Here is a 112,064-nt window from a genome sequence, read left to right as displayed (position 1 = left end):
CTGTAACCACACGTCATTGCGAGCGGAGCGAAGCAATCCATCTATCCCCGCGCTGAAGCATGGATTGCTTCGCTTCGCTCGCAATGACGCGGATGGGCCGCAACAAAAACCGGAAATCCGCCTTCGTGGAGAGCAATGCGCGACAGTCGCTCCCCCCTCACTCACTCCCGCACGCGTGTCAGCAGCGCCAGGCCCGCGACGAAGAACACCACCAGCAACGCCATGCCGGCTTTCTGGCTTGCGGTCACGGCCGTGATCGCGCCGATCAGGAGCGGACCGATGAACGACGTCACCTTTCCGGTCAGCGCGAACAATCCAAAGTATTGCGCGATGCGATCCTTCGGCGCGAGACGGATCAGCAGCGTGCGCGACGCCGCCTGCAGCGGGCCGCCGGCCGCGCCGATCAGGCATCCGAGCACGAGATAGGCGCGCTCGGCGGCGCCGGAGAACAGCGCGCCGCCCGGAGCTGGTGGCGCGACCTTCACGAACAGGATCGAATCCTTGTCGACCAGCAAGATCGCGGCGAGCGCAAGCAGCAGGATCGTGAGGCTTCCGGCGATGACGCGCTTGGGTCCGAGCCTGTCGTCGAGCTTCCCGCCAAGCCAGGCGCCGAAGGTGCCCGCGATCGCCAGCAGAATTCCAAACGTCCCGATCTGGATCGTGTGCCAGCCGAACGTGCCGGCGGCGTAGATGCCGCCGAACGCAAACAGCGACACCAGTCCGTCGGTATAGATCATGTTGGCGAGCAGGAACGTCGCGATCGACTTCTGCTTCGGCAGTTCGCCAAGCGTCCGCTTGATCCCGCTCAATCCTTCGCGCAACGCCTCACGGATTGGACGCCTGGCCGGATAATCCGGCGTGAGCAGGAACATCGGCGTCACGAAAATGACGAACCAGATGGCGGTCAAGGGACCGGTGATGCGATCGCCCTGGTGCGTGACCGGATCGAGACCGAACAACGGCGCAAGGCCAAACAATGTCCGCCCGGTCTCGGGACTGGCCGCCAGAAAGCCGAGCACAAGGATGAGGCTGAGGATACCGCCGATATAGCCGGTCGCCCATCCGGTTCCGGACAACCGCCCGATTCTGTCCGGCGGCACCAGCGTCGGCATCATCGCATTGTTGAAGACGGTGGCGAATTCGACACCGATGCTCGCAATCGCATAGGCCAACAGCAGTGGCGGGATGACGCTGGGGTCGCCCGGCTTTCCGAACCACATCAGGCAAGAGCCGATCACCAACAGCGACCCGAAGCCGGCGATCCACGGCTTGCGGCGGCCGCTGGCGTCGGCGATGGCACCCAGCACCGGCGACAGCAGCGCAATCACCAGACCGGCGGCGGCAGTGGCGAATCCCCACAGCGCCTGCCCCCTCGCCGGATTCGGCGCCACGAAGCCCGCGAAATAGGGCGCGAAGACAAACGTGGTGATCAGCGTGAAATATGGCTGCGCGGCCCAATCGAAGAAGATCCAGCTCACGACGGCGGCGCGGGGCGGATATGCCCGCGGAATCTCGGCGCCAACTGCCTCGGAAGCGATCACCGCCATGTCGGATATTTCCTTCAAAAGTCTCGCGAAGCGTTTGGCGTGCCGAAACCGAACCCATATAGCATGCGTCACCAACGCTGGCGCTGTTGCCCACGCGCCACACAGTCTCAAACTGCGGCGGATTTTCGATGACAATCTTTCAAATCAGCCGGCGCAAGGCGATTGCCGCAATCGCGCTGGTATTCGCCTGCGGCGCGACCGCCTTTGCGCAGGATCGGCGAGGCTTCCATTCGTCCCTCGACCCCTCCGCCGTTCGTTCCATTCCAGCCGAACACGGCATGGTGGTCGCCCAGGAAAGGATCGCGGCGGAAGTCGGCGCCGACATTCTCCGGCAAGGCGGCAACGCGGTTGATGCCGCGGTCGCCACCGGATTTGCGCTTGCCGTCACCTATCCGCGCGCCGGGAACATCGGCGGCGGCGGCTTCATGGTGATCCATTCAGCCGAGCGCAATGAAGACGTCGCCATCGACTATCGCGAGACCGCACCGGCCGCGACCACGCGCGATATCTTTCTGGGATCGGACGGCAAGCCCGATACCGACAAGTCGCGTAATTCCGCGCTTGGTATCGGCGTGCCCGGCACGGTGGCCGGATTGGCGCTGGCGCTGGAGAAATACGGCTCCGGCCGCTTCACACTCGCGCAAATCCTCAAGCCCGCTATCGAGCTCGCACGAGACGGTTTCGTAATCGCCGACGACACCGCCGACACGCTGCCGGACATGTATCGCCGGATGGCGCGCTGGCCGATCTCGGCCAAGGCGTTCTCCCGTGACGACGGCACGGCGCTGCGAGAGGGCGACCGTCTGGTTCAGGCCGATCTCGCGGCAACGCTGTCGGCGATCGCCGAGCAGGGACCGCGTGGATTTTACCAGGGGCCGGTTGCCGAACGGCTGGCAAAAGCCGTCCGCGATGCCGGCGGCATCATGACGGCGGACGATCTCAAATCCTATGAGGCGGTGATCCGCAGTCCCGTGCGCGGCAGCTATCGCGGTTACGAGATCGTGTCGATGCCGCTGCCCTCGTCCGGCGGCACGGTGTTGCTGGAGGCGCTGAACATTCTCGAAGGGTTTGCGATGGCGGACATGAAGCAGGGCTCGGCGCCCTCGTTGCATGTCATGATCGAGGCCATGAAGCGCGCTTACGCCGATCGGGCGCGCTATCTCGGCGATCCCGCCTTCGTCAATGCGCCGGCGAATATCCTGATCGCAAAGGATTACGCGGCAAAGCAACGCGCCAGCATCGACCTTGCGCGCGCCACGCCCGCCGAGGCGTTATCCGTGAGCCTGCCGCGCGAGGGCAGCAATACCACGCATTATTCCGTTGTGGACGCCGCCGGCAATGCCGTCAGCAACACCTATACGCTGAATTTTTCCTATGGCGTCGGCCTCGTCGCCGATGGCACCGGCGTGCTGCTTAACAATGAACTCGACGACTTCACTGCAGCGCCCGGCGCGGCGAACGCGTTCGGCCTGGTCGGCTTCGAAGCCAATTTGCCGGGCCCGGGCAAAAGGCCGCTGTCGTCGATGTCGCCCACCATCGTGCTGAAGGACGGCAAGCCGGTGCTGGTGACGGGCTCGCCTGGCGGCAGCCGCATCATTTCAGCCGTGCTGCAGGTCGTGGTCAACGTGCTCGATTACAAGATGGACGTCGCCAGCGCCGTGGCCGCACCCCGGCTGCACCATCAATGGATGCCGGACGTGGTGCGCGTGGAGCGCGGTTTTCGGGAGGAAACGCTGGACGAGCTCCGGGCGAAGGGCCACCAAGTGATCGAGCCGCTCGGCCAGACCTCGGCCAATTCGATCGCCGTCAAGCCCGGCGGCCTGCTCGGCGCCCCCGATCCGCGAACGAGAGGCGCGGCGGCGGTGGGACATTAAGCGTAGCAGTTGGACAATAATGAAGCCGCGCACTCGTGAGGGACGCAGGTTTGTAAGGGACGCACTAGCGGATGGGTTCCCTCCCCCCTTGCGGGGGAGGGTTAGGGAGAGGGGCGCCACTTGCTCGACTGTTCGACGTACAGCATGGACAGCGCTATCAACCTCATCGATTGTCTTGCGAGGATCATGTTACGGCTCCGTCCGAGCCCGGGGCTTACTCCTCTCCCCAACCCTCCCCCGCAAGGGGGAGCCCGGGCAGTGTGCGTCCCTCACGTAGTGTGTTTCTTTCGCAGGAGATTTTCAGATGACATCCCTCAAAGGCAAGACGTTGTTCATCTCCGGCGCCAGTCGCGGCATTGGGCTGGCGATTGCGCTTCGCGCCGCGCGTGACGGCGCCAATGTCGCGATTGCGGCGAAGACCGCCGAGCCGCATCCGAAACTCAAGGGCACGATCTACACCGCGGCGGAAGAAATTCGCGCCGCCGGCGGCAAGGCGCTGCCGGTGCTGTGCGACATCCGCGACGAGGCGCAGGTGATGGCGGCGATCGAGCAGACCGTCGCCGAATTCGGCGGCATCGATATCTGCGTCAACAACGCCAGCGCCATTAGCCTGACCAACTCGCAAGCAACCGACATGAAGCGGTTCGATCTGATGATGGGAATCAACACCCGCGGCACGTTCATGGTGTCGAAATACTGCATCCCGCATCTGAAGAAGGCGGAAAACCCGCACATCTTGATGCTGTCGCCGCCGCTCGACATGAAGACGAAATGGTTCGAGCATTCCACCGCCTATACGATGGCGAAGTTCGGCATGAGCATGTGCGTTCTGGGCTTGTCGGGTGAGTTGAAATCCGCCGGCGTCGCCGTCAACGCGTTATGGCCGCGCACCACCATCGCCACCGCCGCGGTCGGCAACCTGCTCGGCGGCGAAGCGATGATGCGCGCCAGCCGCACGCCCGAGATCATGGGCGACGCCGCGCACGCGATCCTGACCAGGCCGGCACGGGAATTCACCGGACAGTTCTGCATCGACGACAAGGTGCTGTACGCCTCCGGCGTCAGGGATTTCGAGCACTACCGCGTCGATCGGTCCGTGCCGCTGATGTCGGATTTCTTCGTCCCCGACGACGACGTGCCGCCGCCCGGCGTCACGGTGCAGGCGCTGCCTTCGGTCGGCGCCGCGCAGACGTCGCGCTAGACCGACAGCAATGACGGAGGAGATGTCACCGCCCGACCACATACGGCCCGCCCTTCTCGAGCGCGCGCGCATAGGCCGGCCGCGCGTGGATGCGGTCGAGAAACGCCATCGCTTTGGGATGGCCCTGCTCCAGCCCGCCGCGCGCCGCGGCGGCTTCCAGGGGAAAGCTCATCTGGATATCGGCCGCGGTGAATTCATTGCCGGCGAACCATTCGCTCTTGCCAAGCTCGCTCTCCCAGTAATCCATGTGCTGCTTGAGCTGCGGATTAACCAGGGTAGTCAGCGCCGTGTTGGAGACCTTGCGCACCAGCGGCCGCAGCAGCGCAGGCGCACGCTTCGGCATCAGCGTGAACAGCAGCTTCAGAAGCAGCGGCGACATCGCGGAGCCTTCCGCATAGTGCAGCCAATAGGTGTAGCGCAGCCGCTCCGGCGTGTTCGGCGGCGGAATCAGGCGACCATTGCCATAAGTGCCGACGATGTATTCGCAGACCGCGCCGGATTCGGCGATCGTATTGCCATTGTCGGTGATGACGGGCGATTTGCCGAGCGGGTGAATGGCGCGCAGCTCCTTGGGCGCGCGCATGTCCGGCTGGCGCTGATAGCGGACGATCTCGTAAGCGACGCCAAGCTCTTCGAGAAGCCAGAGCACACGCTGGGAGCGTGAATTGTTGAGATGATGAACAGTCAGCATGGCGTCCCCCTGGAGTTGGCGTGGCGTTGGTGCCAGCCGGGGGATGGAAAGTCGAGACGGCCTTGAGCCAGGCTATATTTTACCCGGAGGATATTGACATCCAAAATTTATCCGGGTAAATATAGCACACGAAAATCCAGAGTATCTACAATGGCCGACACGTCTCGCCCCCAGTTCACAGCCTTCATCGGCCCGCAACGCCTGGCGGCCGGTCCGCTCGCCGAGGTCGCGCTGGCGGTCATGCAGGCTTCCCGCAGGCCTGCCGTGCTGCCGATCATCATATTCAACGACGCGACTGGCCAACCGATCGATCTCGACCTACGCGGGACCGAGGGCGATGTTATTGCCCGCCTGCCGCAACCGGCCTCACCTCCGGAAGTCGAGGCCGACGAGGCTGCTGCGGCGACTGAGCCGCGCGGACGGGGGCGGCCCAAGCTCGGCGTGGTCGCGCGCGAGGTGACGCTGTTGCCGCGCCATTGGGAATGGCTCGGGGCGCAGCCCGGCGGCGCGTCGGTGGCGTTGCGCAAGCTCGTCGATGAGGCGCGTCGCTCCAATGGCGACGCGGATCGCGCCCGCGCGGCAAGGGAAGCCGCCTATCGCTTCATGTCCGTGATGGCCGGCAATCTCGCCGGCTTCGAGGAAGCCTCGCGGGCGTTGTTCGCCGATGACCGGCGGCGCTTCGTCGCTCTCGTCGCCGGCTGGCCCGACGATATCCGCGACCACGTCGTCAAGCTCGCCTTCAGCGATCGCGCCGAGCCATAGGCGCGATCACAATGCGCCAAAACATAAGGAGACTGCCGTGAGTTCAAATCCGCAATTCCTGTTCGATTTCGGCAGCCCCAACGCCTTCCTCAGCCATGAAGCGATTCCCGCGATCGAAAAGCGTACCGGCGTCAAGTTCGAATATGTGCCGATCCTGCTCGGCGGCATCTTCAAGGCCACCAACAACAAGTCGCCCGCCGAAACGCTCGCCGGCATCAAGAACAAGCGCGAATTCCTTGCGCTGGAAACCGAACGCTTCGTGAAGCGCTTTGGGGTCAAGCCCTACGTCTGGAACCCGTTCTTCCCGGTCAACACGCTGAACTTGATGCGCGCGGCGGTGGCAGCCCAGTTCGAGGGCGTGTTCGAGAAATATGTCGATGCTGCCTTCCACCACATGTGGGTCGAGCCAAAGAAAATGGATGATCCCGAAGTCGCTGCCAAGGCGCTGACCTCGTCCGGCCTGGATCCTGCCAAGCTGCTGGCGCGATCGCAGGATGCGGATGTAAAGGCCAGGTTGATCGAGAATACACAAAACGCGGTCGACCGTGGCGCGTTCGGCTCGCCGACGTTCTTCGTGGGCACGGAAATGTTCTTCGGCAAGGAGCAACTTCGCGAAGTCGAGGAAATGATTTCGGGGAAGTAGCCGCCCAGACCAGACCACATGGTAGGCAAGCGAATGGTGAGTAGCGAATAGCGAATAGTTGGGAGTAGATTGCAGCCGGCATCTTCCTACTCGCCATTCGCCCGTTCCAAAATCGACAATAAGGAAAGTTGATCCATGCGTATTCTCGTGGTCGGGGCCGGCGCCATCGGCGGCTATTTCGGCGGCAGGCTGCTTCAGGCAGGAAACGACGTGACGTTCCTGGTCCGGCCGAAGCGCGCATCCGAACTCGCAAGCACAGGTCTCGTCATCAGGAGCCCCGCCGGCGACGTGACGCTCGCAAACCCGCCGACGGTGGTGGCCGACAAGCTCACCGAGACGTTCGACGTCGTGCTATTGAGCTGCAAGGCGTTTGACCTGGAGGATGCGATCAAATCTTTTGCTCCTGCGGTCGGGCCGCAAACCGCAATCATCCCGCTGCTCAACGGCATGCTGCACCTCAACGTGCTGGACAAGAAATTCGGGGCCGACCGCGTGCTCGGCGGTCTCTGCGCGATCGCGGTGACGCTCAACGAGGCCCGCGAGGTGGTCCAGCTCGCGCCGATGCAATCGCTCAATATTGGCGAGCGCGACGGCTCGATGTCAGAGCGGGTGCGTGCGATTGCAAAAGTGTTCGACAGCGGCAAGTTCGGCGCCGCGGCCAGCGAACACATCATGCAGGACATGTGGGAGAAGTGGGTTTTCCTTGCTTCGCTCGCAGCCTCGACCTGCCTGATGCGCACCTCAGTCGGCAGCATCCTGGCGGTGGCCGGCGGCAAGGATTTTCTGCTCGGCATGCTCGATGAATGCAGCGCGATTGCAAAGGCCTCGGGCTACGAGCCGACGGGACCATTCTTCCAGCGTACCAGCGGCTTGTTGACCACCGAGGGCTCGCCGATGACCGCCTCGATGTTCCGCGATATCAAGGCGGGGCTGCCAGTGGAAGCCGACCATGTGATCGGCGATCTCGTCGCACGCGCCGACGCGGCGAAGATTCCAGTGCCGAAGCTGCGCATCGCCTATACGCATCTGAAAGCGTATGAGAAGCAGCGCTCAGCGTAGTCGTCCGACTTTATCTCGGTCGTCCCTGCATTCGCAGGGACGACGTCAGAGATGCGCGAGATAATGCGCGAGCGCCTCGATCTCTTCCTCGCTGAGGGAATAGGCGATGTCCGTCATCGCAGCCATCGCGCCGCCGGATCGCACTCCCGATTTGTACTCGCGCAGCGCCTTGACCAGGTATTCCTCGCGCTGGCCGGCGACGCGGGCGACCCCCTTAGTGCCGGCGTAGCTATCGGTGTGACATGATGCGCAGCGCCGGCCAGCGGCCGCCTGCTCGCCCTTCTTCGACAAATCAGGATTGTCGTCAGGCTTTGATGCCTTCGGCGGTTCGAGCGAAGCATAGTAGGCCCCGAGATTGCGAATATCCTCATTATTGAGCTGTTCGACGATCGGCTGCATCTGCTCGTTCTTGCGGGTGCCGGCACGAAAGAACACGAGCTGCCACTGGGTGAATTGATCAGGCTGTGCCGCTAGCGAAGGAATGTTCTCGATCTGCGAAATGCCGCCCTCGCCATGACAACCGACGCACAGCTCGGCTTTCGCCTTACCGGCCGCGATATCGGCGGCGCGGGCGAGCGGCACGCAAATAACGAGCGCCAGCAACCCCATCAATGCACTTCGCATTTCAACTACTCTCCGCCCTGTGCATCAAACAGCAAAGGCTGCGGCCTCCCGTTCCCCAGGCAAACCGCAGCCTCTGCCTGCTCAAGTCCTACTTCTTGGTGTAGCTGATGCGGTAGATCGCGCCGGCCCAGTCGTCGGCCACGAGGATCGAGCCGTCCTTGTCCAGCAGGATATCGTTCGGCCGGCCGAGATAGCCCTGGTCGCCTTCGAGCCAGCCAGAGGCAAATATCTCGGATTTGGCGTTCTTGCCGTCGGCATCGACGATGACGCGCTTGATTCGGGCGCCCTGGTACTTATGCCTGTTCCAGGAGCCATGTTCGGCGATCAGGATGTTGTTCTTGTACTCGGCCGGGAATTGATCGCCGGTATAGAACTTCATGCCGAGCGGCGCTACGTGCGCGCCCAGATTGACGACGGGCGGCGTGAATTCCGAACACTTGTGGCCCATCGCGAATTTCGGGTCCGGCATGTCGCCCTGGTGGCAATAGGGATAACCGAAATGCTCTCCGATCCTGGAGATCATGTTCAGCTTGTCGCTCGGCATGTCGTCACTGACCCAGTCGCGGGCGTTCTCGGTAAACCAGTATCGCCCGCTGCGTGGATCGATGTCGCCGCCGACGCTGTTGCGGACGCCGAGCGCCCAGATTTCGGCATTGCCGGTCTTGGGATCGACGCGGCGTATTTGCGAAACGCTGGTCGGCGGAATGCCGATGTTGAAGGGAGGCCCGAACGGCAGGTAGAACCAGCCATCCTTGTCGACGGTGATGTATTTCCAACCATGGGCGATGTAGGACGGCATGTCGTCATACACCACCTTGCCGGCGCCGAGGTTGTCGAGATTGGCCTCAGCGTTTTCGTATTTGATCAGCTTGTCAACTGCGATGACGTAGAGCGCGCCATCGAGAAAGGCGAGCCCGGTCGGCATCTTGAGGCCCTTGAGAATGGTCTTGACCTCCTTCTTGCCGCCATTGTCCTTGATCGCATAGACATTGCCGAGGTCGAACGAGCCGACGAACAGCGTGCCCTTGTCGCCCCACGCCATCTGCCGCGCGGACAATACGTTAGACGCGTAGACTTCGATCTTGAAGCCGTCGGGCAGCTTGATCTTCTTCATCAGCGCCGCCAGTTCTGCGTCCGAGGCGCCGGTCGGCGGCCCTGACGGCGGAGCAAGGCCCTTTTGTTGTTCGGTCTCATCACCGAGGAACCAGTCCGGCGGAGGATTATTCCAGAAGTCCTTGGTGCCGGACTCGTATTTCTTCAGGGCCTTCTGTTGCGCGGGAGCCTGGCTGGCCCCCGCGACAACGAGAATGGCTGCGAGCGCAAGAATAGATCGATTGAAAGCGGCTTTCATCACGTCACTCCCTTATGCAGCCGGATGGGCCGCGCCTGTTATTATTTTGGACTTCGAGAGACGAATTTGGTCTGGTGAAGTGTGGCAGACCGGAAAATGGTAGCACATCAGTTGCGGCAGAGAAGCGCGCGCCGCGCGCCTCAGTACGACCAAGACAAATTGTGAGACGGATTGCCAAGCCGCGCGTTCAATACGCTCCTGCAATCCGCTCTTGCGCCCGCTGCATCGCAATATCCGCGTCGAGCTAATACGCGCAAGGCGCACGAGTGGGCGGCGCTCCACATCAAGCGGACCGCTTGCGCTGTCACCCAATTGATAAACGAACAACGCAATTGTGGTCCATTTCATACAGGAGCGGATCAAACCCTGAGAAAACTATTCGGCATATCCTTCAATGTCTGTCTCCCCTCGCCCGGGTTTGAGCGAGCGTCCGTATGGCCAACAAGCGGATCATTCTGCTCTCGGACGGCACCGGCAATTCCGCCGGCAAGGTCTGGCGGACGAATGTCTGGCGTGTGTTTGAATCGCTGGATCTGACGAGTTCGCAACAGATTGCGTTCTACGACGACGGGGTCGGCACCTCGTCCTTCAAACCGTTTGCGATCCTGGGCGGCGCCTTCGGCTTCGGCCTGAAGCGGAACGTGCTCGACATCTACAAGTTTGCCTGCCGCAACTATCGCTCGCATCTGGACTATCTGGCGCTCGAGGCTGCCGCGGCGAAGGCCGAGGGTCGCGAGGAGAGATACGGTCCCTGGCAGAGCGACGACATCTTTGCATTCGGGTTCAGCCGGGGGGCCTTCACCATCCGCGTGGTGAACGGTCTGATCTGCGAACAGGGCCTGGTGAAGTACCAGACCGAAGAAGAACTCGATCGAAAGGTCGCCGCGGCCTACCGCGCGCACCGGGCAGAGACGTTCAAGTCGCGGTTTCAAATCGAATGGGCTTTTCGAAAGCTGCGCAACCTGTTCGTATCAGCCAAGCACGACAAGAACGAGCGCCCGGTCGATCACATCGCCTTCCTCGGCCTTTGGGATACCGTCGCCGCTTACGGTCTGCCCATCGACGAAATGACTCGCGGCGTCAGCCGCTATCTCTGGCCGCTCGAACTGCCGGACCGGCAGCTTCATCCACTGGTGCGCAAGGCCTGCCATGCGCTCTCGCTCGACGATGAGCGCACCACGTTTCATCCGCTGCTGTGGGACGAGAGTCCGGAGACCGTTGTCACCGGTACCCGGAAGACCAGTTCGGAACGGATCACGCAGGTCTGGTTCGCCGGCGTGCATTCCAATGTCGGCGGCGGATATCCGGACGACTCGCTCGCCCATGTGTCGCTGACCTGGATGTTGTCAGAGGCGCGCAGCCGCGGCCTTACCTTGAAGGCCGCGCCGGGAGCCGATCCCGACGCATTTACGCGGGTGCGGTCGACCCAGGACAAAGACGGCCGCATCTACGATTCCCGCAACGGGCTCGGAGGTTACTACCGCTACGGGCCACGGAGCGTGGCCGCGCTGTCGGATACGAAATTCTCCGACGACAAGCGCGATTGCGTGAAGATCGCAGTGCCGAAGATCCACGAAAGCGTATTCGACCGGATCTCCGTCGATGCGCATCTTTATGCGCCGGTCGCGCTGCCACCGGTCTATGAAATATTGACCTACGACGAGAGGATCGTCACCCCGGACAAGCTGACCGTCCCGCCGGGCAGACCGAAATATGAGAGCCTGGCCTCCGCCCGTCGGCGCGAGCTCACCCAGGAGCACGTCGTCGGAAGCTCGATCTGGCGGCGACGCATCATCTATTTCCTGACCGTCATTGCGTCGCTCTATTTGCTGACCTATCCGCTTACATCCACCGCGCCGGCGGCCGCCGAATTCACCACGCCCCTGCGGCCGCTTTCCGACCTCATTCGGATGGTCGGGCTCGCCTTGCCGGGCGCGGCCTCACGCTGGATCAACGCCTATGCGAGGGAGCCGCTTTGGTTTGTGCTTTGCGCCAGTCTTGTCGCGCTGCTGCTATGGTTGAGCGCCAGCCTTAAGGACCGGATCACCGATCAGATGCGCCGCGCGTGGCGGGTGAGCCTTGCAAAGGTCGACTTGCACAGGAGCGAATCCAAAGCAAGGCTCGGCCTGAGCACATCGCAAATGGTAGTGCTGGCTGGCCTGCTCTTTATCGCCCTCTATCCGCTACCGGGCTGGCCCGGCTACGGCTTGCCAAAGCTGTCTGCCTCGCCGCAGACCTTCATCGACCGGATCACCCACCCCTATTTCCAGTTCTTCGCCTTTGCCGTCCTGGTCACCATGTTGCTCCCCGACAGGACTATCGCACGCTTCAGACTGAAGGACGCCTACCGGCGATTGCTCACCAACATCAAACTCAAGGCCGCGCCTGCATTCTTTGCGGTTTTCTTCCTGGTCGGCGGCGTCGCTTTCGCCAGCCACTATCTCTTCAACATTCGCGACAGCCTTGGCCACTTCTGCCAGCCAGCGGAAAAGCCAATCACGCTGGAGGTGTGCGACCCCGATGATATGAAGCTGTGCAAGCGCGCGCCCGACGGCAGCTTCCCTGGCACCTGCACGTCGGCAGCGTGCCGAGGGGTCAGCTTGGCCGCATTCGACACCGCCGACCTTTGCACACCCGTGGGCGTCATGCTCGAGAGGCGCGGACATTATCAGTTCATTCTGGAAAAGAATGGCGACTGGTCGTTTCTCGGCGCGCCATCGGACCCGGGTGGAATGCCGCTCCGCGCGTTCCTGCCCAACTGGAAGAAGAACGGTGTAACCGATCCGACCGTTCCACTGGGCCGATTCGCTTTGCTGGCGGCAGCTTACCCGCTCAAGCGAACGCTCGACCGGCCCTTTGGCCACGTTATCCTCCGCTACGGCGAGACCGGCAATGAGGAGAACTTCATCGATGGCGAGCCAGCGAACGACCGTCTCGAAGAGAAATTCAGAGCGACCCGCGACGGGCAGTTGTTCGTCTATCTGAACCAGCCGGTCAGCGGCGTCTTTCCGGGTCTGTTTCGCGGCGTGAATTCGGGAAAGGCCCGGATCTGGGTCTATCGCATCCCGAGGTGAGCGACCCGTCAGGAGTAAGGATGCCCGCCGCCGGAGGCGCACCCGTTGCCGGCGGCAAACGAAAGGCCGCCAAATGGCGGCCTGTCGTTGGATCCAGTGTTTGCCGATTTTAGAAATCTGGAGCGGGCGAAGGGGCTCGAACCCTCGACCCCGACCTTGGCAAGGTCGTGCTCTACCACTGAGCTACACCCGCATCCGAGATGGCGGCGATCGCTCGCCGTCAACGGCAGACCTATGCCAAATGCGGGCTGCGAATGCAACAGTCCGCGCACGGTCCGAAGCTTTTCCGGATAATCCGATTTCTTTGACTAAATAGGCTCGAATCGGTCCGAAACAACAGCAAAATGGAATTTATCGGGCCTCGTGCCATCGCCGGGAACCCAGAATTAGCCGCCAGAGCGATAGCCCGATTCGCGAGCGCTGGCCCCGGGGCCCCTCTGAGCCCGGACCGATTGATTTTTGCGGCCAAGCCGCCATCTAGCGAACGAGAACTTGGTTCCGGACCGTGCTAGAAGCAGCCCGACCCGCAGCCGATATTCTGCGTTCCTTCTCGAGACATCAGGCGAGGATACCGTGACGATAGTTGAGCAGGGCGGCGGCCCGGCACCGCAGGCAGTACCCGATCTGATCAAGGAGACGACTACCCAGACCTTCGTGAAGGATGTCATCGAGGAATCGAAGCGCCAGCCGGTGCTGATCGACTTCTGGGCGCCCTGGTGCGGCCCCTGCCGTCAGCTCACGCCGATGCTGGAAAAGGCGGTTCGGGCCGCCAAGGGTAAGGTCAAACTGGTCAAGATGAATATCGACGAGCATCCGGCCATTCCGGGCCAGATGGGCATTCAGTCGATCCCGGCGGTGATCGCGTTCGTCGGCGGCCAACCCGCCGACGGTTTCATGGGCGCGGTGCCGGAGAGCCAGGTCAACGCCTTCATCGACAAGCTCACCAAGGGCGTGACGGCGCCGGGTGAGCCGAACATTGCGGAGATCCTGAAAGAGGCTGAGGCCGTGCTGGCGGAAGGTGATCCGGCCGCTGCAGCACAGATTTATGCCGAGATACTCGGTTTCGATGCCACCAATATCGCCGCACTGGCGGGACTGGCGAAGTGCTACGTGACCACGGGTGCCGTCGAACAAGCCAAGCAGACGCTAGCGATGGTACCGGAATCGAAGCGCAACGATGCCGCCGTCAAGGCGGTGCAGGCCTCGATCGACCTTGCCGAGCAGGCGCAGTCAGTCGGCCCGGTGACCGAGCTCGAACAAAAGGTCGCCGCAAACCCGCTCGACCATCAGGCGCGATTCGACTTGGCGACGGCGCTCAATGCACTCGGCAAGCGCGCGGAGGCGACCAACCAATTGCTGGAAATCGTCAAGCGCGATCGGAAGTGGAACGACGATGGGGCGCGCAAGCAGCTCGTGCAGTTCTTCGAGGCGTGGGGCGGCACCGACGAGGCAACCGTCGAGGGGCGCAAGCGGCTGTCGACGATCCTATTCTCGTAGGGCGTATTCCGCGCGGGACATGGTTTTGTGAAGAGAGTATCCACCAAACCAACGAACTGACCGGGACTGCAGATGCCGATCAATGCCGAATACCGCGGACCCGGCGAGCTTCCCGAAGTCATTCCGGTATTTCCGTTGCCGGGCGCGCTGTTGCTGCCGCGCGGCCAGATGCCGCTCAATATTTTCGAGCCGCGCTATCTGGCGATGGTGGACGACGCGCTGCGCGACGGCCACCGGCTGATCGGGATGATCCAGCCGGACATTTCCCACTCCAGGGACGAGACAAGGCCGGTGCTGTTCCAGGTCGGCTGCGTCGGCCGCATCACCCAGCTCGCCGAATCCGGCGACGGCCGCTACATCCTCGAATTGACCGGGGTCGCGCGCTTCAAAGTGGTCGAGGAAATCTCAGCACTGACTACGTACCGGCAATGCAAGGTGGACTTCTTCCCCTATGCCGACGATTTCGTCGCGCGCAAAGGCGAGGAGGAAGTCGACCGCACGGCGTTGCTCGACGTGCTGAACGATTTTCTAAAAGCCAACAATCTGAAGGTGGATTGGGAAGGTATCGAGAGCGCGCCGAACGAGGCGCTGGTCAATGCGCTCGCGATGATGTCGCCGTATGGTCCGGCGGAGAAACAGGCGATGCTGGAGGCGCCGGACCTGAAAACCCGCGCCGAGATCCTGATTGCGGTGACCGAAATGGACCTCGCCAAGAAGCGCACCAGCGGCGACACCGGACTGCAGTAAGCCTCTAGCTAATTAATACCCCGCCACCGCGAGCACGACGACGGCGCCAAGGGCTTTCCAGCCGAAGCCGCGACCGCGCGACCACCACGCATTGGCGGCGGCGGCAAAGGCGTAGACCGCGACGATCGTTGCGACGATCCAGTGCCGCGCGCTCTCCGATCCAAACGAGGGCGCGGCAATCAGCAGCACGCCGCCGCCGATCCAGGCCACCGTACCCGCCTGCCATACCAGGCGGATGAGGGTGCGCAGGTTTTCGGGCTGAATGGTCGCCCTGGCGAACACCTTGGTTTCCCCGAGCACGCCATGGATCAGGGCCACCGCTATGCCGGCGACGCCGGCGCATTGCAAAATGAGATCGCGCATCGATAACGCCTCCATACACTAGTGTATGGCTATGCGCTGCGTTCTGGCGCCTGTCAATACAGTGGTGTATGGTGACAAGATCGCGGAACCCAGCATGAGCAATCAACTATCGGCAACGGACTGGGTCGATCAGGGTCTGAAGACGTTGGCAACCCGTGGCTTCACCGCGCTGAAGGCGGAGCCTTTGGCCAAGGCGATGGGAGTGTCGCGCGGCAGCTTCTACTGGCATTTCGCCGATATCGGCGCGTTCCATGCCGCCATCCTCGCGCGCTGGCATGAGGTCGCGGCCGAGCAGATCATCGCCAATGTCGAGGCGGCCTCGAAGGACGAGAACCCGCTCGCGCTGCTGCTGCGCCGCGTGTTCGGCGAACGGCTGATGCTGGAACGGGCGGTCCGCACCTGGGCGAGCGTCGATCCCGCCGCCCGCGCCGCCGTGCAGGCGATCGACCGGCGCCGGCTCGGCTACGTCGAAGGTCTTCTGACGCAATCCGGATTGTCGGCGGATGTGGCCCGCGCCCGGGCGCAAATCCTGTATTGGGCATTTCTCGGCTTTGCGCTGTCGGATCAGCCATTGCCGAAGGCACGACAAGAGGCCGTGGTCGACGAATTGGTACGGATGTCAGCGTCATGACACCCCGCGATTTGATATGCTAAGGGGCTACGCATATCTGGAGAGAGCAAATGACAGCCCCACCCGAACGCCTCGACGGCACCGTCGATCGAAAGTTGCTGGAGATCCTGGTCTGTCCCGTGACCAAGGGTCCGCTCGAATTCGATTCGAACCGGCAGGAATTGATTTCGCGTTCCGCCAAGCTCGCCTATCCGATCCGCGACGGCATCCCGATCATGCTGCCGGAAGAGGCACGGAAGATCGAGTGAGGGAAGTAGCGAGTGGCGAGTAGCGAATAGCAAGAACCTCCATTCGCCACTCCCTATTCGCCATTCGCCCTAGAGCGCCTCGCCCTTCAACAGCCGCGGCACCTCGCCCGACAATCCCGCCGCCTGGCGGATGAACAAGTTCTTCAGCGGAGGCGCGCGATCGACGAGGCCGAGCCCGATATCCCGCACGGTACGCAGCAGCGTCGATTCGTTCGAGAACAGAAAATTCAGCGAGTTGGTCGCAACGCCCATGGCCATGGTGTCGAACCGCCGCCAGCGCTGGTAGCGGTCGAGCACATCGGCCTGCCCGGGATCTATGCCGAGCCGGGCCGCGTCGACCACGACCTCGGCCAGCGCCGCGACGTCCTTCAGGCCCATATTGAGGCCCTGCCCCGCGATCGGATGAATCACATGCGCGGCGTCGCCGACCAGCGCCAGCCGCTCGGCGATGAATGAGCGCGCAACAAAATAGCCGAGCGGAAACGCGCGCGGCTTGTCGAGCGCCTCGATCTCGCCGAGGTGCAGCCCGAAACGCTTCTCGAGCTCATCGTGGAATTCGGCCTCGCCGAGCGCAGTGATGCGTGCGGCCTCGGTCCGGTTCTCGGTCCACACCAGCGACGAGCGTTGTCCACTCAGCGGCAGGATCGCGAACGGACCCGCCGGGAGAAAATGCTCTTCGGCGCGGCCGTGATGATCCCGCTCATGCCCGACGGTGACGACGATGCCGGATTGATCGTAGTCCCAGCCATGGGTGGCAATGCCGGCGCGCTCGCGCAGTCTCGAGCGCGCGCCATCCGCGGCGACCAGCAGGCTTGCCTCGATGACACCGCCGTCGGCGAGCGTCACGGTGACGCCATCGGAACGTGAATCGTAGGTCGAAACGGCGGTCGGCCGGAGATCGATGCCTTCGGCTTCGGCACGCTCCACCAGCGCGTCGATCAGGCGGCGATTCTCGACCATGTGGGCAAACGGCTCGCCGGGTTCGACATCTCCCGCAAATGTCAGGAATACCGGGCGTGTCGCGTCATCCAACCTGGAATCGGTAACGACCATGTCGAGGATGGCTTGCGAATCCGACACCTGATTCCAGACGCCGAGCGTCTCGAAAAGCCGCCTACAGGCCGCCACAATGGCAGTCGCGCGTGGGTCGCGGCTCGGCCGCACCCCGAGCGCGGGATCGGCGATGACAACGGGAATCTCGGCGCCAAGGCCCTGGCGGAGCGCCAGCGCCAGCGCCAGCCCGGCAAAGGCGCCGCCGCAGATGACAATACTTCGCTGTGTCGCCATGCGATCCGTACCCGGTTACGCCCTCAGACCAGACTTGCTACCCGATAATAGCTGGGCGAAACAGGGCTGAGAAACAAGGTCCTTAACCAGACGTCATTCCGGGGCGCGCGCTTAGCGCGAACCCGGAGTCCAGAAGTTTGGCACGAGATTCCGGGTTCGCCTCTTCGAGGCGCCCCGGAATGACGGCGCCTCCACGAACCGAAAGCACCACCATGTCCAAAGGCCTGATTGACCTGATTTCCATCCTCGATCTGGAGCCGCTCGAGGTGAACCTGTTCCGCGGCAACAGCCCGAAGACGAGCTGGCAGCGGGTGTTCGGCGGACAAGTGATCGGGCAGGCCATGGTCGCGGCATGCCGCACTGTCGAAGGCCGCCTGCCGCATTCGATCCATTGCTATTTCATCCTGCCCGGCGATCCGCAGATTCCGATCATCTACGAGGTCGAACGGCTGCGCGACGGCAAGAGCTATTCGACAAGGCGTGTCACCGCGATCCAGCACGGTAATGCGATCTTCTCCATCATGGTTTCTTTTCATGCCGAGGAGGAAGGCGCCTTCGACCATCAGGACAAGATGCCGGACGTGCCGCCGCCGGAGAAACTCACTGCGGAGGAAGTGGCAAAACAGCCGATGTTCCGCGAGATGCCTGAATTCATCCGCCGCTATTACGAATCAGACCGGCCGATCGAACTGCGCCCGGTCGAGCTCGGCCGCTATTTCGGCCAGAAGATCGAGGACGGGCGCATCCACGTCTGGATCCGCACCGCGGCCAAGCTGCCCGACGATCCGGCGCTGCACATGTGCGCGCTGGCCTATGCGTCGGATTTCTCGCTGCTTGACGCGGTGATGGCGCGCTACGGCCGCACGCTGTTTGACAAGCGCATGATGCCGGCGAGCCTCGACCACGCGATGTGGTTTCACCGGCCGTTCCGCGCCGACGAATGGCTGCTCTACGCGCAGGATTCGCCGAGCGCGCAGGACGGCCGCGGATTGACCCGCGGCCTGATCTTCAAGCCTGACGGCACACTGGTGGCGTCAGTCGCCCAGGAAGGCTCGGTCCGCCAGCGCAAGTGAGTCACACCTTGTAGGGTGGGCAAAGCCAACGGGTCGCGAATGCGCGCCCGATGACAGGCTCCGCGTGCCCACCATCGCGAAATGTGCGTGAGAATGGATGGTGGGCACGGCGCAATCGCGCCTTTGCCCACCTACAAATTCCACGCCAACGGCAGCGCGACCTCTTACGCTTTCGCCAGCGTTCCGCGCTCGGCCAACGCGAATTGCGACGCGTACCAGCGTGCGTACCAGGCCAGCATCCACGGGATCGGAATGATGAAGATGCAGGCGATCACGAACACGATGGTTCGCCACAGCACTTCCAGTCCGGACGCGGTGAAGATCACCTCGCGCTGCGTACCGTCGATGTTGCGGCAGATCCAGCGCATCCAGGCCGTGACCACCCAGGCCCAGCCGACGATGGTAATGAAGGACACATACAACAGCACATGCCAGCCGACATAACCCAACGCGCTGCCGTTGAAGGCGATCGGAAGCGGCTGATCGTTTGAGCTCAAGTTAGAAGCGATCCAGCGGATGACCATCCAGGCCAGCACGGCCTGAAGCGGGATCGAGAGGTATTGCAGGTAATAGAGATCGGCCGAGCCTACATAGGTTAGAATGCCCATGGCGATGAGGACGTACCAGATGTCGAGGGGCTGGCCGGTGAAAGCAAGGTTCGGCCGGCCCGGCACGTAGAGCCGGGAAAAGATCCAGCGATAGAACCAGGTCGCAACCCAGGGTGCCGGAATCACGAGCACCATGCCGATGACGAACACAAGGCTGCGCCCGAGGAGCTCCCACAGCCCGACATCGATCGACAGCGCACCGCCGCCGTAACCTCCGCCTGCAGCCGTAGGTGGAGCACCGGGTTGCGTGAAGGCGGGCGGACCTGATCCGCCGGGAATCATCCCCGGAATTTCTCCTGCCCGCTGCCAGCCCGACATTCCCTCGGTCCAGACCAGCGTATCCGCCCCGACCATGCCGCGGGTGATGAGATCGCGAAGCTGGGCCTCCGGATAAGGGCCCTGTTGCTGGCCGTTGGCTGCATAAAACCACGATCGGTTCGACATTTTATTTCCTTGAGCCGTGGAAAATGGATGTAGCCGGCGGGCGGCTGGGGGTGAAACCGCATTTTGGCGGACGTTACAGGTGCCTGTACAGTGATCGATGTCACCAGCTCGAAATGTTTTCCCCTTCTACCTGCAACTTTTTTGTGCCATTTGCCCAGAAAGATGCCAGATTTACCTCGGCGGTCCGCCGTCGGGGCACCCAGCCTGTCGCATGCTCAAAAATACCCCAGAGAAATGAAGGCCTGACCATGAAGCTCGTCGTCGCGATCATCAAACCCTTCAAGCTTGACGAGGTACGCCAGGCGCTGACCGCCATCGGCGTCCACGGCATGACGGTGACGGAGGTCAAGGGTTACGGCCGCCAGAAGGGCCACACCGAAATCTATCGGGGCGCCGAATATGTCGTGAACTTCCTGCCCAAGCTCCGAATCGAAATCGCGGTCGCCTCCGACGTTGCGGACAAGGCAGTCGAGGTCATTACCGCGAACGCGCGTACCGGGCAGATCGGTGACGGCAAGATCTTCGTCACGCCGATCGACCATGCGCTGAGAATCCGCACCGGCGAGACCGATAGCGACGCGCTCTGAGACATCACGGAATTCAAGGCGCGGCGGCAACGACGCTGAACACGCGAAGCCAAGAAGCGGCAACGAAACGACAACAGGCCGGGGGATTTTTATGGGGGCACCATCGTATCGTGCAGCAGGCAATGCTGCGCTCATTACTCTTGCGGCGAACTTCGCGCTCATCACGCCGGCGCAGGCCGAGGCGTCCACCATCAGTGCCGCCGACACCGCGTGGATGATCGTCGCCACCGCGCTGGTGCTGATGATGACGATACCGGGCCTCGCACTGTTCTATTCTGGCATGGTGCGGAAGAAGAACGTGCTGGCGACCATGGCGCAAAGCCTCGCCGCCGTCGCGATCATCTCGATTCTCTGGGTGGCGTTCGGCTATTCGCTGGCTTTTGTCGGTGATGGCGCCTGGATCGGCACGCTCGATCGCTGGTTTTTGATCGGCATGACGATGGAGAGCGTCAATCCGGCGGCGAAGACGATTCCGGAAGCGCTTTTTGTGCTGTACCAGATGACGTTTGCGATCATCACGGTGGCGCTGGTGGCGGGCGCGGTGGCCGACCGGATGCGGTTCTCGGCCTATCTCCTGTTCTCCGTCGGCTGGTTCATGTTCGTCTATGTGCCGCTTGCGCATTGGGTGTGGGGCGGCGGCTTCCTTGCCACCATGGGCGTGCTGGATTTCGCCGGCGGTCTCGTCGTGCATCTTTCCGCCGGCGTCGGCGGACTGGTAGCTGCGATGGTGATGGGCCGGCGTCACGGCTATGGCAGCGAGAACCTCGCGCCGTTCGACCTCTCGCTCGCCGTGATCGGCACCGGATTGTTGTGGGTCGGCTGGTTCGGCTTCAACGGCGGATCTGCGCTGGCCGCGAACTCGCGCGCGGTCATGGCGATCACCGCGACGCATCTGGCCGCCTGCGCCGGCGCGTTGGCCTGGGCCGCGATCGAATGGGCGACACGGCGCAAACCGTCGGTACTCGGCATGATCTCGGGCGCGGTTGCGGGCCTCGGCACAATCACGCCAGCCTCCGGATTCGTTGCGCCGTGGCATGGCGTCTTGATCGGCGCCGTCGCGGGAACGCTCTGCTTCTGGGCCTGCACCTGGCTCAAGCAGCGCTTCAAATATGACGACTCGCTCGACGTGTTCGGCGTTCACGGCATCGGGGGATTGACCGGCACGTTGCTCGCCGGCGTCTTCGCGGTGAACGCGATCGGGGGCACCGCCGGCCTGATCGAGGGCAATGCGCAGCAGGTACTGACCCAGCTCTATGGCGTCGCGGTTACCCTCGTCTGGTCTGGCGGCATTACCTTTATCCTGCTCAAGCTGGTGGGCGTGTTCGCGCCGCTGTGGGTCTCGTTGCAGCAGGAGCTGGAAGGCCTCGACATCTCGCAGCACGGCGAAGCCCTGCAATAGGCCACCCACCGTATTACCGTTTTCGTGCCCTGCTGCTGAGCACGATTGCGTCGGCCGTCAGGCCCTGCCCACGTTTTGGGCAGGACTGACTACGCTTTGGGCGCGGCGGAATGGCGCAGGAAGATGCAATTCTCGCAAAGGGCGAAAAGGTCCAGATTCATAGTCTGTTAGGGAACGATCCCGATCTGGCACGGCATTTGATTCTAAGGGTCCCGGCTGTGCCCGCGTAGTGAACACCTCCGCGTGGTGAACCTCAGTCGAGAACGCCCGGTCCGCCTGACCCGGGCCCAAGCGGGGACCAAGACCCATGAAAATTGTTATGGCGATCATCAAGCCATTCAAACTCGAAGAAGTCCGGGACGCCCTGACCGCCATTGGCGTTCACGGTCTCACGGTGACGGAAGTCAAAGGCTATGGCCGCCAGAAGGGCCATACAGAAATCTATCGTGGCGCTGAATACGCCGTGAGCTTCTTGCCCAAGATCAAGATCGAGGTCGCGATCGCCTCCGACCAGGTCGACAAGACCATCGATGCCATCACATCGGCTGCCAAGACCGGACAGATCGGCGACGGCAAGATCTTCGTCATCAACCTCGACCATGCGGTACGCATCCGCACCGGCGAGGCAGATGCCGCGGCCCTCTGATTTCGCGCACAAACCTTACCACTCAGGAGTAAAATCAAATGACGTTTAAACGTCCCTATAGCGCGGGACTGGCGGCCCTCGCAGTCGGCCTGCTCGCCGCGACCGCTGCCTACGCCGAGCCGACCGTCAACAAGGGCGACAACGCCTGGATGCTGACGTCGACGGTGCTGGTGCTGTTGATGACCATCCCGGGCCTGGCGCTGTTCTATGGCGGTCTCGTCCGTGCCAAGAACATGCTCTCGGTGCTGATGCAGGTTTTCTATACCGTCTGCATCGTCGTCCTGCTCTGGGCGCTCTACGGCTACAGCCTCGCCTTCACCGGCGGTTCCGACTTCATCGGCGGCTTCTCCAAGGCCTTCCTGATGGGCGTGACGACGGATTCGAAAGCGGCGACCTTCAGTGTCGACGCCAACATCAGCGAGCTCATCTACATCTGCTTCCAGATGACATTTGCGGCGATCACCCCCGCCCTCATCGTCGGCGCCTTCGCCGAACGCATGAAATTCGCGGCGGTCGCCCTGTTCGTCCCGCTCTGGGTCACGCTGATCTATCTCCCGATCGCGCATATGGTTTGGTATTGGCCAGGACCGGACTTGATCACGGATGCGGCCAAGGCTCTTGCCGCGGCGACTGACGGTGCGGCGAAAACCGCGGCGCAGGCCAAGCTCGACGAGATCAATGCCGACGCCGGCTGGATCTTCAAGAAGGGCGCTATCGACTTCGCGGGCGGCACAGTGGTGCACATCAACGCCGGCATCGCCGGTCTGGTCGGTGCGCTCCTGATCGGCAAGCGCGTCGGCTACGGCAAGGAGCTGATGGCTCCGCATTCCCTCACCATGAGCATGATCGGCGCTTCGCTGCTTTGGGTCGGCTGGTTCGGCTTCAACGCCGGATCAAACCTCGAAGCCTCCGGCGGCGCCGCGCTCGCCATGACCAACTCCTTCGTTGCTACCGCAGCGGCGGCGATGGCCTGGATGTTCGCGGAGTGGATCGTCAAGGGCCACCCCTCGGTGCTCGGCGCGTTGTCGGGCGCAGTGGCAGGCCTTGTCGCAGTCACGCCCGCGGCCGGCTTCGCCGGTCCGATGGGAGCGATCGTGCTCGGTCTCGTGGTCGGCGTCGTCTGCCTGTTCTTCTGCACCGTGGTGAAGAATTCGCTCGGCTATGACGACTCGCTCGACGTGTTCGGCGTCCACTGCGTCGGCGGCATCGTCGGCGCGATCGGCACCGGCATTCTGGTCAACCCGGCGCTCGGAGGCACTGGCGTCATGGATTACGTCGCGGGCAAGATCGCGGACTACGACTTCGTCGCGCAGATGACCTCGCAGCTCTGGGGCGTCTGCACCACGCTGGTATGGTCGGGCATCGGCTCGGCGATCCTGTTCAAGGTCGTCGACGTGATCGTCGGGCTGCGTGTCAACGTCGAGACCGAGCGTGAAGGCCTCGACGTCACCGAGCACACCGAGCGCGCCTACAACATGTAAGTTCTCCCGGGGTGCGATCTCCCAAAGGGTCGCATCCAGAACTCCGGTTCGGGCACATACCCGGCAATGCCCTGACCGTTGAGGGGCTCCAGCGCAAGCTGGAGCCCCTTTCTTTTTGTGCGCGCCTTGAGCTTTGAGCGGCTGCGCCGCGGTAGGCCTCCGGCTACGCGCCTGTCTCGCCGTTCGGTGCGATCAACGTCACTGTCGGAAAGTAAGTTCGATAGCGGCGCGTATCGCGTGTCAAAAGCGGAAGCTGTTCGACCGCCGCATGAGCGCCAATAAAAAAATCCGGAAGCACGCTGCTGCGGGCGCCGCCCGCGTTGCGATACTGAACAGAAGCCTTACCTGCGAGAAACAGCGCCATTCTCGGTATCGGCGCGACGGTGATGCCCGCCTGCGACAAGGCTGCTTCGAAATCTTCGATCACTGGAAAACGTATGGACGTTTCAGCAAAAATCACGTCATTGATCAGCAGTGGCCCTTGGCGGGCGGCGTCCTCCAGACGAGCAAGCGACCACTCCCACCAGCCCGGAGTCTGGATAAAGACATCCAGAAGGACGTTGGAATCGACCAGCGTCACGCGCTAGTCCCCGCGCGTGATCGCCATGATCTCATCCGTGGAAAGACCCGGGCCGACGATACCAACCAGCTTGGCAAAACGACTAGGCTCGCTTGTATCGGCTTTTTCGATCACGATGGTACCATCCGCAGCGCATCGGAACTCGACCTTGCTTCCCGGAACGATCCCCAGATGTTCACGAACAGGCTTGGGAATTGTCACTTGGCCCTTGCTCGTAACTGTCGTCGCCATGGCAGAACTCCCGGAAGTAATACCCGCTCAAAATATGGTAATACCCTGCAAATTGTCCAGACCAGCCGATGGTTAATCGCGTCTTAACCTCGCCGTATCTATGGTGGTTTGATGGGTTTCCGGGGCTCGCTTAAGTCCTTTGACCGCTTTTGAAAGTGCTGGCGTTTCAGACATGGCAATGATCGCCTCTTCCGGCGTGGCGCAGGGCGCCGGCAGTGCCCCTGCCGGTCAGGCCGAACGCTCGCCGTTCCTGCGCACGACCGAGCTGCTGGCGCCCTACCAGCCGGCCAAGCCATTGATCACGCTGTCATTGGGCGAACCGCAGCACCCGGTGCCTAGCTTCGTCGGGCCGGTGCTGGCGAAACACATTGCCGAATTCGGCCGCTATCCATTGGCCAAGGGCATCGAGCCTTTCCGACGCGCCGCCGCCAACTGGCTTTCGATCCGGTTCCAGCTCCCCCGCCCGATCGACCCCGAGAGCGAAATCCTGGTGCTGAACGGCAGCCGGGAGGGGCTGTTTTCCGCGGCGATCACCGCCGCCCGCCATGTTGGCCCGCGCAAGGGCCGGCCCGCGATCCTGATGCCCAACCCGTTCTATCCGGCCTATGGCGCAGGCGCCCGGGCCGCTGGTTGCGAACTGATCTACCTGCCGACCACGCTCGCCAACGGATTCCTGCCGGATCTCGATACGCTCGACGAGGCGACGCTGGCCCGAACCGTTGCGATGTTCATTGCCTCGCCCGCCAATCCGCAAGGCGCCGTCGCCTCGCGCGATTACTTCACGCGGCTGAAGGCCCTCGCCGACCGCTACGGCTTCATGATCCTGAGCGACGAGTGCTATTCGGAAATCTACACCAGGCAGCCGCCGGGCAGCGCGCTCGAATGCGCCGGGCCCGATTTCACGAACGTCGTTGCGTTCCAGTCGCTGTCGAAGCGCTCCAATCTACCCGGCATGCGCGTCGGCTTTGCCGCCGGGGACGGCAAGTTCCTCGCTGCCTTTCACGAGTTTCGCAATGTCGCGGCGCCGCAGGTGCCGGTGCCGCTGCAGCACGTCGCAGTCGCCGCCTATAGCGACGAGACCCATGTCGAAGAAAACCGCAGGCTTTATCGCATCAAGTTCGATCTTGCCGACCAGATCCTGGGCAGCCGCTACGGCTATGTGCGGCCCGCCGGCGGATTCTGCGTCTGGCTCGACGTATCCGAACGCGGCGGCGACGAGGCGGCGACGGTGAAGCTCTATCGGGATGCGGGCGTCCGTGTGATCCCCGGCAGCTATCTGTCGCGTCTGCAGCCCGACGGCTTCAATCCCGGCGCCGGCTACATCCGTCTCGCGCTGGTTTCAGATAGTGAATCAACGGCCGAGGCATTGCACCGGCTGGTCGAAATTCTGGATTAATCGCAGGGCCCCATGAGCATGCCAGCGATCGAACGTGTCATTCCCCTGGTCGGTCATCTGCCGGTCTCGATCCGCGAGGCCCTAGCGCGGCGGCTGCGCGAGCTCGCCGGCCTCAGCCTGATCGCGCTGTCCGGCGTGGCGGCGGCGGCGCTGATGACGTGGTCGGTGCAGGATCCAAGCCTGAGCCACGCGACGTCGCGCCCGATCCGCAATGTTCTCGGCTACCCCGGCGCAATCGGCGCCGATCTGTTGATGCAGATTCTCGGCCTCGGCGCGATCATGCTGATCCTCCCCGTCGCGGTGTGGGGTTGGCGCATGCTGACCCATCGCGCCTTCGACCGCGAAGCGCTGCGTCTTGGGTGCTGGATTCTATCCACGGTGATCGCGGCAGGCTTTGCGAGCTGCTGGCCGCATGGCGGCGCATGGGCGCTGCCGACCGGCCTTGGTGGCGTCGTCGGCGACGCGCTGGTGCGTGCGCCCGCCGTCGTGTTTGGCCCGGTTGGCTTCACCTATCGCCTCGTGCTCGGCATCATCCTGTTCGCGGCGATGGCTGCGACCTTTCTGTTTGCCAGCGGTTGGGGCTCGCGCCCGAAAGAGGAAGAGCTGACGCCGATCGAGGACGATGACGCGCCCTTCGTTGAACAAGAGGATCGCAGTTCGGTATCGCTCGGTTGGGTGTACCATGCCCTGATGAGCGCAAAGGCTCGGCTCGGATGGCTGATGGGCGTGGCCTACCGATCGTTGGTGTCGAGTTCGCCGCCGCCCCGCAAGTCCTCGTTCGAACGTCAGGAACCGAGCCTCGGCGGCCGAGGCGCACCGGCATTGGCCCCGCAGCAAGAGGAGTTCGAGGACGAGGAAGAAGAGGAAGAAGAGGACGAGGAAGTCCCGGCCGCCCGCGCTCCGCGCAAGAAGCCTGCACCGCGTGCAGCGGCGCGAAAATCTGACAAGTTCGAACTCCCTTCAGTCTCGATGCTGACGGCGCCGAAGGCGTCGGACCGGCAGCCGCTCAGCAAGGCCGAACTGGAGGCCAATTCGCGCGCGCTGGAAGGCGTGCTCGGCGATTTCGGCGTCCGAGGCGAGATCGTCAAGGCCAATCCCGGCCCGGTCGTGACGCTATACGAACTCGAACCGGCGCCCGGCATCAAATCCTCGCGCGTAATCGGCCTTGCCGACGACATCGCCCGCTCGATGAGTGCGCTTTCGGCGCGCGTCGCCGTGGTTGCCGGCCGCAATGCCATCGGCATCGAGCTGCCGAATGCGCATCGTGAAAAAGTTTACCTGCGTGAATTGCTGACCACAAAGGACAGCAACGAGTCGACGGTGAAGTTGCCGCTCTGCCTCGGAAAAAATATCGGCGGCGAATCCATCATCATCGATCTGGCGCGTACGCCGCATATGCTGATCGCCGGCACCACCGGCTCCGGTAAATCCGTCGCGATCAACACCATGATCCTCAGCCTGGTCTATCGCCTGAGGCCGGATCAGTGCCGCCTGATCATGGTCGATCCGAAGATGCTCGAGCTCTCCGTCTATGATGGCATCCCGCATTTGCTGACGCCGGTCGTGACCGATCCGAAGAAGGCGGTGGTGGCGCTGAAATGGGCCGTGCGCGAGATGGAGGAGCGCTACAAGAAAATGGCCAAGCTCGGTGTGCGCAACATCGACGGCTATAACCAGCGCCTCGTCGAAGCCAAGGCCAAGGGCGAGGAGCTGACGCGCACGGTGCACACCGGCTTCGACAAGGAAACCGGGAAGGCGATCTACGAGGAAGAAAAGCTCGAGCTCGAGCCGCTGCCCTATATCGTCATCATCGTCGACGAAATGGCCGACCTGATGATGGTGGCCGGCAAGGACATCGAAGGCGCGGTGCAGCGCCTGGCGCAGATGGCGCGCGCCGCCGGCCTGCACGTCATTCTCGCAACGCAGCGTCCGTCGGTCGACGTCATCACGGGCACCATCAAGGCGAACTTCCCGACCCGCATCGCATTCCAGGTCACGTCGAAAATCGACAGCCGCACTATTCTCGGCGAGATGGGCGCCGAGCAACTGCTCGGCCAGGGCGACATGCTCTATATGGCCGGCGGCGGTCGCATCAGCCGCGTGCACGGACCATTCGCTTCAGACGAAGAAGTCGAGAAAGTGGTGCGTCACCTCAAGACGCAAGGGGCGCCCGAATATCTGGAAGCGGTCACTGCGGAGGAACCGAGCGAAGAAGACGGCGCGGTATTCGATTCCACCGGCATGGGCGGCGATGGTGGTGGCGACCTGTTCGCGCAGGCGGTTGCGATCGTCAAGCGCGACCGCAAGGCCTCGACGTCCTATATTCAGCGCCGGCTGCAAATCGGCTACAACCGCGCCGCTTCGCTGATGGAACGGATGGAACAGGAAGGCATCGTTGGGCAGGCGAATCACGCCGGCAAGCGCGAAATTCTGGTTGAGGAGGAAGAGGGCGGATTCTAAAGCGCCGAACCTGGATTCGGCGCAACGATTTTCACGGAAAAACGATATCTCCTTTGGTCGAAGCGCGATAAACTGGCCGATAGCGGGATGCCTCGTCGAATAGAGATCCGAAATATCTGATGACACAACAACCCACCCATCGCGGGCTGCGCTCCGGACTGGCCCTTTTGATCGCCACATCCATCGCTGGCTTCGCGACATCGGCTCTCTCGCAGACCGTGCCGGTTCCGAAGCCCGCGCCCAAGGCCCGCGACGGCGGCATGCAGATGAGCGCGCAGGAAAAAACGCCGATGACCACCGGCGCCACCCAGGCGCCGCCGAATCCGGTGCTTCCGGACCCGCGCCGCAATGTCCCGGCCAATGTTTTTGCAACCTTCGATGCCAACCAGAAGGCGCAGGCTGCGCGGGTGAGTTCATATCTATCGTCGTTGCAGACGCTGGTCGGAAATTTCGTGCAAGTCGGCCCTGACGGCAGCAGGACCAAGGGCGATTTCTACATCCAGAAGCCGGGCAAGGTACGTTTCGAATATGATGACCCGAGTCCGATCGCGATTATCGCTGATGGTTCATCGCTGGCCGTACGCGACCGCAAGCTCGCCACCCAGGACATCTATCCGCTGTCGCAAACGCCGCTGCGTTTCCTGCTGTCGGACAGGATCGATCTGTTGAAGGACACCAATGTCGTCAGCGTCACCGCCGATGACGTCTACATCAGCGTCACCATCGAGGAGAAGCAGGCCCTGATCGGCACCAGCCGATTGATGCTGATGGTTGGCGTCAAGGACGGCCAGCTCAAGCAATGGACGGTGACCGACCCGCAGGGTTACGACACCACGGTTGCGGTCTACAATCTGGACTCGTCCAAGAAGGTCGACCCCGGCCTGTTCAAAATCGACTTCACCAACTACTTCACTCCCGCGAACTGAGCGACGCGCTTTCCCCATTCTTTCTGTGGAGAGGAGGAAATGCGCGCCAGGAACCGTGGTAAGACACGGCTCCCATGCGTTTTTCCCTGACAACGTGGAATATCAACTCGGTGCGCCTGCGCATCGATATCGTCGCCAAATTCCTCAAATCGGCGCGACCGGATGTGCTGTGCCTGCAGGAAACCAAATGTATCGACGATGCTTTTCCGCTGAAGCGGTTCAAGCGTCTCGGTTATGAGCATGTCGCGCTGAACGGGCAGAAGGGCTATCACGGCGTCGCCATCGTCTCGAAACTGCCCTTCGACACCACCGATATCAGAACCTTCTGCGAAAAGATCGATTCGCGGCATATTTCGGTGGCTTTCGGCGAGAAGGCCCAGCTTGCAAAGCCACTGGTGCTGCACAATTTCTACGTTCCGGCCGGCGGCGACATTCCCGATCCCGCGCTCAATCCGAAGTTTGATCACAAGCTGAAATTTCTCGACGAGATGAAGGCCTGCGAACCGCTGCATCCGCGTGGTGACGACCGGCATATCCTGGTCGGCGACCTCAACGTTGCACCACATGAAAACGACGTGTGGTCGCACAAGCAGCTTCTGAAGGTCGTCTCGCACACACCGATCGAATGCGAAAAGCTCCTGGCGGCGCAGGCCCATGGCGAATGGTTCGACGTCGCGCGCGAGCGGATCCCGCTTTCGGAAAAGGTCTATACGTGGTGGAGCTACCGCGCCGCCGACTGGACGGTGGGCGACCGTGGCCGTCGGCTCGACCACATCTGGGTCTCGCGCGCGCTGAAGGACGCCGTCAGCGATTTCAGGATTACCCGCGATGCGCGCGGCTGGGAGCGCCCATCGGACCACGTGCCTGTCACGGTGACGCTGGAGGTGTAGGTCGCCCCTGCGAACTCAGGGACGACGCGGCTCAAATACTCAGTTTCGCGCCCGCCATCAGAATATCGCTGGCGAGCTGACTGGTCCGGGTGGCGAGTTCATCGCGCAGGCGGCGCGCCGCGGCGGGGTCACTTTCGAGCACGCGCTGAAACAGGCTGCGTGACACCCGGATAACCGAGGAATGATCAAGCGCGACCGCGCTGGACGGTCGCTTCATGGCCACGATCAGCGCCAACTCGCCGATCAGGGCGCCGGGGCCCGCAACGACTTCAGCGCCGCCGTCCTCGACGCGGAACGAACCGCGCTGAACGATATAGCCCGCATCCGCGTCGTCGCCCGCATTGAACAGATAATCGCCGGGAGAGAAATCGCGCTGCTCCGAGCCGATCGCCAGCATGCGCAGCGCCGCCGTTCCCAACAGGCGTAATGTCGGGACCCGTTCAAGCAGGGCTACATCATCGTCGATCGACATGGACCGTTGACCGGGATGCGCGAAAATTACGAATCGTGGTTGCGAATCGTATCACGGCACCAGTTTGTAACCACCGGCTTCCGTCACCAGGATTTCCGGGTTGGCCGCATCTTTCTCGATCTTCTGCCTGAGACGGTAGATGTGGGTTTCCAGCGTGTGCGTGGTAACGCCCGAATTGTAACCCCAGACTTCCTGCAGCAGCGTCTCGCGCGACACCGGCAACTGACCGGCGCGATACAGAAAGCGTAGGATCGCGGTTTCCTTCTCTGTCAGCCGTACCTTTCTGGCATTGGCGGCGGTCAGCATCTTGGAGCCGGGCCGGAAACTGTAGGGGCCGACGGAGAATACTGCGTCCTCGCTGGCCTCGTGCTGGCGGAGCTGCGCCCTGATACGGGCGAGCAGGACGGCAAACCTGAACGGCTTGGCGACGTAGTCGTTGGCACCCGATTCGAGCCCCAAAATGGTGTCGGAGTCGGTGTCGTGGCCAGTCAGCATGATAATTGGCGCCTTGAAGCCGCCCTTACGAAGGCTGCGCACGACCTCCCTTCCATCCGTATCGGGCAAGCCGACATCCATCAGCACCAGATCGGGGGAATTGGCTTTGGCGGCGCTGGCGCCCTTGGCGCCGGTATCGACTGCGGAGGCTTCGAATTCCTCATGCAGCGACAATTGCTCCACCAACGTATCGCGCAGATCGGTGTCGTCATCCACGATCAGGATCTTGCGGGCATTGGGCATAGGATACGATCCTCTTGAGGCAGGCGGCGGACACAAGCGAGAGCGTCTCAAGCCGGGTCTTGGTCGATAACAACCTGATTCGCGGGCAAACTTCACAAGCAAGCCGGGTTATCAGGCACTGATTCGCATTGAGGTAGGAGATTGTTACAATTTCACAAGCTGAACCGTAGTCTATCCCAAATTTGAGGCGCGTTTGGATGAATGTCCTGTAATGCCGCCAAATAGAGGAACTCAGGCAGGGCAAGCAACCCCAGGATTCGGGCACTGGCATGGAAAGTAACGCCATTTCAATCACTTATAGGACATCCGCGCGTGATCGGCCGTTGACGGCAATCCGGGTCCATAGGGCAGCCGGCGACCCCTGCCGAGGCTGGCTGTCGGCGGACGGTTGGACCGTGCCGGTGGCACTTGGCCGCGGCGGCATCCTCGCCAACAAACGGGAGGGCGATGGCGGCACGCCGCGAGGCACCTATCATCCGCTGCAATTGTGGTGGCGCGCTGATCGCCATCCCAGGCCGCGGACCTATCTGCCGGTCCGGCCGATCCGGCCCGAAGATGCCTGGTGCGAGGACCCGCAGGATCGCCGTTATAACCAGCCAATCCGCCTGGTTCGGGACCAGGCTGGTGACAGGCTGACGCGCGAGGATCACCTCTACGACTTCATCGTCGAAATCGATCACAACAGCGCGCCGCGAATTGCCGGCCGTGGCAGCGCCGTGTTCCTGCATCTGGCGCGAACCGATTTCTCGCCCACGGCGGGATGCGTCTCGATGACAAAGTCCGCCATGCTGCGGCTGCTGCGGCGCATGGGACCGCAGACCAAAATCATGATCGGCTGATAGGGAAACAAAACAATGCTCGACCGGAACGCAATAACGGCCGCGTCAAAGATCCTGCACGACCACTGGCGCGCCGGCACCAAATTTTCCGGCCTCGACGAATCGCTGCGGCCGCGCGATCGCATTGAGGCCTACGCGATCCAGGCGGGAATCGAAAAATACTCGTCCGATAGCTTGTTCGGCTGGAAGATCGCGGCCACCAGCGAGGCTGGACAAAAGCACATCAACGTCGACGGCCCGATGGCTGGGCGCATTCTGGCTGAAACCGTCATCCGCGACGGCGGAACGGCTTCGATGGCAGGCAACGAAATGCGCGTCGCCGAACCCGAATTCGCCTTTCGCATGGGCGTGGATCTGCCGGCGCGCTCCACGCCCTATACGACGCAGCAGGTCCTCGATGCGGTCGATACGCTGCATCCGGCCATCGAAATTCCGGATTCGCGGTTTGCGGATTTCGTCAGCGCTGGCGAAGCCCAACTCATCGCCGACAATGCCTGTGCGCATCTGTTTGTCATCGGCCCGGCGGCAAGCGCAGACTGGCGCACGCGCGATCTCGTCGAGGAACGGCCGGTCATCACGATGCGCGGTCAGCAATTCGTTGGCCACGGCAAGAACGTATTGGGCGATCCGCGCATTGCGCTGACCTGGCTCGCCAACGAACTGCGCCAGCTTGGCGTGACGCTGAAGGCTGGGCGCATCGTCACCACTGGCACCTGTTACCCACCGCTGCCAATTCAGTCAGGCGATTTTTGCGCTGTCGATTTCGGCGCGCTCGGTAAGGTGTCAGTTGGGTTCGAGTAGGCCTCATCCGCACTCGATGTCGTCCCTGCGAACGCAGGGACGACGGCACAGGCTTTTATCGCGCGCCAAAAATTGCCGAGCCGATGCGCACATGCGTCGCACCCATCTGGATCGCGACTGCAAAATCGGCGCTCATGCCCATCGACAGATTTTTCAGCCCGTTGCGCGCGGCGATCTTGGCCGTCAACGCAAAATGCGGCGCCGGCGCCTCATTGACCGGCGGAATGCACATCAAACCGGAGATGACCAGACCGTATTTGTCGCGGCAGCTCGCGATAAAGGCATCTGCCTCGCCGGGCGCGATGCCGGCCTTCTGCGGTTCCTCGCCGGTGTTGATCTGAACGAACAATTCCGGACGTTTGTTCTGTGAATTGATTTCCTTGGCGAGCGCTTCGCAGATGCTGGGTCGATCGACCGAGTGGATCGCATCGAACAGCGCGACGGCCTCCTTCGCCTTGTTGGATTGCAGCGGCCCGATCAGGTGCACCGCAGTTCCGGGATAGGCCGACACCAGCGCCGGCCATTTCGCTTTGGCCTCCTGCACGCGGTTTTCGCCAAACACGCGCTGCCCGGCCTCGAGGACAGGCGAAATGGCCGTGGCGTTGAACGTCTTCGACACAGCGATCAGCGTCACCGATGCGCGCTCACGCCGCGCCTCCTTGCAGGCGCGCGCGATCTCTTGCTCCACCTGCGCAAGACCATTTGGTAAAGACTTGGTTAGCGATGTCGGCATCTCTGTCGCGTCATGTCCTGATTTCGGCCGAGAATTTTACGGCATTTCCTCTAATTTTACCAAGTTCGGGAAAGGCTTTTTGAACCCTTCACACTACCTTGCCGTGTAGGGGGCAGAATGTCTGGCGTTACTTTCAAGCGCAATCGGGTCAAACTCAAGAAGCTTCTGGGAATCCGGGCGCGGCTTGCGCTGCTCGCCGTGATGTTGGTGGCGCCCTTGATGCTGGAACGGGTCCGTTCGCTCGAAGACGCGCGCACCAAGCAGATCGCGATGGCTTCGGCGGAATACGCCAACATCACGCTGCACACTGCGGAGACCCAGCGCGAGGTCGTCTCCTCGGTCGAAACCATGCTGAAATCGGCCGCCTATATCCGCGCATCCAGCGGCATCGGGCGCAGTTGCGAAATCTTGCGCGCCAGCCTGCCGACCAACCTGCCCTGGATCCGCAGCATCATGATCGTCAGTAAGGAAGGCGTGGTGCAGTGCTCGACACTGAACATGCTGGTCGGCCTCAACATCGGCGACCGTGAGTATTTCCGAAAGGCACAACAGACCCGCGACTTCGTTTTCAGCGATTATCTGTTCGCCAGGGTAAGCAATAGACCGATCCTGATGGCGGCCTATCCGGTAGCCGCAATTAATCCGGAAGAAGACGCCGTGGCGGTCGCCGGCATCAATCTCGACTGGATGTCGAAGATCATGGCCAAGCTCGGCGGACGGCCGGGCATTTCGGCGCTGCTGGTCGACGGCGCCGGCGTCGTGCTGGCCGCGCCGGCCGATGAGGCCAGCATGATTGGCAAGCCGCTCAACAACGTGCCGCTACTGACGGCCATCGCTCACAAGGCACTCGTTTCCGACACCCCGATGGGTTCGCTTTCCTTCACCGCGGCCGACGGGTCGCAACGCGCGATCAGTTTCGCGCGCATTCCCGGCACGCAGTCCCGCCTGATCGTCAGCATCGACGAGGCCAAAATCACGGCGGAGATCAACCGCGATATCCGCACCGCCTATCTGCAACTCGGACTAGTCTGCCTGTTCGTGCTGCTCGGCGCGCTGATCGGCGCGGAAAAGCTCATCATCAACCCGATCGAAGTCATGACCGGCATGGCCAGGCGATTCGGCGAAGGCGACTGGTCGGCCCGCGTCTCGCACAGCCGCCTGCCGTCGGAATTCATGCCACTGGCCCGCGCCTTCAACGCGATGGCGGCGCAACTCAGCCAGCGCGAACGCGAGCTCGTTGCCACCAACGACCGGCTCACCGTGATGGCCTCGATCGACATGCTCTCCGGCCTCGCCAACCGGCGCGGTTTCCAGAGCCGGCTCGATTTCGAATGGATGAAGGTGCAGCAGTATCATAGCGAGCTGTCGCTGCTGATGATCGATGTCGATCACTTCAAGCTCTACAACGACACCTACGGCCACCCGGAAGGCGACGCCTGCCTCACCCGGATCGGCGAAGCGCTGGCCGGCATCGCCGCCGATAATCTGGGCTTTGCCGGCCGCTATGGCGGCGAGGAGTTCTGCCTGCTGCTGCCGAACACCGGCCTGCAAAAAGCGCTGGAGATCGGTGAATCTGTGCGCGCCACCGTTCAAGGTCTCGCGCTGCCGCATATCACCTCGAGCTACTGCACCGTCACCGTCAGCGTCGGCGTCGCCGCAACGCTCCCGAACGACGCCCAAACCCCCGGCGAGCTGATCGAGGCGGCGGATGCTGCCCTCTACGCTGCCAAACACCGCGGGCGAAATACCGTGGTCGAACACGGCTTTGCCAAGCTGGTGGACGAGGCGGGAATCGCGATGGCCGGGTGAGCGGACGCTCCACGCCATCGGCTAAAACGCCCATCCCACTGTCCCAACCCGTTGACCCCACAGCCGCTTTTGTGGCCTAGTCCGCCGTCCTCTGGACGGGACCCGAATCCACAAAAAGCCTGCGATTCCATGACCTCCGAACGTTACAACGCCCGTGATTCCGAGCCGCGCTGGCAACGCCAGTGGGACGAAAAGGCGATCTTCGCCTCGAAAAACGACGATCCGCGGCCGAAATACTACGTGCTCGAGATGTTCCCCTACCCGTCCGGGCGCATCCATATCGGGCATGTCCGGAACTACACGTTGGGCGACGTGCTGGCGCGGTTCATGCGCGCCAAGGGTTTCAACGTGCTGCACCCGATGGGCTGGGACGCCTTCGGGCTGCCGGCCGAGAATGCCGCGATCGAGCGCAAGGTCGCGCCCAAGGCCTGGACCTACGACAATATCGCCGCGATGAAGAAGCAGTTGCGGTCGATCGGGCTGTCGCTCGACTGGTCGCGCGAATTCGCAACCTGCGATCCCGCCTATTACAAGCATCAGCAGAAGATGTTTCTGGACTTCTTGCGCGCAGGACTGGCCGAGCGCGAGAAGCGCAAGATCAACTGGGATCCGGTCGACATGACCGTGCTCGCCAACGAGCAGGTGATCGACGGCCGCGGCTGGCGCTCCGGCGCCGTCGTCGAGCAGCGCGAAATGAACCAGTGGGTCTTCAAGATCACGAAGTACTCGCAGGAACTGCTGGACGCGCTGGATGGGCTGGATCGCTGGCCGGACAAGGTCCGGCTGATGCAGCGCAACTGGATCGGCCGCAGCGAAGGCATGCTGGTGCGTTTCGCGCTCGATCCGGCCACAACGCCGACGGGCGAATCCGAGCTGAAAGTCTTCACCACGCGACATGACACGCTGTTCGGCGCGAAATTCATGGCGATTGCAGCGGACCATCCGCTGGCGCAGGCTGCGGCTGCGAAGAACCCGAAGCTTGCGGAATTCATTGCCGAGGTCAAACGGATCGGCACCGCGCAGGAAATCATCGATACCGCCGAGAAGCAGGGTTTTGACACCGGCATCCGCGCGGTCCATCCGTTCGATCCGACCTGGAAGCTGCCGGTTTACGTCGCCAACTTCGTGCTGATGGAATACGGCACGGGCGCGATCTTCGGCTGCCCGGCGCATGACCAGCGCGACCTCGATTTCGTCAACAAATACGGGCTCGGCAACACACCGGTGGTCTGTCCCGAAGGCCAGGACCCAAAAACCTTTGTTGTCAGCGATACCGCCTATGACGGCGAGGGCCGCATGATCAATTCTCGCTTCCTCGATGGGATGACCATCGAGCAGGCGAAGGAAGAGGTGGCGAAGCGGCTGGAAGCAGAAGTTCGCGGCAATGCGCCGGTCGGCGAGCGCAAGGTGAATTTCCGACTGCGCGACTGGGGCATTTCGCGGCAGCGCTACTGGGGCTGCCCGATCCCGGTGATCCATTGCCCGAAATGTGACGTGGTGCCGGTGCCGGACGATCAGCTACCGGTGACGCTGCCTGAGGATGCGACCTTCGACAGACCGGGCAACGCGCTCGACCATCATCCGACCTGGAAGCACGTCACCTGCCCCAAATGCGGCGGCAAGGCCCAGCGCGAAACCGACACCATGGACACCTTCGTGGATTCGTCCTGGTATTTTGCGCGCTTCACCGATCCCTGGAACGAGAAGGCGCCGACCACGCCCGATGTCGCCAACCGGATGATGCCGGTCGACCAGTATATCGGCGGCGTCGAGCACGCGATCCTGCATCTGCTCTATAGCCGCTTCTTCGCCCGCGCGATGAAGGCGACCGGCCACATCGGCATGGACGAGCCGTTCGCCGGCATGTTCACGCAAGGGATGGTCGTGCACGAGACCTACCAAAAAGCCGACGGCTCCTATGTGACGCCGGCCGAGGTGAAGGTCGAGACCGGCGGCAATGGCCGCCGTGCCACGCTGCTCGACAGCGGCGAAGAGGTCACGATCGGCGCGATCGAAAAGATGTCGAAGTCGAAAAAGAACACAGTCGACCCCGACGATATCATCGCGACCTACGGCGCCGACGTCGCCCGCTGGTTCATGCTGTCGGACTCCCCGCCCGATCGCGACGTGATCTGGAGCGACGAGCGCGTGCAGGGTGCCTCACGCTTCGTGCAGCGGCTCTGGCGACTGGTCAACGAATCCGCCGAAATCGCCAAGGTGGCCCCGGCCGCGCGGCCGGCTTCGTTCGGGGCGGATGCGCTTGGCTTGCGCAAGGCGGCCCATGGCGCGCTGGACAAGGTGTCGTCCGGTATCGAACGGCTGCATTTCAATGTCTGCCTCGCTCATATCCGTGAATTCACCAATGCGCTGGCCGAGGTGCTGGGCCGTGAGGAGAAGCCGGCGCCGGATCTGGCTTGGTCCGTCCGGGAGGCGGCAATCATCCTGGTTCAATTGTTCTCCCCGATGATGCCGCATCTGGCCGAGGAGTGCTGGCAGGTTCTGGGGCAGTCCGGGCTGACTTCGGAGGCCAACTGGCCGCAAATCGAACGCGATCTGCTGATTGAAGACACTGTGACGCTGGTGGTCCAGGTTAATGGCAAGAAGCGGGGTGATGTTACCGTGCCACGGGTCGCCCAAAATCCGGAAATTGAGGCTGCCGTTTTGGCGCTCGATGCGGTAAAACTCGCCCTAGGCGGCAAGACCGTCCGCAAGGTAATCGTAGTTCCCATGAGGATCGTGAATGTCGTTGGCTAGGACCCGGATCGCCGTTCGGCTGATCGCCGTCGCCGCTCTGGCGGCGCTCACGGCCGGCTGTTTCCAGCCGATGTATGCCGAACGTACCGACGGCAGGCCCGGCTTGCGCGAAAAGCTGATGGGCGTAGAAATCCCGCCGGTCGACAAGAACAACGCCTCGCGGGAAGCCCGAATTCAGGTCGAGATCCGCAACGCGCTGGCGTTCAAGCTCTACGGCAACGCTACCGGCATGCCGCCGACCCATCGGCTGGTGCTGCGGTTCAACACCACCCGCTCTTCGTTGATTCTCGATCCGGCCACCGCCCTGCCGTCGAGCGAAAACTACGGCATCGACGCGCAATACAATCTCATCGACCTCGCCACCAACAAGTCGGTCATGACGGGCACCACGTTCTCCCGCGTGTCCTATGACGTCCCCGGCCAGTTGCAGCGCTTCGCCCGCGCCCGCGCCTTCCGCGACGCCGAGGACCGCGCCGCCAACGAGATCGCGGAAAATATCCAGACCAGGCTCGCGTCCTACTTCTACGCCGGCACCTGATGTTCCGTCGTGGTCGCGCTCCGCGGAAAAGAGATCGACGCTTTTCTCGCCCGGCCTGATGCCGGCCGCCCTATCATCCTGCTGTACGGCCCCGACGCCGGTCTCGTGCGCGAGCGCGCCGACGCGCTGATCGCGTCGGCGGTCGACGATCCCAATGATCCGTTTTCGCTGGTGCGGCTCGACGGCGACGAGTTGGCGGCCGAGCCGTCGCGGCTGGTCGACGAGGCGATGACGATCCCGATGTTCGGCGGCCGGCGTGCCATTCGTGTGCGCACCGGCTCGCGCAGTTTTGCCAGCGGCGTCGATACGCTGGCTGATTCGCCGATCAAGGATTGCCGCATCGTGATCGAAGCCGGCGAGTTGCGGCCCGAGTCGCCGCTGCGCAAGGCCTGCGAGCGCGCCAAGAGCGCAGTCGCCATCGCCTGCTATCCCGACACCGAGCGCGACCTTGCTCGATTGATCGACGAGGAACTACGGACTCCCAATTTGCGCATCGCCGCGGATGCCCGCGCCGTGCTGATGTCGCTGCTTGGCGGCGACCGCCAGGCCTCGCGCAACGAACTCCGCAAGCTCGCGCTCTATGCCCATGGTAAAGGCGAGATTGCGCTCGACGACGTCATGACCGTCGTCTCCGATGCGTCCGAGCTAAAGCTCGATCCGATCATCGATGGCGCGTTTGCCGGTAAGCCGGATTTGGTCGAAAGCGAATTCGCCAAGGCGATGGTCGCCGGCACCTATCCCGGCGTGATCATCTCGGCCGCGCAGCGTCAAGCCGCGTGGCTGCACAAATCGGCGCTTGCGGTTGCTGACGGAACGCCCGTCTCCACCTTGCTCGAGGGCGGCTATCCGCGCCTGCACTTTTCGCGAAAGGGCGCCGTCGAAATCGCGCTGCGCAATTTCAGCGCGGCGCGGCTCGCGACCATTATCGATCAGCTCGGAACCGCCGCGCTCGACATGCGCAAGCAGGCCTCGCTGGCGTCAGCCATCGCGCTACGCACGCTGCTGTCGATTGCGGCGAATGCGAAGCGGCGGGGGTAGCGATGCCGGCCGAGGCGGGAGACGTCGTGACCCTTTGGCGCCCAGTGGGACCGGTTGAGCTGGAATTGATCCGGAAAAGCGGAATGCGCGCCTTCCCGCCGCGGCTACCGGACCAGCCGATCTTTTATCCCGTGCTGTCGGAAGAATACGCCGTGAAGATTGCCCGCGACTGGAACGTGCCCGCCAGCGGTTCCGGCTATGTCACCCGCTTCGAGGTCAAGCGGGACTTTCTGGAAAAATATGACGTTCATAAAGCCGGCGGCTCCGCGCATTCGGAATACTGGATTCCCGCCGATGAAATGACGGCCTTCAACGAAGCCATCGTCGGCGAGATCAAGGTCGTCGCCGAGTTTCGCTGAGGCTGGTAGCTACGACCGTCATTGCGAGGAGTGACAGCGACGAAGCAATCCACGTCTCCACAAGCCGTGAAATGGATTGCTTCGCTCCGCTCGCAATGACCTGGAGAAGCCCGTTAGATCAATTCCCCTTCTCCAGCCGCCGCATCACCTCGTCGAGTTGTTCGAGGTTGCGATAGCTGATCTGGACTGTGCCGCCGGGATCGCGGTGGTTGACGGTCACTTTGAGGCCGAGCGCGTCGCTGACGCGTTTCTCCAGCGCGATGGTGTCGGGATCCTTTGTCTTGCCGCCGCCGCTGCGCGCCTTCTGCGGCTTGCGCTCCGGCACGCCCTCTTCGTGGGCAAGCGCCTCGGTCTGACGGACGTTGAGGCCTTCGGCGACGATGCGCTTGGCGGCCGCCAGCGGATCGGGCACGCTGATCAGCGCGCGGGCGTGTCCCGCGGACAATTCGCCGCTCGCGATAAGGGCCTGCACCTCCGCCGGCAGCTTTGTCAGCCGCATCATGTTGGCGACGTGGCTGCGGCTCTTGCCGACTTCCTTGGCGATGTCTTCCTGGCTTCGTTTGAATTCGTCGGCCAGCGCGTGATAACCTTGCGCCTCTTCCATCGCGTTGAGGTCTTCGCGCTGCACGTTCTCGATGATCATGATCTCGAGTGCGTCGCTGTCGCTGACATCGATGGGAACGATCGGCACCTCGTGCAAGCTGGCGAGCTGCGCCGCCCGCCAGCGCCGTTCGCCAGCGATGATCTCATAGCGGTCCTGCGCGCCTTTCACCGGCCGCACCACGATCGGCTGGATCACGCCGTGCTGCTTGACGGAGGAGGCGAGCTCGCCCAGTTCGGCATCGGAAAATGTCCGGCGCGGGTTGCGCGGATTTGGTTTTAGAAATTCGATCGGTACCTTGCGCTGGTTGCGCGGCCGTTCGACATGCGCGGCCTCGCCGCCGACGTCCCCGATCAGACTTGCGAGACCACGACCCAGTCGCGAACGCGTTTCGTCGGCCATCGCCGCCAACTCCCTAGGATTCACTTGGCTACTCCACTACAGAATTCGATTGCCAGTAGGGTGGGCAAAGCGAAGCGTGCCCACCAGCTTTCGCGACGGCGCGCGTAGGATGGGTAGAGCGAAGCGAAACCCATCACCTTCATCGCGCGCCTTGATGGGTATCGCTGCGCTCAACCCATCCTACATTCCCTCTAATGCGTCCGCAGCTCGCGCTCGCGCTGGATCACTTCCGTCGCAAGCTTCAGATACGCTTCACTGCCGACGCATTTGAGATCGTAGACCAGCACCGGCTTGCCGTAGGACGGCGCCTCGGAGATGCGGACGTTGCGCGGGATCATGGTGTCGTAAACCTTGGAGCCCATGAACTGCCTGACGTCGGCGACCACCTGGTTCGACAGGTTGTTGCGCGAGTCGAACATCGTCAGCACGATGCCGTGGATCGACAGGTTCGGATTGAGTGTCGAGCGCACCTGCTCCACCGTCTGCAGCAATTGCGACAGACCTTCGAGCGCGAAAAACTCGCACTGCAATGGCACCAGGATCGCGTCCGATGCTGCCATCGCGTTGACGGTGAGAAGATTGAGCGACGGCGGACAATCGATCAGCACATAGGTGTAGTCGGTGTCGGGCGCCGCGTTCTTGTTCAACGCCGCGATCGCATCGCGCAGGCGGAACGCGCGGCCAGGCGTGGTGCCGAGTTCGAGCTCGAGGCCCGACAGATCCATCGTCGAGGACGCGATGTGCAGCCGCGGCACCGCGGTGGCAACCACCGCGTCGCGCAGCGGCGCTTCACCGATCAGCACGTCGTAGGTCGAGCAGCTGCGGTTGCGGCGATCGATGCCAAGGCCTGTCGAAGCGTTGCCCTGCGGATCGAGATCGACGATCAGCACCCGCTCGCCAATCGCGGCGAGCGCGGTGCCAAGATTGATCGCTGTGGTAGTCTTGCCGACGCCACCCTTCTGGTTGGCGAGCGACAGGATGCGTGGATGAGGCGGCGGAGTTGGTTCCCTATCCTCTTGATATAATTCATCTAATTCGGTCATGCCCGATCGCCATGTGTGATCGCGGAGGGGTTACGCCGCTCGATCCGATCGAGTTCGACGATCCAGCCGTGCCCGCCCGTTCGGCTGGAATGGAGTCGCGGTTCAATACTCCAATATTTGGTGGCCTCGGTCAATTCAGCCTCTACATCTTGACCCTTGAGAAACAGCGCCTTCGCGCCACTACTCACAAACGGTTCCGCGAAACCGACAAGCTGATGTAACGGAGCCAGCGCCCGCGCAGTGACGCAATCGACGTGGCTACCGATTCTATCCACAATATCCCCGATTCCCGCCAAATGCACGGTTGCGGCCGCAGAAGTTACGCGGACCGCCTCGCGCAAAAAGGCTGCCTTTTTGGCGTTGCGCTCGACCAAATGGACGTTGGCGCCCGGCGTCTCCGCCAATGCGCAAGCGAGCACCACGCCGGGGAAGCCTCCACCGCTGCCGAGATCGACCCAGATTTTCGCCGACGGCGCCAGGTCGAGGAGTTGCAGCGAATCGGAGATGTGGCGAGTCCACAGATTCGGAAGCGTCGATGGTGCCACAAGATTCGTTTTGGTCTGCCATTCGATGAGGAGGTCGACATAGAGATTCAGCCGCTTCTCCGTTTCACGTGAAACGGGGGTGAGGGCCAAGGCTGCGGCTTTATCGGAGGGCAGGATTTGAGAGAGACTGAGAGCGGCGGCCTTCGCCATGTTGGTCTCGCTGTACGCAGCAATCGTAAGGAAGGGTGGAGCGAAGCGATACCATCCGATCGCCGGAGCATCCGAGGATGGGTATCGCTTCGCTCCACCCATTCCTACATTCTTGTTTCACGTGAAACAGATTCTCAAGCGCTCGCCTTCGCGTTCTTCCGCCGCGCTTCTCGGCGCAGGTAGGCCGCCAGAATGCCCAGCGCCGCGGGCGTCAAACCGTCGAGCCGACCCGCCTGCCCCACTGTCCGCGGCCGCGCCGCTACAAGCTTGGCGCGCGCTTCGTTGGAAAGTCCGGGCACATCGGCATAGTCGATATCGGTCAGGACCAAACCCTCGTCGCGCCGAAAGGCATCGACGTCGGCGGTCTGGCGCTTGAGATAGACATCGTATTTGGCGTCGATCTCAAGATGCACGGCGATCGACGGATCGATGGCCGAGAGCTCCGGCCATATGCTGCGCAGGGCAGTCCACTCGATCTCCGGATAGGCAAGCAACTCAAACGCTGAGCGCCGATGGCCGTCCCGGTTGAGCGCAAGGCCATGCCTGGCAGCTTCGTTCGGAGTGATCGTCAGCGACTTGGCCAAAGCCTTGGCAGCATCCAACGCTGCCATCTTGCCGCGATGCCGCTGCGATCGCGCCTGTCCTACGCAGCCCAAGGCAATGCCCTTGTCGGTCAGGCGCTGGTCGGCGTTGTCGGCTCGGAGCGTCAGGCGGTACTCGGCCCGCGAGGTGAACATCCGATATGGCTCGGTGATCCCGCGGGTCACGAGGTCGTCGATCATCACCCCGAGATAGCCGTCAGCGCGATCGAGCACGATCGGGTCGGCGTCACCCGCCATCAATGCAGCGTTCAAGCCGGCAACGATTCCCTGGGCCGCGGCCTCTTCGTAGCCGGTCGTGCCGTTGATCTGCCCGGCCAGGAAAAGACCTGGCAGGCGCTTGGTCTGTAGGGTCGGCTCCAGCTCACGCGGATCGACGTGATCGTATTCGATGGCATAGCCCGGCCGAACCATCTTCACCCGTTCGAGCCCCGGGATGGTCCCGAGGATCGCGAGCTGGACTTCCTCCGGCAGCGAGGTCGAGATGCCGTTGGGGTAGACGGTGGAGTCGTCGAGCCCCTCCGGCTCCAGGAAGATCTGGTGGCCATCGCGATCGCCGAACCGAACAATCTTGTCCTCGATTGAGGGACAATAGCGCGGGCCGCTGCTCTTGATCTGCCCGGAATACATTGGCGAGCGATGCACATTGGCCCGGATCACCTCGTGGGTCGCCGGGGTCGTCCGAGTGATCCCGCACTGGATCTGCGGCATCGTGATCCGATCGGTCATAACCGAGAACGGCTCAGGCGGATCGTCGCCGGGCTGCATTTCAACGGCGGCCCAGGCGATGGTCGTGCCATCGAGCCGCGGCGGCGTGCCGGTCTTCAGCCGTCCAAGCGTAAAGCCGGCGCGCTCGAACGAGGCCGACAGCCCCATCGCAGGCGCCTCGCCGACCCTGCCCGCCGGCCAGTTCTTTTCTCCGAGATGGATGAGACCGCGCAAAAAGGTCCCAGTCGTTATGACCACCGCGCCCGCTGAAAGTAGCCTTCCCTCGATCAAGCGGATTCCAGCGACCCGGTCGTTCGAGACGATCAGCTCGTCCGCCTCACCTTCGATCACGCTGAGATTAGCGGTCTCCCGGATCGCCGTCTGCATGGCCGCAGCATAAAGCCTGCGATCTGCCTGGGCACGCGGTCCGCGGACGGCCGGACCCTTGCGGCGGTTCAACATCCGAAACTGGATCCCGCCGGCATCCGCCACCCGGCCCATCAGGCCATCGAGAGCATCGACTTCGCGGACCAGATGACCCTTGCCGAGACCGCCGATAGCTGGATTGCAGGACATCGCCCCGATGGTCGCAAAACGATGGGTCACCAGGGCCGTCTTCGCACCCATCCGCGCAGCCGCGCTCGCGGCCTCACAGCCGGCGTGGCCACCGCCAATAACAATGACGTCGAAGGAGTCTGCTCGGAAAATCATGCCGCGACTTCTATCGCGGAGTTGGAAAACGCGGAAGAAAGAATTGTTTGGATGTTCGAGGCCGGGCTGTTTCACGTGAAACATCCCAGGTCCATGGAACTGTTTCACGTGAAACACGATGGTAGGGAAGGCTCACTTACCCACACAGAACTCCCGGAAGATGGCGTCCAGAATGTCCTCGACATCGACGCGCCCCAAGAGCCGCCCCAGCGAATGGGCTGCCGTGCGCAATTCTTCCGCCGCCAGCTCCTCGCCCTGCCCGACTACCTGAACGCAGCGCCGTAACGAGGCCGCGGTCTCCTGCAAGAGTAGGCGCTGCCGGGTTCGGCCGATCAGGCCAGCCTCGCTTCCGCCAAAGTAATTTTGCGCGAAACCAACCAGGGCCGCGATCAGCTCGGGCAAGCCATCGCCTCGGCTCGCCGAGATCTGAAAACCGCCCTGCCCTGACGCATCGGCCAATGGCCGACCTATCTGTTCGAGATCGATTTTATTTCGCACGCTCCACACTGGCGCATCCCAATCGTGGTCGATCGCTGCCCCCGGCGAGTCGGAGAGCCACAGCACGAGATCCGCATCCGCGGCCCGGGCTCTGGCGCGACGAACCCCCTCCTGCTCGACTGGATCGTCCGTCTCACGAATCCCAGCGGTATCGATCACGGTCACCGGATAGCCATCGAGATCGAGCTGCACCTCGATGATATCACGCGTGGTGCCGGCGTGCGGCGAGACGATCGCGACCTCCCGGCGCGCGAGCTGATTCATCAGCGTCGACTTGCCGACGTTCGGCGGCCCGGCGATTGCAACGACGAGGCCATCGCGAAGCCGCTCACTCCGCCCCTGCTCCGCCAAGACGTCCTCGATCTCAGCCAACAGCACTTCGACTTTCGCCAACGCCGGCGCGATCAATTCGGCCGGCACGTCGCCCTCGTCCGAAAAATCGATCCCAGCCTCGATCAGGGCGGACGCTTCGATGATCCGCGCACGCCAGTGGCGAGCTCGGTCGCCAAGCAGCCCCTTCAATTGGCGCAGCGCCTGACGCCGCTGCCGATCAGTATCTGCATGGATGAGATCGTCGAGTCCTTCGGCTTCGGTGAGGTCGAGCTTGCCGTTCTCGAAGGCGCGTCGGGTAAATTCACCGGGCTCGGCCGGACGCACATTTTCGAACGCAGAAAGCGCCGAGAACAACGCGTCCAACACCGCACGCCCGCCATGGACATGAAATTCGGCGATGTCTTCCCCGGTCGCGCTGGCCGGACTCGGAAACCACAACACCACGGCATCGTCGATCGGCCGCTGGCCGACATCATGGAGGAGCGCCCGCGTGGCCATTCGCGGCGACGGCAATTTGCCAGCCAGCGCCGTCACGAGCTTCCCGGCCTGCGGACCCGAGACGCGCACCAAGGCAATCGCGCTCGGTGGCCGGCCCGACGATAGTGCAAAAATGGTCTGGTCCCGCGGATGCATAGCCTATTTGTGCGGGAGGTCCTGAAAAGGCAACGCAGTTTCGATACGAGGTCTGAGGATGCAGGCCAACATTCCTGACCCTTATTGGAGCGAAGGGTGCAGCAGCGATGCTGCAAAATCGCGAGGGGCGCCCTGCCCTGATCTCCAGATCGGAATAAAGAGTATTAAATTCAATATCTTAAATAGTTAACCAATCAATATTAAATAGTTAACCAATCAATAACGGTAATTTCCCGTGCTGCATTGGCGCCGCAGCGGCGACCGCAGCATGAAAAAGGCGCCCCGCGGTGCGAAGCGCCCTCCCCTAAGCCTGGCCTGGCGGCTCAGGTATTCATGGAGTCGAAGAATTCGGCGTTATTCTTGGTGTTGCGAAGCTTGTCGAGCAGGAAGTCGATCGCATCCATCGTGCCCATCGGATTGAGGATCCGGCGCAGCACATACATCTTCTTCAGGAGTTGCGGATCGGTGATCAGCTCTTCCTTGCGTGTGCCGGAGCGCGAGATGTCGATCGCCGGGAAGGTCCGCTTGTCCGAGACCTTGCGGTCGAGGATCAGTTCGGAGTTACCGGTGCCCTTGAACTCTTCGAAGATGACTTCGTCCATTCGGCTGCCTGTATCGACGAGCGCGGTGGCGATGATTGTCAGCGAACCGCCCTCCTCGATGTTGCGCGCGGCGCCGAAGAATCGCTTCGGCCGCTGCAGCGCGTTGGCGTCAACGCCGCCGGTCAAGACCTTGCCCGATGACGGCACCACGGTGTTGTAGGCGCGGCCAAGACGCGTAATCGAGTCGAGGAGGATCACGACGTCGCGGCCATGCTCGACCAGGCGCTTGGCTTTCTCGATCACCATTTCGGCGACCTGAACGTGACGCACCGCCGGCTCGTCGAACGTCGACGACACCACCTCGCCCTTTACCGAGCGCTGCATGTCCGTCACTTCTTCCGGACGCTCGTCGATCAGAAGCACGATCAGATAGCACTCCGGATGATTGGCCGTGATGGAGTGCGCAATGTTCTGCATCAGCACGGTTTTGCCGGTGCGCGGCGGCGCCACGATCAGCGCGCGCTGGCCCTTGCCGATCGGGGCGACGATATCAATCACCCGTGCAGAAAGGTCTTTTCGCGTCGGGTCTTCGAGCTCGAGACGGAAGCGCTGATCCGGAAACAGCGGCGTCAAATTATCGAAATTGACTTTGTGCTTGGACTTTTCTGGATCTTCGAAATTGAGCGTGTTGACTTTCAGCAGCGCGAAATAGCGTTCGCCTTCTTTCGGGCTGCGGATGTGGCCTTCGATGGTGTCGCCGGTACGGAGTCCGAAGCGGCGGATCTGCGAGGGCGAGACGTAGATATCGTCGGGTCCGGGCAGGTAGTTGGCGTCGGGCGAGCGCAGGAAACCGAAGCCGTCGGAGAGAACCTCGACGACGCCTTCACCGATAATGTCGATTTCCTGAATCGCGAGCTGCTTGAGAATGGCGAACATCAGCTCCTGCTTGCGCATGGTGCTGGCGTTCTCGACCCCGCTCTCTTCGGCGAACGTAACGAGCTCGGCCGGCGTTTTCGATTTGAGGTCTTGGAGTTTCATTTCCCGCATTGGGATGGTCCTGTGGAGTGTCTTTTAAGAAGGGTGCGAAGCTGGCTTTGGGGAAAGCCGGACACGAAAAATGGAAGGTCCGCAGGTCTAAGCAAGGAAAGCGCCGGTGAGGCTTCAAACCTGATGCGGCGGCCGGTCCAACGAAGGAGCCGGAACGCAGCCACATCCGCCTGCGTGGGGTGGGATTTCGACAATATAGAAAATCGGCCGCCGCTTCGCAAGCAGGCCAGAAACCGACCGACCCACGAAAAGGTGCCCTAGAACGGCTTCACGATCACCAGGATAACGATAAAGATCATCAAGACGGTTGGTATCTCATTGATAATACGATAGAACTTCTGGCTTTTGGTATTCCGGTCGGCGGCGAAATCCTTAACCCAGCGGGAAAAAAAGCCGTGGACACCCGACAGGATGAGCACCAGCGTCAGTTTGGCGTGAAACCAGCCGGAAGTGTACCAATGCCCGCTCCAGGCCATATAGATGCCGGCCAGCCAGGTGATGATCATCGCGGGATTGATGATCACCTTCAGCAGGCGCCACTCCATCACTTTGAAGGTTTCGGACTGCTTCGATCCGACCTCGGCGTCGCAATGGTAGACGAACAGCCGCGGCAGATAGAGCATGCCGGCCATCCACGAGATGACGGCAATCACGTGCAGCGCCTTGATCCACGGGTAGGCCGTGATCGTGATCCACTCGTACATTGCAGCCGCCCTGATCTCCCGAACGTTCCGATCTTCTCAAGCGTTGCGAAGAAGCTCGGCCAGCGTGGGACGCAAGACATATCCGCAAAGCAGCGCTTCCCTAAACTAATAATTTTAGAATCTTAGGTTTTGAGTCTTAGTGACAGTGATTTGGACTCATACAAAACCGTCCAGTCTCTTTGCGAGGCTTGTTCACATTCATCACCAATTCGGGCCGAACACCGGATCGTCCTGATAACACCACGTGCATCAATCGCTTGCGATGTTTTGTGGTCAGCTTATGAAGAGACAAATCCACATCTTCTCACTATCATTGCCGCGAGGCGTTGGACTTGTCCTCGCGTGAGGCCCTGTGAAGAAACCAAGGGTTATCCCGAAGGCGACGATCCAGGGCCGGACATCTCGGTTATGCTCCACAGGATTCACAGGAATACACAGGGGTTCTGGTGCCCACTACCGGCAACTATTTTCATCTTCATCTGGTCTCGGACTCGACCGGCGAGACGCTAATCACGGTGGCGCGCGCGGTCGCCGCGCAATACGCCAACGTGACGGCAGTCGAACATGTCTATCCGCTGGTGCGCAGCCAGAAGCAGCTCGACCGCGTGCTCGACGAGATCGAGGAAGCACCGGGCATCGTGCTCTTCACATTGCTCGAAAAGGATCTGGTCGCCCGGCTGGAAGCCAAGTGCAGGAACATCAACATACCGAGCCTCTCTATCATTGGACCGGTGATGCAGTTGTTCGAGGCCTATCTGGGCGCGGCGACGACGGGCAGGGTAGGCGCCCAGCACGTTCTGAACGCGGAATATTTCAAGCGTATCGACGCCCTGAACTACACCATGATGCATGACGACGGACAGCACGTCGAAGGCCTGGAAGAGGCGGATGTCGTTCTCGTCGGCGTATCCCGCACCTCGAAGACGCCGACTTCGATCTATCTCGCCAACCGCGGCGTCCGTACCGCGAACGTGCCGCTGGTTCCGGGCATTCCGCTGCCGCACCAACTGGAGGCGCTGAAAAAGCCACTGGTCGTCAGCCTTCATGCGACGCCGGAGCGGCTGATCCAGGTCCGGCAAAATCGCTTGCTGAGCATGGGCGCCGACACCCCCAATGATGATTACATCGATCGTCAGGCAGTGGCCGATGAAGTAGCCTTTGCCCGAAAACTGAGCGCCAGATTCAGTTGGGCGCAGCTCGATGTGACACGGCGTTCGATCGAGGAAACCGCGGCGGCGGTGCTAAAATTGTTCACCGATCGCCAGCGGCAGCGGCTTCAGGAATGACGCAGCCGAGATGACCATTTGGCGTGGACAATACCCGCTGATTCTCGCCTCGCAGAGTCGCGCGCGGCAAATGCTGCTTGCCAATGCCGGCATTTCCTTCGACGCCGTTCCTGCCGATATCGACGAACGATCCGTGCAGAAGAAATCAGGCCTTTCCGCGCCGGGTGAAATCGCCGGCCTCCTGGCGCGCGAGAAAGCGTGTTTCGTATCGTCGAAAAATCCCGGTCGTTATGTCGTCGGTGCCGATCAGACGCTGGCTTTGGCAAGCCGGCTGTTCAGCAAGCCGGCTGGCCGCGCACAGGCCGCGGATCAATTACGGCTGCTTGCAGGCCAGACGCACGAGCTGCACTCCGCCGTTGCGATTGCCCATGACGGCACGCTAGTGTTTTCCGACGTCAGCATTGCCAGAATGACGATGCGGCGCTTGAGCGAGAGCGAGATCGAAGCTTATCTGGATCAGGCCGGAGAGGCAGTCACCACCAGTGTCGGTGCCTATCAGCTTGAAGGGCTAGGCGTGCATTTGTTCGAACGGATCGAGGGCGACCATTTCACCATCCTCGGCCTGCCGCTGTTGCCGCTACTGGCGTTCCTGCGCGGCGAGGGTTTGCTCAATGTCTAGAATCATTACTTTGCCAACGGCGATCTGATGCGGATCCTGGGACTCACCGGCTCGATCGGGATGGGGAAATCGACCACCGCAAAACTGTTCACCGAGGCGGGCGTGCCGGTTTACGACGCCGACGCAGCCGTTCACAAAATCTATGAAGGCGAGGCGGCGCCCGCGATAGAAGCCGCGTTTCCCGGCACGACGGTGGACGGCAAGGTCGATCGCGCCAGATTGTCCGCCAAGGTGGTGCATGACCCTGCTGCCATCAAGCAGCTCGAGCAGATCGTTCACCCAATGCTCGGCGTGTCCCGCCAGAAATTCCTCGAAGAGGCCGAGCGGTCCGGCGCGCCGGTTGTCGTGATGGACATCCCGCTGTTGTTCGAAACCGACGGCGAGAAACGTGTCGATGCGGTGGTCGTGGTCACGACCGATCCGAAAACCCAGCGCGAGCGTATTCTGGCGCGCGGCACCATGACATCAGAGGCTCTCGACGCCATTCTGGCGCGGCAATTACCCGATGCCGAAAAGCGCAAGCGTGCGGATTTCGTGGTGGATACCTCGCATGGGCTGGAGCCGGTGCGCGCGCGTATCCGCGACATTCTGGCCGAGGTTGTTAAGATGCCGCAGCGGCGGACCTGATTCGTCGAAACTTCGGTCTTTCACATCTATGCGCGAAATCGTTCTCGATACCGAAACCACCGGCCTCGATCCGCTGCGCGGCGATCGGCTGGTCGAAATCGGCTGCATCGAGATCTTCAACCGCATGCCGACGGGACAGACATTCCACCGCTACATCAATCCCGAGCGCGACATGCCGGCGGAAGCCTTTGCCGTGCACGGCCTGTCGACCGAGTTCCTCGCCAGCAAGCCGCTGTTCATCGAAGTGGTCGAAGAGTTCCTGGAATTCATCGGCGACGCGCCGCTCGTCATCCACAATGCTTCGTTCGACATCAGCTTCATCAATGCCGAGCTGGACCGCGTCAAGCGGCAGCCGATTCTGCGCGATCGACTGGTGGACACACTGCTATTGGCGCGACGCAAGCATCCTGGCGTGTCGAACCGGCTCGACGATCTCTGCTCGCGCTATGCGATCGACAATTCCCGCCGCACCAAGCACGGCGCGCTGCTCGACGCCGAGCTCTTGGCTGAGGTCTATGTCGACCTGATTGGCGCGCGGCAGTCGCAACTGATCTTGGCGTCGGAAACCCGCATCACGGTTACCAGCGGAATTGGTGATACGCCACGCCGGCAGCGCGAAATACCGCTGGCGCCGCGAATCACCGACGCGGACCGCGAGGCCCATCGCGCCTTCATCGCCACCTTGGGCGACAAGCCGATCTGGAACGATTTTCTTCCGGCAGCGGTCTAGCGCGGCAAAAAGCCGCCGCTCGCCTTTAGCTCGGCTTGGCGCCCGAAGCGGCCTGTGCCGCGGCCTGTCGTTCCATGTTCTGGCGGTACAGGCCGACAAAATCGACGGGATCGAGCATCAAGGGCGGGAAGCCGCCGTCGCGCACCGCGGTTGCGATGATCTCGCGCGCGAATGGGAACAACAGCCGCGGGCATTCGATCATGACCAGCGGATGAAGCTGTTCCTGTGGCACGTTGAGGATGCGGAACACGCCCGCATAGGCGAGTTCGAAACTGAACATCACTTTGCTGGCATTTTCAGCCTTGCCCTCGATCGAGAGCGTCACTTCGAACTCGTTCTGCGCGAGATTGTTCGCCGAAACGTTGATCTGGATGTTGATCGCCGGCTGCTGCTGTTGCGGCGCCAGCGAGGAGGGCGCGTTCGGATTCTCGAACGACAGATCCTTGGTGTATTGGGCCAGCACGTTGAGCTGGGGAGGGGCCTGTTCGGGAGGCGCGCCGTTGCCGTTGGTCATGAAAATTTCTCCTGAAGCGCTCGCGAGCGCGGCCCGGGTTCGTCTGAGAATGCGTTTTCCGGGCGAGTGGCTATCATAGGCCCGGCTCATTCCACAAGGACGACGGTTCGGCCGCAGACCAGCCCGGCCGCCAATTGTGGCAGATACCACTAATACCGTCCCGCCAGCCGCGCAAAATGTATCCTAAATAATTGAATGTGCGTGATTTCCGGCCATGATCGGGTTTCCCCTCGTCGCCAAAACGCGCTATAATTAGCCGCGCCAAAACGCGCCATTGGCCGGGCGCAGTTTCATGCCTACATGCTGCAGTCTCGATCGATGATGTAATCTCTGCCGTTCTCAGGGAAATCTTTCTCACCAGGGAACGCTCGACCGCCGGGCCCGTTGCCGGCGCTGGAACCAGAAAGCGAATACGACGTGGATATTTATACCATCATCTTCCTGGCGCTGGCGGTCTTTATCTTCCTGCGCCTGCGCAGCGTCCTCGGACAGCGCACCGGGAGCGAACGTCCGCCCTATGATCGCGCCGCTCCCAACGTCGTGCAGCGTTCGCAGGACAACAACGTCGTTCCCATGCCGGGTACCGTCATCGACCAGACGCCGCTGCCGCCGAATGCCGATGTTGCGCCGGCTGATCGTTGGAAAGGCATTGCCGAGCCGGGCACGCCACTCGCCGCAGGCCTCGACGCCATCACCGCCCAGGATTCCTCATTCGATCCGCGGCACTTTCTCTCCGGCGCCCGCAGCGCCTACGAGATGATCGTGCTGGCCTTCGCCAATGGCGACCGCCGGGCGCTGAAGGATCTCCTGTCGAGCGAAGTCTATGAGAGCTTCGAGGCCGTGATCAAGGATCGCGAGAAGCACGAGCAGAAAACCGAAACGCGGTTTGTTTCGATCGACAAGGCCGAGCTGGTGAATGCGGAAGCCCGCGACCGCGCGGCGCAACTGACGGTTCGCTTCGTGTCGCAGATGATTTCGGTCACACGCGACAAGACCGGCGCCATTGTCGATGGCAACCCCGATAAGGTCGCCGATATCACCGATGTCTGGACTTTCGCCCGCGACACGAGCTCTCGCGATCCGAACTGGAAGCTGGTTGGCACTGGAAGCGCGGGCTAAGACGCGAAGCCTTGCGGGGCTTGCGCTGGGCGTGCTCGCTTTGGCGTGCTCGATCGCACCATCGGATGCCGCGGCAGTGCGCCATTCTCGCGCGCAAAAGCCTTCGCATCCGCTGCCTGTCCGGCACCTGCCATACCCACTACTCGAATTCCCGTTTCAAATTAGCGGCGGCCAGTATGCGCCGGTCGCCTGGTCCGAGATCGCGGGCTGGCGCGAGGACGATCATCTCGCCGCCTACAAGGCATTTCGCACGAGCTGCAGGCCGATAGCGGCGCAGCAAAAGCCGCCCGCCGATCCAAAGGCACTCGGCATGTCGCTCCGCGATCCCTGCCGTATCGCCAAGGGTCTCGAACTATCAGATGGCGTGAAGGCGAGGGCCTTCTTCGAGGAGCACTTTCTTCCCTTGCGCATTTCGCGGCTTGGTGAAGGCGAGGGTTTTGTTACCGGTTATTACGAACCCATCGTCGACGGCTCACGGACGGAGAACGAGGTCTACAAGGTACCGGTCTATCGCCGACCCTCGAACCTGTTCGTCCGGGGCACCACGCAGAGCTCGGCCGGCTTGCCTAACAAGGGCCAGGTGTTCCGCAAGATCGGCCGCCGCAAGCTGGTGCCCTATTACGATCGCGCCGAGATCGAGGATGGCGCAATCGCCGGCCGGGGCCTCGAAATCTGCTGGCTGAAGGATCAGACGGACCTGCTGTTCTCGCAGATCCAGGGCTCGGCGCGAGTCAGCCTCGACGACGGTTCGACCGTTCGCATCAATTACGATGCGCATAATGGTTTTCCCTATACGCCGGTCGGCCGCATCCTGATCGAACGCAACATCATCCCCAAGGATCAGATGTCGATGCAGAAGATCCGGGAATGGATGGAACAGAATCCCAATGAGGCCGACGAGCTGCGGCGGCAGAACAAGTCGTACGTCTTTTTCCGCGAGGTGCAGCTTTCCGACAAGGACGAGGCGGTCGGCGCCCAGGGCGTGCCGTTGACGCCGGGCCGGTCGATCGCGGTCGACAAATCCCTGCACGTCTATGGCACGCCGTTCTTCATCGAGGGCGAACTGCCGATCGAATCGGAGCGATCGAAGACACCGTTTCGCCGCCTGATGATTGCGCAGGACACCGGCTCCGCCATTGTCGGCCCCGCGCGCGCCGATCTCTACTTCGGCGCCGGCCTCGACGCCGGCAAGGTGTCCGGCCGCCTCCGCCACAATGCCCGCTTCGTGATCCTGGTGCCGAAGAGCCTTGATCCGGTGGCGCGTGGCCGCAAGATGCCGGTGCCCGACGAGCGACCGTCGGAGACGATCGCAAGACTGTTCCCGCAAACCGATCCGTTGAAGGATCCGTCCAAGGATCCGAAGAATGCCGGAAAGCCGTCCGATGTAACGGCGGCGACCAACGCCAAGCCCGCGATGCAGGCGACGACATCGTCTGCAACCAGGCCCTCGCCGGCCCCGGCCGTCCAGGCCGCCGTAGCAGAGCCAATACCGCTTCCAGAACCGCGGCCGAACGTTGAAGCGGTTTCGGCAAAGCCGCAGCCGCGTCACCTGCGCCGATATCGCCATCGTCGATGAAACGCCGGTCGTCGAGTTTGATTCCTGAATTACCGGAGCCGCCGCGCCGCAAGCGCAGCCTAAGCGAAGAGGAGCGCGCGCTGTGGGAGAGCGTCGCCAAGCAGGTCAAGCCTTTGCGCAAGCGGCACCGCGCCTCGAAGCCGTCGTCTGCTCCGGCGGAAACCGAGCACAAGATCGCTCCGAAACCCGCCGCTTCACCGAGGCACGTCGCGCCGCCGCGAATGGTTGCGCCTTCAAAGCCGGAACCACCGCCGCTGGCGCCGATCGGCCGTCGCGAGCGATCGCATCTGTCGCGTGGTCGCAAGGAGATCGATGCAAGGCTCGACCTGCATGGCATGACGCAGACGCGCGCGCATCGCGCGCTGTTAGGTTTCCTGCAGCGCGCCCATCATGACGGGCTGAGCTTCGTGCTCGTCATCACCGGCAAGGGCAAGGTGGGTGCTGAGTCCGAGCGCGGCGTGCTGCGCCGTCAGGTGCCGCAATGGCTCGGGCTACCGGAATTCCGCGCGCTGGTGGTCGGCTTCGAGGAGGCCCATATCGGCCATGGCGGCGAGGGTGCCCTATACGTGCGCGTGCGACGGGCGCGTTCCTAATCTCGCTTAGAGCGTTTTCAAGCGAAAGCTCGCCCCGGACCTGATCCGGGGTGGACACCGGTTCGCGTCAAGAAAACGCGTCAAACCAAGAATCTGTTGACGGCTACAAAATAAACCGGCTCAGATCCGAGTTCTTGGCGAGATCGCCGATGTGGTTCTGCACGTATTCGGCATCGATCTTGATGGTCTCACCATGACGATCCGGCGCGGCGAATGAAATTTCGTCGAGCACCCGCTCCATCACCGTTTGCAGCCGCCGCGCGCCGATATTCTCGACCGTCGAGTTGACGGCGACCGCGATATCAGCCAGCGCGTCGATGGCACCGTCGGTGATGTCGAGCGTCACGCCCTCTGTCTGCATCAGCGCGACATATTGCTTGATCAGCGACGCTTCCGGCTCGGTCAGGATGCGGCGCATGTCGTCGCGGGTCAACGCCTCCAACTCGACGCGGATCGGCAGGCGGCCCTGCAGTTCCGGCAGCAGATCCGAGGGCTTGGCAATATGAAACGCGCCGGAGGCGATGAACAGGATGTGGTCGGTCTTGACCGCGCCGTGCTTGGTCGTGACGGTGGTGCCTTCGATCAGCGGCAGCAGGTCGCGCTGCACGCCCTCCCGCGAAACGTCGCCGCCGAGGCGGTTTTCGCGCACGCAGATCTTGTCGATCTCGTCGAGGAACACGATGCCGTTGTTTTCGACCGCCGCGATCGCTTCCAGCACGAGCTGATCGTTGTCGAGCAGCTTGTCGGACTCTTCGTTGACGAGAATCTCGTGCGAGCCTTCAACCGTGAGCCGGCGGGTCTTGGTTCGCCCTCCAAGTTTGCCAAAAATGTCGCCGATCGAGATCGCGCCCATCTGCGCGCCCGGCATCCCCGGAATCTCGAACATCGGCATGCCGCCGGAGGATTGCGTCTCGATCTCGATTTCTTTGTCGTTGAGCTCGCCGGCGCGCAGCTTCTTGCGGAAGGAATCGCGGGTCGCCGGGCTGGAGGCCGGTCCGACCAGCGCGTCCAGCACGCGCTCCTCGGCGGCAAGTTGCGCGCGAGCCTGCACATCCTTGCGCTTGCGCTCGCGCACCTGCACGATCGCGACCTCAACGAGATCGCGGATGATCTGCTCGACGTCGCGGCCGACATAGCCGACCTCGGTGAATTTCGTGGCCTCGACCTTGATGAAGGGTGCGCCGGCGAGCTTTGCCAGCCGCCGCGCGATCTCGGTCTTGCCGACGCCGGTCGGCCCGATCATCAGGATGTTTTTCGGCAGCACCTCTTCGCGAAGCGAGCCGGTGAGCTTCAGCCGTCGCCAGCGATTGCGCAGCGCGATCGATACCGCGCGCTTGGCGTCGGCCTGGCCGACGATGAAGCGATCGAGTTCGGAGACGATTTCACGGGGAGAAAAGTCGGTCATAGGTCCCTAGGTAGGTGTCCAATGTTGCAAGAGCAAGCGGCGCACGAGGCCGCTAAATGATCGGCGGGCCACCCTGCCACAGCTTGATCGCCTCGAAGGGGTGAATCAGCATGATAATGTTGAGCGTCAGATTGTCGCGAATGTGAAGCGTCATCACCAGCTCGAACAACATCGCAAGAGCAACGGTGACTGCCACGGGAAGTTTCCTCGCCAGCAGGAAGCCACCGATCATGAAGAGCATATCGGAAATCGAATTGACGATGGTATCGCCGAAATAATCCAGCGAGATCGTGCCAGCGCGGTAGCGATTGATGATCCAGTCGGAATTCTCAACCAGTTCCCAGCCGCCTTCGACCAGGATGGCGAGCATCAGGCGACCCTGCCAGGCCAGGCGCGGAAACGCGAGGAAGGCCGCGCCGTAGAACAGGAAGCCGTGCAGGATATGCGATAACGAATACCAGTCGGCGATGTGCTGGGAGTTTTCCGAACTCTGCACGACGCCGTGCCAGAGCTTGACGTAGCCGCAGGCACAGATCGGCAGGCGTCCCATCCCGTACAGAATCGCAGCTTGCGCCGCGAGGATGCCGGCTGCGATTAATATCCAGTGTCGGCCCGAAAGCGTGACGGGAGCTTTCTCGATACCGTTGGTGGAGGTCATGCGTTGCGGACCATCAATAGAGCAGGGCCATCAGGTGTATCGACCATACCGACTTTTTCAAAGCCCGCCTTCTCATAGGCCCGCACGGCCCGCGTATTGGCCGGATCTGGGTCGGTCACAATGCGCGGCGCGCCGCGCTTCAAGCGGTTCTCGACGAAGGCCCTGATGAGCGCCGAACCATGGCCGCGCCCGATCATGTCCGGCTCGCCGATGAAGAGGTCGATGCCGCGAGTGCCGCGCGGATGTTCGCCAAAGCCTGAATTCCACGCCGTCAGGTCATAGCACTGCAGGTAGCCGAAATCGTTACTTCCCGCCGAGACGATGAACTGATCCATCGCCGGTTCATCGAGATCGCCGCTGACCAGTTCATATTGTTCAGAGGGGTCGCCCCACCATTCGCGCACATGCGGCCGCGCGAGCCACTGCCGGATCAACGGCAGGTCGGCCACGGTCATCGGGCGGAAGACATATTCCGGCGCCATGACCGGCGGCTCCCCTCAGAGCGTTTCGATCGTGACGTTCCGGTTGGTGTAGACGCAGATGTCGGCAGCGATATCGAGCGCCCTGCGCACGATGGTTTCGGCATCCTTGTCGGTATCGACCATGGCGCGGGCGGCCGCCAGGGCGTAGTTGCCGCCGGAGCCGATTGCCATCACGCCGGCTTCCGGCTCCAGCACGTCGCCGGTGCCGGTCAGGACCAGCGAGACGTCCTTGTCGGCGACGATCATCATCGCCTCCAGCCGGCGCAGATAGCGGTCGGTCCGCCAGTCCTTGGCCAGTTCGACCGCTGCGCGGGTCAATTGCCCCGGATATTGCTCAAGCTTGCTCTCCAGCCGCTCGAACAGGGTGAAGGCATCGGCGGTCGCCCCGGCAAAACCGCCGATTACGTCGCCCTTGCCGATTTTGCGGACCTTTTTGGCGTTGGCCTTGATGACGGTCTGGCCAATCGAGACCTGGCCGTCGCCGCCGATTACCACCTTGCCGCCCTTGCGAACCGTCAAAATCGTGGTGCCGTGCCAGATCGGCAGGTTGTTCTCAGATGCTTGCATGGATCGCCCTCTTTCCAGTCAGATTTAGGGGTTGAGGGGAGGGGTTACAATCGCGCCGTTTCGCCCCCCGAATCCGGTCACCATGGGCCGAAGTTCGGCCCTTCAAACGTCATCCCGCAGTAGCGAAGGTGACATCCGCCTGTTAAAAGGGCCGCGTTTTCGGCCTCAAGCGGCCCAAGGGAAGCAGTTTTCATGCGCACAGCGTCCATCAAGCGCAAGACCAAGGAAACCGACATCGAGGTCGCGGTGAACCTCGATGGCACGGGCGTGTCCAAGGTTTCGACCGGCATCGGCTTTTTCGACCATATGCTCGATCTCTTGGCCCGGCATTCCCGCATCGACATCACGGTCAAGGCGGATGGCGATCTGCATGTCGACCACCACCACACCACCGAGGACGTCGGCATCGCGCTGGGCCAGGCCGTCAAGCAGGCGCTCGGCACCATGGCCGGCATCACCCGTTATGCCTCGATCCACATGCCGATGGACGAAACGCTCTCGCGCGTCGTCATCGACATTTCGGGCCGGCCGGTACTGGTGTTCAAGGTCGATTTTCCGCGCGACAAGGTTGGCCAGTTCGACACCGAGCTGGTGCGCGAATGGTTCAATGCCTTCACCATCAACGCCGGCGTGACTTTGCACGTCGAGACCTTATATGGCGAGAACAGCCATCATATCGCCGAATCCTGTTTCAAGGGTCTGGCGAGGGCGCTTCGAGCCGCGGTAGCGATCGACCCGCGCGCGGCGGGCGAGGTGCCTTCCACCAAGGGTCAGCTCGGCGGCTGACGCTTGTTCGCGTTTTCGTTCGCGGCGGAGAGATTCGATGCCGGTCTACACAGTGCATGCTCCCATAGCCAATGGCGCCGATCTTCCGGCGACCGACAAATTCGTGTTTGTCCGTGACGGCTTCCATTTCTGGGCTGCGGTCGCGAGCGTGATCTGGCTATTGTGGCATCGGCTGTGGCTGGCGCTGATCGGCTGGATTGTTCTGATGACAGCCGTGCAGTTCGGGATGTCGGCGCTGGGCGCCAGCCACGGCACGATCTTCGCTGTTGATGTCCTGCTCGCCATCCTGATGGGCCTCGAAGCGGCCAGCCTGCGGCGCTGGACGCTGTCGCGGCGCAAATGGCGCCAGCTCGACATCGTGGTTGCCGACGACGAGGAAGCTGCCGAACACCGCTTCTTCGAACGCTGGACCGGCCGGCAGCGCGGGCTGATCAACGACCAACGGTCGGTCGATCGCGGTGCACCGCCGCCAACCCGCAACATTCCAGGCCAGTCGTTCTCCAAACCGCCGCCGCCCTTGCCGCAAGGCGGAATCATCGGCTTGTTTCCGGAGCCGGGAGGACCACGATGACCGTTGCGATCGTCGATTACGGATCCGGCAATCTTCACTCGGCGGCAAAGGCCTTTGAGCACGCCTCGCGGAGCATGGAAGATCCGCAGAAGGTCATGGTGACGCGCGATCCGGACGCCGTGTACCGCGCCGATCGCATCGTGCTGCCGGGCGTCGGTGCCTTCGCCGATTGCCGCCGTGGTCTCGACGCCGTGGACGGCATGCTGGAAGCGATGACGGAAGCGGTGCGCGCCAAGGCCCGGCCGTTCTTCGGCATTTGCGTCGGCATGCAGTTGATGGCGACGCGCGGCAAGGAGCACGTCACGACCGATGGCTTCAACTGGATCGAGGGCGACGTCGAGAAGATTTCGCCGCGCGAGGAAAATCTGAAAATTCCGCACATGGGCTGGAACACGCTCGACCTGGTCCGCGAGCATCCGGTGCTGGAGCGCCTGCCGCTCGGGCCGAAGGGCCGCCATGCCTATTTCGTGCACTCCTATCACCTCAACGCCTCTAATGAGGCCGATGTGCTGGCGCGTGCCGATTACGGCGGGCCGGTCACCGCGATCGTAGGCCGAGACACCGCCATCGGCACGCAGTTTCACCCCGAGAAGAGCCAACGTTTCGGCCTGGCCCTGATCTCGAATTTTTTGAAGTGGAAGCCGTGATCCTCTTTCCTGCCGTCGACCTAAAAAACGGCCAATGCGTGCGCCTCGAGCAGGGCGACATGGCGCGCGCGACCGTGTTCAACCTCGATCCGGCGGCGCAGGCGCGCGCTTTTGCCGAGCAAGGGTTTGAATATCTCCACGTCGTCGATCTCGATGGTGCCTTTGCCGGCAAGCCGATGAACGCGCTGGCGGTCGAGGCGATGCTCAAAGCGGTCACCATGCCGGTGCAGCTCGGCGGCGGCATCCGCGATCTCAAGACGGTGGAAGCCTGGCTCGACAAGGGCATCGCGCGGGTCATCATCGGCACGGCGGCGGTGCGCGATCCGGAGCTGGTGAAGGGCGCGGCGAAAAAATTCCCCGGCCGCGTCGCGGTCGGACTCGACGCGCGCGACGGCAAGGTTGCGGTGGAAGGCTGGGCCGAGACCTCGCAGGTGACCGCGCTCGAAATCGCGCAACGGTTCGAGGATGCTGGCATCGCTGCCATCATTTTCACCGACATCGCGCGCGACGGCCTGTTGAAGGGCCTGAACCTCGATGCCACGATTGCGCTCGCAGAACGCATTTCCATTCCCGTGATCGCATCCGGCGGGTTTGCCTCCATTGAGGACGTCAAGGCGCTGCTCGAGCCCCGCGCCAAGAAGCTCGCCGGTGCCATTGCCGGCCGCGCGCTCTATGATGGGCGGCTGGATCCCGCTGCCGCTTTGACGTTGATCCGCAACGCGCGCGCCGCGGCCTAGGAGTTTTTGCGATGTTCAAGGTCCGCGTCATTCCCTGTCTCGACGTCAAGGACGGCCGCGTGGTCAAGGGCGTCAACTTCGTCGACCTGCGCGACGCCGGCGATCCCGTCGAGGCGGCGATCGCATATGACGCCGCCGGCGCCGACGAATTGTGCTTCCTCGACATCACCGCCACCCACGAAAACCGTGGCATCATGCTCGATGTCGTGCGGCGGACGGCGGAAGCCTGCTTCATGCCGCTGACGGTCGGCGGCGGCGTCCGTACCATCGAGGACATCAAGACGCTCTTGCGTTCGGGCGCCGACAAGGTCTCGATCAACTCGGCCGCCGTCGCTAACCGCGAGTTCGTCAAGCAGGCGGCGGAAAAATTCGGCGAGCAGTGCATCGTGGTGGCGATCGACGCCAAGCGGGTCAAGCGCGGCGGCGGCTCGGACCGCTGGGAGATTTTTACCCATGGCGGGCGCAACTCCACCGGGATCGACGCCATCGAATACGCGCAGGAAGTTGTCTCGCTCGGCGCCGGCGAGATTCTGTTGACCTCGATGGATCGCGACGGCACCCGCCAAGGCTTCGACCTGCCGCTGACGCAAGCTATTGCCGACAGTGTTCCCGTACCGGTCATCGCCTCCGGCGGCGTCGGCAATCTCGACCACCTCGTCGACGGCATCCGCCAGGGCCACGCCACCGCAGTGCTAGCGGCCTCGATATTCCACTTCGGCGAATTTACCATACGCCAAGCCAAGGAGCACATGGTGCGCGCTGGGCTGCCGATGCGGCTCGATCCCTGACGACTCCCTGTCACAAAAGTGCTAAGTCCTGCATTGGGACAGCGACCCGGCCTTGGGGCGGGCGCGAGTATTGAGTTCGGTTGATGTCGCGTTTCACGATCCATGATCTGGCCGCCACCATCGATGCACGGGCCGCATCGGGAGGAGAGGCGTCCTACACCCGCAAATTGCTCGACAGGGGGGCGGAGCACTGCGCCAAGAAGCTGGGCGAGGAAGCGGTCGAGACCGTGATCGCGGCGATCGAGAACGACCGCAGCCACCTGATTTCCGAAAGCGCTGACCTGCTGTTTCATCTGCTGGTGTTGTTGAAGTCGCGGGGCGTGAAGCTGGAGGACGTCGAAGCCGCGCTGGCGCAGCGGACTTCGATGTCCGGGCTTGAGGAGAAGGCGTCGCGCAAGCGCGACTGACCGAGAGGGCAACGCATGGACATCCGGGCTCCCGATCAGCAATACAATCCCTACCGCATCTTCACCCGCGAGCAGTGGGCGCGGCTGCGCGACGACACGCCGATGACGCTGGAGCCTGGTGAATTCGAGCGGCTGCGCTCGATGCATGACCGCCTCGACCTGCAGGAGGTCGAGGATATCTACCTGCCGCTGTCGCGCCTGTTGTCGATCTATGTCGATGCGACCGATCGGCTCTTCCGGGCGCAGCGCCAGTTTCTCGGTATCCGCGACCGCAAGGTCCCCTACATCATCGGCGTCGCTGGCTCGGTCGCGGCCGGCAAATCGACCACCGCGCGCGTGCTGCAGGCGCTGCTGGCGCGCTGGTCGCCGCGGCCGAAGGTCGACCTGGTGACGACCGACGGTTTCCTGTTGCCCAATGCCGTGCTCGAGCGGCAGGGGATGATGCAGAAAAAGGGCTTTCCCGAGAGCTATGATCTGCCGATGCTGCTGGCGTTTCTTTCCGACATCAAAGCCGGTCGGCGGCCGGTGCGCGCGCCGGTCTACTCGCATCTGGTCTACGACATCGTGCCGAACGAGTGGATCGAGGTCGATCGTCCGGACATTCTGATCGTCGAGGGCGTCAACGTGCTGCAGACCGGCCGACTGCCGCGCGACGGCAAGGCGGTGCCCGTGGTGTCGGACTTCTTCGACTTCTCCGTCTATATCGATGCCGAGGAGCCGGTGCTGCGCGAATGGTATGTGCGGCGCTTCCTGGCGCTCAGGGATACCGCGTTCCACGATCCGAAATCGTACTTCCATCGCTACGCGGTGCTCTCCGACGAGGAGGCCACCGCGACCGCGATCGCGATCTGGGAGCGCACCAACCTCGCCAATCTCGAGGACAATATTTTGCCGACGCGACCGCGCGCGACGCTGATCCTGAAAAAGCGCGCCGATCATCTGGTCGAGACGGTCGCGCTGCGGCGGCTGTAGTGTCGTAGTCGTAGGGTGGGCAAAGGCGCCCTTGCGCCGTGCCTACCATCTATCCCCCGACACCTGAGTTGTGGGCACTCTTCGCTTTGCCCACCCTACGAACCCTGCGTTCGCGGTGACGACTTTTGCTCCCACTCACGCCGCGATGTGCCGTGACGCGATCAGGCCGGTGAGCGCCTCGGCGAGTTTTTCGCGGTCGAGCGGCTTGATCAGGAATCCGTCCATGCCGGCTTCGAAGCAGGCGTAGCGGTCTTCCACCAGCGTGTTGGCGGTGAGCGCGAGGATCGGCGTCCGGTTGCTCGGCTCGCCGGATTCGAGGGTACGAATCCGCTTGGTGGTTTCGATGCCGTTGAGCTGCGGCATCTGGATGTCCATCAGGACGAGATCGTAGGGGCTGCCTGCGGATTTCGCCGAGAGCCAGGACTCCAGCGCCTCGGCGCCGTCGGTGGTGATGACGGCGTGATGGCCGAGCCGGCCGAGCAGCGATCGGATCAACAGCGCATTGATCTGGTTGTCCTCGGCAACCAGGATCGACAGGCCCTTGGCTGACGGCGCGGCCGGCGTCTCGCTCGGGTCGATGGCCGGATCCAGGCTCGGCGCGGTCACTTCCGGCGCGGCCGTCATGCGCGCCGCGAGCGAGGCTGCACGCAGCGGTTTGACCAGATAGCCGGTGAGGGCGGAAGCGGCGGATGGTTGCATTTCGTGCCGCGTCGCCGGCGTGAACATCACGATGCGCTGGGTGGCATGAAGGCGCGCGGCTTCGCCGAGCCGTTCGATTTCGGCGAGCCCCAGCGCGTGATCGATCAGCACGGCGTGCCAGGGGCGCTCGGGCAGCAGGGCCTCTGCGACGTTGGCGTCTGATACCATGCTGGTCTGTCCGCCCCAGCGCTGCAGCCGCCGCGCGGTCAGCGAGGCCTCGATGCTCGCGGGGGAGACCAGCATGATCGAGTGGCCGGAAAGATCCGGCGCCGCAAAGGAGATTTGTTCGCCGCCCGCGGCGGCAAGGGGCAGCGACACTTCGAATGTCGAGCCCATGCCCGGCGTGCTCGCCAGCGCGATGCGGCCGCCCATGCGCTTGACGATACGGTCGGAGATGCTCAAGCCGAGACCGGTGCCGCCGTAGCTGCGGGCGATCTTGTCGTCGGCCTGCTCGAACTCGCGAAAGATCCGCTCGCGTGCTTCGGGGGCGATGCCGATGCCGGTATCGTGCACCAGGAAACTGATTTCATTGGGCCAGATGCCGGGCTCGACGATCAGGGCGACACCGCCGGTGGAGGTGAATTTTATCGCATTGCCGGCGAGATTGAGCAGCACCTGCCTCAAGCGAGCTGCGTCGCCGATCACGTGCATCGGCAGCCGCTCGTCGACATAGGCGGCCACCTCGATCTTCTTGGTCTCCGCGCGCGGCGCGAGCAATTCGGTTATGTCCTCGATCAGGCCCGACAAGGCGAACGGACGATGTTCGAGGTCGATCTTGCCGGCCTCGATCTTGGAATAATCCAGCAGTTCCTCGATCAGCGAGAGCAGCGCGTCGCCGGAGGTCTTCACCGCCTTGACATAGGTCGCCTGTTCGGGCGTCAGCGGCGTATCCATCAACAGGCCACTCATGCCGATGATGCCGTTGAGCGGCGTGCGGATCTCGTGGCTCGCCATCGCGAGGAAGCGCGACTTGGCGCGGCTTGCAGCGTCCGCCTGGTCGCGGGCCTCGGTCAGCGCGCGTTCGCTCTCGGTGCGATCGGTAACGTCGCGGCCGACGCTTTGCATTTCCGCCCGCTCGCCGGCGTCGTTGCGGACGAATCCTTCGCGCCATGCGATCCAGCGCGGGCCGAGCGGTCCCTCGATCCGCTGGTCGTGGACGCGGGTGCCGTTCGGCTCGAGCGCGGTGTCGCCCTGTTCGAGAACGGTAAGCGCGAAGCGGCTGCCGATCAGCGCGTCACGCGGCATTTGCGCCAGCGCGCAATAGGCGTCGTTGACGTAGGTGATGCGACCCTCGCCGTCGCGCAGAACGATCAGATCGCCCTGCGATTCGAACAGTCGCCGGGTACGCTGCTCGGCTTCCTGCAATTCCCAGTTCCGGTCGGCCAACGCTTCATTATGCAGCGCGACCTTGCGCATCTTCTTGCGCAGCAGGCGGAGCCGGACACTGAAGGCGGCGAGCGCGACGCAGGCGATCGCAAACAGGAAGGAGACGCCGATCGCAAAAGAGTGCGGATCATAGCCGGAGTTTTCCGCCTTGGCTCCGGTGATAAAGCCAAAGGCCCCGCCGAACACGACCGAGAAGATCATGAAGGAGCGCAGCGCGAAGGTGAGCCAGGGATGACGGCGGCCGAAGCGGCGAAAGCGAAGTTTGATCCGGAAAGTCCGTCCCATCGCCAATGACCCTAAGCTTGCTGCTTGAATTGAACCGGCCTGCTTCGCCGCCTCTCGCGGAAGGACGATGCGTCGCCGATGTTGCAAAGTGCTTGAGGCTCCCAGCGCATGACGGCCGCGATGAGAACAGGGTGAATGAAAGGTTAACCGAGCATAGTCCGGACCCGGAGAGCCGCGTTCGCGCAAAGTGGGAACCGGTTTTCCGAAAAGACCATGCTGCAAACCTAGAGCAACGCCGCTTCGATGCGGTGGCGCTCGCCGCGAGCGCCGACGATCAGGGCGGCGGCATCGAGCAGCGAAAAGCTTTTCGAGGACACGAAGATGCGGTGGTCGGCCGGTCCATCCCTGGAAAGGTAGATCACCGGATCGGAGCCTGAGGGATTGCGGGAGATCGCGACCAGAAGCGGAGGCGCGTTGCTCGCGCAGGCGCCGGCTTCGGCCGTATCGATATCGTCGATCACGGTGAAGTCGGCCGCTTCTGCGTTGTCGGTAATCTGGACCCGCACCGTCGCGCGGGATGGATCGCTGGTGAAACTGACGTGCCGGTGCGCCTGCCAGGAGAGGGCGGCGATCTGGACGGAAGTGCCTGATAGCTCGATGCAGGGCCGCGGACCGGCCAAGAATTCGCTGCGCGCGAACAGGGCGACAACGGCCAGCGGAATTACCGAGGCCAGGATCTTCAAACGCAACATGACACGCTACTCGCTCACCATAAGTCCGCGACACGGGACTTATGGTTGGCAGAGGGTAAAGGAAACTAGTTACCGCGACGTTGACATGGGTTGTCTTTTGTAGCGGCGGCATCTTGGTCGCGAGTGAGGCGAAGTGGGCTGGCGGGGGAGTGATATGGTGCGATGTCACCCCCCGGCGAAGGCGCGGCATCCAGTACGCTGCGGCCCGTCCACGTCATTGCGAGCGCAGCGAAGCAATCCACTTCTCCGGCATGTGGTGACAATGGATTGCTTCGCTGCGCTCGCAATGACGGGAAGATAGCGACGCACACACCACTGTCGTCCCCCCGCGAAGGCGGGGGGATCCAGTACGCTGTGGCTTATCGGTTCTATCACTGGCGTCTCTGGAATACTGGGCGGATTCGCCCCATCTAGCCGGGGCGATGACGACTGAGTGTGAGGAGCCGATCTCGCGACGCGTTGCGACCTTTGCTCTCAACTGTCGAGATCATCATGTAGGCCGTGGCGCGCGTTACTGTTCGGCTACGGTGACGGCGAGGTACCGTGCAAGTTCGTCCCGCGGATTGCCGCGAAAACTCTGACGGTCCCTCAACTCCGGTGGGGCCCGCCAGCCCGGCTCGATGCCGGTCATGTCGGGCAATTCGTGCGCGATGCCTTTATGGCAATCGATACAGGTCTTCTCGCCGGTGACGAGAAATTTGCCGTGGATGTCCGCAGCCCGCCGCGTCTGCTTGGTGAAATCCATCGCGACGGCGGAATGGCAGTTGCGACATTCCAGGGAATCATTTCCCTTCAGTCTCGCCCATTCGTGCTTGGCGAGCTCGAGCCGATGATCCAGAAACTTCTGCCTGGTGTCGATGGTGCCGAAGTTCTTGCCCCAGACTTCCTTCGAGGCCTGCATCTTGCGCGCGATCTTGTCGGTCCAGTTGTGCGGAACGTGGCAGTCGGGACAACTGGCCCGAGAAATGCGGGGCGATGCACTATGCCGCCCTTCTTAAATCCTCCGCCAGCGCGCGATAGGACAGTGCTTCGGCCAGATGCAGCCGGCCGATCTTTTCTGCACGATCGAGGTCGGCGAGCGTGCGCGCGACGCGCAGCACGCGGTGATAGCCGCGCGCGGTCAGCTTCATGGTTTCGGCGGCGTCGCGTAGAAGTTTTTGTCCTTGCGCATCCGGCTGCGCGATCGTCTCCAGCAGCGAAGCCGGCGCTTCGGCATTGGTGCGGATGTGCGGCATGCCGGCTGCGGCGTAGCGCGCGAGCTGGATGTCGCGCGCGGCGGCGACGCGGGCTGCGACTTCGGCTGAGCCTTCGGAAGGCGGCGGCAGGATCAGGTCGGCGGCGGTGACCGCCGGCACCTCGATGCGCAGGTCGATGCGATCCATCAGCGGGCCAGAGATGCGCATCTGGTAATCCGCGGTGCAGCGGTCGACCGGTGCGCGCCTGCAGGAATAGCCGGGATCATAGGCCTGGCCGCAGCGGCAGGGATTCATCGCTGCGACCAGCATGAAGCGCGCCGGGTAGGTGACGCGGTGGTTGGCGCGGGACACCGAGACCTCGCCGTTCTCCAGCGGCTGGCGCAGCGAGTCGAGCACGCGCGGGTCGAACTCGGGCAGTTCGTCGAGGAACAGCACGCCCTGATGCGCCAGCGAAATCTCGCCGGGTTTTGCGCGCAGGCCGCCGCCGGTCAGCGCAGCCATGCTGGCGGAATGATGCGGTGCCCGAAACGGCCGCCGCGCGGTCAGCGCGCCGTCGCGGATTTCGCCGGCGACGGAGGCGATCATCGACACTTCCAAAAGTTCGGATGGCGACAGCGGCGGCAGGATCGAAGGCAGCCGCGCCGCCAGCATCGACTTGCCCGCACCGGGCGAGCCGATCATCAGCAAATGATGTCCGCCGGCCGCCGCGATCTCCAGCGCACGCTTGGCGCTCTCCTGGCCCTTGATATCGCGTAAGTCCAGATGCGTCGCTTCCGGCTCGTGCACTTTCGGCTGCGGCCGCGACAGCACCTGCGTGCCCTTAAAATGGTTGGCGATCTGGATCAGCGATTTGGCCGCGATGATCTGGATGTCCGGGCTCGCCCAGGCCGCTTCGGACCCGCACGCCGCGGGACAGATCAGCCCCTCCTCGCGCGCGTTCGCGCCGATTGCCGCCGGCAACACGCCCGCGACGGGCGCGATCGAGCCGTCGAGCCCGAGTTCGCCGAGTACGGTAAAGCCGTTGAGTGCATCCGGCGGGATCGCGCCGATCGCCGCCATCAGGCCGAGCGCGATCGGCAGATCGTAATGGCTGCCTTCCTTCGGCAGATCGGCCGGCGCGAGATTGACGATGATCCGCCGCGCCGGCAGGGCCAGCCCCGAGGCGATCAGCGCCGAGCGCACCCGCTCGCGCGCCTCCGACACCGCCTTGTCGGGCAGACCCACAATCGCAAACGCCGGCAGCCCAGGCGCGACCTGCACCTGCACGTCGACCGCGCGGGCCTCGATCCCCTCAAAAGCTACGGTAGATACCCGCGCAACCATGCTGCCCCCGCGACGCAATCGAAGGTAGCGGGGAACCAGAGAGCAAGTCAAGAACATTCAGAGAACATTATGCGCCTAGGGGGCTGTCAGCGCATACCGGTGCTCAACCGATCGTCGAACATTTCCACCCGCGCGCTGCCTGGCTAGCGCTCCGTTCGCATGTATGGGCTGTGCTCAGAAACAAGCTTCAGCGCCGGATCATCAGCGAGAACGCGCACCGCCTCTGTCCTTGCAAGGCTCTCATTCTCGGGGTTACCCCGGATGCTCCACACGGCGAGCCAGACGACGAGCATTCCGGCTCCGATAGCTACCATATCCTTGGTCATTTGCCGGGCCTCCAAACTGGCTGCCAAGCGCTGAAGGAAGACCAATTTCGGCGAAGCGCGATGGTTCCTAAGGTGGGCGTTTCGATGAAGGCCCTCGACGAAGCATCTCAGCCGCACGCACGCAGGTGTGCGGCAGCACCTGGATGATCCGGGGTCGACCATCGGCCGACCCCAAATCAAGCGTTCTTCTCAGAGCTGCATGTTCATCGGTTCGGGATAATACCTAAAACCGTCGCCGTTCTTGGCGACGTGGCCGTAGCCGGGCCAGGCGAAGTGATAGGACATAACCGGGATCTTCTGGGCGGCGAGCATGTCCAGCATCTTCACCCGCGAGGCGGCTGCCTGCTTTGGGTCGCTGTCGTAGGCGAATTCCATCCGCGGTTTCTCCAACAGCAACACCGCGTGATGCGAGAGGTCGCCGAGGAAGCAGAAGGATTTGCCCTTCGAACTGACCATGAAGATGGTGTGGCCGACGGTGTGGCCGGGCGCTGCGAGCGCGGTGACGCCAGGCAAGAATTCCTGGTTGTCCTTGATGAAGACGATGCGGTCTCGCACCGGCATCAGGTTCTTGCGGGCGTGGATGATAAAATCCTTCAACGGACTGCCGAGCTTGCCTTCATCGGTCCAGAAATCGAAATCGCTCTGGGCGATGTAGACCTGCGCGTTCGGAAATAGCGGCTTGTCGTCGGCGCCGACCAGGCCGCCGATGTGATCGATATGGGCGTGCGAGCACACTACGGCGTCGATGTCTCCAGGCTTGATGCCGGCCGCCATCATGTTCTTCTGCTGCTGGCCGGTGGTCGGGCCAAATGCTTTTGACGTGCCCATGCCGGTATCGAACAGGATCAGCTTGTCGCCGGTATTCACGATCGGCGAGTTCTGCTCGAGCACGACGTGGTCGGGGTTGAGGAAGTTGTCGGACAGCATCTTCTTCACCTCCTCCTTCGGCACGCCGGTAAACGTGCCGGAGGGATCGCCGAGCGGCAGCGGGCCGTCGGAGACGACGGTGACTTCGGCGTCACCGAGCATGAAGCGGTGCCAGTAGGGCGTTTGCGTGCCGAGTTTGGGCGCCTTGGCCAGAGCGCTGCCGCCGAGCATCGTTGTCGCACCGAACCCGGCGCCGAGCGCAAGCAAAGACCGTCGCGAAAGATTCGTCGTCATGCGTCTTCCTCCACTAATTTTATTGATTGCAGTACGTGCCCGGACGAACTCATCCGTGCCTGCAGGCTGCTCCCGCTTCCCGAAATTGGCAAGTAGGATGAGGAGGCACGACAGGGATGCGAAAATGACGATGACACAGCGGCGCGTCGCGGCGGTATTGCAGGACAGATTTCGAAGATCAGCCTCGACGGCTACCAATCGTAGTCGTCGTACATCCACTCCCTTGGGTATCGAGGCCGCGATCTCGCTTGCGGCGGCGACCGTTCGGGTTTGCGGAAGGTCGGAGCCGGCTGGGTCGGACGCGCTGACGTCTTGGGTGGGGTCTGCTCGGAAACCTTCGCGAGATCGCGTTTCATCTCTTCCTGGCTCGTCTTCAACTCCCCAATGGCTTTTGCGTTGTCGCTGGCCATTTGTTGCTGGTTCGCCTTGAGCTGTTCGATGTTTCGCTCCAGGTTCGCGAGATCGCGCGCGATCGTTTGCAGCAACTGAGTCTTGTCGGGGGGCGTGGCGGTCGTTGGCGGCGGAGCGTCTTGCGGCGGTGCGGCCTGAGCCAAGGTTGGTGCCTGCGGTGGTGCTGCTTGCGGTGAGGACTCTTGCGGTGGTGCTGTCTCCGCGGCGGCCAGTTGAACGGTAGACGGAGCGGGCTGCGCGGGAACTGGCGGAGTTTCGGGCGGCAATGATGGAGATGAAGCGGGCTGCGGCGCCCACCAAGCGACAACCTGCTTGGCTCCGCCGCTATAGGACGCCTGCAAAACCAGGGCGGCGACAATGATGCACGCCGCCAGGGGCAACGCGGCGAGGGTTCGGAGCGCCAGCGTTCTTGGTGATTGCGGACCAGGTTGCGGCGATGTCGGATCGGGTCGCGCCGAAGACGGATGCGCGGCATCGCGCTCCATTTTTGCAACCTGTTCAGTCAACCGCGCGAGTTGCTCATCCGCGCGTTTGATCTGTTCGTGGGCCTGCGCGAGCCTCTCATCGGCGTGCGCGCTCGGGGCATCGTGGGGTTCAGTTTCTTTCGGTGTGGAGTTCATTGGCGTTTCCTTTCCGTCCAATGTCATCCGAAGGTGGCCGGCCGAGCATCCGGCAGCGCTCCGTGCAGTCTTGCCCAAAGAATGGCCGCATGATGATAGAATATGGGATTACATGGCGATAGCGTCCTGGAATCCAGGGGGCCAATTCCGGCGGCGTAGCAGAACGGTGCCGCGGCTTTCCTCCCCGGTTCCAGTCGAGCCGGCGGGAGGCACGCAATTCATCCGGCCTAAGTCCGGTCGCGTATGAGCGCGCTGCGAATGAGTTGGTCGCGCGAGGGGAAGTTATTTCCCGGTGCGCTTCTTCTCGATGGTATCCCAGATTTTTGCCGCGACATCCGGGCCGTTGAGACGCTGGATCGCGCGGATTCCGGTCGGGCAGGTCACGTTGATCTCGGTGAGGTTGCCGTCGATCACGTCGATGCCGACGAACAGCAGGCCGCGTTCGCGTAAGTCCGGGCCCAGCGTGTCGCAAATCTCGCGCTCGCGCGGCGTAAGGTCGGTCGCCTGCGCCGCGCCGCCGCGCACCATGTTGGAGCGGAGGTCGTCGGGGGCCGGCACGCGGTTGACGGCGCCGGCGAACTCGCCGTCGACCAGGATGATGCGCTTGTCGCCGTGTTTGACCTCGGGGAGGAAGCGCTGGATCACCCAGGGCTCCCTGAAGGTGACGGAAAACATGTCGAACAGCGAGCCGAAATTCATGTCCTGCGGCATGACGCGAAACACCGCCGCGCCGCCATGGCCGTGCAGCGGCTTCATGACGACCGCGCCATGCTCATCGCGGAACGAATTGATTTCGTCGAGGTCGCGCGAGATCAGCGTCGGCGGCATTAGCTGCGGAAAGTTCAGCACGAACATTTTTTCCGGCGCGTTGCGCACGCTGGCGGGATCGTTGACGACCAGCGTCCTGGGATGGATTCGTTCCAGCAAATGCGTCGAGGTGATGTAGGCGATATCGAACGGCGGCTCCTGCCGCAACAGGATGACGTCGAAGGTTTCGAGCGGCTCGCGCTTCGGCTCTCCCAACGTAAAGTGATCGCCGACCTCGTCGCGCACGGTGAGGTGCTGCACCGGCGCCACCAGCTCCTCGCCGCGCAGCGAGAGCTTGTCCGGGGTGTAGTAGGAAATGCTGTGCCCGCGCTTTTGCGCTTCCAGCATCAGCGCAAAGGTCGAATCGCCGCGGATGTTGATGCGCGCGATGGGGTCCATCTGGACGGCGACATTCAGTTTCATGAGTGAGGTCCGGGTCTCTGGAGGGGATCTTATACGCTGGCGTCGAATGCCGCTAACAGATGGCGTGGCAGACGCCGGGGCGCAATCAGGACGGCGTCAAAACGGAGCTCGAATTCGGCATGCTCGGGATGCGCCATCAGCCAGGCTTGGGCGGCGTCGATGATGCGGGCCTGCTGGCGCGGCGTGACGGCATAGGCGGCGTCATCGAGACTGGCGCGCGCCTTGACCTCGATGAAGGCAATCAAACTGCGCTTCCTCGCCACCAGGTCGATCTCGCCATAGGGGGTGCGGAAGCGCTTTGCGAGAATGCGGTAGCCCTTTGCCATTAGATAGGCCGCGGCGCGGCTTTCGGCTGATAGCCCGGTGCGAAATGCCGCAACTCGCTCGGGCGCAGCGAGTTTCGTGGTCGCGTCAGGCGGCGTGGCGCCGTCAGTCTTCGCCATCGTCGCCCCTGACTTCTTTGGCGAGCTCCAGCGCGCGGGCATAAACTTCGCGGCGCGGGCGGCCCGAAAGCTCGACCGCATGCGCCACGCTGTCCTTGACGCTTTCGCGCGCCAGCGACGATCGCAGCAGGTCGTCGAGGTCATGCTGGGTCATGACATCGGCGTCCTTGCGCGGCGGGCCGACGACGAGCACGAACTCGCCGCGGGTTTCCAGCGTGGCTGCCGTCCTTGCCAGCTCGGCGATGGGGGCGCGCTTGATGTCCTCGTGCAGCTTTGTGAGTTCGCGGCAGATCGCGGCGTCACGCCCGGCCATGATCTCGGCGAGGTCGGCGAGCGTTTCCTGCACGCGGTTGCCGGATTCGAACATCACCAGCGTGGCATCGATTCTTGCCAATTCGGCCAGCCGCGTCCGCCGCGAGACTTGCCGGGCCGGCAAAAATCCCTCGAAGTAAAACCGGTCGGTCGGGAGTGCTGCGACCGAAAGTGCCGTCAGCACCGAGGACGCACCGGGCACCGCGATCACGGCATGGCCGGCGGCAGAGACCTCGCGCACTAGCTTGAAGCCGGGGTCGGAAATCAGGGGCGTGCCGGCATCCGACACCAGCGCGATGGAAGCGCCCTGCGCCAGCCGCTCCAGGATTTTCGGCCGCGCCATCGCCGCGTTGTGCTCGTGATACGGCTTGAGTTCCGCCGAAATCGCATAGCGCTCGATCAGGCGGCGGGTGATGCGGGTGTCCTCGCAGGCGATGATGTCGACGCCGGCCAAGGTCTCCAGCGCGCGCAAAGTGATGTCGCCGAGATTGCCGATCGGGGTTGCCACCAGATAGAGGCCGGGAACCGGCTTCGGGGCATTCAGAACGTGGCCGCCAATCAAAAATGTTCTGTTGGCCGAACCCGGTTCGGTATCGGAGCCGTAGCTTGAACTGGGTTTGGCGCGCATGACGGCAATCTAAAGGGGTCTTGGGGCAAGCGCCATATCTGGCGGGATGGCGGCAAGGGTGGAGTTCCCCTCGGGAAGACAATGCGCGGCGAGGTGTTAATCCTTTTGTTTTGGTTAACTAATCCTCGACAATATGCAGAATCCCAATTGGGTTTAGTAGCGGTTCAGGTGCCTCGGCCCAGAAGGCCGGAATCCTGGCCGACGGCGGTCGGTCAAGAGAAGAGACAGAATGGAAGGCCCGTTCAATCGCAAGTTTGGATCCCCGGACTCGCGGCCGTCAGGCCCGACCCGGCGGACGGTGGTCGGACTTATTCTAGGAGCGCCGTTGCTCGGTGCCTGCTCCGGCGGCGGTCAGATTTCCAACCCGTTCGGCCCGTCCGCACCCGAGGGACCCCCAGGCCCGCAGCAACAGCCGCTTGCGGTCGGCACCGGGCAGGTCAAGGTCGGCCTGATCCTGCCGCTTTCGGCCGCCGGCAATGCCGGCGTCGCCGCGCAATCGATGAAAAACGCGGCCGAGATGGCGCTGGCGGAATTCCAGAATCCGAACATCCAGCTTCTGATCAAGGACGACGGCGGCAGTCCGCAGGGCGCCCAGCAGGTCACCCAGGAGGCGCTCGGCGAAGGCGTGGAAATCGTACTGGGCCCGCTGTTTGCGGCCTCGGTGCCGGCGACTGCGCAACTGACGCGCGCGCGGAACATTCCAGTGATCGCGTTCTCGACCGATTCCAGCGTCGCCGGACGCGGGGTTTATCTGCTGAGCTTCCTGCCCGAATCAGATGTCAACCGGATCGTCGATTATTCCGCCGGCATCGGAAAGCGATCGTTTGCGGCGCTGTTGCCCGACAACGCCTATGGCAATGTGGTGGAAGCGGCGTTCAAGCAGGCGGTCGGCCGCAAAGGCCGTCTCGTCGCCTTCGAGAAATACACCGCCGATCGCGCCGGGGCAGCGCGGACGGTGGCGCAATCGCTCGGCTCGGCCGACGCGCTGTTCATCGCCGACGACGGCGAATCGGTCGTGGCGGCGGCGGATGCCCTGACCGCGGCGGGCGCGAATTTGCGCAACATCCAGTTGCTCGGCACCGGGCTCTGGGACAATCCGCGCGTCTATGCGAGCGCGACGCTGCAGGGCGGGCTTTATGCTGCGCCGGATCCGTCGGGCTTCCGCGCCTTCTCCGGCCGCTACCGCGCCAAATACGGCACGGACCCCGTGCGCACCGCAACGCTCGCTTACGACGCCGTCGCGCTGGTTGCTGCGCTGTCGAAGCAGCAGGGCGGCCAACGCTTTGCGCCAGAGACGCTGACCAACCCGTCGGGCTTTGCCGGCATCGACGGGCTGTTTCGATTCCGCTCCGACGGCACCAACGAGCGCGGGCTTGCGGTGATGAAAGTCGCCAGCGGCGGCAGCACGCCGGTCGCCGGTTCGCCGAAGAGTTTTGGGGCGTGATCTTTCGTCGCCCTGCGTTCCGCAGGAACGACGGCTGTTACGCGGCGAGATCCGCCACCACCGCGTCGAGCACCGGAAAACCGTCCTTCGTCACGCGCAATCTTCCATCGGAGTCGACGGATATCGCACCTTCGTTGCGCAAGATGGCGATCCGGTTTGGATCGAGCGCGCGGCCGGATAGCGCCGCATAACGCCTGGGATCGATGCCCTCCGCGAGCCGTAATCCCATCAGCAAAAATTCGTCGGCGCGTTCTTCGCTGTTGAGGTGGTCGTCGGTGACGACGCCGTGGCCGTTGGCCTCGACGCGCATCAGCCAGGCCTCCGGGCGCTTCTCGGTCGCGGTGGCGTGTCGTGCGCCGTCGATGTCGAGGCGGCCATGCGCGCCGGGACCGATGCCGGCATACTCCTCGCCGCGCCAATAGACGAGATTGTGCTGGCACTCCGCTCCTTCGCGCGCGTGATTGGAAATCTCGTAGGCCGGCAAGCCATGATGCGCGCAGACTTCCTGCGTCACGTCGTAGAGCGCACGCGCCACCGCCTCGTCCGGTGTCTTGAGTTTGCCCGCCGCATGCAGGCCGAAGAACGGCGTGCCTTCCTCGATGGTGAGCTGGTAGAGCGAGAGGTGCTCGGCGGCTTCGGAAATCGCGAGCTTCAGTTCATCCGCCCACATCCGCGGCGTCTGGTCGGGGCGGGCGTAGATCAGGTCGAATGAATAGCGGTCGAACGCGGTGCGCGCGATCGCGACCGCGTCGAGCGCCTCGCGCGCGGTATGCAGCCGTCCGAGCGCTTTGAGCGAGGCGTCGTCAAGCGCCTGCACGCCGAGCGAGACGCGGTTGACGCCGGCTGCGCGATAGCCGCGAAACCGCGTCGCTTCTACGCTGGTCGGGTTGGCTTCGAGCGTGACCTCGACATTGCCGGCGACGCGCCAGTGCTTTCCGATCGCATCCAAAATCGCGCCGACAGTCTGCGGCTGCATCAAGGAAGGCGTGCCGCCGCCGAGAAAGATCGATGTGACGGTTCGCCCCGGCGCGCGCGCCGCCGTGGTTTCGATCTCACGCGCAAACGCGCGCGCAAAACGTTTCTCGTCGATCGGTGCGTGGCGGACGTGGCTGTTGAAATCGCAATAGGGGCATTTCGACAGGCAGAAAGGCCAGTGCACGTAGACGCCGAAGGCATCTTTGGGGCGGGGTCGCTCGCGACTAGCCAAGGCAGATCTCCGCCAGTTTGACGAATGCCCGTGCCCGGTGCGACAGACCAAGCCCGAGCGGCGGCAGGCCATGCTTTTCGATCGAAGTCATCTCGCCAAAGGTCCGCGTGTGCCCGTCGGGCAGGAATACCGGATCATAGCCGAAACCGGCGGTGCCGCGCGGCGGCCAGACCAGGGTTCCGTCGGCTCGGGCCTCGACCTCTTCGAGATGGCCATCGGGCCAGGCGACGCACAAGGCGGAGACGAAATGCGCACTTCGCTTGTCGGGCGTGGTCGCGCCGCGTTCCTGCAACAGGCGCTCGACCCTGGTCATCGCCGCCACGAAATCCTTGCCGTTGCCGGCCCAGCGCGCCGAATAGATGCCGGGCGCGCCGTCGAGCGCGTCGACTACGAGGCCGGAATCATCGGCAAATGCCGGCAATTGCGCGGTTTTCGCCGCCGCGACCGCCTTGATCGCGGCATTGGCCCGAAACGTCTTGCCGGACTCCTCGGGCTCGCCGAGGCCCAGCTCGCCTGCGGAAACCGCCTCGACGCCGTGCGGCGCGAGCAATTCCTGCATCTCGGCGAGCTTGCCGGGATTGTGGGTCGCGATCACGAGCCGGCCGGTGATTCGACGGTGCATGTGCGATCAGACTACGCCACAGCCAGCTTCTGCAAGTCCACCAGACGCGCGACACCCCTGCGCGCCAGTTCCATCAGCGCCAGGAACTCGTCTTGCGAAAACGGCGTCTTCTCGGCGGTGCCCTGCACCTCGATGATGCGGCCGTCACCGGTCATGACGAAATTGGCGTCGGTCTCGGCCTCGGAATCCTCGGCATAGTCGAGGTCGAGCACCGGCGTGCCCTGATAGATGCCGCAGGAGATCGCGGCGACATTGTCGCGCAGCACGTTGGCTTTCAGCATGTTGCGGTTCTTCATCCAACCGATGCAGTCGGCCAGCGCCACCCAGGCGCCGGTGATCGAGGCCGTGCGGGTGCCGCCATCGGCCTGAATCACGTCGCAATCGACCGTGATCTGGCGCTCGCCGAGCGCTTCGAGGTCGACGGCTGCGCGCAAGGAACGGCCGATCAGCCGCTGGATCTCGACGGTGCGCCCGCCCTGCTTGCCGGCGGCGGCCTCGCGACGGGTGCGCTCCAATGTGGCGCGCGGCAGCATGCCATATTCGGCGGTGACCCAGCCGCGGCCCTGGCCTTTCAGCCAGGGCGGCAGCCGTTCTTCCAGCGTAGCCGTGACCAGCACATGGGTGTCGCCGAACTTCACCATGCAGGAACCTTCGGCATATTTGACCACGCCGCGTTCCAGCGACACGGGACGCAACTGATCGGGCGCACGGCGGCTCGGCCGCATGGGAAATCCTTCCAAAAATCGAGCGAAAATTCGTTCGCGGTGCTTGTAGGAGGGGGAGCGGGCAGCGGCAAGGGTTTTTGCCTTGTTTCAGGGTAGAGGTTCGGCTCTGATCAATCAGAATCAAACCTCTGCCTTCTTGTTTTGACGCGTTTTCTTTACGCGAACCGGCGACCACTTCGCTCGAAAACGCTATGCGAAGCGGACGCTTGTCATCGGCGTGCCGGATCGACAAATTAGGGGTATCAGGGAGTTAACAGTGGTCCACCACGATCCGATTGGCCTGATCGCGCCGCATGCGGGGCTCGCCCAGCTCAACGAACGCTCGCGCGATATTTTTCGTCAGATCGTCGAGAGTTATCTCGCGACCGGCGAACCCGTCGGTTCGCGCAATGTATCCCGCTTGATCGCGGTGCCGCTGTCGCCGGCTTCCGTCCGCAATGTGATGTCGGACCTCGAAGCGCTCGGCCTGATCTACGCGCCGCATACTTCGGCCGGCCGGCTGCCCACCGAACTCGGCCTGCGCTTCTTCGTCGACGCCCTGATGCAGGTCGGCGATCTCACCGAACCCGAACGGGAATCGATCCAGAACCAGCTTGCCTCCGTCGGCCGGGCGCAGTCGGTCGAGGCCGCGCTCGGCGAGGCGCTGACGCGGCTGTCCGGCCTGACGCGTGCGGCTGCGGTGGTGCTGACCGCCAAATCCAATTCACGGCTAAAACACATCGAATTCGTGCGGTTGGAGCCGGAGCGCGCGCTGGTGGTGCTGGTCGGCGAAGACGGCCAGGTCGAAAACCGCGTGCTGACGCTGCCGCCCGGCGTGCCTTCCTCGGCACTGACTGAGGCGAGCAATTTTCTCAATGCGCGGATTCGCGGCCGAACGCTGGCTGAAGCGCGGCTCGAACTCGAAACCGCGATGGCGCAGAGCCGCATCGAGCTCGACCAACTGACGCAGAAGGTGATCGAGGCGGGGATTGCGAGCTGGTCGGGCGGCGAAAACGATGACCGGCAGTTGATCGTGCGCGGCCACGCCAACCTGCTGGAAGATTTGCACGCGCTGGAAGATCTCGAACGCGTCAAGTCGCTGTTCGACGATCTCGAGACCAAGCGAGGCGTGATCGACCTGTTGGGCCGGGCCGAGCGCGCCGAAGGCGTGCGGATCTTCATCGGATCGGAGAACAAGCTGTTCTCGCTGTCCGGTTCCTCCACCATCATCGCCCCCTATGGCGACGCGTCGGGCCGTATCGTCGGCGTTCTCGGCGTGATCGGGCCGACAAGGCTGAACTATGCGCGTGTGATTCCGACGGTGGATTACGCCGCCCGCATTGTCAGCCGGATGCTGGGCGGCTGATCCGCCACGAATCGACCCCGATCTTGGCTTTGTCGTTTTGACGCGTTTTCTTCACGCGAACCGGTGCACACCCCCGGATCAAGTCCGAGGGCATGCTTCGCTCGAAAACGCTATGGACCGCTTGATTTTCGGCCCCTAAAGCACGATATCCCGCTCAGCAAATCCCCATCCAACCAGAACCGTTTTTTGAGAAGGCAGTCTTATGACCGATCCCAACCGGCCGAGTGACGACGGGGCACAACCCGCCAACCAGACCGGCGAGCCCGTGGTCTCAAAACCTTACATCATGCCCGACGAGCCCGAGGAAGGATCGGTCGAGGCGTTGACGAAGGAAGTAGCGGAAGCGCGCGACAAGATGCTGCGCACGCTGGCGGAGATGGAAAACCTGCGCAAGCGCACCGCCAAGGAAGTCGCCGATGCGCGCGCCTACGGCATCACCGGCTTCGCCCGCGACATTCTCGAAATCGCCGACAATCTGCAGCGCGCGCTTGATGCCATGCCGGCCGAGACCAAGGCCAGCGCCGACCCGGCGCTGAAGGCTTTCATCGAAGGCGTCGAGCTGACCGAGCGCTCGCTGCTCAACACGCTGGAGAAGAACGGCGTCAAGAAGTTCGATCCGTCGGGCGAGAAATTCGATCCCAATTTCCAGCAGGCGATGTACGAAGTGCCCGATCCGTCCGTTCCGGCAGGCACTGTGGTTCAGGTCGTGCAGGCCGGCTTCATGATCGGCGAGCGCGTACTGCGCCCGGCACTGGTCGGCGTGTCGAAGGGCGGCGCCAAGGCCGCGCCGGCCAACAACGAACCGAACAACGCGGCATAGACGCGAGACCCTCATGGTGAGGAGGCGTGTCAGCGCCGTCTCGAACCATGAAGGCCCCGCTGCAGTATCTCGGCCTTCATTCTTCGAAGCGCGCAGGCGCGCTCCTCAGGATGAGGGCCTGATGCCAGCTTGGACTTACAGCGACTTCTCGTCCGCCGTCGGCCGATAGGTGCCAAAACTCCAGAGATTGCCTTCCGGGTCGCGGCAGGCGAAGTCGCGGCTGCCATAGTCGGTGTCGCGCAGTTCCATTTCGATCTTGCCGCCAGCGGCCTTCACTTTGGCACACAGCGCGTCGGGATCATCGACCGCGACATAGAGCGCGTCGGTGCGGCGGCCGCCGATATCACCGACGAGCTTGCCGTATTCGTCTTCCCTGCACTGGCCGAGCATCAGGATCGAGGGCCCAAAGGCAAGCTCGGCGTGATGGATGGTGCCGCCGTTCCGGCAGACGGCGCGTTCGGTGAAACCAACGACCTCCTTGAGCCAGCGGATCATCGCTTCGGCATCCCGGCAACGCATCGTCGGATAAAGGCGCGGCGCTTCGCTTTTGCTTGGACTGGTCACGGGCAACTCCTCGCATTGCGTTACCTCGCCAATATCGCGAGGCGAGGTGGGGCGGCTTGAAGATTTGTTACCTGACCGGCTACGCGTCCAGTGCGTCCAGCGGGCGCAGCAGGCGGCTGTCGGTCAGCGCCAGCCGGTGGGCCCACGATGTTGGCGTTTCGCCCGCAAGAGTTGAAAATTCGCGGGCGAGGTGCGCCTGATCGGCATAGCCGCTCTCGGCCGCAATCCCGGCCCAGCCGTGCGCCTCTCCTGCATGTGCGAGCCGGCAGGCTTGATGAAAACGCATGATGCGGGCGACCGGCTTCGGCGCGAGACCGAGTTCGGATCGAAAACGATTCACCAGGTGCTTGCGGCTCCAGCCTATCTCTTTCGCGAGCGCGGTGATCCGCGCGCCGCCCGCAGTGCGCGCCAATCGTCGATAGGCGAATTCGATCTCCAGGGACGGCAGGTGGTTGGCGCGAACGGCAACAAAATCCTCGACCAGATCGAATCGATCCTGCCAGCGGGATATAGCGCCGAGCCGGTCGCGCAGCTCGCGGCCCTCGCGGCCCAGCACGGCGGCGATGTCGACCATGCGCGCGGCGAGATCGGCAACGGCCCCGCCAAAGAAGCGATAGGCGCCAAGCGGCGTGAAATCCACCTGCACGCATTCGGCGCCGCCGTCGGACTCGATATGGACCGGGCCGGCATAAAGCCCGGCGGCGAAGCTCGGCTGCCGGTCGGCTGCGTCAGGCTCGCGCCCCAGCGCGATCAGGAACGGCGTGCCGAAGCTGATGATCAGCGGTACCACCAGCGATGCGGGTTCGCGCTGGGAGAACCGGCCGCGCGCCGTTTCGCGATAACCCGTCATCCCGGAAATGAGACTAGCCGTGCGCTGCGACGGCGCACGACGGGCCAGTTCGAACGCAAACGGAGCCGCCGGATCGGACATCCTCGCTCTCCAATTGGCCTCCGAAGAGGACGGACGTTAAGCCGCGATATCGCTCGACTGGATGCGCTTGACGCCGACCTTGGTCATATCGGCCCAGGCCTTGGCGAGCGAGCCCTGGGTGTCGATGCCGCGGCAGGCGTCCTCGATCACGTAAGTCTCAAAGCCTGCCTTGCGCGCATCCAGCGCGCTCCATGCCACGCAGAAATCGGTCGCAAGGCCGGCGAGGAAAACCCGCTTCACCTTGCGCGCCTTCAGGTAGGCCGCGAGCCCCGTCGTGGTCTTGCCGTCGGCCTCGGTGAAGGCCGAATAGCTGTCGACGTCCTTGTGAAAACCCTTGCGGATAACGAGGCCGGCATGCGGGATTGCGAGGTCCTTTGATAGCGACGCTCCCTCGGTCCCCTGTACGCAGTGATCCGGCCACAGCACCTGCTTGCCGTAGGGAAGATTGATGGTTTCGAACGGCCTCTTGCCGGAATGGGTGGAGGCGAACGAGACGTGGTCCGCGGTGTGCCAGTCCTGCGTCATCACCACATTGGCAAAGCCCTTGGCGATGCGGTTGATGACGGGCACCACCTGGTCGCCGTCTTTCACGGCCAGGCTGCCGCCTGGCAAGAAGCAGTTTTGCACGTCGATAACGAGGAGCGCGGAAGCGTTGTCGGGTTTCATCGGTGCAGCCCATGGCGTCGTTGGAACGAGGGCGAGGGCGGATGCCGCGCCAAAGCCTGTCAGAACCAGCCTGCGAGAAAGCATAGCGCGTCTCCCCTGTCATGAACCCGGCAGGGGGAAGGCTAGTTCCATTGGTGTACGAACGAAAGCCCGAAATTTCGGCGCGTCCTGAATGTCAGGGCGCGCGCCGTTTTTCGAATTTCGCGATCAGGCTCGCGGCCGGATTCCGTCGCGTACGGCGCGGAAGCGCGGAAAGGCTTTGGTCCAATCATCGCGCGGCGAAGAGCCGATGATGCGCATCGAGGTCTGGGAGCCGAACCGCAGCCATTGCACGATCGTCACCGGCGTATTGTCCTTGCCGCTGATGGCATCGATCCGGGTCTCGTAGCCGGGCTGGCCGTCGATGCGGACCGGCTCCGACATCGTGATCCTGCCGTCGCGTACGCCCGGAATGGTGGTCGCGATCTGCTGGGCAAAGCGGCCGCGATCGTCAGGCGACGCTGCCGTCGAGCCGATCAGGCCGATGATCATGAAAGGCGCGACCTCGAAACCTTTCTTTTCGTCGCTGTCGGAGAGAATGAGGGCGGCGCCCGGTGCCAGCGTGCGGACATTCTTGAAGCTCGAGAGCTCGCTGATCTTGAACGGCATCATCCCGAGCTGTTCCTCGACAGGAACCTCAACGCGGATCACGGCCGATGCGAACATCTGGCGCATGGCATCGTCGGTGTAGATCTTCGAGGCGTTCTCCGGCACCTGCACGGCGACGTAGCCGGAGAAGGTGGGGCCGGGCAGGATCATGGAATAGCGCCGCACGTTGGTGGCGCCGTCCTTGGCGTTCTCGACGGTATAGTAGGCGAGCCCCGCTTTGGTCTCGATGCTCTCCGGCTTGATGCCGCCAGTGCCGCCGGGATTGGCCTTGAAGGCATTGGCGACCTCGCCATAGGCCTCGGCGGGCAGGTCGGCGACCAGGACCTTGACGCCCTGGTCTTCGGTCTCGAATCCCGTGAACGTTCTGGCTTTGTTGAGGCCGACCAGCGGCGTCATGCCGACCCTGGCGCCCGGCGGGAAAACCGGGTCCGCGGCGAACGCGGAGGAGGTGGCGGCAACGAGAAGGGCAACCGCAGCAAAGTATCTAAGTGGCTTCATGGAGGGTCTACCGGGTTTGCATGGAGGCCGTTCAAAGATCGGACGGTGGAGCTGGGTGGAATGTGGGCCTCGGGGGCGCGCGACTGGGTCGTTCCGTTCGGCCCGCTTTTAGCGGTTTTGGTGTCCCTGCAACAGGGCAGGGCGGGCGTCCGTTCCCCCGCCTCGCTCTTATATGTTGGCCTTTCGCGGCATTCTGCCCAGTCTCCGAGCGCTTTTTTTGGGCGCTTCCAGCGGCCAAATACCGCGTCCGCTCAACCGGCGGCGGTCCACGCCGTGAGGATGCTGCCGTATCGCTGTGCAACGCTTCGGGGTGTGAGCGATAAAGGAGTTGCCGATTTCTTAACGCCGGTCACGCTACCGGGGGCCCGGCCCCAGGCGGCACAATCTTTCAAACGCCAGCCTTTTCAGGCCTTAAGCTTGCGCTCGGTCCTTGCAGGCACAACCCCCCCTCCTATATGAGGCTCACCGTCGCAATATCGCGAGTATTTGAACGTTGGGGGTTCGGTTAGGTGCGCCGTCCAGGGCCCAGCCAACCTGCCGCAAAAAGAAGGATATGAGGACCATGGGAAAGGTCATTGGGATCGATCTCGGCACCACGAATTCGTGTGTCGCCGTAATGGATGGCAAGACTGCAAAAGTCATCGAGAACGCGGAGGGCATGCGCACCACGCCTTCGATCGTTGCCGTCACCGATGACGGCGAGCGCCTCGTTGGCCAGCCTGCCAAGCGCCAGGCGGTGACCAATCCCGAGCGGACGTTCTTCGCGGTGAAGCGCCTGATTGGCCGCCGCCATGAGGACCCGATGGTCGAGAAGGACAAGAAGCTGGTTCCCTACAAGATCGTCAAGGCATCGAACGGCGACGCCTGGGTCGAGGCCGACGGCAAGACCTATTCGCCCTCGCAGGTCTCCGCCTTCATCCTGCAGAAGATGAAGGAGACCGCGGAAGCCCATCTCGGCCAGAAGGTCGAGCAGGCCGTCATTACGGTTCCCGCCTACTTCAACGACGCGCAGCGTCAGGCCACCAAGGATGCCGGCAAGATCGCCGGTCTTGAAGTGCTGCGCATCATCAACGAGCCGACGGCGGCAGCGCTCGCTTACGGTCTCGACAAATCGAAATCCGGCACCATCGCGGTTTACGACCTCGGCGGCGGCACCTTCGACGTCTCGATTCTCGAAATCGGCGACGGCGTGTTCGAGGTGAAGTCGACCAACGGCGATACCTTCCTCGGCGGCGAAGATTTCGACATGCGCCTGGTCGGCTATCTCGCCGACGAGTTCCAGAAGGAGCAGGGCATCAACCTGCGCAACGACAAGCTCGCCCTGCAGCGCCTGAAGGAGGCGGCTGAAAAGGCCAAGATCGAGCTGTCTTCGACAACGCAGACCGAAATCAACCTGCCGTTCATCACGGCCGACCAGACCGGGCCGAAGCATCTGACGATGAAACTGACGCGCGCCAAGTTCGAGGCGCTCGTCGACGATCTCATTCAGAAGACCATCGAGCCCTGCCGCAAGGCGCTGAAGGACGCAGGGCTGACCGCCGCCGAAATCGGCGAAGTGGTGCTGGTCGGCGGCATGACCCGCATGCCGAAGGTCCAGGAGGTCGTGAAGCAGTTGTTCGGCAAGGAGCCGCACAAGGGCGTCAACCCGGACGAAGTCGTCGCCATCGGTGCGGCCATTCAAGCGGGCGTGCTGCAGGGCGACGTCAAGGACGTGCTGCTGCTCGACGTGACGCCGTTGTCGCTCGGCATCGAGACGCTGGGTGGCGTGTTCACCCGCATCATCGATCGCAACACCACGATCCCGACCAAGAAGAGCCAGGTGTTCTCGACCGCCGAGGACAACCAGAATGCCGTCACCATCCGCGTCTTCCAGGGCGAGCGTGAAATGGCGGCCGACAACAAGGTGCTCGGTCAGTTCGACCTGATGGGCATTCCGCCGGCGCCGCGCGGCATGCCGCAGATCGAGGTCACCTTCGACATCGACGCCAACGGCATCGTCAATGTCTCGGCCAGGGACAAGGCGACCGGCAAGGAGCAGCAGATCCGGATTCAGGCATCCGGCGGCCTCTCCGAAGCCGACATCCAGAAGATGGTCAAGGACGCCGAGGCCAACGCGGCCGAGGACAAGAAGCGACGCGAGGCGGTCGACGCCAAGAACCATGCCGACGCGCTGGTGCATTCCACCGAGAAGGCGCTGGCCGAGCACGGTTCGAAGGTGGAAGACTCAGAGCGCCGCGCCATCGAGGACGCCGTCAGCGATTTGAAGGAAGCGCTGAAGGGCGACGACGCCGAGGCCATCAAGGCCAAGACCAACACGCTGGCGCAGGCTTCGATGAAGCTCGGCGAGGCCATGTACAAGCAGCAGGCCGAGGCGGACGCCAAGCGGGATGCTGCCAAGGATGACGTTGTCGACGCGGAGTTCACCGAGGTCGACGACGACAAGAACAACAAGAAGTCAGCATAAGCGGGCTTTCGGTCATGACCCTCATCCAAAAGAGCGCACGGCTCGCGTTCGATGGGTGGGGGTCATTTTTCTTTAAGCCGATGGCGGCATCTTCGACTGCGGGTGCTTTCGGCATGAAGACGAATTTCGGGCGGGTTTGACTGATGTCCACCAAGCGCTGCTATTACGAAACCCTGGAAGTCGATCGGAACGCGGACGAGTCCAAGCTCAAGTCGGCCTTCCGCAAGCTGGCGATGAAATGGCATCCGGACAGGAATCCAGGCGATGCCGCCAGCGAAATGAAGTTCAAGGAAATCAACGAGGCCTACGAAGTCCTCAAAGACGGTGACAAGCGCGCCGCCTATGATCGCTATGGCCATGCCGCGTTCGAGCAAGGCATGGGCGGCGGTGGTCCTGGCTTCGGCGCCGGCTTCGCCTCGTCGTTTTCAGATATTTTCGAGGACCTGTTCGGCATGGCCGGGCAGCGCGGGCGCGGCGGCGGACGCGAGCGTGGCGCCGATCTGCGCTACAACATGGAAATCACGCTCGAGGAAGCCTACCTCGGTAAGACCGCGCAGATCGAAATTCCGGTCTCGGTCACCTGCGAGCCCTGTTCGGGCACCGGCGCCAAGGCCGGCACCAAGCCGAAGACCTGCGCGATGTGCGGCGGCGCCGGCCGCGTCCGTCAGGCTCAGGGCTTCTTCACGCTGGAGCGGACCTGCCCCGGCTGTCAGGGCCGCGGTCAGATGATCGAGGACGCCTGCCCGAATTGCTCGGGCACGGGGCGGGTAACGCGCGACCGGACGTTGTCGGTCAACATTCCGCCGGGTGTCGAGGACGGCACGCGTATCCGGCTGGCCGGCGAAGGCGAGGCCGGTGTCCGCGGCGGCCCGCCCGGCGACCTCTACATTTTCTTGTCGCTGGCCACCCACGAATTCTTCCAGCGCGACGGCGCCGATTTGCACTGCCGGGTTCCGATCTCGATGGTCGCGGCCGCGCTCGGCGGCGAATTCGAAGTGCCCACCATCGACAAGGGCAAGACCAAGGTGAAGGTGCCGGCTGGAACGCAGTCCGGCCGCCGTTTCCGCATTGCATCAAAGGGCATGCCGGTGCTCCGCTCGCGCCAGACCGGCGACATGTATGTCCAGGTCATGGTCGAAACGCCGCAGAATCTGACCAAGAAGCAGCAGGAACTGCTCGCCGAGTTCGAAAAGCTGTCCTCCGGGGCAACCCAGCCGGAGGCGGTGGGCTTCTTCACCAAGGTCAAGGACTTCTTCGGCAGCCGCGCGGGCTCCTGAACCGCATGCACGTCGCCCGGGCGAGCGCCCTGTTCTCGCCCGGCAGTCATGATTCATTCAGCTTGCACAGGGTGTTATCGCCGGATCGCGGGCACTTTGGCGCCTCTGGCGCATTACCGTTTGGCTTGACCATACCCCCGTCGACCTATACGTGTTCATGACTGTTTTTTGACATTCCCGCCCGTCAGCGGGTCCCGCCTGGTAGCGACATGCCTTTGCAATCGTCCGTGCGTGCGTTGAAGAAGCCTCGTCTCGACGACGAGGTGCGCTTCCTTCGTTCATGGATTGAAAAGCCGCTGCACATGGGCGCGGTGATGCCGTCGAGCAAGGTGCTCGCTCGCACCATGGCGCAATATGTCGATGTCGATTCCGAAGGGCCGGTCATCGAACTTGGGCCCGGGACCGGCGCGATCACCAACGCGCTGATCGAACACGGCGTAGATCAGAAGCGGCTCGTGCTGGTCGAATATAATCCGGGCTTCTGCGCTCTGCTGCGCGATCGCTATCCTCAGGCCAAGGTCGTACAGGGCGATGCCTACACGCTTCGCGCTTCGCTCGGAGATGTGCTGGATGCGCCGGCGTCTGCCGTGATCTCCGGCCTGCCGCTCGTGACAAAACCGATGCTGACCCGTCTGAAGCTGATCCGCGACGCCTTCCTGGCGCTGGCGCCGGGCGCGCCCTTCGTGCAGTTCACCTATTCGGTGGCACCGCCGATTCCGAAATCGCTGCCGGGCGTGTCCACAGAGGCGTCCGAGCGGATCTGGATGAACCTTCCGCCCGCGCGGGTCTGGGTGTATCGCAAGGGCTAAGCCGTGCGCTGCGCGCGGCCGGTTAGCCCCTACTGCGATTTCTAAGAAATGTCCGCGCTGAAAATCCTCGTGATCCCGGGATCGCTCCGCACCGGCTCGCTCAATGTGAGGCTGGCGGCGGTGGCCGCGTATGAGCTGGCGCAAGCCGGCGCCGAAGTCACCCGTATCTCGCTGGTTGATTTCCCGCTGCCGATCTATGACGGCGACCTGCAGGCCAAATCGGGCGTGCCGAAACACGCGGCCAACCTGAAGCGGATGATGGCGGCCCATCATGGCGTGCTGATCGTGACGCCGGAATACAATTCCTCGGTGCCGGCGCTGGTGAAAAACACCATCGACTGGGTGAGCCGGGTGCAGGACGCGCACGAGACCCGCGGCCAGGTGTTTCGCGATCGGGTGTTTGCGATTGCGTCGGCCTCCGGCAACCGGCTCGGTGGCGCCCGCGCGCTGGCCGCGCTGCGGCTGATCCTGTCGGCGTGTCATGCAACCGTGATACCAAACCAGTTAGCGCTGGCGTTCGCCGACGATGCTTATGACGAGATGGACCGCCTGAAGAATGCCGCCGATGCCGAGGGGCTGAAAGCGCTGGTGCGGCAGTTGATCGACGTTTCCCAACGCATGATGTGAGGTGACATGCAGCCAGCCAGTATCGCGCCGAAGGATCGGCTGATCGTCGCGCTCGACCTGCCCGGGGTGACTGAAGCGGAAGCGTTGATCGCGCGGCTTGGCGACAGCGTGAGTTTCTACAAGATCGGCTATCAGCTCGCCTATGCAGGCGGATTGCCGCTGGCGCAGCAACTGGCGAAGTCGGGCAAGAAGGTTTTTATTGATCTCAAGCTGCACGACATCGGCAATACGGTGGCGCGCGGCGTGGAGAGCGTCGCCAAACTCGGCGCGACCTTCCTCACCGTGCACGCCTATCCGCAGACCATGAAGGCCGCGGTCGAGGCGCGCCAAGGCTCGGGCCTGAAAATTCTCGCGGTTACCGTGCTGACCTCTTACGACGATGGCGACCTGCATGCCGCCGGCTATCGTCTCAACGTCTCCGACCTGGTGGAAGCGCGCGCCCAGCAGGCGCAGGTGCTCGGCGTCGACGGCCTCGTCAGCTCGCCGGAAGAGGCAGCCGCGTTGCGCAAGATCGTCGGTCACCAGATGCATCTGGTGACGCCGGGTATCCGCCCTGCGGGCGCTGCGACCGGCGACCAGAAGCGCATCATGACGCCGGCGCGGGCAATCGGTGCCGGCGCCGACTATCTGGTGGTCGGGCGGCCGATCACGGAAGCCGCCGATCCCAGGCTTGCTGCGGATGCCATTCAGGCGGAAATCAAGCAGGCGATCACGTAACAACATGGAGATTGAGATGGCCAAAGGATACTGGATCGGACGCGTCGACGTTCACAATGACGAGGGCTACAAGCCATACATGGCGGCCAACCCGGCCATCTTCCAGAAATTCGGCGGGCGCTTCATCGTGCGCGGCGGCCAGTTCACCGCGGTCGAAGGCCAAAGCCGCTCGCGCAATGTCGTGATCGAGTTTCCCGATTACGAAACTGCGCTGGCCTGCTACAATTCGCCGGAATATCAGGCCAACATCAAGGTCCGTCAGCCGCACTCGATTGCGGACCTCATCGTCATCGAGGGCTATGACGGCCCGCAGCCCTGAGCGCCCATTATTTCACGGTCTACATCTGCGCTCCTCAGGGGCCAATGCAAAGATGCGGGAGGTCCGGTAGAAGCGGCTAGTTTCGCGCCGCTTCGCGGGACCTCACCGTCTCAAGAAAATCGCATCAAGAAATATGTGCGAATGTTTCCGATCGTGCTTGGCCGATCGGCTCCCGTCGAAAAATAGCAAATAGCTGATCGTGATTCCAAGCGAACGCGGGGTCTGCGGGCCAAACGTCCGCTATCAGACATTTCTTTTGTCCCCATATGGGGATTGTGACGCCGCCCCGCCTTCATCAAGTTGCGCGCCATCGAAGTCCACATCGATCGGGATGGAAATCGAGCCAACACAAAATCGCTAGTGCATGACGGGCCGCGGCCGACCCGCATGCGAATGCGGGCGCAAGGAGTAGAAACCATGGCAATTATCCCCGGAACACCAGGCGACGACACGTTGGTTGGCACGCCAGATCCCGATGAGATCAACGGTCTGGCCGGCAACGATACGATTACCGGATTGGAAGGCGATGACCTCGTCAACGGCGGTGCAGGCGATGACGATATCGATGGCGGAGCCGGCAACGACACATTGAACGGCAATGCCGGCAACGATACGATCGCCGGCGGTGAAGGCGATGACACCGTCAGTGGCGGTGCGGGCGACGACGATATTGATGGCGGAGCCGGCAATGACATTTTGAACGGCAATGCCGGCGTCGATACGATCCTCGGCGGTGAAGGCGATGACATCGTCAATGGCGGCGCGGGCGACGACAATATCGAAGGCGGAGCCGGTATGGATACGTTGAACGGCAATGCCGGCAACGATACGATCGCCGGCGGTGCCGATAATGACACCATCACCGGCGGCGCCGGTGACGACGAACTGTCGGGCAACGGGGGCGATGACACGCTCAGCGGCGGGGTCGGTGACGATACCCTGAGCGGCAATGCGGGCATGGACACGCTGAATGGCGGTCTTGGGAACGACACGCTGAATGGCGGGGCCGATGACGACACGCTGAATGGCGGTGCCGGCAACGATACGCTCAACGGCCAAGGCGGCAACGACACGATGAGCGGCGGCGACGGCGCGGACGACATGGCCGGTGGCGGTGGCGACGATACCATGTCCGGCGACGACGGTGACGACACCATGACCGGTGGTGCTGGCATCGACACCATGTCCGGCGGCGAAGGCGATGACGAGCTCAGCGGCGGAGCTGGCGACGATACGTTGGACGGCGACGCCGGAGATGACATGCTCGTCGGCGGTGCCGATGTCGATGTGCTCAATGGCGGAGACGGAGACGATATACTCGCCGGTAACGCCGGCGACGACACTCTCAACGGCGGCGCGGGTGACGATGAATTGAGCGGCGGCAATGGCGCCGATGTCCTCGACGGTGGCGTCGGCAACGATATGCTGACAGGCGGTGCAGGCTCCGATGACCACAATTTCGGCGACGGCACGGCCACCAACTTCGGCGACGATGAAGTTGTCGACCTGAGTTTCGGTGATGGCGATGAAGTTAATGTCGATGCCGATCCGGCGTTTGATCCGGCCACCATCGTGGTCGATGACGACGGCACCAACACGGTGCTCGATTTCGGCTTCGGCACCATCACGCTCACCGGCGTCACGGGTGGCGTCGGAACGGAATTCGAGTCGATCGACGACATCAACACTGCCGCGGGTTACGAGGCCATCGAGGTCGTTTAACTCCACAACTTCAGCGGGGCGGCTGCCGTGCCGCCCCGCTCCTGCCTCTTTGCAATACGTCAGTCAGTAGTAGTGCCGGTCAGTCATGTATTCGCGTCGTGAGATCCCAGCGTCCGCTGCACGATCGCTGCTTGGATTGATTCCGGGACGATCCGCATTCGTGTGGGTCGTGGCCTTTAGCGTGTCATTGAACATACTTCTCCTTGTCGTTCCCTTCTACGCCATCGAAGTGTTCGATCGGGTCATCAGCAGCGGTAGCGTTGAAACCCTTGTTGGCCTCACCATCATCGCCGCAATTGCTCTTGTTTTCAGCGCCGCGTTCGACACCCTGCGCAGTCGGCTGCTCAGTCGCTTTGCGGTTAGATTTGAGCGCTCCCTCGCTCCCATCGTGCTTGAAAGCATGATCGTTGATGTCACCAATCGGGGTGACAGCAGGGCGCAAGATCTTGCAAAGGTGCGCGAGCTGAGGACGTTCCTATCCAGCGCAACGATCGCATCGCTGCTCGATGCTCCCTTTCTTCCGGCGTTTATTTTCATCCTGTTCTTTCTGCACCCCTGGTACGGCCTGATTGCGCTGGTCGGAACGGCGGTCCTCCTCACCATGGGCATCGTGAGCCGCTGGATCGCGCGCAGCGAAATCGCGCAGGCGTCCCAGGCCGCGCAGAAGACCCAGATCACACTTGACGGAATTGTCCGGCATTCCGCCCTGGTGCGTGCGATGGGCTGGACCAGAGGTGCCATCCGCGAATTCATGGACCTCAACGACCAGGCCTTGTCCCCCGTGGTTCGAGCCAGCGAGCGCGTTTATGCGATCGGAGCCGCGGCGCGCATGGTAAGAACGACTTTGCAGGTTGCCGCGATCGGCGCAGGCGCCTGGCTCGTACTTCAGAGCGAGGTGCTGGCGGGCAGTCTGATTGCGAGTTCGATCCTGATCGCCCGTACGCTGCAGCCGATGGAAGGTCTGATCTCGGCGCGGCGCGCCCTTACTGCCGCGCACGAGGCCTGGAAGCAAGTTCAGACGGCCGCAGCGCCGGTTCTTGTTCGCGAGAAACGTACACTGCTTCCATCCCCGTCCGGCAGAATTGCAGCCGAGCGAGTGTCATATCGGACACCTACGACGCCGCGCCCGATACTCGCAGGCATAGATTTCGAATGCCCACCTTCCGGGATCATCGTCGTGATCGGCCCGACCGGCGCCGGAAAATCGACCTTGCTGCGCCTGATGGCGGGACTGGAACGACCAAGCGGCGGTACCATCCGGTTGGACGACGCAGCCCTGAATAACTGGGACCCTGACCAGCTTGGGCAGTTTGTCGGTTATCTTCCTCAGGAGGTGCAGCTTCTGGGCGGCACAGTGGCCGAAGCAATCGCCGGCTTTGACGAACATGCGCGCGACGAGGACATCGTTGCCGCGGCCATGCTTGCACAGGCGCATGAGATGATCCTGTCCCTGCCAGCCGGCTATCAGACCGAGATAGGGCGCGACGGCAACAGACTTTCCGGTGGTCAGCGCCAGAGGATCGGTCTCGCCCGTGCCTTTTTCGGGGATCGCAAACTGATCCTGCTGGACGAACCAAATGCCAATCTTGACCCGGACGGCGAGCATGCACTGTGTTCGGCCATTCAGCGGGCGAAGGCGCGCGGCGCGACACTGGTGATCGTCACCCACCGGCCCCAACTGCTGACCATCGCAGATGCCGTACTGCTTTTGAGGGATGGCGCGCAGCTCGCTTTCGGATCGCCTGCTGAAGTCCTTCGCCTGCCTGTCACCCCTGTCGCGAAGCCGCATGGCGTCCGGCAAGGTACGGAATCTCAGAGATTGGCCGTGGGGAGGACCGCTCGATGACGGAAGGAGGTCGAGATCGCAAGGAACGACCACGATCCGATATGCGGCGGATTATCGGATGGGGATGCGTGCTGCTGGTTCTGCAATTTTGCTGCTTCGGCGTGTGGGCGATGACGGTTCCGCTTCGTGGCGCGGTTGTGGCCCAAGGTGTCATAAAGGTTCATTCGAAGCGCAAGGCAGTGCAGCATCTTGAAGGAGGAATAGTAAAGTCAGTTCACGTCAGGGAAAACGATCAGGTCGAGGCCGGCCAACTGATCGCCCGGCTCGATACCACCCAGATCGAAGCAGCCCTCGGCTCGCTTGAGACGAAATACTTTGCAGTTCTGGCGATGGAGGCGCGGCTGGCGGCGGAAGAGGCCGGCGCGAAATCGATCACCTTTCCCGACGAACTGAAGAGAAGCGCGAGCCATGCGTCCGCGCGCATTGCCATGCAAACCCAGGAGGGCGAGTTTGCTGCACGACTGGCCGCAATCGAGAATGAACGCAAAATGATCGATCAGCAGATGCTGCAGTTGACGGACTCCATCCGAGGCCTCGAAAGCAGCACCAAGGGTGTCGAGCAACAGCTTGCGCTATTACGAGAGGAGATAGCTGACACAAGCTACCTCCTTACAAAGGGCCTCGCCCGAAAGCCGCGCCTGTTAGCCTTGAAACGAGCCGAGGCCGAGTCGAGCGGACAGATTGACCGCAACGCAGCGTCGGTTGCGGAGAAGCGAGGCAAAATGGCGGAACTTGAGGACAGGCGCCGACAGTTGGGCTTCAACCAGAATCAGGAAATCGCGAAGCAGCGTCATGCGGCGAGCGAGGAGATCGGTGATCTCCGACATCGAATTGCCGCTCTGCGCGATCAACTTGGTCGGTCTGAATTGCGTGCCCCCGAGAGCGGAAAGATCGTGGGCCTCAACAGCCGGGATCTTAGAGCCGTGCTTGCACCTCGCGAAACGTTCCTCGAAATTGTTCCGACGGAGGACCGGCTGGTCATCGAGGCAGCATTGAAACCAATCGATCGGGAAGAGGTCCATGCCGGACAGGCTGCGCGCGTCCGGGTTCACGCATTGAACATCCGTCGTCGGCCGATGCTCGACGGAAAGGTCGTTGCTGTAGCGGCAGACGCACTGACCGACGCCAAGAGTGGCATCACGTCCTACATGGCGGAACTGGAACTTGATATCAGCGCGCCGACCGCCTCGTATTTCTCTTCGTTACTGCCGGGAATGCCCGTTGAGATATTTATCGAGACGGGAGAAAGAACCTTTGCGGAATATTTACTGCAGCCAATGGAACTGCGTATCAACCGCGCGTTTAAGGAGCACTAAGCCGTCGGCATGAGTTCGACGGCATCTTGTTGCGGGAGGCGCCCGTGCATGAGAATGGCAAAACGCTACCCTCCAGGCAGGGTGGATTTCGCTTCAATGACGCTGAGCGCGGCGAGCCTCTTCAGTACGCCGAAGACCCTCCGATAGAGGGCCCTGCGGAGCAAGGCCCAGACCGGAGTGCGATGGAATATTTCGGCAAGGCTGTTGCCGAACTCTTCGATTGCAACAGTTGCTACGTCGCGGCCATGTCCCAGACCGGTGGATCGGAGCTTAACGAAGTCCGGATCGGACACGCCGCAATCGATCCCTCGTGCACCATGACCGTCGCCCGAATTGCCCGCAAGGGCGCCGGGGCAGATTGCGCCTTTCTCGAACCTGTCAACGCACGCACCACGTTTGTGCGGAGACTGATCGGCTCCGAGCCAGGAACAAGCGGTCATTCCGTCATCGGCAGATTTGCCTCTCGCGACAGATCGACCGTGGTGTTTGTCGCAGGTTGGCGGCAGGCTCCACTCGTTCGAGCCGAAATTCCGTGTCTCGCGCGTGCGGTGCGTACAGTTTGGGAGACGGCTCACTCCCTCGTGCAGCGTTCACCCAATCGACATCCGGGCGCAGAAATTTGGCTGGAGAACCTGGCATTCCCGGCGTTCATCGTGGACGAAGGTCTGCATGTTCACGAGGTCAACCGCTGTGGTCGAGCGCTATCTGCAAAGGGCGAACTTCTCAGGGTGGATGGTGGCAGACTCGCAGGGTCCAGCGGACTGGTGACCGAGCGTTTGAGGGTGGCAATCCGCGAGGCGCTGATTCCCAGGCCCGGTCAGGTTTGGCTGAACACGACTGTGCCTCTCTCTACGGAACGTCAGCAGTTTGCCTTCGCCAAGATCGGGGCCGCGCCAACACATTGCGACGTGGGGAAAGCGTTGGTCATCGTGCCACAGTTCGATGAAGTGTTGGGGGCACACCGTATTGCATCCGCCTTCGGCTTGAACTGGGCCGAAGAGAGAATCATCGCCCGGATTCTTCAATTCCAGTGTCCACGTGATATCGGCGCCGACCTTCGGTTGACCGAGGCGACCGTAAGAACCTACACCAAGCGCATCATGCTCAAGTTGGGAATTAATCGGCAGGCCGAGTTCTTTCTGCTCTACAATCTCACGCAGTCTCCATTCGGGGCCGGCAGGCGCGAACAGGCCGTCGCGCCGATGTCACCGGATTGCCGGTTGCTCGATGCGGCTGATAAGCAGCCCCCGAATTGATGCGCCAGCTTTGCGATGGTTGAGGACTTCATGCGCCGTATGACTTCTTATCGAGCCTTTGCCATCGCGGCGGCACTGGGCTTTTCTTCCAATGCGATCGCCGAGAGCATTCAATTGGGCCTGCCGATCGCGTGCGAACCTGGCCGGACCTGTTACATCCAGAATTACACCGATGTCGATCCGTCGGGGTCAGCGCGAGACTACAAATGCGGCACCCTGACGTATGACCGCCACAACGGGACGGACTTTCGCTTGCCGTCGCTGGCGTCGCAAAAGGCCGGCGTGGAAGTGCTGGCTTCGGCAAGTGGCCGCGTGCTTCGCACGCGAGACGGCGCGCCGGACGGCGCCGTTGGCAAGTCTGCGCCCGAAGCTGTTCGCGACGTCGAATGTGGCAACGGCGTTGTGATCGAACACTCCGAACATTGGGAGACCCAATATTGCCACATGGCTCGCGGCAGCCTCATGGTAAAGCCCGGAGAGGCAGTTAAAGTTGGGCAGCCGCTTGGCCGGGTCGGTCTCTCGGGGCTGACCGAATATCCTCATCTGCATTTCACGGTCAGGCATAAGGGAGCGGTCGTAGATCCCTTCGCATATGGTGCCGCTTCCGGCTCCTGCGGGGGCGGCGAACTGCTGTGGCATCCGGCACTTCACGCGCAACTTGCTTATCAGGAGCGAACCATTCTCAACGCCGGCTTCGCGAACGGCCCGGTGACGATGGAGCTTGTCGAGGATGGAAGCGCGGGCATGGAAAAGCCGTCTGCCAGCGCGGCGGCAATTGTCGCTTTCGTTCGCGTCATTGGCCTGAAGGCGGGCGACGTACAACGGCTCGTCGTCAAGGATCCAACCGGAAAGGCCATCGCCGAAAATCGAGCCGCGCAACTTGAAAGCAACAAGGCGCAATTCATGCTGTTTACCGGCAGAAAGCGTCCGGCGACGGGCTGGGAGCGCGGCACTTACAAGGCCACATATATAGTGGAGCGCGACGGTCGGATCGTTCTGGAGAGAGAACTGGAACTTACCCTCTAGGGATCAGTCTTCGGAGCATCTGGCTTGAGTCGGCGGACACGACGCCGACAATCCCGAGCACGGCAGGATCGGGTAGGGCAGGATCGCCACCCTGATTGCCCTCTTGGCTCCGCTCGGCCGGATCGCCTGGCCGCCGGGAGCCGCAAAAGCGCCTGGTTGGTTGCCGGAACGGCCTCATCCCGCTATAGGGCGTGCAGAGGTAAAAGCCATGGCCGATATGCGATTGATCGTAGCGGGGGCCGGCGGCCGGATGGGCCGTGCGCTGGTGCGCGTCATTTCGGAAACGCCGGGTGCGGTGCTGACCGGGGCGCTGGAAGCGCCGGGCTCGGAACTTCTGGGCAAGGATGCCGGCGTGCTCGCCGGCCTGCCGGCCAATGGCATCGAGCTGTCGGCGGACCTCTGGACATTGTCCGCCAATGCCGATGGCATTCTGGATTTCACCGTGCCCGCCGCCACCATCGCCAATGTCGCGATCGCCGCCGAACGCGGCCTGGTCCACATCGTCGGAACCACCGGCCTGTCGGTGTCGGACATGGCGGTCATCAAGAGCGTCACCTCGCGCGCGGTGGTGGTGCAGTCCGGCAATATGAGCCTCGGCGTCAATCTGCTCGCCGCGCTGGTCAAGCGTGTCGCGCAATCGCTGGACGAAAGTTTTGACATCGAAATCCTCGAGATGCACCACAAGGCCAAGATCGACGCGCCCTCGGGCACCGCCTTCCTGCTCGGTGAAGCTGCCGCCGCCGGTCGCGGCGTCGACCTGCACGCCCGCTCCGCGCGCGGCCGCGACGGCCATACCGGCGCCCGCCGACCCGGCGATATCGGCTTCGCTTCGCTTCGCGGCGGCACCGTCACCGGCGATCACTCCGTGATCTTCGCAGGTCCGATGGAGCGGATCGAACTGACCCACCGCGCCGAGGACCGGACGATGTTTGCGCAGGGCGCGATCAAGGCGGCGCTGTGGGCGCGGGGCAAGGCGCCCGGCTTCTACACGATGACCGACGTGCTGGGGCTCGCCGACTTCTAACCATCGAAAAACGGAATCTTGGAATGAGCGATCGTCTTCTCGTGCTCGTGCGGCACGGCCAGAGCGACTGGAATTTGAAGAACCTGTTCACCGGCTGGAAGGATCCCGACCTCTCCGAACTCGGTGTATCGGAAGCAAAAGAGGCCGGCCGCAAGCTGAAGGCGCAGGGACTGACGTTCGATGTCGCCTTTACCTCGGTGCTGAAGCGGGCGCAGCGCACGCTCGACCTGGCGCTGGTCGAGATCGGCCAGACCGGATTGCCGACCAAATGCGATCTGGCGCTCAACGAGCGCGATTACGGCGACCTCTCGGGACTCAACAAGGACGACGCCCGCAAGAAATGGGGCGAGGAGCAGGTCTTGATCTGGCGTCGCTCCTATGACGTGCCGCCGCCCGGCGGCGAAAGCCTCAAGGATACGCTGGCGCGCGCGCTGCCGTATTACGTGCAGGAGATTCTGCCTGGCGTGCTGCGCGGCGAGCGCACGCTGGTCGCCGCCCACGGCAACTCGCTGCGCGCGCTGATCATGGTGCTGGAGAAGTTGACGCCCGAGCAGATCTTGAAGCGCGAACTCGCAACCGGCGCTCCGGTGATCTACCGGCTCAACGCGGACTCGACGGTGGCGTCGAAGCTCGATCTGGCGGCGTGAGCGCAGATCGTAGGGTGGGCAAAGGCGCGATCGCGCCGTGCCCACCATTCAGTCGTCATCGGGGAGAGATGGTGGGCACGGCGCAAGAGCGCCTTTGCCCACCCTGCAACGTCAATGCAATCCTACCTGTCCCGCTTCCCAGCCGAGCATCGCCTGCTTGCGCGTGATGCCCCAGTGATAGCCGGTTAGCGCGCCGCCTTTGCCGAGGGCGCGATGGCAGGGCACCACGAACGACACCGGGTTGCGGCCGACCGCGGCGCCGACCGCGCGCGAGGCTTTCGGGCTTTTGATCTTGGTGGCGATGTCGGAATAACAGACCGCGCGGCCCATCGGGATCTTCAATAGCGTCTCCCACACCCGCACCTCGAAATCGGTGCCGATCAGCACCACGCGCAACGGCTGGTCCGGCCGCCACAGCCGCGTATCGAAGATGCGTTGCGCGAGGCCGACGGTGCCGTCATGGTCCTCGACATAGGTGGCGTTCGGCCAGCGCCGCTTCATGTCGGCGAACGCTGTCGGCTCCTCGCCGGGATCGGCGAAGGCGAGCCCTGCAAGGCCGCGTTCGCTCGCGATCACGATGGCCGTGCCGAATGGCGAAGCATGGAACCCGTAACTCAGCGTCATTCCGGCGCCGCCATTCTTCCATTCGCCCGGCGACATCGCTTCATGGGTGACGAAGAGATCGTGCAGCCGGCCCGGGCCAGACAGCCCCGAGTCGAGCGCGGCATCGAGCACGCTCGCGGAATCGCGCAACAAGCCCTTCGCATGGTCCAGGGTGAGCGCCTGCATAAACGCCTTCGGCGTCAGTCCGGCCCAGCGGCGGAATAGATGGTGCAGTTCGTCCGGCGTCACGGCGGCAGCATCCGCCATCGCCTCGATGGTCGGCTGCGTGCGCCACTGTTCCGAAATGAACGCGATGGCCCGGCGCACCGAGTCATAGTCGCGCAGCGCGGCACTTTGGTGGCCCGGCTTGGCCAGGCGCTGGTCATGTATGGCTGATATCATCATGGGATCTGATTTAGGGCGCATGCGGCCTCCAAACCACCCGATTTCTGATAAGCACCTCAAACCACCGGATTATAGGTCGGCCCGCGCTTGGCGACCTGTAGTGCGGCCAATAAGGCTTTGGCAAAGCTGGCTTTTTCGTCGGGTCCCAGGACTTGGCCGATCGACACCCGGTGGCCGCGGGAGACCAGGTAAAGCCGCTCGATGCCGAATTCCGGGTCGCCGGTCTGCTCTAGTTGCACCCAGAGCGGATTGCACGACCATTCCATCAGATGGCCGCGATGGCTGATACGCCGGACACGCAACTCCGTTGGCGTCACCATGATGTCCTCGGTGGCATCAGCACTGCGAAAATTGACCCGGAACGCCCAGTAAATCACCAGCACATCAAGGCCGAAAAAGCCGACCACTGGCCAGGCGCCCATCAGCATAAATGCGATGCCGGCGACAAAGCTCACGCCGCCGATGAAAATCATCAGCACCAAAAAGCCGGTGCGGTTCAGCGAACGATGCGGCGTCACCCGCGCCGAAAACAGCGTCGGCTGATCAAGCGTCGGATCAAAGTCGTTGCTTGCGGTCATCGCGTATCAGTATATCCCCGATCATGGCCAAAATCATCCGCGCTTCCGGCGCCAAGACCAATGTTCCGTCCGTGCCGAAGAAGCCTCCGAAGAGGGGCGCCAAAGCGGTACCCAAGCCGAAGAAATCGCCGAAGCCGAAACCCTGGACACAGGCCGAGATCCACGAGGCTTTCAGCCGATTTCGCAAGGCCAATCCGGAGCCGAAGGGCGAGCTCGAACATCTCAATCCCTACACGCTGCTGGTGGCGGTGGTGCTGTCGGCGCAGGCGACCGACGCCGGCGTCAACAAGGCGACGCGCGCACTGTTCGCAGTGGCCGACACGCCGGAGAAGATGCTGGCGCTCGGCGAAGACAAGGTGCGCGACTACATCAGGACCATTGGGCTCTATCGCAACAAGGCGAAAAACGTCATCGCGCTATCGCAAAAGCTGATTGATGAGTTCGGCGGCGAGGTGCCGCGCACCCGCGCTGAAATCGAATCGCTGCCCGGCGCCGGGCGCAAGACCGCCAACGTCGTGCTCAACATGGCCTATGGCGAACACACCATGGCGGTCGATACCCATGTGTTCCGCGTCGGCAATCGCACCGGGCTCGCGTCCGGCAATACGCCGCTCGAGGTGGAGCTAGGGCTGGAAAAGGTGATCCCGCCGGAATTCATGCGGCACGCCCATCACTGGTTGATCCTGCACGGGCGCTATACATGCCTCGCCCGCAAGCCGCGCTGCGAGGTGTGCTTGATCAACGATCTGTGCCGGTGGCCGGAAAAGACGGTGTGAGATTTTTCTTACCTCGGCCCGCTTGCTCTTCCTCATCCTGAGGAGGGCCGTTAGGTCGCGTCTCGAAGGATGGGCCGCGGGCCTCATGGTTCGAGACGCGCGAAGACGCGCTCCTCACCATGAGGGGTTACACCACCGGCATGCCTGGCTTGCGCGCGGGCTCGATCAACTCCGGCCGCGGGCCCGATAACCGCTTGTGCATGTGGACCATGAAGGCCATGCCGAACAGCGGCGTCGCCAGATTGACGATCGGGATCGACACAAACGCCGCGATGAAGAGGCCCGCGGTGAACACGGTCGCGGCGTGGTCCCTGCGCATCGCCTTGGCTTCCTCCGGCGGGCGAAAGCGCATCGCGGCGAGTTCGAAATACTCGCGCCCCAACAGCCAGGCGGTGGCGATGAAGAAAATGAGAAAACCCGCGCCTGCGAACAGCACGAAGGGCAGCGCAATCAGGTAAACCAGAATGGTGAGCAGCGCCGTCTTGATGCCCTCCGGAATGGCGATGCCGAGCGGCAGCGCGTCGCCGGGACGCTCGGCCGGATAGTGCTCGCGCTCGACATGCTCGGCGACGTCATCGACGAACACGCTCGCAACCAGTGAAGTGACCGCCGGCATCAGGAAGATCCCGCCGAGCACGACGCCAAGGCCGGCCGCGACCGAGATGATCCAGGAAAGGATATTGAGCGAGGTGTGGAAGCCCGGGCCGAGCATCGCCTCGGCCCAGACTTCGCCGTACTCAGCGAACCAGCTCAATGCGCGCTGCAAGCCGACGGCCAGCACCGTAATCAGCACCAGCGCGAGCCCGATCGAGCGCCACAGGATGGTGCGCATCGGCGGCGACAGGATCTGCGAAAGCGCCTTGACGGCGGCGTCCAACATGGCGGTTCTGCCTCTTATGAAAAAGCCCTCGCGAGAGGTAGATAGCCGCAAGGGCTTCGGCAAGAGCCTGCCAGTGGTGAACGCCGCGATCTCGATGGCGCTGGGCTGCTCGATCGTAGTCCGTGCGCGTGGAGAGAACCCCTCTCCCCGTCCCTCCCAGCTCACCGTTCGTGCGGTGAGAGTGTCGCACTTTGCCCTATCGTCGTCCGGAGCGTCTCCTACAGCCGCGTCAGCCGCAATCGCAGCGCGTTGCCGACGACGCTGACCGACGATAGCGCCATCGCTGCCGCCGCGATGATCGGTGACAGCAATAGCCCGAACGCCGGATAGAGAATGCCGGCGGCGATCGGGATGCCGGCGGCGTTGTAGATGAAGGCGAAGAACAGGTTCTGCCTGATGTTGCGCATCGTGCCCTGCGACAGTCGGCGGGCGCGGACGATGCCGCCGAGATCGCCCTTCAGCAACGTGACGCCGGCGCTTTCCATCGCAACATCTGTTCCCGTGCCCATCGCAATGCCGACTTCCGCTGCGGCGAGCGCCGGCGCGTCGTTGACGCCGTCGCCGGCCATCGCAACGACCTTGCCGGCCTTCTGCAGTTTTGCGACCACCGCGCTCTTCTGATCGGGCAGCACTTCCGCTTCGACCTCGGCGATACCAAGGCTGCGTGCGACGGCGTTCGCTGTTGTTTTGTTGTCGCCGGTCAACATGATTACCTTGATGCCATCCGCCGCCAGTGCCTTCAAAGCGTCAGGTGTCGATGCCTTCACGGGGTCGGCGATGGCGAACAATCCCGCGAGTTTGCCATCAACCGCCATGTTGATTACCGTCGCGCCGTCACCGCGCAGACGTTCGCCCTCATCGTTCAACGCGCTGGCGTCGATGCCGACGGACTGCAGGAAGTTCGCATTGCCGAGCACGATGGTCTTGCCGTCGACATTGCCGGTGGCGCCCTTGCCGGTCGGCGAGTCGAACTGGTCCACCTTGCCGAGATCGAGATTGCGCTCTTTGGCCGCCCGCACGATGGCGTCGGCCAGCGGGTGTTCGCTGGCTCGCTCGACGCTCGCCGCCAGCCGCAGATTTTCTGCCTCTTCAAATCCCGCGGCCGTCACGATGGTGACTACCTTCGGCTTGCCCTCGGTCAGCGTGCCCGTCTTGTCGACAACCAGCGTGTCGACCTTCTCCATGCGCTCCAGCGCCTCGGCGTTCTTGATCAGAACGCCGGCTTGGGCGCCGTGGCCGACGCCGACCATGATCGACATCGGCGTGGCGAGGCCGAGCGCGCAGGGACAGGCGATGATGAGGACGCTGACGGCGGCGACCAGGCCAAATGCCATGCGCGGCTCCGGTCCGAACCAGGCCCAGGCGCCGAATGCGATCAGCGCCACGGCGATGACGACAGGCACGAACCAGCCGGAAACCTGATCGGCCAGCCGCTGGATCGGCGCACGGGAGCGCTGCGCATCCGCCACCATTTTCACGATCTGGGACAGCAGCGTATCGCGGCCAACTTTGTCGGCGCGCATGATGAAGCCGCCGGACTGGTTGAGCGTGCCGGCGATGACCTTGCTGCCGGGCTCCTTGGTGACCGGCATGGATTCGCCCGTCACCAGCGCTTCGTCGAGCGAGGAACGGCCTTCGAGGATGATGCCGTCGACCGGCACCTTCTCGCCCGGTCGGACCCGCAGTTTGTCGCCCACCGCCAACGCGTCGATCTCGACCTCATGATCCGCGCCGTCGTCGCCGATGCGGCGCGCGGTCTTCGGCGCTAGCTGCAGCAACGCCTTGATCGCGCCTGACGTCGCTTCGCGGGCGCGGAGTTCGAGCACCTGGCCCAGCAGCACGAGCACGGTGATAACCGCCGCCGCTTCGAAATAGATCGCGACCGCACCGCCATGGTCGCGGAAGGTGGCCGGGAAGATGCCGGGCGCAACGGTGCCGATCACGCTGTAGACATAGGCTACGCCGGTGCCCATCGCGATCAGCGTGAACATATTGAGATGGCGCGTCACCAGCGACTGCCAGCCGCGCACGAAGAACGGCCAGCCGGCCCAGAGCACGACCGGGGTGGCGAACGCTAGCTGGATCCAGTTCAACCGCGTCTGGTCGACCCAGCCATGGCCGCCGACGAGATGGCCGCCCATCTCCAGAACGACGGCCGGCAGCGCGAGCACGAGGCCGATCCAGAAGCGGCGCGTCATGTCGGCGAGTTCCGGATTAGGCGGCGCATCGAGGCTTGCTACCTCCGGCTCCAGTGCCATGCCGCAGATCGGGCAGCTTCCAGGACCGACCTGGCGGATCTCGGGGTGCATCGGGCAGGTGTAGATCGCGCCCTCCGGCACGGCGGCCTTCGGTGCCTTGTCCTTCTCGAGATAAGCGATCGGATCGGCGGCGAATTTGGTGCGGCAGCTGGCCGAGCAGAAATGAAAGGTCTCGCCGTGATGGTCGAAGCGGTGCTTGCTGGTCGCGGGGTCGACGGTCATGCCGCAGACGGGATCGCGCACGGTTGCCGTATCGGCGGCTTGATGGCCGTGGTGGCTGTGACTGGCGTGGCCATGCCCGCCGCAGCAGGCGCCCTTCGAAGCGCCGTTTCGATCGGCGTTTTCATTGTTGTTCATCATCATCTCCGGCACTTGAAACCTATACCCTGTAGGGGTATATAGGCCGCATGCGAAAAGACATCAAGGCATCCTGTCAGAAACGTCTCAGCCGGATCGAGGGCCAGGTCCGCGGCCTGTCACGAATGGTTGATGAGGATCGTTACTGCATCGACATCGTCACCCAGATCTCCGCCGTCCGGGCCGCGCTGCGGCGTGTCGAGGAGGAGGTATTGCGGGATCACGTGGCGCACTGCGTCGAGCACGCCATCACGAGCGGTAACAAGGCCGACCAGCGCGAAAAGATCGCAGAACTGATGGCCGTGATCGGGCGCTCGGATCGGTAGCATCGCGGCAATGGTCTCGTGAGATGGTCGGCGATTATCGCTTCCTTGATCCAGATCAGCGTCAAGCGTGCCGGTGCGTGTGCCTGCGCGCCCGCGGCTTTTTGTCCGAAGGAATCGGTATCATCACCACGCGTCCGTAACGCACGCCGCGCTCGGCGATGATGTGGTCGGCGAGATGCCGGACCTCGCCGCTTGCGCCCTTGAGCGCCGTCACCTCCATGCAGCTATCGTCGTCGAGATGCACATGCAGCGTCGCCAGCGACAGATCGTGGTGGCCGTGAAAATTCTGTATCAGCCGTTTTGAGAGATCGCGCGCGGCATGATCGTAAACGTAGACCAGTGCGGCGACGCATTGGCCAGACGGCGTGGCGTTCTCGGCGCTTTGCTGCAGGCCAGCGCGGGCGAGATCGCGGATGATCTCGGAGCGGTTCTGGTAGCCGCGGGCTTCCGCCGCCGCGTCGATCTCGGCAAGCAGCTCGTCTTCGATCGTGATCGTAATCCGTTGCATGGAAAAATTCCGTTCTGGCTCCAGTATGATATTCCTGTTGTATCATCATACTGTGCCTGCTAGCGTGATGCGCCGGGTTAAGTCGAACTGATGCGGTCGCACGCCGATTGTAGCAGTCATCATGCAGGGGCATGAGCGTTGCGTCGATCTGCTTGGGGGGCATTTTCCGCCGCCGCATCACTGCTCGCGATGGTGTCGCCGACGAACGCGCAGAGCGCCGCAGAGGCCGACCGGCTTCCCGCCGTGACCATAACGCCTCCCGAAGCGCGGCCGCGCAACCGGGCCAGGCTGCCGCGCGCTCACCAAGCCGCCCGAAATTCCTCCGCCGTTCAGCCGAGCGCACCTGTTCTGATGCCCGTCGGCGGCGGCGTGACGTCCGGCTCCGCGACGGCGGGGCCGGCATACCTGCAACCGGCCGCAGCCAGCGCCATGACGATCAGCGGCACAGAGGTGAACGCCCGGCCTTTTTCGCGCGTCGGTGAGGCGCTGGAGGTGGTGCCGGGGCTGATCGTCACCCAGCATTCCGGCGAGGGCAAAGCCAACCAGTATTTTCTGCGCGGCTTCAATCTCGACCACGGCACCGATCTCGCCATCAGCGTCGATGGCATGCCGGTCAACATGCCGGGCCATGGTCACGGCCAGGGCTATGCCGATATCAATTTTCTGATTCCGGAGCTGGTGCAGTCCGTCAGTGTCCGCAAGGGACCGTACTTCGCCGACCAAGGCGACTTCGCGTCCGCAGGCGCTGTCGCCATCGACTATGTCAACCGGCTGCCGAAGCACATCACCGAGCTGACGTTCGGCAGTTTTGGCTACCGCCGCGCGCTGGCGGCGGCGTCGACGGCGGTCGGGGCGGGCGCCTTGCTCAGCGCCTTCGAGGGCGTCGCACATAATGGTCCATGGGACGTGCCCGACAATGTGCGCAAGCTTAATGGCGTGTTGCGCTACAGCCAGGGCACCGCGACCGATGGCTTTACGCTGTCGGCGATGGCCTATTCCAACGGCTGGACTTCGACCGATCAGGTGGCGCAGCGTGCGATCGACCAGGGCTTGATCGGCCGGTTCGGAACGCTCGATCCGACCGATGGCGGCGTCTCGAGCCGATTTTCGCTGTCGAGCAACTGGGCGCAGTCGAGCGAATACGGGCAGAGCAAGGTCAACGCCTATGTGATCAACTCGTCGCTGCGGCTCTACAACAACTTCACCTATTTTCTCGACGATCCCGTCATTGGCGATCAGTTCAGCCAGATGGACCGGCGCACGGTCTATGGCTTTAACGCCAGCCACGCCTTCGATATACGCGTGGGCGGGATCGAAACGCAGACCCGCGTCGGACTGCAGACGCGGGGCGACGATATCCGCGTCGGCCTGTTCAAGACATTGCAGCGCGAGACGCTTTCGACCATTCGGGAAGACAGCGTGAGGGAAGGTAGTGTTGGCCTTTGGGCCGACACGACGGCGCGCTGGACCGACTGGCTGCGCACCACGGTCGGCATCCGCGAGGATTATTTTGCGGGAAGGGTGCTGAGCGATACGCCGCAAAATTCCGGCAACGCGCAGGCGTCGATGGCGAGCCCCAAGGCCGGGTTTGTGCTGGGACCATGGTATCGAACCGAGTTCTACGGCAATGCGGGCTACGGCCTGCACTCCAACGATATCAGAGGCGCGACCATCACCGTCGATCCGATCGACAAAGTGACGCCGCAGGATCGCGTGCCGCTGCTGGTGCGATCGAAGGGCGGCGAGATCGGCATCCGCAGCAAAGCGATTGAAGGCCTTACCAGCTCGCTTGCGGTGTTCGTGCTGGATTTCGATTCCGAGCTGCTGTTTGTCGGCGATGCCGGCACTACTGAGCCGAGCCGGCCCAGCCGGCGCGTCGGCGTGGAATGGACCAACCAATATCAGATGTTGCCGTGGATGCGGCTCGACTTCGATGTTGCCTACACCCGCGCCCGCTTCACCGACTTCGATCCGGCCGGCAACTTCATCCCGGGCGCGCCGGCATGGGTCGCGAGCGGCGGCGTGACGTTCGGTGGCGAGGCCGGCTGGTTCGGCGCGCTGCGGGGACGCTACTTCGGCCCACGTCCGCTGATCGAGGACGACAGCGTCCGCTCGCAATCATCGCTGATCTTCAATGCGCGCGCGGGCTACAAATTCGACAATGGCCTGCGGCTGCAGCTCGACGTGCTCAATCTCTTCAACGCGAAGACCAACCAGATCGAGTACTACTACCTGTCGCGATTGCCGGGCGAGCCGATCGACGGTGTGGCGGATCGTCACGTGCATCCGGCGGAGCCGTTGGCGGTGCGACTGACGCTGGCGGGAAGATTTTAGATTGCAAGGTGGGCAATGGCGCTCTTGCACCGTGCCCACCATCCATCCGGAGTGTCGCTTTAAATGGTGGGCACGCTTCCACCTTCGCTCGTTTGAGCTATGGCGGACAAGTCGCTTTGCCCACCCTACGATTCGTCCCTACACCGTCTCCGATATCCGCGGCTTCATGCGGCGCTCCGGCGGGCGGACCGGGACATATTCGACGGCGAGATAATGTTCCGACACGGTGACGCGTTCGACCATCGTCGCAACAGTCACTTCTTGAGCCGCAGCCGGAAGCGGCGTCGTTTCGTCAGTCTCTTCAGGAACAAGCGGCGGCGACTTGACCTCTGGAAACACACCGAATTGGCCCGCTACCTCCGGGAGCGGCTTCTGTTTGTCGGCCCAGTGCAGGGCCGTGTAGTCGAAGCCGTGCACGATGGTGGGTTTGACGACTTCGAAATAGGGCGAGATGTCGAAATCGCGCGGCATGTAGAGCGAGGAATCGCGGATATGCAGGATTTCGCGCCGGGCCTTTCGCGAGGCGGCGCGGGTAATCTTGGGCAGGATCGGATAGCGCACGGCGTCGAAGGCTTGCGCGATCAGCGCCGAGCAGATGATCTTGGTGGGATCGCCGGAGCCGAACGCGATCATGCGCCGCCGCCATCGCTGCGGTATCGGCAACGGGATCAGATAGCGCATCAAATCGACGATGTTCTTGGTGTCGTAGCCGAAGCCGATCCGGTTGATGGCGTAGCGGCACACCGTGGTGCGGTCCTCGTAGGACAGGCCGACCGGGCGGCAAATGCGGGTGTGATAGGGAAAATATTTCGACAGCGGCGCCGAGGTAACGCCCTCGCCGATATTGGCCTCGATCAGCACATGCGGCTCGCCGTCGGGCTCAGTGGCGCCGTCAACCGGACCGACATAGAGCGCGCCATGCGACCAGGTCGACTGCGTGAGGTATTTGATGATGCCGGAGATCCGGTTGTTGCCTTCGACCAGCAGCACATCGCCGGGCTCGATGACGCCGCGCAGATGTTCGGGGTCGCTGGGCGTGAACGGCTCATAGCCCGGGACTTCCTTCTGCAGGTAGCCCGCGATCAATTGGCCGATGGTGTCGAGCATTACGCCCATGAAACTCCCCCAGAGCGGCTTTTCTTCCGCTTTTTTTGTTTCCTTATCATGGTCGCAAGCCGTTTCAATTTAGTTCATGCGGGATGCCGGTCAATCATGATTGATTTACCATGAGTGTTGCTGCGTCACGTGAGATGCTGCACAGTTCGCTAGCTGTTCTCGCGTCCTTCAGGTCCCGGAAACCATGACATGACATTGACCCGCCGCACCTTTTTGTCGGCGTCTGCAGGCCTGGCGGCTGTTCCGGGCCTTTTCGGTGCACGTGTGGGGGCCGCGCCCTTGCCGCGGGACGCCGACATCGTGGTGATCGGCGCTGGCGCGGCCGGCATTGCTGCGGCGCGGCGGATCATGGCGGCGAACCGCAGGGTGATCGTGGTGGAGGCGGCAAGCCAGATCGGCGGTCGCTGCCAGACCGACGTTTCGACTTTCGACGTACCGTTCGACCGCGGCGCGCGCTGGATGCACAATCCCGAGAGCAATCCGATGATCAAGCTGGCGCGGGCGGCCGGGCTCGAGATCACGAGCGCGCCATCGGGCCAGAAGATCCGCATCGGCCGCCGCAATGCCCGTGCCGGCGAGACCGAAGAGTTTCTGGCAGCGCTGGTTCGTACCAACCGCGCCATCGACGACGCCGCGCGGCGGTTCGATGTTTCCTGCGCCTCCGTGCTGCCGAAGGACCTCGGCGCTTGGGCGGGCACGGCGGAATTCGTGCTGGGGGCCGGCTTCTCCGGCAAGGATCTGAACGACGTCTCGGTCGGCGACAAGTCGCGCGCGCAGGATCGCAACATCGCGATCGGCTGCCGCCAGGGACTGGGCACGCTGATCGCAAAACTTGGCGAGCAGGTGCCGGTTGCGCTGTCGACACCCGCCAATCGCATCGTCTGGAGCAACCGCGACGTCATGGTGGAAACACCTGCCGGAAAGATCGTCGCCCGCGCTGCCGTCGTCACAGTGTCGAGCAACGTGCTGGCGGCGGGCAATATCAAATTCGCGCCCGACCTCCCGAAGCGCATGCTCGACGCGGCTTCGAAGCTCAGTCTCGGCAGCTACGACCGGATCGCGCTGCAGATGACGGGCAATCCGCTCGGCATCGCCCGTGACGACGTCATCATCGAGCAGAGCAACTCTACCAAGACGGCGCTGATATCAGCCAATATCGGCGGCTCGTCGCTCTGCACCCTCGATGTCGGCGGCTCGTTTGGCCGCGATCTTTCCGCGCAGGGCGAGAAAGCCATGGTGGCGTTTGCGGTGGAATGGCTGACGAAGCTGTACGGCAGCGAGGCGGCCGCCGCGGTGACGAAATCGAGCGCGACGCGCTGGAACGCCGCGCCGTTCACACTCGGCGCGATGTCAGCGGCCAGTCCTGGCGGGCAGTCGTCACGAAAGGTTCTGACCGATCCGATCGGCTGCATGTATCTCGCCGGCGAAGCGACCCATGAAACACTGTGGGGAACGATCGACGGCGCATGGGAGAGTGGCGAACGCGCGGCGGACGCGGCACTGCGGCGGATCGGTGCGTTGAAGGACCCCGAACCGGAGGCGCGGCCGGCGAAGCAGCGGCGGCGCGCACCGTCTCCAAGCAACTGATGGCCCGTCCCAAAGCACTGATCTCCTGGTCGAGCGGCAAGGATTCAGCCTTTGCGCTGCATGAAGTGCTGCGCGCGGGAGAATTCGAGGTGGTCGGCGCGCTGACCACGGTGACCGAGACGTTCGGCCGTGTCTCGATCCACGGCGTACGGCAGGAGATCTTGCAGGCGCAATGCGAGGCCGCCGGCCTGCCGCAGCGGATCGTGCCAATTCCCTATCCCTGTCCGAACGAGATTTATGAAGCGCGAATGGGTGACGCGGTCGCGCAAGCGGTTGCCGATGGCATCACGCATATGATCTTCGGCGACCTCTTCCTGGCCGACATACGCGCCTATCGCGAACAGAAGCTGGCAGGCACCGGAATTACGCCGGTGTTTCCGCTCTGGGAGCGGCCAACGCCGGAGCTCGCGCGAGCGATGATCGCAAGCGGGCTGGAAGCCCATATCGCGACCGTCGATCTGAAGAAGCTGCCGGCGGAATTTGCCGGCCGCAAATTCGACGCAACGCTGCTCGCCGATCTGCCGGAGGGCATCGATCCCTGCGGCGAGAACGGCGAGTTTCATACCTGTGTCGTGGCAGGGCCGATGTTTTCAGGGCGCGTGGCGGTAACATCAGGCGAGCGCGTCGAGCGCGACGGTTATGCGTATTGCGATCTGGTGATCGGCTAGCGCCGGAATCGTAGGGTGGGCAAAGCGACTTGTCCGCCGTAGCTCAACGAGCGAAGGCGGAAGCGTGCCCACCATGACACAAAACGGCGCGTGTGACGGTGGGCACGGCGCAAGTGCGCCTTTGCCCACCCTTGTATTAGCGCGAAGGATTAAACTGGCATCGTTCCGTGAGGAATGGCCCAGCCTGGGTGGCCACCCGGGCTGGGCCGCCGATTGATCGGATCGATGCCCACCGAAGCCTAGAGGGCTGTCTTACGTAGCAAGATCGCAGTCGGCACTTCATCGGGACCCGGATGGTTGAACGAACTTTAGGTTCGCATCACAAGGGAGGGTCGACGAAGATGGCCAAGCGTACCACAATCTGTGCCGGGATCGATACCGGCAAACGGAAGCTCGACGTGGCAATCGATGGCAACTGCGAGCAGTTGCAGGTCG

The 112,064-nt window shown here is 62.9% G+C and carries 107 protein-coding genes, 1 tRNA gene and 1 pseudogene; 61 read left to right on the top strand and 48 right to left on the bottom strand.

Annotated elements, in window-relative coordinates:
* Positions 1-161: 161 nt before the first annotated feature.
* The gene (locus YUO_RS0117030) at positions 162-1,547 is read right to left on the bottom strand and encodes an MFS transporter (protein WP_028348368.1); all 1,386 of its coding nucleotides are present in this window, start codon (positions 1,545-1,547) and stop codon (positions 162-164) included.
* A 128-nt stretch (positions 1,548-1,675) separates the two neighbouring features.
* Between YUO_RS0117030 and ggt the strand changes: the two genes are divergently transcribed.
* Positions 1,676-3,421 (top strand): gamma-glutamyltransferase, encoded by a 1,746-nt coding sequence (gene ggt / locus YUO_RS0117025; protein WP_028348367.1) that lies wholly within the window; start codon positions 1,676-1,678, stop codon positions 3,419-3,421.
* Between the two features lie 304 nt (positions 3,422-3,725).
* The gene (locus YUO_RS0117020; protein WP_028348366.1) at positions 3,726-4,622 is read left to right on the top strand and encodes an SDR family oxidoreductase; all 897 of its coding nucleotides are present in this window, start codon (positions 3,726-3,728) and stop codon (positions 4,620-4,622) included.
* Positions 4,623-4,647: 25 nt separating this feature from the next.
* On the opposite strand, the gene YUO_RS0117015 is transcribed toward YUO_RS0117020, so the two are convergent.
* Positions 4,648-5,313 (bottom strand): glutathione S-transferase family protein, encoded by a 666-nt coding sequence (locus YUO_RS0117015; protein ID WP_028348365.1) that lies wholly within the window; start codon positions 5,311-5,313, stop codon positions 4,648-4,650.
* A gap of 150 nt (positions 5,314-5,463) precedes the next feature.
* Between YUO_RS0117015 and YUO_RS0117010 the strand changes: the two genes are divergently transcribed.
* From YUO_RS0117010 to panE, 3 genes are all read left to right on the top strand, one after another.
* The gene (locus YUO_RS0117010; RefSeq protein WP_028348364.1) at positions 5,464-6,075 is read left to right on the top strand and encodes a DUF2239 family protein; all 612 of its coding nucleotides are present in this window, start codon (positions 5,464-5,466) and stop codon (positions 6,073-6,075) included.
* A 37-nt stretch (positions 6,076-6,112) separates the two neighbouring features.
* Positions 6,113-6,718 carry a 2-hydroxychromene-2-carboxylate isomerase gene (locus YUO_RS0117005; protein WP_028348363.1) on the top strand — a complete coding sequence of 202 codons (606 nt, stop codon included), beginning with the start codon at positions 6,113-6,115 and terminating at the stop codon, positions 6,716-6,718.
* 135 nt (positions 6,719-6,853) lie between these two features.
* Complete coding sequence (panE, locus tag YUO_RS0117000) at positions 6,854-7,777, top strand: 2-dehydropantoate 2-reductase (protein ID WP_028348362.1); 924 nt, start codon at positions 6,854-6,856, stop codon at positions 7,775-7,777.
* A 45-nt stretch (positions 7,778-7,822) separates the two neighbouring features.
* Here panE and YUO_RS0116995 read toward each other — a convergent pair whose 3' ends face one another.
* Positions 7,823-8,401 carry a c-type cytochrome gene (locus YUO_RS0116995; protein WP_028348361.1) on the bottom strand — a complete coding sequence of 193 codons (579 nt, stop codon included), beginning with the start codon at positions 8,399-8,401 and terminating at the stop codon, positions 7,823-7,825.
* An 88-nt stretch (positions 8,402-8,489) separates the two neighbouring features.
* Positions 8,490-9,752 (bottom strand): PQQ-dependent sugar dehydrogenase, encoded by a 1,263-nt coding sequence (locus YUO_RS0116990; RefSeq protein WP_028348360.1) that lies wholly within the window; start codon positions 9,750-9,752, stop codon positions 8,490-8,492.
* A 434-nt stretch (positions 9,753-10,186) separates the two neighbouring features.
* On the opposite strand from YUO_RS0116990, the gene YUO_RS43815 reads away from it, so the two are divergent.
* Complete coding sequence (locus YUO_RS43815) at positions 10,187-12,826, top strand: T6SS phospholipase effector Tle1-like catalytic domain-containing protein (RefSeq protein ID WP_051379482.1); 2,640 nt, start codon at positions 10,187-10,189, stop codon at positions 12,824-12,826.
* A gap of 118 nt (positions 12,827-12,944) precedes the next feature.
* Here the strand turns inward: YUO_RS43815 and YUO_RS0116980 are convergent.
* Positions 12,945-13,019: transfer RNA gene (locus tag YUO_RS0116980), tRNA-Gly, on the bottom strand.
* Between the two features lie 380 nt (positions 13,020-13,399).
* On the opposite strand from YUO_RS0116980, the gene trxA reads away from it, so the two are divergent.
* Positions 13,400-14,323: a thioredoxin gene (trxA, locus tag YUO_RS0116975; protein WP_028348359.1), complete on the top strand. Its 924-nt coding sequence runs from the start codon at positions 13,400-13,402 to the stop codon at positions 14,321-14,323.
* A 72-nt stretch (positions 14,324-14,395) separates the two neighbouring features.
* Positions 14,396-15,070 (top strand): LON peptidase substrate-binding domain-containing protein, encoded by a 675-nt coding sequence (locus YUO_RS0116970; RefSeq protein WP_028348358.1) that lies wholly within the window; start codon positions 14,396-14,398, stop codon positions 15,068-15,070.
* A gap of 12 nt (positions 15,071-15,082) precedes the next feature.
* Here YUO_RS0116970 and YUO_RS0116965 read toward each other — a convergent pair whose 3' ends face one another.
* Positions 15,083-15,433: a hypothetical protein gene (locus tag YUO_RS0116965; RefSeq protein ID WP_028348357.1), complete on the bottom strand. Its 351-nt coding sequence runs from the start codon at positions 15,431-15,433 to the stop codon at positions 15,083-15,085.
* 94 nt (positions 15,434-15,527) lie between these two features.
* Between YUO_RS0116965 and YUO_RS0116960 the strand changes: the two genes are divergently transcribed.
* Positions 15,528-16,064, top strand: a complete 537-nt coding sequence (locus YUO_RS0116960; protein WP_028348356.1) for a TetR/AcrR family transcriptional regulator — start codon at positions 15,528-15,530, stop codon at positions 16,062-16,064.
* Between the two features lie 50 nt (positions 16,065-16,114).
* The gene (locus YUO_RS0116955) at positions 16,115-16,312 is read left to right on the top strand and encodes a Trm112 family protein (protein WP_028348355.1); all 198 of its coding nucleotides are present in this window, start codon (positions 16,115-16,117) and stop codon (positions 16,310-16,312) included.
* 69 nt (positions 16,313-16,381) lie between these two features.
* Here the strand turns inward: YUO_RS0116955 and YUO_RS0116950 are convergent, their stop codons facing one another.
* Complete coding sequence (locus YUO_RS0116950) at positions 16,382-17,599, bottom strand: ubiquinone biosynthesis hydroxylase (protein ID WP_028348354.1); 1,218 nt, start codon at positions 17,597-17,599, stop codon at positions 16,382-16,384.
* A 212-nt stretch (positions 17,600-17,811) separates the two neighbouring features.
* Between YUO_RS0116950 and tesB the strand changes: the two genes are divergently transcribed.
* The gene (gene tesB, locus YUO_RS0116945; protein WP_028348353.1) at positions 17,812-18,672 is read left to right on the top strand and encodes an acyl-CoA thioesterase II; all 861 of its coding nucleotides are present in this window, start codon (positions 17,812-17,814) and stop codon (positions 18,670-18,672) included.
* Positions 18,673-18,836: 164 nt separating this feature from the next.
* Here tesB and YUO_RS0116940 read toward each other — a convergent pair whose 3' ends face one another.
* Positions 18,837-19,724, bottom strand: coding sequence for a DUF4339 domain-containing protein (locus tag YUO_RS0116940; RefSeq protein WP_028348352.1), 888 nt, complete (start codon positions 19,722-19,724; stop codon positions 18,837-18,839).
* A 248-nt stretch (positions 19,725-19,972) separates the two neighbouring features.
* On the opposite strand from YUO_RS0116940, the gene YUO_RS0116935 reads away from it, so the two are divergent.
* From YUO_RS0116935 to YUO_RS0116920, 4 genes are all read left to right on the top strand, one after another.
* Entirely contained in the window at positions 19,973-20,311 is a 339-nt protein-coding gene (locus tag YUO_RS0116935; protein WP_028348351.1) for a P-II family nitrogen regulator, read from the top strand.
* 91 nt (positions 20,312-20,402) lie between these two features.
* Positions 20,403-21,710: an ammonium transporter gene (locus tag YUO_RS0116930; RefSeq protein ID WP_028348350.1), complete on the top strand. Its 1,308-nt coding sequence runs from the start codon at positions 20,403-20,405 to the stop codon at positions 21,708-21,710.
* A 307-nt stretch (positions 21,711-22,017) separates the two neighbouring features.
* Entirely contained in the window at positions 22,018-22,356 is a 339-nt protein-coding gene (locus tag YUO_RS0116925; protein ID WP_028348349.1) for a P-II family nitrogen regulator, read from the top strand.
* Between the two features lie 38 nt (positions 22,357-22,394).
* Positions 22,395-23,837 (top strand): ammonium transporter, encoded by a 1,443-nt coding sequence (locus YUO_RS0116920; RefSeq protein WP_028348348.1) that lies wholly within the window; start codon positions 22,395-22,397, stop codon positions 23,835-23,837.
* 163 nt (positions 23,838-24,000) lie between these two features.
* Here the strand turns inward: YUO_RS0116920 and YUO_RS0116915 are convergent, their stop codons facing one another.
* Positions 24,001-24,417 carry a type II toxin-antitoxin system VapC family toxin gene (locus tag YUO_RS0116915; RefSeq protein ID WP_028348347.1) on the bottom strand — a complete coding sequence of 139 codons (417 nt, stop codon included), beginning with the start codon at positions 24,415-24,417 and terminating at the stop codon, positions 24,001-24,003.
* Positions 24,418-24,420: 3 nt separating this feature from the next.
* Positions 24,421-24,648, bottom strand: coding sequence for an AbrB/MazE/SpoVT family DNA-binding domain-containing protein (locus YUO_RS0116910; RefSeq protein ID WP_028348346.1), 228 nt, complete (start codon positions 24,646-24,648; stop codon positions 24,421-24,423).
* Positions 24,649-24,820: 172 nt separating this feature from the next.
* On the opposite strand from YUO_RS0116910, the gene YUO_RS0116905 reads away from it, so the two are divergent.
* From YUO_RS0116905 to YUO_RS0116890, 4 genes are all read left to right on the top strand, one after another.
* Positions 24,821-26,044 carry an aminotransferase class I/II-fold pyridoxal phosphate-dependent enzyme gene (locus tag YUO_RS0116905; protein WP_028348345.1) on the top strand — a complete coding sequence of 408 codons (1,224 nt, stop codon included), beginning with the start codon at positions 24,821-24,823 and terminating at the stop codon, positions 26,042-26,044.
* Between the two features lie 12 nt (positions 26,045-26,056).
* On the top strand, positions 26,057-28,504 hold the full coding sequence (locus YUO_RS0116900) for a DNA translocase FtsK (RefSeq protein ID WP_028348344.1): 2,448 nt from the start codon (positions 26,057-26,059) through the stop codon (positions 28,502-28,504).
* A 119-nt stretch (positions 28,505-28,623) separates the two neighbouring features.
* Positions 28,624-29,430 carry an outer membrane lipoprotein carrier protein LolA gene (locus YUO_RS0116895; protein WP_083754611.1) on the top strand — a complete coding sequence of 269 codons (807 nt, stop codon included), beginning with the start codon at positions 28,624-28,626 and terminating at the stop codon, positions 29,428-29,430.
* A 74-nt stretch (positions 29,431-29,504) separates the two neighbouring features.
* Positions 29,505-30,320, top strand: a complete 816-nt coding sequence (locus tag YUO_RS0116890; RefSeq protein WP_028348342.1) for an exodeoxyribonuclease III — start codon at positions 29,505-29,507, stop codon at positions 30,318-30,320.
* A gap of 31 nt (positions 30,321-30,351) precedes the next feature.
* Here YUO_RS0116890 and YUO_RS0116885 read toward each other — a convergent pair whose 3' ends face one another.
* Complete coding sequence (locus tag YUO_RS0116885) at positions 30,352-30,792, bottom strand: cyclic nucleotide-binding domain-containing protein (protein ID WP_028348341.1); 441 nt, start codon at positions 30,790-30,792, stop codon at positions 30,352-30,354.
* A gap of 51 nt (positions 30,793-30,843) precedes the next feature.
* A complete protein-coding gene (locus YUO_RS0116880) occupies positions 30,844-31,530 on the bottom strand; it encodes a response regulator transcription factor (RefSeq protein WP_028348340.1) in 687 nt (228 codons plus the stop codon).
* A 269-nt stretch (positions 31,531-31,799) separates the two neighbouring features.
* Here YUO_RS0116880 and YUO_RS0116875 point away from each other — a divergent pair, with 269 nt between their 5' ends.
* Both YUO_RS0116875 and YUO_RS0116870 read left to right on the top strand, forming a co-directional pair.
* Positions 31,800-32,369 carry a L,D-transpeptidase family protein gene (locus YUO_RS0116875; protein ID WP_028348339.1) on the top strand — a complete coding sequence of 190 codons (570 nt, stop codon included), beginning with the start codon at positions 31,800-31,802 and terminating at the stop codon, positions 32,367-32,369.
* 15 nt (positions 32,370-32,384) lie between these two features.
* A complete protein-coding gene (locus YUO_RS0116870) occupies positions 32,385-33,170 on the top strand; it encodes a 2-keto-4-pentenoate hydratase (protein WP_028348338.1) in 786 nt (261 codons plus the stop codon).
* A 55-nt stretch (positions 33,171-33,225) separates the two neighbouring features.
* On the opposite strand, the gene YUO_RS0116865 is transcribed toward YUO_RS0116870, so the two are convergent.
* On the bottom strand, positions 33,226-33,903 hold the full coding sequence (locus tag YUO_RS0116865) for a YggS family pyridoxal phosphate-dependent enzyme (protein WP_028348337.1): 678 nt from the start codon (positions 33,901-33,903) through the stop codon (positions 33,226-33,228).
* Between the two features lie 117 nt (positions 33,904-34,020).
* On the opposite strand from YUO_RS0116865, the gene YUO_RS0116860 reads away from it, so the two are divergent.
* From YUO_RS0116860 to YUO_RS0116840, 5 genes are all read left to right on the top strand, one after another.
* Positions 34,021-35,712, top strand: coding sequence for a sensor domain-containing diguanylate cyclase (locus YUO_RS0116860; RefSeq protein ID WP_028348336.1), 1,692 nt, complete (start codon positions 34,021-34,023; stop codon positions 35,710-35,712).
* Between the two features lie 129 nt (positions 35,713-35,841).
* The gene (gene leuS / locus YUO_RS0116855; RefSeq protein WP_028348335.1) at positions 35,842-38,466 is read left to right on the top strand and encodes a leucine--tRNA ligase; all 2,625 of its coding nucleotides are present in this window, start codon (positions 35,842-35,844) and stop codon (positions 38,464-38,466) included.
* Complete coding sequence (gene lptE / locus YUO_RS0116850) at positions 38,453-39,004, top strand: LPS assembly lipoprotein LptE (RefSeq protein WP_028348334.1); 552 nt, start codon at positions 38,453-38,455, stop codon at positions 39,002-39,004. The genes leuS and lptE overlap by 14 nt, the downstream gene beginning before the upstream one ends.
* Before the next feature lie 9 nt (positions 39,005-39,013).
* Positions 39,014-40,042 (top strand): DNA polymerase III subunit delta, encoded by a 1,029-nt coding sequence (gene holA / locus YUO_RS0116845; RefSeq protein WP_028348333.1) that lies wholly within the window; start codon positions 39,014-39,016, stop codon positions 40,040-40,042.
* A gap of 2 nt (positions 40,043-40,044) precedes the next feature.
* Complete coding sequence (locus tag YUO_RS0116840; protein WP_028348332.1) at positions 40,045-40,401, top strand: hypothetical protein; 357 nt, start codon at positions 40,045-40,047, stop codon at positions 40,399-40,401.
* A 118-nt stretch (positions 40,402-40,519) separates the two neighbouring features.
* On the opposite strand, the gene YUO_RS0116835 is transcribed toward YUO_RS0116840, so the two are convergent.
* The 7 genes from YUO_RS0116835 to hemJ all read right to left on the bottom strand — a co-directional run bounded on the left by YUO_RS0116835 (position 40,520) and on the right by hemJ (position 48,917).
* Positions 40,520-41,404, bottom strand: a complete 885-nt coding sequence (locus YUO_RS0116835) for a ParB/RepB/Spo0J family partition protein (protein ID WP_028348331.1) — start codon at positions 41,402-41,404, stop codon at positions 40,520-40,522.
* A 191-nt stretch (positions 41,405-41,595) separates the two neighbouring features.
* Complete coding sequence (locus YUO_RS0116830) at positions 41,596-42,447, bottom strand: ParA family protein (protein WP_028348330.1); 852 nt, start codon at positions 42,445-42,447, stop codon at positions 41,596-41,598.
* Positions 42,444-43,142 (bottom strand): 16S rRNA (guanine(527)-N(7))-methyltransferase RsmG, encoded by a 699-nt coding sequence (gene rsmG, locus YUO_RS0116825; RefSeq protein WP_028348329.1) that lies wholly within the window; start codon positions 43,140-43,142, stop codon positions 42,444-42,446. The genes YUO_RS0116830 and rsmG overlap by 4 nt, the downstream gene beginning before the upstream one ends.
* Before the next feature lie 134 nt (positions 43,143-43,276).
* On the bottom strand, positions 43,277-45,160 hold the full coding sequence (mnmG, locus tag YUO_RS0116820; RefSeq protein WP_028348328.1) for a tRNA uridine-5-carboxymethylaminomethyl(34) synthesis enzyme MnmG: 1,884 nt from the start codon (positions 45,158-45,160) through the stop codon (positions 43,277-43,279).
* Between the two features lie 132 nt (positions 45,161-45,292).
* Positions 45,293-46,624: a tRNA uridine-5-carboxymethylaminomethyl(34) synthesis GTPase MnmE gene (mnmE, locus tag YUO_RS0116815; protein WP_028348327.1), complete on the bottom strand. Its 1,332-nt coding sequence runs from the start codon at positions 46,622-46,624 to the stop codon at positions 45,293-45,295.
* 323 nt (positions 46,625-46,947) lie between these two features.
* Complete coding sequence (rho, locus tag YUO_RS0116810) at positions 46,948-48,213, bottom strand: transcription termination factor Rho (RefSeq protein ID WP_028348326.1); 1,266 nt, start codon at positions 48,211-48,213, stop codon at positions 46,948-46,950.
* A gap of 257 nt (positions 48,214-48,470) precedes the next feature.
* The gene (gene hemJ, locus YUO_RS0116805) at positions 48,471-48,917 is read right to left on the bottom strand and encodes a protoporphyrinogen oxidase HemJ (RefSeq protein ID WP_028348325.1); all 447 of its coding nucleotides are present in this window, start codon (positions 48,915-48,917) and stop codon (positions 48,471-48,473) included.
* A gap of 446 nt (positions 48,918-49,363) precedes the next feature.
* Between hemJ and YUO_RS0116800 the strand changes: the two genes are divergently transcribed.
* From YUO_RS0116800 to dnaQ, 4 genes are read left to right on the top strand one after another with little or no spacing between them, the layout of a single operon-like run.
* On the top strand, positions 49,364-50,203 hold the full coding sequence (locus tag YUO_RS0116800) for a pyruvate, water dikinase regulatory protein (protein WP_028348324.1): 840 nt from the start codon (positions 49,364-49,366) through the stop codon (positions 50,201-50,203).
* 10 nt (positions 50,204-50,213) lie between these two features.
* On the top strand, positions 50,214-50,822 hold the full coding sequence (locus YUO_RS0116795; protein ID WP_028348323.1) for a Maf family protein: 609 nt from the start codon (positions 50,214-50,216) through the stop codon (positions 50,820-50,822).
* 27 nt (positions 50,823-50,849) lie between these two features.
* On the top strand, positions 50,850-51,449 hold the full coding sequence (coaE, locus tag YUO_RS0116790) for a dephospho-CoA kinase (protein ID WP_028348322.1): 600 nt from the start codon (positions 50,850-50,852) through the stop codon (positions 51,447-51,449).
* A 28-nt stretch (positions 51,450-51,477) separates the two neighbouring features.
* Positions 51,478-52,179 carry a DNA polymerase III subunit epsilon gene (gene dnaQ / locus YUO_RS0116785; protein WP_028348321.1) on the top strand — a complete coding sequence of 234 codons (702 nt, stop codon included), beginning with the start codon at positions 51,478-51,480 and terminating at the stop codon, positions 52,177-52,179.
* A 25-nt stretch (positions 52,180-52,204) separates the two neighbouring features.
* Here dnaQ and secB read toward each other — a convergent pair whose 3' ends face one another.
* A complete protein-coding gene (gene secB, locus YUO_RS0116780; protein WP_028348320.1) occupies positions 52,205-52,693 on the bottom strand; it encodes a protein-export chaperone SecB in 489 nt (162 codons plus the stop codon).
* 417 nt (positions 52,694-53,110) lie between these two features.
* Here secB and YUO_RS0116775 point away from each other — a divergent pair, with 417 nt between their 5' ends.
* The 3 genes from YUO_RS0116775 to YUO_RS0116765 are packed head-to-tail and all read left to right on the top strand — an operon-like array spanning position 53,111 to position 55,981.
* The gene (locus YUO_RS0116775) at positions 53,111-53,812 is read left to right on the top strand and encodes a Tim44/TimA family putative adaptor protein (RefSeq protein WP_028348319.1); all 702 of its coding nucleotides are present in this window, start codon (positions 53,111-53,113) and stop codon (positions 53,810-53,812) included.
* Positions 53,790-55,388 carry a murein transglycosylase A gene (gene mltA / locus YUO_RS0116770; RefSeq protein ID WP_083754610.1) on the top strand — a complete coding sequence of 533 codons (1,599 nt, stop codon included), beginning with the start codon at positions 53,790-53,792 and terminating at the stop codon, positions 55,386-55,388. The genes YUO_RS0116775 and mltA overlap by 23 nt, the downstream gene beginning before the upstream one ends.
* The gene (locus YUO_RS0116765) at positions 55,385-55,981 is read left to right on the top strand and encodes a Smr/MutS family protein (RefSeq protein ID WP_028348317.1); all 597 of its coding nucleotides are present in this window, start codon (positions 55,385-55,387) and stop codon (positions 55,979-55,981) included. The genes mltA and YUO_RS0116765 overlap by 4 nt, the downstream gene beginning before the upstream one ends.
* A gap of 103 nt (positions 55,982-56,084) precedes the next feature.
* Here the strand turns inward: YUO_RS0116765 and hslU are convergent, their stop codons facing one another.
* The 4 genes from hslU to hslV are packed head-to-tail and all read right to left on the bottom strand — an operon-like array spanning position 56,085 to position 59,093.
* Entirely contained in the window at positions 56,085-57,386 is a 1,302-nt protein-coding gene (gene hslU, locus YUO_RS0116760; protein ID WP_028348316.1) for an ATP-dependent protease ATPase subunit HslU, read from the bottom strand.
* Between the two features lie 52 nt (positions 57,387-57,438).
* Complete coding sequence (locus YUO_RS0116755; protein WP_035726906.1) at positions 57,439-58,044, bottom strand: DUF2585 domain-containing protein; 606 nt, start codon at positions 58,042-58,044, stop codon at positions 57,439-57,441.
* Positions 58,041-58,526: a GNAT family N-acetyltransferase gene (locus tag YUO_RS0116750; RefSeq protein WP_028348314.1), complete on the bottom strand. Its 486-nt coding sequence runs from the start codon at positions 58,524-58,526 to the stop codon at positions 58,041-58,043. Before YUO_RS0116750 ends, YUO_RS0116755 begins: the two co-directional genes overlap by 4 nt.
* A 15-nt stretch (positions 58,527-58,541) precedes the next feature.
* Positions 58,542-59,093 carry an ATP-dependent protease subunit HslV gene (hslV, locus tag YUO_RS0116745; RefSeq protein ID WP_028348313.1) on the bottom strand — a complete coding sequence of 184 codons (552 nt, stop codon included), beginning with the start codon at positions 59,091-59,093 and terminating at the stop codon, positions 58,542-58,544.
* Positions 59,094-59,285: 192 nt separating this feature from the next.
* Between hslV and hisB the strand changes: the two genes are divergently transcribed.
* The 7 genes from hisB (at position 59,286) to coaA (ending at position 64,001) form a co-directional block, all read left to right on the top strand.
* Positions 59,286-59,879 (top strand): imidazoleglycerol-phosphate dehydratase HisB, encoded by a 594-nt coding sequence (gene hisB, locus YUO_RS0116740; RefSeq protein ID WP_028348312.1) that lies wholly within the window; start codon positions 59,286-59,288, stop codon positions 59,877-59,879.
* A gap of 37 nt (positions 59,880-59,916) precedes the next feature.
* Positions 59,917-60,450, top strand: coding sequence for a DUF2628 domain-containing protein (locus YUO_RS0116735; protein WP_028348311.1), 534 nt, complete (start codon positions 59,917-59,919; stop codon positions 60,448-60,450).
* Positions 60,447-61,097, top strand: coding sequence for an imidazole glycerol phosphate synthase subunit HisH (gene hisH / locus YUO_RS0116730; RefSeq protein ID WP_028348310.1), 651 nt, complete (start codon positions 60,447-60,449; stop codon positions 61,095-61,097). Before YUO_RS0116735 ends, hisH begins: the two co-directional genes overlap by 4 nt.
* A complete protein-coding gene (gene hisA, locus YUO_RS0116725) occupies positions 61,085-61,834 on the top strand; it encodes a 1-(5-phosphoribosyl)-5-[(5-phosphoribosylamino)methylideneamino]imidazole-4-carboxamide isomerase (RefSeq protein WP_198028045.1) in 750 nt (249 codons plus the stop codon). The genes hisH and hisA overlap by 13 nt, the downstream gene beginning before the upstream one ends.
* An 11-nt stretch (positions 61,835-61,845) precedes the next feature.
* Positions 61,846-62,622 carry an imidazole glycerol phosphate synthase subunit HisF gene (hisF, locus tag YUO_RS0116720; RefSeq protein WP_028348308.1) on the top strand — a complete coding sequence of 259 codons (777 nt, stop codon included), beginning with the start codon at positions 61,846-61,848 and terminating at the stop codon, positions 62,620-62,622.
* 83 nt (positions 62,623-62,705) lie between these two features.
* Positions 62,706-63,029, top strand: coding sequence for a phosphoribosyl-ATP diphosphatase (locus YUO_RS0116715; RefSeq protein WP_028348307.1), 324 nt, complete (start codon positions 62,706-62,708; stop codon positions 63,027-63,029).
* Between the two features lie 15 nt (positions 63,030-63,044).
* A complete protein-coding gene (gene coaA / locus YUO_RS0116710; RefSeq protein WP_028348306.1) occupies positions 63,045-64,001 on the top strand; it encodes a type I pantothenate kinase in 957 nt (318 codons plus the stop codon).
* Positions 64,002-64,136: 135 nt separating this feature from the next.
* Here the strand turns inward: coaA and YUO_RS0116705 are convergent, their stop codons facing one another.
* The 10 genes and pseudogenes from YUO_RS0116705 to rsmI all read right to left on the bottom strand — a co-directional run bounded on the left by YUO_RS0116705 (position 64,137) and on the right by rsmI (position 74,713).
* A complete protein-coding gene (locus YUO_RS0116705; protein WP_028348305.1) occupies positions 64,137-66,371 on the bottom strand; it encodes a PAS domain-containing hybrid sensor histidine kinase/response regulator in 2,235 nt (744 codons plus the stop codon).
* Between the two features lie 224 nt (positions 66,372-66,595).
* Complete coding sequence (locus YUO_RS0116700) at positions 66,596-67,063, bottom strand: hypothetical protein (RefSeq protein WP_028348304.1); 468 nt, start codon at positions 67,061-67,063, stop codon at positions 66,596-66,598.
* A gap of 511 nt (positions 67,064-67,574) precedes the next feature.
* Positions 67,575-68,024: pseudogene (locus tag YUO_RS40935) on the bottom strand (NapC/NirT family cytochrome c); the annotation flags it as partial.
* A 19-nt stretch (positions 68,025-68,043) separates the two neighbouring features.
* On the bottom strand, positions 68,044-69,582 hold the full coding sequence (locus YUO_RS0116690) for a YifB family Mg chelatase-like AAA ATPase (protein ID WP_028348303.1): 1,539 nt from the start codon (positions 69,580-69,582) through the stop codon (positions 68,044-68,046).
* 143 nt (positions 69,583-69,725) lie between these two features.
* The gene (locus YUO_RS0116685) at positions 69,726-69,908 is read right to left on the bottom strand and encodes a hypothetical protein (protein WP_156908655.1); all 183 of its coding nucleotides are present in this window, start codon (positions 69,906-69,908) and stop codon (positions 69,726-69,728) included.
* A 189-nt stretch (positions 69,909-70,097) separates the two neighbouring features.
* Positions 70,098-71,069 (bottom strand): MBL fold metallo-hydrolase, encoded by a 972-nt coding sequence (locus YUO_RS0116680; protein ID WP_028348301.1) that lies wholly within the window; start codon positions 71,067-71,069, stop codon positions 70,098-70,100.
* 191 nt (positions 71,070-71,260) lie between these two features.
* The gene (locus tag YUO_RS0116675) at positions 71,261-72,100 is read right to left on the bottom strand and encodes a hypothetical protein (RefSeq protein WP_028348300.1); all 840 of its coding nucleotides are present in this window, start codon (positions 72,098-72,100) and stop codon (positions 71,261-71,263) included.
* A gap of 282 nt (positions 72,101-72,382) precedes the next feature.
* On the bottom strand, positions 72,383-73,330 hold the full coding sequence (gene gshB, locus YUO_RS0116670) for a glutathione synthase (protein ID WP_028348299.1): 948 nt from the start codon (positions 73,328-73,330) through the stop codon (positions 72,383-72,385).
* 29 nt (positions 73,331-73,359) lie between these two features.
* Positions 73,360-73,773 (bottom strand): YraN family protein, encoded by a 414-nt coding sequence (locus tag YUO_RS0116665; RefSeq protein WP_028348298.1) that lies wholly within the window; start codon positions 73,771-73,773, stop codon positions 73,360-73,362.
* The gene (gene rsmI, locus YUO_RS0116660) at positions 73,760-74,713 is read right to left on the bottom strand and encodes a 16S rRNA (cytidine(1402)-2'-O)-methyltransferase (protein WP_028348297.1); all 954 of its coding nucleotides are present in this window, start codon (positions 74,711-74,713) and stop codon (positions 73,760-73,762) included. The genes YUO_RS0116665 and rsmI overlap by 14 nt, the downstream gene beginning before the upstream one ends.
* A 229-nt stretch (positions 74,714-74,942) precedes the next feature.
* Between rsmI and YUO_RS0116655 the strand changes: the two genes are divergently transcribed.
* The gene (locus tag YUO_RS0116655) at positions 74,943-76,157 is read left to right on the top strand and encodes a penicillin-binding protein activator (protein WP_028348296.1); all 1,215 of its coding nucleotides are present in this window, start codon (positions 74,943-74,945) and stop codon (positions 76,155-76,157) included.
* 37 nt (positions 76,158-76,194) lie between these two features.
* On the opposite strand, the gene hemW is transcribed toward YUO_RS0116655, so the two are convergent.
* From hemW to rph, 3 genes are read right to left on the bottom strand one after another with little or no spacing between them, the layout of a single operon-like run.
* Positions 76,195-77,364, bottom strand: coding sequence for a radical SAM family heme chaperone HemW (gene hemW, locus YUO_RS0116650; protein WP_028348295.1), 1,170 nt, complete (start codon positions 77,362-77,364; stop codon positions 76,195-76,197).
* Complete coding sequence (gene rdgB, locus YUO_RS0116645; RefSeq protein ID WP_028348294.1) at positions 77,357-77,986, bottom strand: RdgB/HAM1 family non-canonical purine NTP pyrophosphatase; 630 nt, start codon at positions 77,984-77,986, stop codon at positions 77,357-77,359. Before rdgB ends, hemW begins: the two co-directional genes overlap by 8 nt.
* 11 nt (positions 77,987-77,997) lie before the next feature.
* A complete protein-coding gene (gene rph / locus YUO_RS0116640; RefSeq protein WP_028348293.1) occupies positions 77,998-78,711 on the bottom strand; it encodes a ribonuclease PH in 714 nt (237 codons plus the stop codon).
* 256 nt (positions 78,712-78,967) lie between these two features.
* On the opposite strand from rph, the gene hrcA reads away from it, so the two are divergent.
* The gene (gene hrcA / locus YUO_RS0116635) at positions 78,968-80,056 is read left to right on the top strand and encodes a heat-inducible transcriptional repressor HrcA (protein WP_028348292.1); all 1,089 of its coding nucleotides are present in this window, start codon (positions 78,968-78,970) and stop codon (positions 80,054-80,056) included.
* A gap of 202 nt (positions 80,057-80,258) precedes the next feature.
* Positions 80,259-80,876 carry a nucleotide exchange factor GrpE gene (grpE, locus tag YUO_RS0116630; RefSeq protein ID WP_028348291.1) on the top strand — a complete coding sequence of 206 codons (618 nt, stop codon included), beginning with the start codon at positions 80,259-80,261 and terminating at the stop codon, positions 80,874-80,876.
* A gap of 135 nt (positions 80,877-81,011) precedes the next feature.
* Here grpE and YUO_RS0116625 read toward each other — a convergent pair whose 3' ends face one another.
* From YUO_RS0116625 to YUO_RS0116610, 4 genes are all read right to left on the bottom strand, one after another.
* Positions 81,012-81,440 carry a VOC family protein gene (locus YUO_RS0116625; protein ID WP_028348290.1) on the bottom strand — a complete coding sequence of 143 codons (429 nt, stop codon included), beginning with the start codon at positions 81,438-81,440 and terminating at the stop codon, positions 81,012-81,014.
* A gap of 79 nt (positions 81,441-81,519) precedes the next feature.
* Positions 81,520-82,371: a helix-turn-helix domain-containing protein gene (locus YUO_RS0116620; RefSeq protein ID WP_028348289.1), complete on the bottom strand. Its 852-nt coding sequence runs from the start codon at positions 82,369-82,371 to the stop codon at positions 81,520-81,522.
* A 36-nt stretch (positions 82,372-82,407) separates the two neighbouring features.
* Entirely contained in the window at positions 82,408-83,121 is a 714-nt protein-coding gene (gene pncA, locus YUO_RS0116615) for a bifunctional nicotinamidase/pyrazinamidase (RefSeq protein WP_028348288.1), read from the bottom strand.
* Positions 83,122-83,244: 123 nt separating this feature from the next.
* Positions 83,245-84,183: a hypothetical protein gene (locus YUO_RS0116610; protein ID WP_028348287.1), complete on the bottom strand. Its 939-nt coding sequence runs from the start codon at positions 84,181-84,183 to the stop codon at positions 83,245-83,247.
* Positions 84,184-84,745: 562 nt separating this feature from the next.
* Between YUO_RS0116610 and dnaK the strand changes: the two genes are divergently transcribed.
* From dnaK to YUO_RS0116540, 13 genes are all read left to right on the top strand, one after another.
* On the top strand, positions 84,746-86,647 hold the full coding sequence (gene dnaK / locus YUO_RS0116605; protein WP_028348286.1) for a molecular chaperone DnaK: 1,902 nt from the start codon (positions 84,746-84,748) through the stop codon (positions 86,645-86,647).
* Between the two features lie 143 nt (positions 86,648-86,790).
* The gene (gene dnaJ / locus YUO_RS0116595; RefSeq protein WP_028348285.1) at positions 86,791-87,924 is read left to right on the top strand and encodes a molecular chaperone DnaJ; all 1,134 of its coding nucleotides are present in this window, start codon (positions 86,791-86,793) and stop codon (positions 87,922-87,924) included.
* A 209-nt stretch (positions 87,925-88,133) separates the two neighbouring features.
* Positions 88,134-88,733 (top strand): class I SAM-dependent methyltransferase, encoded by a 600-nt coding sequence (locus YUO_RS0116590; protein ID WP_028348284.1) that lies wholly within the window; start codon positions 88,134-88,136, stop codon positions 88,731-88,733.
* A gap of 48 nt (positions 88,734-88,781) precedes the next feature.
* Positions 88,782-89,360 carry an NADPH-dependent FMN reductase gene (locus YUO_RS0116585; RefSeq protein ID WP_028348283.1) on the top strand — a complete coding sequence of 193 codons (579 nt, stop codon included), beginning with the start codon at positions 88,782-88,784 and terminating at the stop codon, positions 89,358-89,360.
* A gap of 6 nt (positions 89,361-89,366) precedes the next feature.
* Positions 89,367-90,077, top strand: a complete 711-nt coding sequence (pyrF, locus tag YUO_RS0116580; RefSeq protein ID WP_028348282.1) for an orotidine-5'-phosphate decarboxylase — start codon at positions 89,367-89,369, stop codon at positions 90,075-90,077.
* A gap of 16 nt (positions 90,078-90,093) precedes the next feature.
* Positions 90,094-90,396: a DUF1330 domain-containing protein gene (locus tag YUO_RS0116575; protein ID WP_028348281.1), complete on the top strand. Its 303-nt coding sequence runs from the start codon at positions 90,094-90,096 to the stop codon at positions 90,394-90,396.
* A 387-nt stretch (positions 90,397-90,783) separates the two neighbouring features.
* Entirely contained in the window at positions 90,784-92,118 is a 1,335-nt protein-coding gene (locus YUO_RS0116570) for a calcium-binding protein (RefSeq protein ID WP_235782740.1), read from the top strand.
* An 85-nt stretch (positions 92,119-92,203) separates the two neighbouring features.
* Positions 92,204-93,964 (top strand): type I secretion system permease/ATPase, encoded by a 1,761-nt coding sequence (locus YUO_RS0116565; protein WP_051379481.1) that lies wholly within the window; start codon positions 92,204-92,206, stop codon positions 93,962-93,964.
* A 68-nt stretch (positions 93,965-94,032) separates the two neighbouring features.
* Positions 94,033-95,280: an HlyD family type I secretion periplasmic adaptor subunit gene (locus tag YUO_RS0116560; protein WP_235782739.1), complete on the top strand. Its 1,248-nt coding sequence runs from the start codon at positions 94,033-94,035 to the stop codon at positions 95,278-95,280.
* 182 nt (positions 95,281-95,462) lie between these two features.
* A complete protein-coding gene (locus YUO_RS0116555; protein WP_035726937.1) occupies positions 95,463-96,536 on the top strand; it encodes a helix-turn-helix transcriptional regulator in 1,074 nt (357 codons plus the stop codon).
* Between the two features lie 114 nt (positions 96,537-96,650).
* Positions 96,651-97,562, top strand: a complete 912-nt coding sequence (locus YUO_RS0116550) for a M23 family metallopeptidase (protein ID WP_347335934.1) — start codon at positions 96,651-96,653, stop codon at positions 97,560-97,562.
* A 208-nt stretch (positions 97,563-97,770) separates the two neighbouring features.
* Positions 97,771-98,586: a 4-hydroxy-tetrahydrodipicolinate reductase gene (dapB, locus tag YUO_RS0116545; RefSeq protein WP_028348275.1), complete on the top strand. Its 816-nt coding sequence runs from the start codon at positions 97,771-97,773 to the stop codon at positions 98,584-98,586.
* A 23-nt stretch (positions 98,587-98,609) separates the two neighbouring features.
* Positions 98,610-99,233, top strand: a complete 624-nt coding sequence (locus tag YUO_RS0116540) for a 2,3-bisphosphoglycerate-dependent phosphoglycerate mutase (protein ID WP_028348274.1) — start codon at positions 98,610-98,612, stop codon at positions 99,231-99,233.
* 111 nt (positions 99,234-99,344) lie between these two features.
* Here the strand turns inward: YUO_RS0116540 and YUO_RS0116535 are convergent, their stop codons facing one another.
* Together YUO_RS0116535 and YUO_RS0116530 are read right to left on the bottom strand one after the other, a co-directional pair.
* Positions 99,345-100,241: a methylated-DNA--[protein]-cysteine S-methyltransferase gene (locus tag YUO_RS0116535; protein WP_028348273.1), complete on the bottom strand. Its 897-nt coding sequence runs from the start codon at positions 100,239-100,241 to the stop codon at positions 99,345-99,347.
* A gap of 56 nt (positions 100,242-100,297) precedes the next feature.
* On the bottom strand, positions 100,298-100,819 hold the full coding sequence (locus YUO_RS0116530) for a DUF2244 domain-containing protein (protein WP_028348272.1): 522 nt from the start codon (positions 100,817-100,819) through the stop codon (positions 100,298-100,300).
* Positions 100,820-100,842: 23 nt separating this feature from the next.
* Here YUO_RS0116530 and nth point away from each other — a divergent pair, with 23 nt between their 5' ends.
* Positions 100,843-101,595 (top strand): endonuclease III, encoded by a 753-nt coding sequence (gene nth, locus YUO_RS0116525; RefSeq protein WP_028348271.1) that lies wholly within the window; start codon positions 100,843-100,845, stop codon positions 101,593-101,595.
* Between the two features lie 127 nt (positions 101,596-101,722).
* Here the strand turns inward: nth and YUO_RS0116520 are convergent, their stop codons facing one another.
* The gene (locus tag YUO_RS0116520) at positions 101,723-102,475 is read right to left on the bottom strand and encodes a sulfate transporter family protein (protein ID WP_028348270.1); all 753 of its coding nucleotides are present in this window, start codon (positions 102,473-102,475) and stop codon (positions 101,723-101,725) included.
* A 218-nt stretch (positions 102,476-102,693) separates the two neighbouring features.
* A complete protein-coding gene (locus YUO_RS0116515) occupies positions 102,694-105,090 on the bottom strand; it encodes a heavy metal translocating P-type ATPase (RefSeq protein WP_028348269.1) in 2,397 nt (798 codons plus the stop codon).
* 50 nt (positions 105,091-105,140) lie between these two features.
* Here YUO_RS0116515 and YUO_RS0116510 point away from each other — a divergent pair, with 50 nt between their 5' ends.
* On the top strand, positions 105,141-105,416 hold the full coding sequence (locus YUO_RS0116510) for a metal-sensitive transcriptional regulator (RefSeq protein ID WP_028348268.1): 276 nt from the start codon (positions 105,141-105,143) through the stop codon (positions 105,414-105,416).
* 61 nt (positions 105,417-105,477) lie between these two features.
* Here YUO_RS0116510 and nikR read toward each other — a convergent pair whose 3' ends face one another.
* Entirely contained in the window at positions 105,478-105,924 is a 447-nt protein-coding gene (gene nikR / locus YUO_RS0116505) for a nickel-responsive transcriptional regulator NikR (RefSeq protein WP_028348267.1), read from the bottom strand.
* A gap of 351 nt (positions 105,925-106,275) precedes the next feature.
* Here nikR and YUO_RS0116500 point away from each other — a divergent pair, with 351 nt between their 5' ends.
* Positions 106,276-108,258, top strand: a complete 1,983-nt coding sequence (locus tag YUO_RS0116500) for a TonB-dependent receptor (protein ID WP_430649545.1) — start codon at positions 106,276-106,278, stop codon at positions 108,256-108,258.
* 138 nt (positions 108,259-108,396) lie between these two features.
* Here YUO_RS0116500 and YUO_RS0116495 read toward each other — a convergent pair whose 3' ends face one another.
* Entirely contained in the window at positions 108,397-109,374 is a 978-nt protein-coding gene (locus YUO_RS0116495; protein ID WP_028348265.1) for a YiiX/YebB-like N1pC/P60 family cysteine hydrolase, read from the bottom strand.
* Positions 109,375-109,563: 189 nt separating this feature from the next.
* On the opposite strand from YUO_RS0116495, the gene YUO_RS0116490 reads away from it, so the two are divergent.
* Both YUO_RS0116490 and YUO_RS0116485 read left to right on the top strand, forming a co-directional pair.
* Entirely contained in the window at positions 109,564-110,961 is a 1,398-nt protein-coding gene (locus YUO_RS0116490) for a flavin monoamine oxidase family protein (protein ID WP_028348264.1), read from the top strand.
* The gene (locus tag YUO_RS0116485) at positions 110,961-111,629 is read left to right on the top strand and encodes a Dph6-related ATP pyrophosphatase (protein WP_028348263.1); all 669 of its coding nucleotides are present in this window, start codon (positions 110,961-110,963) and stop codon (positions 111,627-111,629) included. Before YUO_RS0116490 ends, YUO_RS0116485 begins: the two co-directional genes overlap by 1 nt.
* The last annotated feature ends 435 nt before the right edge of the window (positions 111,630-112,064 follow it).

Source organism: Bradyrhizobium murdochi (assembly GCF_000472965.1).
GTDB classification, from domain to species: domain Bacteria; phylum Pseudomonadota; class Alphaproteobacteria; order Rhizobiales; family Xanthobacteraceae; genus Bradyrhizobium; species Bradyrhizobium murdochi.
The sequence above is the reverse complement of the archived record's forward strand: the minus strand, read 5'-3'. Positions and strand labels throughout refer to the sequence as shown.

Excerpts from the sequence above, each read along its gene's own strand:
- YUO_RS0117030 (WP_028348368.1), bottom strand. The coding sequence starts at position 1,547 with ATGGCGGTGATCGCTTCCGAGGCAGTTGGCGCCGAGATTCCGCGGGCA.
- ggt (WP_028348367.1), top strand. The coding sequence starts at position 1,676 with ATGACAATCTTTCAAATCAGCCGGCGCAAGGCGATTGCCGCAATCGCG.
- YUO_RS0117020 (WP_028348366.1), top strand. The coding sequence starts at position 3,726 with ATGACATCCCTCAAAGGCAAGACGTTGTTCATCTCCGGCGCCAGTCGC.
- YUO_RS0117015 (WP_028348365.1), bottom strand. The coding sequence starts at position 5,313 with ATGCTGACTGTTCATCATCTCAACAATTCACGCTCCCAGCGTGTGCTC.
- YUO_RS0117010 (WP_028348364.1), top strand. The coding sequence starts at position 5,464 with ATGGCCGACACGTCTCGCCCCCAGTTCACAGCCTTCATCGGCCCGCAA.
- panE (WP_028348362.1), top strand. The coding sequence starts at position 6,854 with ATGCGTATTCTCGTGGTCGGGGCCGGCGCCATCGGCGGCTATTTCGGC.
- YUO_RS0116995 (WP_028348361.1), bottom strand. The coding sequence starts at position 8,401 with ATGCGAAGTGCATTGATGGGGTTGCTGGCGCTCGTTATTTGCGTGCCG.
- YUO_RS0116990 (WP_028348360.1), bottom strand. The coding sequence starts at position 9,752 with ATGAAAGCCGCTTTCAATCGATCTATTCTTGCGCTCGCAGCCATTCTC.
- YUO_RS43815 (WP_051379482.1), top strand. The coding sequence starts at position 10,187 with ATGGCCAACAAGCGGATCATTCTGCTCTCGGACGGCACCGGCAATTCC.
- YUO_RS0116970 (WP_028348358.1), top strand. The coding sequence starts at position 14,396 with ATGCCGATCAATGCCGAATACCGCGGACCCGGCGAGCTTCCCGAAGTC.
- YUO_RS0116965 (WP_028348357.1), bottom strand. The coding sequence starts at position 15,433 with ATGCGCGATCTCATTTTGCAATGCGCCGGCGTCGCCGGCATAGCGGTG.
- YUO_RS0116960 (WP_028348356.1), top strand. The coding sequence starts at position 15,528 with ATGAGCAATCAACTATCGGCAACGGACTGGGTCGATCAGGGTCTGAAG.
- YUO_RS0116955 (WP_028348355.1), top strand. The coding sequence starts at position 16,115 with ATGACAGCCCCACCCGAACGCCTCGACGGCACCGTCGATCGAAAGTTG.
- YUO_RS0116950 (WP_028348354.1), bottom strand. The coding sequence starts at position 17,599 with ATGGCGACACAGCGAAGTATTGTCATCTGCGGCGGCGCCTTTGCCGGG.
- tesB (WP_028348353.1), top strand. The coding sequence starts at position 17,812 with ATGTCCAAAGGCCTGATTGACCTGATTTCCATCCTCGATCTGGAGCCG.
- YUO_RS0116940 (WP_028348352.1), bottom strand. The coding sequence starts at position 19,724 with ATGTCGAACCGATCGTGGTTTTATGCAGCCAACGGCCAGCAACAGGGC.
- YUO_RS0116935 (WP_028348351.1), top strand. The coding sequence starts at position 19,973 with ATGAAGCTCGTCGTCGCGATCATCAAACCCTTCAAGCTTGACGAGGTA.
- YUO_RS0116930 (WP_028348350.1), top strand. The coding sequence starts at position 20,403 with ATGGGGGCACCATCGTATCGTGCAGCAGGCAATGCTGCGCTCATTACT.
- YUO_RS0116925 (WP_028348349.1), top strand. The coding sequence starts at position 22,018 with ATGAAAATTGTTATGGCGATCATCAAGCCATTCAAACTCGAAGAAGTC.
- YUO_RS0116920 (WP_028348348.1), top strand. The coding sequence starts at position 22,395 with ATGACGTTTAAACGTCCCTATAGCGCGGGACTGGCGGCCCTCGCAGTC.
- YUO_RS0116910 (WP_028348346.1), bottom strand. The coding sequence starts at position 24,648 with ATGGCGACGACAGTTACGAGCAAGGGCCAAGTGACAATTCCCAAGCCT.
- YUO_RS0116905 (WP_028348345.1), top strand. The coding sequence starts at position 24,821 with ATGGCAATGATCGCCTCTTCCGGCGTGGCGCAGGGCGCCGGCAGTGCC.
- YUO_RS0116900 (WP_028348344.1), top strand. The coding sequence starts at position 26,057 with ATGAGCATGCCAGCGATCGAACGTGTCATTCCCCTGGTCGGTCATCTG.
- YUO_RS0116895 (WP_083754611.1), top strand. The coding sequence starts at position 28,624 with ATGACACAACAACCCACCCATCGCGGGCTGCGCTCCGGACTGGCCCTT.
- YUO_RS0116890 (WP_028348342.1), top strand. The coding sequence starts at position 29,505 with ATGCGTTTTTCCCTGACAACGTGGAATATCAACTCGGTGCGCCTGCGC.
- YUO_RS0116885 (WP_028348341.1), bottom strand. The coding sequence starts at position 30,792 with ATGTCGATCGACGATGATGTAGCCCTGCTTGAACGGGTCCCGACATTA.
- YUO_RS0116880 (WP_028348340.1), bottom strand. The coding sequence starts at position 31,530 with ATGCCCAATGCCCGCAAGATCCTGATCGTGGATGACGACACCGATCTG.
- YUO_RS0116875 (WP_028348339.1), top strand. The coding sequence starts at position 31,800 with ATGGAAAGTAACGCCATTTCAATCACTTATAGGACATCCGCGCGTGAT.
- YUO_RS0116870 (WP_028348338.1), top strand. The coding sequence starts at position 32,385 with ATGCTCGACCGGAACGCAATAACGGCCGCGTCAAAGATCCTGCACGAC.
- YUO_RS0116865 (WP_028348337.1), bottom strand. The coding sequence starts at position 33,903 with ATGCCGACATCGCTAACCAAGTCTTTACCAAATGGTCTTGCGCAGGTG.
- YUO_RS0116860 (WP_028348336.1), top strand. The coding sequence starts at position 34,021 with ATGTCTGGCGTTACTTTCAAGCGCAATCGGGTCAAACTCAAGAAGCTT.
- leuS (WP_028348335.1), top strand. The coding sequence starts at position 35,842 with ATGACCTCCGAACGTTACAACGCCCGTGATTCCGAGCCGCGCTGGCAA.
- lptE (WP_028348334.1), top strand. The coding sequence starts at position 38,453 with ATGTCGTTGGCTAGGACCCGGATCGCCGTTCGGCTGATCGCCGTCGCC.
- YUO_RS0116840 (WP_028348332.1), top strand. The coding sequence starts at position 40,045 with ATGCCGGCCGAGGCGGGAGACGTCGTGACCCTTTGGCGCCCAGTGGGA.
- YUO_RS0116835 (WP_028348331.1), bottom strand. The coding sequence starts at position 41,404 with ATGGCCGACGAAACGCGTTCGCGACTGGGTCGTGGTCTCGCAAGTCTG.
- YUO_RS0116830 (WP_028348330.1), bottom strand. The coding sequence starts at position 42,447 with ATGACCGAATTAGATGAATTATATCAAGAGGATAGGGAACCAACTCCG.
- rsmG (WP_028348329.1), bottom strand. The coding sequence starts at position 43,142 with ATGGCGAAGGCCGCCGCTCTCAGTCTCTCTCAAATCCTGCCCTCCGAT.
- mnmG (WP_028348328.1), bottom strand. The coding sequence starts at position 45,160 with ATGATTTTCCGAGCAGACTCCTTCGACGTCATTGTTATTGGCGGTGGC.
- mnmE (WP_028348327.1), bottom strand. The coding sequence starts at position 46,624 with ATGCATCCGCGGGACCAGACCATTTTTGCACTATCGTCGGGCCGGCCA.
- rho (WP_028348326.1), bottom strand. The coding sequence starts at position 48,213 with ATGCGGGAAATGAAACTCCAAGACCTCAAATCGAAAACGCCGGCCGAG.
- hemJ (WP_028348325.1), bottom strand. The coding sequence starts at position 48,917 with ATGTACGAGTGGATCACGATCACGGCCTACCCGTGGATCAAGGCGCTG.
- YUO_RS0116795 (WP_028348323.1), top strand. The coding sequence starts at position 50,214 with ATGACCATTTGGCGTGGACAATACCCGCTGATTCTCGCCTCGCAGAGT.
- coaE (WP_028348322.1), top strand. The coding sequence starts at position 50,850 with ATGCGGATCCTGGGACTCACCGGCTCGATCGGGATGGGGAAATCGACC.
- dnaQ (WP_028348321.1), top strand. The coding sequence starts at position 51,478 with ATGCGCGAAATCGTTCTCGATACCGAAACCACCGGCCTCGATCCGCTG.
- secB (WP_028348320.1), bottom strand. The coding sequence starts at position 52,693 with ATGACCAACGGCAACGGCGCGCCTCCCGAACAGGCCCCTCCCCAGCTC.
- YUO_RS0116765 (WP_028348317.1), top strand. The coding sequence starts at position 55,385 with ATGAAACGCCGGTCGTCGAGTTTGATTCCTGAATTACCGGAGCCGCCG.
- hslU (WP_028348316.1), bottom strand. The coding sequence starts at position 57,386 with ATGACCGACTTTTCTCCCCGTGAAATCGTCTCCGAACTCGATCGCTTC.
- YUO_RS0116755 (WP_035726906.1), bottom strand. The coding sequence starts at position 58,044 with ATGACCTCCACCAACGGTATCGAGAAAGCTCCCGTCACGCTTTCGGGC.
- YUO_RS0116750 (WP_028348314.1), bottom strand. The coding sequence starts at position 58,526 with ATGGCGCCGGAATATGTCTTCCGCCCGATGACCGTGGCCGACCTGCCG.
- hslV (WP_028348313.1), bottom strand. The coding sequence starts at position 59,093 with ATGCAAGCATCTGAGAACAACCTGCCGATCTGGCACGGCACCACGATT.
- hisB (WP_028348312.1), top strand. The coding sequence starts at position 59,286 with ATGCGCACAGCGTCCATCAAGCGCAAGACCAAGGAAACCGACATCGAG.
- YUO_RS0116735 (WP_028348311.1), top strand. The coding sequence starts at position 59,917 with ATGCCGGTCTACACAGTGCATGCTCCCATAGCCAATGGCGCCGATCTT.
- hisH (WP_028348310.1), top strand. The coding sequence starts at position 60,447 with ATGACCGTTGCGATCGTCGATTACGGATCCGGCAATCTTCACTCGGCG.
- hisF (WP_028348308.1), top strand. The coding sequence starts at position 61,846 with ATGTTCAAGGTCCGCGTCATTCCCTGTCTCGACGTCAAGGACGGCCGC.
- YUO_RS0116715 (WP_028348307.1), top strand. The coding sequence starts at position 62,706 with ATGTCGCGTTTCACGATCCATGATCTGGCCGCCACCATCGATGCACGG.
- coaA (WP_028348306.1), top strand. The coding sequence starts at position 63,045 with ATGGACATCCGGGCTCCCGATCAGCAATACAATCCCTACCGCATCTTC.
- YUO_RS0116705 (WP_028348305.1), bottom strand. The coding sequence starts at position 66,371 with ATGGGACGGACTTTCCGGATCAAACTTCGCTTTCGCCGCTTCGGCCGC.
- YUO_RS0116700 (WP_028348304.1), bottom strand. The coding sequence starts at position 67,063 with ATGTTGCGTTTGAAGATCCTGGCCTCGGTAATTCCGCTGGCCGTTGTC.
- YUO_RS0116690 (WP_028348303.1), bottom strand. The coding sequence starts at position 69,582 with ATGGTTGCGCGGGTATCTACCGTAGCTTTTGAGGGGATCGAGGCCCGC.
- YUO_RS0116685 (WP_156908655.1), bottom strand. The coding sequence starts at position 69,908 with ATGACCAAGGATATGGTAGCTATCGGAGCCGGAATGCTCGTCGTCTGG.
- YUO_RS0116680 (WP_028348301.1), bottom strand. The coding sequence starts at position 71,069 with ATGACGACGAATCTTTCGCGACGGTCTTTGCTTGCGCTCGGCGCCGGG.
- YUO_RS0116675 (WP_028348300.1), bottom strand. The coding sequence starts at position 72,100 with ATGAACTCCACACCGAAAGAAACTGAACCCCACGATGCCCCGAGCGCG.
- gshB (WP_028348299.1), bottom strand. The coding sequence starts at position 73,330 with ATGAAACTGAATGTCGCCGTCCAGATGGACCCCATCGCGCGCATCAAC.
- YUO_RS0116665 (WP_028348298.1), bottom strand. The coding sequence starts at position 73,773 with ATGGCGAAGACTGACGGCGCCACGCCGCCTGACGCGACCACGAAACTC.
- rsmI (WP_028348297.1), bottom strand. The coding sequence starts at position 74,713 with ATGCGCGCCAAACCCAGTTCAAGCTACGGCTCCGATACCGAACCGGGT.
- YUO_RS0116655 (WP_028348296.1), top strand. The coding sequence starts at position 74,943 with ATGGAAGGCCCGTTCAATCGCAAGTTTGGATCCCCGGACTCGCGGCCG.
- rdgB (WP_028348294.1), bottom strand. The coding sequence starts at position 77,986 with ATGCACCGTCGAATCACCGGCCGGCTCGTGATCGCGACCCACAATCCC.
- rph (WP_028348293.1), bottom strand. The coding sequence starts at position 78,711 with ATGCGGCCGAGCCGCCGTGCGCCCGATCAGTTGCGTCCCGTGTCGCTG.
- grpE (WP_028348291.1), top strand. The coding sequence starts at position 80,259 with ATGACCGATCCCAACCGGCCGAGTGACGACGGGGCACAACCCGCCAAC.
- YUO_RS0116620 (WP_028348289.1), bottom strand. The coding sequence starts at position 82,371 with ATGTCCGATCCGGCGGCTCCGTTTGCGTTCGAACTGGCCCGTCGTGCG.
- pncA (WP_028348288.1), bottom strand. The coding sequence starts at position 83,121 with ATGCTTTCTCGCAGGCTGGTTCTGACAGGCTTTGGCGCGGCATCCGCC.
- YUO_RS0116610 (WP_028348287.1), bottom strand. The coding sequence starts at position 84,183 with ATGAAGCCACTTAGATACTTTGCTGCGGTTGCCCTTCTCGTTGCCGCC.
- dnaK (WP_028348286.1), top strand. The coding sequence starts at position 84,746 with ATGGGAAAGGTCATTGGGATCGATCTCGGCACCACGAATTCGTGTGTC.
- dnaJ (WP_028348285.1), top strand. The coding sequence starts at position 86,791 with ATGTCCACCAAGCGCTGCTATTACGAAACCCTGGAAGTCGATCGGAAC.
- YUO_RS0116590 (WP_028348284.1), top strand. The coding sequence starts at position 88,134 with ATGCCTTTGCAATCGTCCGTGCGTGCGTTGAAGAAGCCTCGTCTCGAC.
- YUO_RS0116585 (WP_028348283.1), top strand. The coding sequence starts at position 88,782 with ATGTCCGCGCTGAAAATCCTCGTGATCCCGGGATCGCTCCGCACCGGC.
- pyrF (WP_028348282.1), top strand. The coding sequence starts at position 89,367 with ATGCAGCCAGCCAGTATCGCGCCGAAGGATCGGCTGATCGTCGCGCTC.
- YUO_RS0116575 (WP_028348281.1), top strand. The coding sequence starts at position 90,094 with ATGGCCAAAGGATACTGGATCGGACGCGTCGACGTTCACAATGACGAG.
- YUO_RS0116570 (WP_235782740.1), top strand. The coding sequence starts at position 90,784 with ATGCGAATGCGGGCGCAAGGAGTAGAAACCATGGCAATTATCCCCGGA.
- YUO_RS0116565 (WP_051379481.1), top strand. The coding sequence starts at position 92,204 with ATGTATTCGCGTCGTGAGATCCCAGCGTCCGCTGCACGATCGCTGCTT.
- YUO_RS0116555 (WP_035726937.1), top strand. The coding sequence starts at position 95,463 with ATGGAATATTTCGGCAAGGCTGTTGCCGAACTCTTCGATTGCAACAGT.
- dapB (WP_028348275.1), top strand. The coding sequence starts at position 97,771 with ATGGCCGATATGCGATTGATCGTAGCGGGGGCCGGCGGCCGGATGGGC.
- YUO_RS0116540 (WP_028348274.1), top strand. The coding sequence starts at position 98,610 with ATGAGCGATCGTCTTCTCGTGCTCGTGCGGCACGGCCAGAGCGACTGG.
- YUO_RS0116535 (WP_028348273.1), bottom strand. The coding sequence starts at position 100,241 with ATGATGATATCAGCCATACATGACCAGCGCCTGGCCAAGCCGGGCCAC.
- YUO_RS0116530 (WP_028348272.1), bottom strand. The coding sequence starts at position 100,819 with ATGACCGCAAGCAACGACTTTGATCCGACGCTTGATCAGCCGACGCTG.
- nth (WP_028348271.1), top strand. The coding sequence starts at position 100,843 with ATGGCCAAAATCATCCGCGCTTCCGGCGCCAAGACCAATGTTCCGTCC.
- YUO_RS0116520 (WP_028348270.1), bottom strand. The coding sequence starts at position 102,475 with ATGTTGGACGCCGCCGTCAAGGCGCTTTCGCAGATCCTGTCGCCGCCG.
- YUO_RS0116515 (WP_028348269.1), bottom strand. The coding sequence starts at position 105,090 with ATGAACAACAATGAAAACGCCGATCGAAACGGCGCTTCGAAGGGCGCC.
- YUO_RS0116510 (WP_028348268.1), top strand. The coding sequence starts at position 105,141 with ATGCGAAAAGACATCAAGGCATCCTGTCAGAAACGTCTCAGCCGGATC.
- nikR (WP_028348267.1), bottom strand. The coding sequence starts at position 105,924 with ATGCAACGGATTACGATCACGATCGAAGACGAGCTGCTTGCCGAGATC.
- YUO_RS0116500 (WP_430649545.1), top strand. The coding sequence starts at position 106,276 with ATGCCCGTCGGCGGCGGCGTGACGTCCGGCTCCGCGACGGCGGGGCCG.
- YUO_RS0116495 (WP_028348265.1), bottom strand. The coding sequence starts at position 109,374 with ATGGGCGTAATGCTCGACACCATCGGCCAATTGATCGCGGGCTACCTG.
- YUO_RS0116490 (WP_028348264.1), top strand. The coding sequence starts at position 109,564 with ATGACATTGACCCGCCGCACCTTTTTGTCGGCGTCTGCAGGCCTGGCG.
- YUO_RS0116485 (WP_028348263.1), top strand. The coding sequence starts at position 110,961 with ATGGCCCGTCCCAAAGCACTGATCTCCTGGTCGAGCGGCAAGGATTCA.